Here is a 115343-nt window from a genome sequence, read left to right on the forward strand (position 1 = left end):
CGGCAGCCTTTATCGCCTCCTTTTCTGCCAAAGCAATTCTCTTTGATAAGTAACCGGTATAAAGATAAAACAACAGCATCAAAACCAATAGTACACCCAAAATCATAATAGCCCGAAGATAGTTCAGGTTAGTAATCTTTTGCTTTTCCATCAGCAATTCATTGATTTGATAATTCTCTTTTACTTGTTCCAACTGACTGGTGGTTGTAGCTATACTCAAAGAATCCTGTTTATGCAGCAAAAACTTCAATGTATGGATGCCTTCGTTCCAGTCACCCTTATCACGCAATATCAAAGACTTATAAAAAATAAGAGTTTCGAATACATCTATATGTCCCCTTTCGACAAACGGAGCGACCTGGTCTATCAATGCGATTCCTTTATCATATTCCTGTGTCCGGGCATAATACTGCAATTCCATCAATTGTATATTCAGCCAATACACCGAATCCACTTCCGGAGTAAGCAAGTTTTTGGCTTTTTCAAGGAATTCAGCCGTTTTAGAATAATCCTTATGATGCATATAATAACGAACATACCTGGTTTGACAATCCACCATTACATCTCTCCAATTATTCACAGTCTTGGGCTCTTTAGACAACACTTCTTTCAACAAGCCCTCCATTTTCTCTAAATAAAACAAAACAGAATCTCTCTTCACTCTATCGGGGTCCTTAGAAGGCAAACCGGAAACAATATCAGCATATCTACTTGATAAACGAGAAAGAATATCAATGCGCAAACTCAATTTAGTCGTTTTCTTGCAAGCCCGATACCCTTTTAGAAGAGCTGCAAGTGCTTCATCCGAACGATTAAAAGCAGCATACGTACATCCCAAACTATTATAGGCAGCCACTATGCCATTATTACTTTTTCTCTCTTGTGCCTCTTTCAAAACTTCTTTTGCCACAAAAGCCGCCTTTTCATTCATTTTTTTAGAAGCCAGCACGCGACTGATAGCAGCCTTTTGTTCCAGATAATAATCATACTTGCCTATCTTGGAAGCAAGTTCCTGCAACTCATCCACCCAAAGGGTGATACTGTCCAAATCATGTTTTTTATCATAACAGACAGCCAGATAATAGGCGCCCAAATTCTCATAATAGATATTCCGCTGCTTACGTGCTTCTTCATAAAGGCACTTGGCAAAAAACACATTATAAGGAGGATTCTGATGCAAATATGCCGCGTCCAGCAACACAGACAAACGAGAAGTATCTGCTGGTAAATGTTCCACCTTCCTCATCAAACTGTCACGAAAAGCAATCGTATCATCCCCTTTCCATCCCCGGGAAAAGAGACATGAAAACGAAATCAGACAAGATACCAGTGTTATAATTTTCTTCATATTATGATACTCTGCTTATAATAGTGTCGATTTATACTTTAACGGATGAGTAAAACAAAAACGTGCCCCTCGGGTATAATCTCCGTCAATCCATATCTTACCACCTACGAACGTCACTATCAGCCGGCAGATAGAAAGTCCCAAACCGGTCCCCTGTACAAACTCATTCAATTTTTCAAAACGTTCGAAAATAAGTTTCTGCTTTTCCTTTGGAATGCCGCAACCTGTATCCGCCACCGAAAAGAGAGCTGTCCCGTCATTTGCCTTTTCGAGTTTAAGCACAACAGAACCTTCTTTAGTAAACTTAACAGCATTCACCAACAAATTTATCAACACCTGCCTCAGTCGCGAATCATCCGTTTCGAGCTTCAACGAAGCAAGAGCTGTCTCAAATTCCAACCTTACATTCAGTTTATAAGAGGCGCGTATGGTTTCTATTACTTCATTGCATATCTTTACCGCATCATGCTCCTTCATATTGAAGTGAATATTGTCTTCTTCAAAATCCGACAAATCAAGTATATCATTTATCAGTTTCAGCAGTTGATGCGAATTGACACGGATAATCTCACAAGCTTGCTTACGGGAGTCGTCATCCATGCCCATATCCTCTTCCGACGCCAACAAAGTGGAGAAACCCACAATAGCATTTAACGGCGTACGCACTTCATGGCTCATATTAGAAAGGAACATATTCTTTTTGCGAATGGCATTCTCTGCCTTCCGCCTCATCTCCTCCTGCTTTCTTTTTGATTCCTTCAATTTGAATATTTTCTTCCAACTCAGAAAAATAAGATAAAACAGCACCAAGACACAAACAGCAATTCCGGTCACATAATAGCGGTTGGACAGAGTACGCCGGTGTTCATTCATAAACTTCAGCCGATCTGCCTGAAAACGAGTGCAAAGCCGGTCAATCTCCTTAGGATAATTCTTATTAAATACAGACTTCACATAAGCATATACGTTAGCAAACTGTTTAAAAGCCTCCTGCTCTTTCCCCATCATAACATACAATTCTGCCTTATTACGCATTGCATCAATATACAATCCGCGATTGCTCTGCGGTGCCTTTCCTTTAAAGAAACGGTCGTAAACATCCAACGCCTTTTCATATTCTTCCTTACTCTCATAATAAGCCGCCTCGGTTATCAACAGATGCCGGATAATCCCCACCGGCAGCATCGGTTCTAACTTCCAAGCCTCCTTTAAGTAGTTGTCGGCTTCATCCGGCACCCCCGCCTGAATACAATAGTAAGCATTATAATTATAAAACAATGCCTGTTCCACCGGAGATAAATCTTCCGACAAATACTCATTTATGCGCTCTATATACAATTTAGCCTTCCCAATATTCTTCAAATGCAGAAGATTATCCACCAATTGCATCAGCAGTATTTTTGTAAGAATCTGATTATCCGAAGGATCTTTTAACTGCTTTAAAGCCTCTTCAAGTGATGTTCCCGCTTCCTCCAACCGGTTCATGTGACTATACACTTCACCAATTGCACTGAGCGACATTGCCATTCCGAATTTGTGGTTCATTGCCTGAGCTTTAGAGTACATCATATCACTTTGAGCAACGGCAATGCGACTCTCCCCCCTAAGAATATGCGAACGGATTACGACCCTCTTCAATTCAAAATATTCATCATATTTGCCTATAGAATCCAATACAGTAGTCAGACTGTCCCCAAAAAGAGCGATACTATCATTCCTCTCTGTATGAATAAAGCCGGCATTTTGCCTGAATGAATGGATATATTTTTGTTGCAATTCATAAGATTGGGGCTGCCGTTGTTCAGCATCCCACGCTCTTGCCGGATTAACATTTATCAAGCATAATAAAGAGAGAACAATAAGATGTCCGACTATTTTTTTCATTCTTAATTAAACCTTCATACATTTTTCATTTAGCGAAGGTATTGATATTCTGTCATTTCACCAAAGAAGTTACCAGAAAAGTAAGAATAATATGTTTTAGGGCATTTACCACGCATTCGAACAGTTATTATATCAAAAAAAGAGGAACAGTTTAAAAGAATGAGTTATTTTTGCAGTATCATTAATTCCTTAAATTATCAATTGCAGAAACATGGAACACACTTATTTCTTTGCAGTAGACCTGGGAGCCACCAGCGGACGAACCATTTTAGGTTGCCTGGGAGACGGCAAATTAGAGTTGAAAGAGGTTACCCGCTTTCCCAATCATATAATAGAGGCCTGCGGTCATTGTTACTGGGACATTTATGCCCTTTACCGCGAAATCATCAACGGACTCAAAACAATAGCCAAAGACAACATTCCCATCCGTTCCATCGGTATCGACACATGGGGGGTGGATTTCGCACTTATCGGTAAGGATGGCGAACTGCTCCGCAATCCCTATTGCTATCGTGACCCACATACAGTAGGAGCACCCGAAGAATACTTCACGCACATTCCTCGCGAAAGAGTATATGATATTACCGGCATTCAGATAATGAATTTCAATTCATTATTCCAGTTATCGACACTACACCGCAATCATTGCACCGCATTGGAAGCAGCAGACAAAATTCTCTTTATGCCCGATGCATTGGGCTATATGCTCACCGGAAAAATGGTCACCGAATATACAATTGCCTCTACTTCACAAATACTGAACCCGCGCACCAAACGTTTTGAAAAAGAACTGCTGGACGTAGTGGGAGTCAGAGAAGAACAATTCGGCCGGTTTGTCTTCCCCGGAGAGCAAATCGGAGTACTGACAGAAGAGGTACAGAAACTGACCGGTCTGGGAGCTGTTCCCGTCATCTCGGTAGCCGGACACGACACCGCCTCGGCTGTGGCAGCAGTACCGGCTCAGAACGAGAATTTCGCCTATCTAAGCTCAGGCACATGGAGCCTGATGGGTATCGAAGTAAAAGATGCCATTATCAACAAAGAAAGCTACGAACAGAACTTCACCAATGAAGGAGGAGTGGAAGGTACTACCCGGTTCCTGAAAAACATCTGCGGTATGTGGTTGCTCGAACGATGCCGCAAGGAATGGGAAACAACCAACAACAGTTATTCTTATACCGAATTGATTGACGCTGCTTTGGCAGCACCCGCTTTCCGCAGTCTTATCAATCCCGATGCCCCATGTTTCCAAAATCCGGCATCCATGATCAAGGCTATCGCCGGATATTGCAAACAGACCGGTCAACCTGTCCCCGAAACATACGGAGAAATAACCCGTTGCATCTTTGATAGTTTATCCATGCGCTACAAACAGATATTCAGTGTGCTGCAAAAGATTGCGCCATTCCCTATCGAAAAATTACACATAATCGGCGGAGGCTCACGCAATAACCTACTCAGCCAATTCACCTGCAATGCAGTGGGTGTTCCTGTCATGGCAGGACCGAGTGAGGGAACAGCAATCGGCAATATCATGCTGCAGGCAAAAGCAAACGGACTGGTAAACGACATTGCCGCCATGCGCCGTCTCATCAGTACCTCTGTAGAGACCGTCTCCTTCGAGCCGCAGAATACAACCCAATGGGAAGAAGCTTATCATAAATATCTTGCCTGTTACAGAGAGGATATTTAATATTTGCTATATTTGTAAATTACAGAACAATCAAATCAAAAAGAAATATGAAATCAATTTTAGACAATCGCCCCGAGCTGGCACATGAAGTAAATAAAGTAGCAGAAGTTGCCGGTTATTTATGGCAAAAAGGATGGGCAGAACGCAACGGAGGAAATATCACCGTTAACATCACAGAATACGCAGACGACGAAATCCGCAATATGCCTGCCATCAGTGAAGTAAAACAAATCGGCGTTACACTGCCTCATCTGAAAGGATGCTATTTCTATTGCAAAGGAACCAACATGCGTATGCGTGATTTAGCTCGCCGCCCCATGGACAACGGTTCTGTTATCCGCATTCTGGATGACTGCGCAAGCTACGTTATTATAGCCGACAAACCGGTTCAGCCCACCTCTGAAGTTCCTTCTCATCTGAGCGTGCATAATTACCTCATCAGTAAAGGTTCTCCTTATAAAGCATCCGTACATACGCATCCCATCGAACTGATTGCCTTGTCGCACAACAAGAAATTCATGGAAAAAGATGTAGCCACTAACCTGCTGTGGAGTATGATTCCCGAAACAAAAGCATTCTGTCCGCGCGGCCTAGGCATGATTCCTTATGCGCTTCCCAGCTCAGTAGAACTGGCAGAAGCCACTATCAAGGAACTGGCAGACTATGATGTCGTCATGTGGGAAAAGCATGGCATCTTTGCTGTGGACCGCGATGTAATGGCAGCCTTCGACCAAATTGATGTATTGAATAAATCAGCATTGATTTATATCGCGGCAAAGAACATGGGCTTTGAACCCGACGGCATGAGCCAGGAACAAATGAAAGAAATGTCTGTCGCTTTCAATTTACCTAAATAAGAATAAGAAGAAAGGGTATCAAAACGTTGATAACGCTGCTATTGTCACCTGTAGGGACGAGATATGCTTGTCCCCTACAGGTGATAATCTAACAGACTATACAACATCAATCCTGAGATTCCCTATTCAGTTTCTCAAACATTTTGTCGAATTCTTCTTCATCATAATTCAATTCACTGAAATCAAAATCACCAAAAGGCACCTCTGCTGCATCCACTTCTCCATCAGTCACTCCTTCTATACTGTAAGTAAAATCAGTGCCGATTGCCTCCATTATAATAGGTATATAAAGTTCAGCTTCCTCATCTGTATCGGCACGCAGGTAATGTTTACCATTTCTGCCAAATTCAGCAAACGGTATCTCCTCCTTCTTTTCATCCAGAATATATTTCGTGATATCGAAAGAATCCTCAGAATCTATTCCTACAGCTTCGGCAAAATCGATAGCACCATACACCAACTTATGGGCATCGGCATACGCTGCTTTTTTCAAGTCCTCATCCATATCGATACGTTTCACCATCATTTCATAATCGTCATGATTCATATTGAAGAAATATTCGGAATGAAGCAAACCTTTACAATAAATATCCACCAAATAAACTCCCATCGTAAAGTGTCCTTGCGGATGTTGACGAGTGACAATAACTGTCTTTTCCCCCATATAATCCCATTTCGTTCCTATATAGCACTCTACTATCGGCAACTGTCTTGCTTTCTCCTTAATATATGCTTCCGGGGATAGCAGCTTTTGTTTTTGAGCTTTATTCTTTATCATAATTTTCGATATTGATTTCGTACTATGGCTGAGTATCCATTTCTGAAAAGTCAAAACCTGCTACCCTACCTTCACATGTATTAGACTTTTTAGAGACTCCAGTCCTTTAATGGCTGTAAAGATAGAAAAATATATTCCATAAATAAGACATATCCGAAGAATATTTACTACAATAAAAATAAGCGGAACAAAATAAGAGCATAGGCGGTATCCTTTCTTCTGCTACCTCTTTTCCCGTTTAATCCGCTTCATCACTGCAAATCGTAAATTATCAACAGGCACAGCACCAAACGATAAATTACACCTTTGCAAAAATAAATATAGGTATTATAAGGCAAAAAAGCTATCTTTGCCATGATATAAAAATAACCTGATGGTACCACCGCCGGAAGAAAGTAGAAAAAAGATGAAGAAATATACACTGAACATAACCGCAGCCATGCTTTTTGCTTTGGTCACAATCTCACCTGCCCTTGTGGGCAGCAGTTGCGTTGCTCCGAAAGGAGAACAGGAAGACACAGCAAGTACAGCCATAAAAAAAGATTTAGGTATCACCGCACTGAAATACAGCAGTCCCGAAGTGCCGGCCAGTGTCATTTTCTGTGGAAAAACGATAGACCTCAGCCGATACGACCGTCATGAGCGTATGGATCGCGAACTGCTGGCATTTACCTATATGCACAGCACATCCCTGCAAATGATAAAGAAAGCCAACCGCTATTTCCCTATCGTAGAGCCCATACTGAAGGAAAACGGAATCCCGGATGACTTTAAATATCTGATGGTAATAGAAAGCAACCTCAACCCCATCGCACGCTCCTCTGCCGGAGCCGCCGGACTGTGGCAGTTCATGCAAGGGACCGGACGAGACTACGGACTGGAAGTCAATTCCAACATAGATGAACGCTATCATGTGGAAAAAGCAACCCGTGCTGCCTGCCGCTATCTGAAAGATGCTTATGCCAAATACAAAGACTGGGTGGCAGTGGCCGCCTCTTATAATGCCGGACAGGCAAGAATTGCCAGCCAACTGGCAAAACAAGATGTAGATGATTCACTGGATTTGCAATTGGTGGAAGAAACCGCACGCTATGTATATCGTATCCTCGCTGCCAAAATTATGTTCTCCGACCCGACTGCTTTTGGTTTCCGGCTGAGAGCATCTGATTTATACCCTGCCATCCCTTATACCGAAATAACCGTAACAGAAGGAATAGCAAACCTTGCCCGCTTTGCCCGCAGCAAAGGAATCACATTGGCCATCCTGAAGAATATGAACCCGTGGTTGAGGGAAACCAGCTTAGCCAATCATAGCAAAAGGACTTATAAGCTGAAAATACCCACCAAAGAGGGCATGTATTACAACCCCCAAATGGTTGTCCCGCATGATAAAAGATGGGTAGTGGAATGACAGTTTCTTTTATTCCAACTTCCCTCCGCAATATTTGCAATAGGCTGTTCCCTCTTCGTGTCCGTCTCTTCCACAGTGCGGACATTTCAGGACTTGCCTGCGTCTGTGTTCTTTCATCATTGATGCAGATACAATCCCTGTGGGAACAGCAATGATGGTATAGCCTATCAGCATCACCACTGCCGAAAGGAAACGCCCTAAAGGGGTTTCGGGAGTGATATCGCCATAACCGACAGTGGTCATGGTAACTATCGCCCAATAAATACTATTGGGAATATTGTCGAAAGCCGTGCCGGGACGCTGTCCTTCAATCATGTACATCAATGTTCCGATAGAGATGACCAATATCAGCACAAAGAGGAAAAAAACAATAATCTTGCGGCTGCTATAGGTCAGTGAATGCAACAACAAGTTTCCTTCGTCCAGAAAGTTAAACAGTTTAAAGATGCGAAACACCCGAATCAGCCGGAAAGTACGGATTACCAGCAAATACCGCGCCGTGCCGAAGAACCAGCCTATATAAAGAGGCAAAGTCGCCAGCAAGTCAATAATACCGAAAAAACTTAAAGCATACTTGCGCGGCCGGGGAGAACAATAAAGCCTTAACAGATATTCCACGGTAAAGAAGAAAGTAAAGACATATTCCGAAAACCGCAAATAAGGCCCGATCACTGCTGACCAACCTTGAATACTTTCGGCAATCACCACCAGAATACTAAGCACGATAAACCCGATAAGCGCCACATCAAACCATTTCCCTGCCGGAGTATCGCTCTCAAAGATGACTACATAAATTTTATGCTTCCATTTGTCATCGTGCAGCAAATGCTGCCATTTTCCCCATATACCTTTCAAAAATGCCATTATATTTAAGAATAAGTTATAAAATAAGTACAATTATAACAAATATTGCCCGGTCTATGCCCATAAGTACTATAGTTTTTCACTATATTTGCACAAAACCTTTATAATTATTATAGCATGAAAAAACAACTTCTTACCGGACTGTTCACCGTATTTGCACTCGCAGCAAGCGCACAGTCCAATGAGTGGCGCAACCCGCAGGTAAATGCGGTAAACCGCGCCCCGATGCACACCAACTACTTTGCTTACGAAAATGCCGATGCAGCTAAAAAAGGACTGAAAGAATCATCAGCCAACTATATGACGCTAAACGGCGCCTGGAAGTTCAATTGGGTGAAAGATGCAGACGCACGCCCCATGGACTTTTGGAAAACAACATTCAATGACAAAGGTTGGGACGATATGCAGGTTCCCGGCGTTTGGGAATTAAACGGCTACGGCGACCCTATTTATGTCAATGTAGGCTATGCATGGCGCAACCAGTTTAAGAACAATCCTCCCGAAGTTCCGACCGAAAACAACCACGTCGGTTCTTATCGCCGCGAAATCATTGTTCCCGCTTCGTGGAAAGGGAAAGATATCATCGCTCATTTCGGCTCCGTCACTTCCAATATGTATATATGGGTAAACGGACGTTATGTGGGGTATAGCGAAGACAGCAAGCTGGAAGCCGAGTTCGACCTGACTCCTTACCTGAAACCGGGACAAAAGAACTTAATCGCCTTTCAGGTATTCCGCTGGTGCGACGGTACCTATCTGGAAGACCAGGACTTCTTCCGTTTCAGCGGTGTAGGACGTGACTGCTATCTGTATGCACGCAACAAGAAGCGCATTCAGGATATCCGCGTCACTCCCGACTTGGATACTGAATATAAAAACGGCTCATTGGCTGTGAAGCTCGACCTGAAGGGAAGCGGAACCGTCGATTTGGAACTGGTCGATGCCACCGGCAAGCAAGTAGCCACGGCTACCGCCAAAGGAAGCGGCACTGTGACCATGAACGTAGAAAATCCGAATAAATGGAGTGCCGAGACTCCTTATTTATATACTTTGCGTGCCAGCATGCAGGGAAGCAATGAAGTTATCCCCGTTAATGTCGGTTTCCGCAAAATTGAACTGAAAGGAGGTCAAATCCTGGTCAACGGAAAAGCTGTTCTTTTCAAGGGAGCCGACCGTCATGAGCTCGACCCGGACGGAGGATATGTAGTATCTCCCGAACGTATGCTTCAGGACATTCAAATCATGAAACAATACAATCTGAACGCTGTGCGTACCTGCCACTACCCGGACAACAACCTGTGGTACGACCTTTGTGACAAATACGGTATTTATGTAATAGCCGAAGCAAATGTGGAATCTCACGGAATGGGCTACGGTGAAGCTACTCTGGCAAAGAACCCGTCATTCAAGCAAGCACATCTGGAACGCAACCAGCGTAATGTTCAACGTGGTTTCAATCACCCCAGCATCATCTTCTGGTCATTGGGTAATGAAGCCGGAGACGGCCCCAACTTCGAAGCATGTTACAAATGGATAAAGGCAGAAGACCCCAGCCGTGCCTGCCAGTACGAACAAGCCGGCTTGAAAGAGCACACCGACATTTTCTGTCCGATGTATTACGGCTATGAAGGCATGGAAAAATACGGTCAGCGTACCGATGCCACCAAACCGCTCATCCAGTGTGAATATGCTCACGCCATGGGTAACTCTCAAGGCGGATTCAAAGAATACTGGGACATCATCCGCAAATATCCGAACCTGCAAGGCGGTTTCATTTGGGACTTCGTCGACCAGTCCGTTCGCTGGAAAGGCAAGAACGGAGTTGAAATCTATGCTTACGGCGGCGACTTCAACCGCTTCGATGCATCCGACAACAACTTCTGCGACAACGGTCTGATCAGCCCCGACCGTAACCCCAATCCCCACATGCACGAGGTAAGTTATTTCTATCAGAACATCTGGACTACTCCTGCCGACCTGAGCAAGGGAGAAGTAAACGTTTACAATGAGAACTTCTTCCGCGACCTTTCTGCCTACTATATGGAATGGGAAGTGCTGAAAGGCGGAAAAGCAATCCGTTCGGGACGTGTGGATAATCTCAATGTCGCTCCGCAGCAGACCGCCAAGATTAAACTTGACTTAGGCAAGACTTGCCAGTGCACAGAATGGCTGTTGAACGTATCCTACAAACTGAAGAACCGCGAAGGTTTATTGGCTGCCGGTCATACAGTTGCCAAAGACCAGCTCACTCTGAATCCCTACAAGGCTCCGGCCATGGAGTTGAAGAATGTAGAGACCACCAATGTGGCTATCGTTGCTCCCCAAATCATCGACAACCAGCGAAACTACCTGATTGTGAAAGGTGAGAACTTCACTGTTGAGTTCAACAAAGCCAACGGTTACCTGAGCAAATACGATGTCAATGGGCTGGAAATGATTAAAGAAGGCGCTGCACTGACCCCCAACTTCTGGCGTGCTCCGACCGATAATGATATGGGTGCCGGCCTGCAACACCGCTTTGCAGTATGGAAAAACCCGGGATTGAAACTTGTCCGCCTGGCTTCCACTACCGTAGACAATCAAGTACAGGTGACAGCCGAATACGACATGAAAGCCGTTTCTGCCAAACTTTATCTGGAGTATGTCATCAACAACCAAGGTGCCGTTAAAATCACCCAAAAGATGACAGCCGATAAGAATGCCAAGGTATCTCCGATGTTCCGTTTCGGTATGCAGATGCAAATGCCGAAGAACTTCAATACCATTGAGTTCTACGGACGCGGCCCGGTTGAAAACTACAGTGACCGTAACCATAGCACCGATTTGGGCATCTATCGCCAGAGTGTAGACGAACAATTCTACTCCTACATCCGTCCGCAGGAAACCGGAAACAAGACCGACATCCGTTGGTGGAAACAGTTGAATGCCGGCGGCAATGGCGTGAAGATTGTAGCCGAAGCTCCTTTCTCTGCCTCTGCATTGCATTACACCATCGAATCATTGGATGACGGCGCACAGAAAGACCAGCGTCACTCACCCGAAGTGAAGAAGGCCAACCTCACCAACTTGTGCATCGACAAGGCACAAATGGGATTGGGTTGCGTCAACAGTTGGGGAACCATAGCATTGCCTAAATATCAATTGCCTTACGGTGACTATGAATTTACATTCATCCTCTCTCCCGTAAAGCATAGTGTAGATATGGAATAAAAAGAGAACTCAAAGCATTGAATAAGGACAGCCGGATTTACCTTTCGGCTGTTCTTATTTATTTTATAAGGAAGTGCTGACTGAATACATACTTATAAAGTAAATACATATCTTGGTGTAAAGCATATCGTGATTGCTTAGCCACGACCGTGGTTAAGCCTAATCACCCGGGTGGTTAGAGTTAGTCACGTAGGTGGTTAGAGTTAACCACAGCCGTGGTTAATAGAAATATAACTTTCATTCACCGGGACGTTATTGGCATTAAAGCATATAACTAACCATAATTATCATATCATGAACAAGCAATCCGCTATCTTCTACTCCTTTCCATTCCTCATTATGTTGCTCCTTCACCAAGCAACATAATGAGGAATGGAAAGAGATTAGCAATAAGTTCTACTCCATCACCTTGCCTTGCCATTGGAGCACAAAGAATGAAAAAGGCAATGGCATTATACCGGAAGAGCGAGACGCCCGGTCCATCGGTTGTCATCTCTATTATCTGATATGGGAAACTCCATTGATTAATTTCCGGGAAGACTTACCGAATCATGTATTGTGTTTTATTGAAAGCTATCAGAAAATAGATAAGGCATCCCCTATTACTTTAAAAGAAGTAGAAGAATTGGAAATGAAAAAGATTTCCGGTCCTATCCGGCTCTGCAGCAAAACGAGAATCAAATCCAATAAGAATCAAGAAAGGTTTGTCATTGTGCAAAAGAGTCAAGAATATGATAAGACATGGAATATATATCGCGTTTACTATTTATTACAGCAAGATGATGACATGGTACATTGTGTAACCATAAGGATGAGAGAAAATTATGCCAAAAAGAATCCGGGGAAAATCGAAGAGATAAAACGGATTCTTGACTCTTTTACCATAAAAGGCGAAAGGTAAGGAGAAAGGAGAACGCTCCCTCTGTCAAGAACATCACTTGTCTCCTTCCCAATTCCCCCGTGTAAAATCCGGTATCTCCACCGGAATGCTTCCTTGCCGCACCGAAAGTTCGCTCAGCTCCGTGATACACGACCATTCGGCTGCATCATATACATCCTGATCTAAAGGCAGACCATTGCGCAAGCAATGCACCAGACGATAATCCATGATATAATTCATCTCGTTCGGCATCTCTTTCCGCTTTGCCTCCTCACCGATGGTAGCAGTGAACGGATGCTTATAACGTTCCATTACTTTCTCAAAATCCTCTCCTGCCAAGGGTTCTTTACCATACTCGTCCAGCAGGATGCAAGGCACGGGATATTTCTGCATGAAGCCTTTTGTGCCGCACACAGTCTGATGCCGGCTGTATGGGCGCGGAGTCGTCACATCATATTGCAATACGATAGTACGCCCTTTGACCGTCCGAATCAATGTCGTATTCACATCTCCCATCAGATAAGGTTGTGCAGCCTCGGCGGAATGCTTGCCAAACTGCCCGCGGGCATAAGCCGACAGCCCCGCTTCACGCGACGACATGGATACAAGATACTCCATGCGGTCTCCACGATGAATATCCATCCATTGACAGATAGGACCCAGCCCGTGAGTGGGATACGGATTTCCGGTATGCTGCTGGCTATACAGCTTTATCCAGTTATTATGATAGCCGCCTTCCGTTTCGTCGGCAAAGTAATGACGGCGGAGGTCATGGATATACGCTCCTTCGGCATGGGTTATCTCTCCCAATGCCCCTTGCCGCACCATGTTCAGGGTCGTCAAGGCAAAAGCATCATAACAACAGTTCTCCAACATCATGCAGTGCCGGCGTGTCTGCTCGGCGGTATCCACCAAACGCCAGCAGTCCGCCACGCTCATGGCGGCAGGCACCTCAAGAGCGGCATGGCGTCCCTGCTGCATGGCATATACCGCAATATCGGTATGTGTCAGCCAATCGGTACAAATATAAACCAAGTCAATATCCGCACGTCCGCACAATTGCCTCCATCCGCCGTCTTCGCCATAGGCAACAGCCGCAGGGCGGTTGAAACGGTGGAGCAATGCAGTGGCACGCTCTATATTCCGGGGGCGCAAATCACATAAGGCTTTTACCTCCACACCCTCCAGATGCATATATCGTTCAAGAGCCAAAATCCCCCTATTACCCAGCCCCACAAAGCCAATGCGGAGGACAGGTATAGGAGGACATGTCAAATGAAGTACGTTCCGGTTCATCATGATGAAATCTTTGCTTGTTTCTTTATGCCGCAAAGATAATCATTTGAGTTAAATGATGGAAGTACGTTTAGTAAATTCTATGATTTCAGGCACATAACCGAAGGCAAGCCCCGTCACGGTATCGGCACAGCCATAATAAATGGCGATGCGTCCTGTCTCTTCATCATGCAGCGCGGCGCAGGGGAAGCACACATTGGGCACGTCGCCCATGCATTCGTAAGGAGTGCGCGGTGAAAGCAGGTAGGCTCCCGAACGGTATTTCACTTTCCACGGCTCGTCCAAATCGAGCAATGCCGAACCGAAAGCATATACATAACCGTTGCACGAGCGGAGCACGCCGTGATAGATGAGCAGCCAGCCTTCCGGTGTTTCGATAGGGATAGGCCCTGCACCGATTTTCAGGCACTGCCATGCACTCACTTCAAAGGGTGCCGGACTCATCACCAGCCGATGCCGTCCCCAGAACTCCATGTCGGGTGATTCGCTGTAATAGATATCTCCAAACGGAGTATGCCCGTTGTCGCTCGGACGGCTCAGCATGGCATAACGTCCGTTTATCTTGCGCGGAAACATCACCCCGTTGCGATTGAACGGAAGGAAAGCATTCTCCAACTGATGGAAAGTCTTGAAGTCCTTGGTCCATGCCACACCGATGGTAGGCTGGCCTTTGTAACCATTACACCAGGTAACATAATAACGGTCTTCTATGAAGCAAACACGCGGGTCGTAGCCATACACCCATTCGCCCACTTCGGCATTGTCACACTCAAACGTCAAAGGTTCGGGATGGATATCCCAATGAACGGCATCTTTACTGAAGCCCACGTGCAGGCGCATACGGCGATTCGTGTCATCGCAACGGAACACTCCGGCATAGCCGTCACCGAAAGGCACCACGGCACTGTTGAAAATACTATTGGAAGTAGGAAGCAAATCGCGCGGAATGATGGGATTGGCAGAGTAGCGCCACACCACTTCTTTCGAACCGGCCGGGCGGTCTTCCCAAGGCATGTTAGATAAGTTGCTCATAAACGTATTTTTTTGATTTGGTTTTAATGAGTACAAAAATACACATTATAACAACAGGAACAACGTTTTGAGGGAAAACACTTCACCCTCCTACTTTACTTTTCTCGCATTCAGATAATAAAGGAGGGATTCTTTCACTCTCTCGTCCGAAGTCACAACCAGGAACTCTCCTCCTCCTTTACCATATAAGAAACAATAATCCTTATAAAGGGCTACGCCTGCCACCTCCTCCCAGGCAATCTCTTTCTTCTGCTCCGCCCTGTCGTATACCAGTCCTTCAAGAGTCATTTCAACCCAAGTATGCCCGGCGACGGATTTCCTGTAAATCTTGTTCAGCCGTATGGGAAGCATAATCAATATATAGAAAAGACACAGGAACAATATCAGCAGGGGGCTGAACAGACAGTGTTCTTCGGGAGTGACATGAGTCATGGAGTCTCCGGGGAATCCGGCTAGAATTCCAAATCAGCCAACTGGGGATTATGGTCGGACAACAGAGCGCCCGGTATTTCTGCCGGAATATCGCATCCTGTTACCTTTATCTGTGGAGTGACAAAGATGAAATCAATCTTCTCGCAGTTCTGTGGCGGAATGCGGGCAAAATCATGGAAAGTATAATCCACACCGGTCACATGACCGGCTATCTTATAAGCATCCTTCATGACAAACTCATTCGTGGTAATGGTTTCATAAGCACTGCTTGCATCCGTCACATTGAAATCGCCCGTCACAATGGCAGGGCGCTCACCCACTATTTCCTTTATCTTTTTGATAATAAGTAACGCACTTTGGCGGCGCGCCTCTTCACCGATGTGGTCAAAATGCGTATTTACTGCCATAAATATCTTTCCGGTAGACTTTTCTCTGAACTTGGCCCATGTAGCAATGCGCACACAAACAGCATCCCAGCCCATCATGCCCACACTGTCGGGATTCTCTGCCAACCAGAAAGTGTTTGAGTCCAATACTTCATATTTATCTTTCCGGTAGAATAAAGGAGCATACTCTCCTGCTGTCTTGCCATCGTCACGACCGACACCGATACCGTCATACTCCGGCAGACCGGAACGCAAATCGAGAAACTGATTGTGCAACACTTCCTGCATTCCGAGGATATCTATTTTCTGTTCTTGAATAAACTTGCATACGCGTGCTTTACGATACTGCCAGTTGTTCAAACTATCTTGTGGGTTATCATAGCGAACGTTGAATGTAGCCCAACGAAGGGCTGTCGGTTTTTCTTTCATACAGCCTGTCAACGACAAAAGAGCTATTGCGAGGAATAAAATGTGTTTCATACTGCTTCTATCTAAAGTTTCACTTAAAGGGTTTGCAAAAGTAGTAATAGTTTTGATAATATGTTTGTTTTTGAAAAGGTTATTTAAATACCTGCCTGTTTTATAGTAAAAGAGTGTGTCTGCACGAGGCGGACACACTCTTCAATGATTCATCTATCTTAAGTAAACAGTATACTTAGGATAATGATTAGGGCTTATTGATAGTCATAGGCAATGTAATGGTAGTCTTGATACCATTCAATGCTGTAACTGTCATTTCAAGAGTTGCTGAATAGTTAGGAGCATAAGTCATACCTTCCAAAGCAATACCGGCATCAGACAATTTAGCTGTTGCACCGGCAGGAACACCTTCACCCTTAACTACGAATGTGAACTTATCATCTGTATTTATATTTGTATTTTTTACACCAAACAATTCCATTGCATTGCTAACTGCCACCTTTTCACTGCTGGCAACTAATTGCAAACCTACTTCTTTTCCGGCAGCACCTTCAACTTTAGCGATAGTACCTTTACCATCTGATGCAATTGCAACATTCAAATCTGCCACTTTACCGCCTTTGTAGAAGTTAAGCACCGCATCATTGAACGGAGACATAAAGTTTACTGCAAATGCAGGAACTTCAACTTTCAAGCCTGCTTTACCTTTAACCAGATATGTACCATCAACTGTTACATTGCCTCTTACTGCACCATTGTCATCAAGCAAAGCATCAGCCATTGCCAAGATTGAGCCGACTTTAGCATATGTAGCAACCTCAGTCGGAGTTCCGCTAATACTCATTTTTTTCGGAGTAAGAGTCAAGTTATTCCAGTTCGCACCTGAGTTTTCTACACTCTTGAATGCGTTAGTCATTACATATTGTTTAGCAACATCTGCACTAGTAGAGCCAACCAACAAAGCATTCAAGACAGTCTTATCTGCATTCCATACAGAAGTAACCTTAGTGAACAAGTCAGTGAATGTAGGAACAGAGATTGTTACAGGAGCAACCACTTTCTTCAATTCATTACCACTAGCATCAGCAAATTTCATGTTCAATACATAAGCACCCAGAGCTGCAGTTGCTTGATAATCAGAATGTGCAAATACAGCATACTTAACCTTCTTAAGATTATCAGCATTATCTATAGCAGTAACTTCTGTTTTCGGTGTACCATCAGCTTTCAAGTCTGAGTAGTATTTTACCTGAGTCATTGCAAATGCAAACTTACCGTTAGCAGTAGATTGGTCTGCTGTAGCTACCGCTTTACCGTCAATAGAAATCACATTCCAAGTCGGAGTAACAGCAGCCAACGCTGTAGCAGTCTGAGCACTCAAGCTTGTAAATGTAGTACCTAAATCAATAATGATAGGTTTAACACCATCAGTTGCTGTATATTTCACTGCTGCTACAGGAGCTTCAGGATCAACAGTTGCACCTTCGAAGTTAACTGTTATATCAAAAGCAGTACCGGTTTCTCCCTTAAAGTTTACGAAATTCACAGTAAACTTAACCGTCTTACCGGCAGCCTTTTCAGTAGAAGTGAATGACATAGTCTTACCATCGATAGTAACACCTGCCAATTCTAATTCACTGGCCGATTTCGGAGTCAAATAAGCATCGTATGCTTTAGTTCCATCAAATTCAAGAGTAACTGTTTCACCGAAAGGTACTTTAGCTGAGCTAAGTTTTTCAGCATTGTATTTAACATCAGCAGCTGCAAGAGCTCCAGCAGTAGACTTATCAGTAGGAGTAACTTTAGAAGCATATCCGGTCAGGATATTGCCATTGATTTGCAATGCATAAGCATAGTTGCCAGTTTCAGCCTTAAATGCATCTGCAATAGTCTTGTCTGTTACCGTTTCATCCGGCCGGATATTCAGATTCCACAGACCATTGGCAGAAGCAGCCTTGGTGATAACACCTTCAAACGGAGTAGCTGTTACCTTAACCGGAGCAACTGTGCCATCGCTACCCACCAACTTAATATCTGCGTTAGACAAGTCTGCAGAAGAAGGATATACCTGCAAAGTAAGAGGTTCGATAGTACCTACCAACAATTGGTCTTTAGTAATCGCACCCTTAGGACCATCCCATTTAGCATTGTCCTTTGTTGCCACACCATAGTTCAAAGCGTATGCAGGAGTAGGTTCAACAGCTCCGTTACCTACATTAATAAATTGCACACCAGTGATAGCAGCCGAAGTGGTAGGCAACTGGATAGTCTGCATCTTACCATCAGCATCAGGAATGTTCAATGTACAGATACCGTTAGCTACTACAGCATAAGCGTTACCGGCAGCTTTGTATTCAGACTTCACAAACTCTTTTGCTGTTTTGTCATAGAGATACCAGTATCCGTCTTTTACATACGGAGTCATATCTACTGCTTCTTCACCTTCACCGGTAGTGGCAAACCAGCCTGTAGCCTTGTCATCAATGCTGATTTCACCGGTCTTGTCATCAATCACAACCTTGCTACCGGCAGCAGCGCTGGCAACAGTCAGGTTGTAAGAAGTACCGTCGCTTACCGATACTTTGAAACCACCGTCTACCGATTCAATCTTGGTAACGTAAGCGCCACCGGCATTTACTTTACTTTCAAGATCTGAAAGTTTTGATTTCAGGTCAGTCAATTCCTTGTTGATTTCGTCGATATCATCGTCGTAATCTTTACAAGACACAAATGTTCCTGTCGACGAAACCATTAAGGCTCCGAACAGGATTGCACTTAAAAACTTTTTGTTCATAATAGAAAAACTTTAAATTTATAAATTTAAAAAACTAAAATTGGTTATACATATTCTGTTGATTCCGAGAGCTTTTCCCTCTGTCCATATTTCATATAACGTTGGGGAGAAACGCCCGTCACCTTTTTAAAAGCAGCATAAAACGCACTTCGCGACAGAAACCCGCAGCGTTGAGGCAGCTCCTCCGGCGGACACTTGCCCGAACGGAGCAGTTCCTTGGCATATTCCACCCGATACGTGTTCACCAACTCTTTCAGATGACAACCGAAGTAGCGGTTCACGACGTTCGACAGATAAGTCTGGTTCGTTTCAATCATCTCACTCAGCTTCTTCAGTGAGAGCTTCGGGTCAAGAAACACTTGGCGCACTTCCAAATAATACAATACATATTTATATAGCTCACAATCGACTTTTCTTGCTTTCTCCGGCTCACAGTTTGCGAACTTCTGCTCCCAATAAATCCGGGCAGCCCGGAAAAGCAGATTCTTCTGCCTTTCGGAAGTAAAGGTACGCTTATCGCGGTGTAGGAATAGATAGTCCATTGTACTCTCTTTTTATCGTCTCTATTTCAAATAAATACACATCTTTCAAACCCTTAAAAAAGAGTTGCGTCCGATGCATCTCTTAGTAAGAGATACACCGGACGCACATAATTACTTTATTATGAGTTGTTTAAACCTATAAAAAAGTGTCCTAAAACTTAAGACTAAAGATATTTTTGCACTTGCCTTGTGATTTTTCTTCTCAAAAAGTTTTAATTATCAAAACTTTGTGTAAATTTGCAGCGAAAAGTGTATCTCTTACTAAGAGATACACTTTTTTTCTTCTTATTCTTCCAAATATACTTTCCACATTATGAAGCAATTAAGCATTAAATGGGATTTCTTTTTATTCTGACTGTCAATTACTAACAAACATAAAATAGTCTTAATGCGAAATACCCAATGCTTGCCGGAAAGTTCCAATTAGTTCAACGATGAACTTAAAATTTTCTCAAAAAAGCCATGACCTTTTCTCGAAGTGTACTGCCTTCTTCTATTCTGCCAAAAACAAGAAATAAGTTCGTTGTCGCCACAAACAAACTTTAACCACGCACACCACTGTATCACAACAATTTACTGCTTATCACTTTCGTTATTGCAGTCCTCTCCTTGTTTCTTCTCTTTTTTTTGTACGATATTGATAAAAGAAGAACTGATGATACCGGTCGGAATAGCCACCATTGCTACTCCCACCAAACAAATGATGCACCCCAATAATTTTCCCAAAGGCGTAATTGGATAAATATCGCCATACCCTACCGTTGCAAATGTAATGATAGCCCACCAAATCCCGTCGCCAATGTTTTCAAAAACCTCGGGTTGAGCACTCCTTTCAATATAATACATAAGAATGGCAGAAAAACAAATCGTAATAAAGCTGGCAGTGTAGGCTGTCTCAAGCTCCTCCTTAACGGAAGCAAGAGCTTTGCCGATAACCCAGAAAGAGCGCGAATGCCGTATCAATTTAAAAATAATAAAAATATAGGGCAAAATAATAATATGCACCACTTCTGTATTCCAATATACATAAGTAAGAATACAAGGAATCACTGCTATAAAATCAACAAAACCATAGAAGGAAAATGTATATTTCAGACGTGCTTTTGCTGCTTTCATATCAGGATAGAGCGCGGGGGCAGATAAAATGCGGGCTGTATATTCAACCAGAAAAACAAAAGAAGATATATAGGTTATTCCGAATAATGGTACTTTGTATTCAGACATTTCCTCAAATGAACTTGCAATAACCGCTATAATTGAAATCAAAATAAAGAAAAGAACAAAACATCGAACCCATTGCCTTTTCAACAAACGTTGTATCAGAATATATAGTTTCATTTTTTATCATACTTGTTGATTAAATATCTTCCCATAAACAAAATTGGGGTTGTCAAAACGTGGATAATACTGTCGTTTAGTTCGTAGGGGCGAGGTTTGCTCGCCCGAAAACAGTTTGCTTCGTGTATTCGGGCAGGCAAGCCCTACCCCTACCGCCGACGATGGGATAGACCGGTTGAGTTTTTGATACACTCCCATAAAAAACATACCAAACCGCTATCGTTTATACCTGCCTAAATTAAAATACATAAGCAAGTGATAACTGCCAGTACCTATTTTTACTTTCAAATACATCACCATCAAATATCTGATCTATGACGTCATGCTTATTACCTCCTATATTATGTTTGGCAGACTGAGTCAATCCTATATTATAGTAACAGCTTACCATCAGATGCTTCACAATCTTCACACCGCCTCCCAAGTTCAATCCAACTTCAGTAGAGCGCCACCCCATAGATGAAAGATCCTTATCTATCGCATCTACAGCAATATGAGCCAGTTTACGTCCCCAATTATCCTCATCCACCAAAAAAGAGAAAGAAGGACCTGCTCCCAAAAATAAATCAAAATCATCTGATATCCCCATTTCCCATTTCAGCTCTATAGGAATATCAATACTTTGTGTTCTGATATCAGTGCTACGCCCATTAGAAGTATTGGTAAGCTTCACTCCGCGTTGTACATACAACAAAGAAAAATCCAAAGCAATGCCATGAAGCCCTGTTTGATATTGCAACATAGGTCCTACTTGGAATCCGGTCAAACTCTCTTCCTTAAACTGATTACGCATACCGCTGACATTTGCTTTATTACCAAGCACACCGGCTTTTAAACCAAAATGCAATCCTTGAGCCATACTGTTGGCTACTCCAAGAAATGCCAAAATAGTAAATAAACAAATTAGTTTTTTCATTATCACTTATTTAAGAAGTTAAATTTATACCTTATTAATCTTTTGCCTGATGTACAGTGAGTTGTGGGAAAGGGAACCCGATGCCTTCTTCATTAAATGTCGTATAAACAATTTCATTGATATCATACAAAACACTCCAATAATCAGCACTTTTTACCCAGACACGAACGGTAATATCCACACTGCTTGCACTTAACGACCCCAAAACGATTATGGGAGCGGGAGTATCCAAAATACGGCTATCCGCATTGATAATACGTTGCAATACAGCTCTGACCCTTTTCACATCTTCTCCATATTCTACCCCAAATACCCATTCAACACGACGCATTTCCTGTTTACTATAATTAGTCACAGCGTTTCCGCTAAGCATTCCATTGGGAACATATATCATTCGATTGTCAAGAGTAGAAAGTATGGTGTGAAAAATCTGTATTTCCTTTATGGTACCGCTCACTCCGGGACCATCTATATAATCGCCCACTTTGAACGGTTTAAAAACAAGTATAATCAAACCACCTGCAAAATTAGAAAGATTGCCGGAAAGCGCCATACCTACAGCTACACCGGCTGATGCCAAAAGTGCAGCAAAGCTGGTAGTTTCAACTCCCAACTTGCTAATTATGGCAAAAGCAAGTACCATATTCAGTAAAATTTTCACCAGACTCTTCAAAAAAGTCTGCACACTAACCTCTATCTTCCTTTTTTCAAGAACTTTGGCAATTAATATACTTATCTGCCTGATGATAAAACGACCAATGGAATATATCAGGATGGCAACAAATATATCCTTACCTGCATCCATTCCAAAATCTACCAACTTTTCCAACGCTTGCTCAATCTTACTGCCCGGAGCTGCATTCAATAACAACCAATTCATATTTTTCTTCGTTTTACAAATAAAAATCAATCAACTTATCTCTGTCGAATTATAAATGTGTAAACACATTCCAACTGCGCATATTGTCTTGTCTCAATAATTTGTCTGATATATTCTTTTATATCCTTAAATAACCGAACATTTTGAAATTGCAAAGATACCATATATAATCAATAAAAACCATACCCATTATTCAAAACGCCATACCTCAAGACACAAAATATTTCGTATCCTACTGATAATTAAAAACTTCTATCAAGCAATAATTAAATCTTACGCTGAAGTTCCAAGAAAAGATTGCTTGTTGTATATTTAATATCTATATTTGTGGCTCTAATGATTTTACTCAACGAATAATTTTATAACATTATGAGACGATTTCAAATTCTGTTATTATTCATTGCCATATCTTGTTCCATGTTCGCACAGGATAGGTTGTCGCTGTTTATAGGCAGAGCAAATAAATACGCTTCTGTAGAGTTATCTGATTACCGGAAGCGTTTATGTGTAGAATATAATGTGTCCAACCGTTCATTGGATGACTATTATAGGCGATGTGGAAGCGATTGGGGAAATGTTGGCTTGGCTCTTGAAATAGCCAGAACTTCCGGCAAACACATGCGGGATGTATGTGATTACTATAAACGTTATCACCGATATGGCTGGAATCGTATTCTGGTAGAAATAGGTATCAAACCCGGTTCAACATATTATAACCCGTTCTATGACAGGATTCATTATCATAGCAACTGTTGGCATGAACATTATTGTTCCTATTGCGATCATCACAATAAACATCATCACAAACACTATAAAAAGCATAAACGCCATAAACACCCCAAATGGCATGATCGTGACGATGACGATTGGGATGATGACGATGATGACGACTAACACTTTCCATCATATATCTGTCACACTCCATCTACTGAAAAAGAATAAGGCAAATCCGCCTCCTGTATTCCGCGCTGCAAGTTGGGGTGGGCAGACATACGAAACTCTGCCTTACCGCCCTTCAACATCTCACCATGCTTGAGAAAGTTTGCCGTATAGACCCGGCCGTTGACCAGCATTTGGTCGATATAACGGTTTGCTTCACTATTTTCGGGAGCAGAGAGCACCCAGTCGTTGCCGTTTTCAAAGTGAAGGGTTGCCTTGCGGAAAAGCGGTGCACCGAGAACATATTCATCCGTTCCGGGACATACCGGATAAAAGCCCAATGCCGAGAACACATACCAAGCCGAAGTCTGGCCATTGTCCTCGTCTCCGCAATATCCGTCGGGAGCCGAAGTATACATACGATTCATCACTTCACGCAACCAATATTGCGCTTTCCAGGGTTGTCCGGCATAGTCGTAAAGGTAAATCATGTGTTGAATGGGTTGGTTGCCGTGTGCATAGTTCCCCATGTTCATTACCGTCATCTCACGTATTTCGTGAATCACCTGCCCGTAATAACTGTCATCGAAAACAGGAGGAACGGCAAACACCGAGTCAAGCATCGTGACAAACATTTCTTTACCTCCCATCAGGTTTATCAGCCCCTGCGGATCATGAAAAACCGACCAGGAATAATGCCAACTGTTTCCCTCGGTAAATGCATCTCCCCACTTCAACGGAGAGAACGGTTTTTGGAATTCTCCGTTCCGGTTCTTGCCGCGCATCAGCTTACTTTCGGTGTCGAAAAGATTCTTATAGTTCAAGGCACGTTTGGCAAAGAGGGTAATTTCTTCCTGCGGCCGTTTCAATTCCTTTGCCAGACGGTAAATGCACCAGTCATCGTATGCATACTCCAGTGTGCGGGCAGCATTCTCGTTGATGTTCACATCGTATGGGATATAACCCAAACGATTATAGTATTTATAGCCCAGTCGCCCGGTGGAGGATACTTCGGGATGCACATTTTCGGTTCCGTGCAGCAACCCTTTATACAAACTTTCCACCTCTTCCACACGCACACCTTTCATATAAGCATCCACTAAAACGGAGGCCGAGTTATTACCCACCATACAACCGCGATGCCCCGGACTCGCCCATTCGGGAAAGAAACCGCTTTCTTTATAAGTATTTATCAGACCTTCCTGAATTTCCTTGTTGACGGATGGATACATCAGGTTGAGCAATGGAAACAGGCAGCGGAATGTATCCCAAAAGCCGGTATCGGTATATAGATAACCGGACAGCACCTTGCCATTATAAGGACTGTAATGTATCGGCTGTCCTTTCGCATCCATTTCATAAAACTTACGCGGAAAAAGCAACGAACGGTAGAGACAGGAATAGAAGGTGCGATATTGTTCGTCTGTTCCGCCTTCCACCTCTATCTTGCCCAACACCCGGTTCCAGGCATCCTTGCCTTTTCGCACCAGCGTATCGAAATCATCGGCACCCAGTTCGCACAGATTCGCTTCCGCCTGTTCGGGACTGATAAACGAAGAGGCGACCCGTGCATGCACCACTTCCCCTTTACGGGTCTTGAAGCCGATAACGGCTCCTGTGTGAAAAGCATTCTGCTCCATGACGTCTCTCTTTAAAGAAAGGGAAACCTCATCCTTTTTCCTTTTAGGCTTCTCATCATTGGAGAAGGTGGCCCGATAAGTAAACGGCTTGTCGAACTCAACGACAAAATAGTTCTTGAAGTTATCGGGCACGCCGCCACTGTTGCGTGTGGTATAGCCTATAATCTTATTCTCTTCGGGAATAATCCTGATAGATGACCCACAGTCGAAAGCATCGACCACAATATATGAATCATTTTCAGGAAAAGTGAAGCGAAACATCACCGCACGTTCGGTCGGTGTAAGCTCGGTCACTACATCATGTTCCGCCAGATACACCTTATAATAATAAGGACGCGACAGTTCGGCCTTATGGGAAAACCAACTGGCACGCTTGTCTTCATCAAACTCCGGCTTCCCGGTAACGGGCATCAGAGAAAACTGACCGTAATCGTTAATCCACGGACTGGGCTGGTGAGTCTGCTTAAAACCGCGAATCTTGTTGGCCGTATAGACGTATTGCCATCCGTCACCCATCTTTCCGGTTTGTGGTGTCCAAAAATTCATTCCCCACGGACGGGCAGTCGCAGGATAAGTATTGCCGGTGGAAAGTTCGAAAGAGGACTGAGTTCCCACCAACGGACTCACATAATCGGCATAGTCCTTTGCCTGCACCCATAAAGTGAGGCAAAAGAATACAACTGACAGGAAAAGTTTCTTTATCATCGTGTTGCCTGGTTTATTTACGGTTTAAAAGGTTCGGCTCCCATACTGATTTCCATCACTCCCCCCGCCGTCAGGTCGCTGTGCGTGAAGAAAGGCTGTTCAAGCGGTTTCCCGTTCAACAGAATGGACTGAACATATTTGTTTTCTTTTGAGTTGTTCTTCGTGCGAATCACAAAATCCTTTTGACCGGGCAGGTGAATGGTCACTTCCTCGAACAAGGGACGGCCAATGGAGTAAACCGGCTCACCGGGACACACCTGATAGAAACCCATCGCATTCAGAATATACCAGGCTGACATCTGACCACAATCCTCATTGCCCGAAAGACCGTCGGGAGCATTGCGGTACTGACTATACAGCACACTGTCTACCAATTCCTGTGTCCGCCACGGACGATTGACATAGTTATACAGATGGATGATGTGATGACTCGGCTCGTTGCCGTGAGCATATTGCCCGATAAGACCGGAAATATCTGCCGAAACCGTCTCCCCTTCAAGCTCGGAAGAAACAGTGAACAGGGAATCCAGCTTACCGACAAAAGCCTCCTCTCCTCCCATCAAGCCAACCAGACCGGGCACATCGTGAAGCACGAACCAAGTCCACTGCCAAGCCGTACCTTCGCAATAATCGTCACTGCGATGGGTAGACGAACGAGGATTGAACGGAGTACGCCATTTCCCCTTACTGTCCCGCCCGCGCATAAAACGGGTTTCGGGGTCGAAGTAAGACTTATATGCCCCGGCAAAACGAGCATATTTATCTCTTGTTTCCACATCTCCCAAACTATCTGCCAATACGGATATACACCAATCATCGTATGCATATTCCAATGCCTTTGCCACCGATTCGTTTTCGAGGTCGCAAGGAATATAGCCCAGCGCATCCTTGTAATAACGGGCACGGGGCATCACAAAAGGAACCAGCCACTTCGGACCGACAATGCCGGTCGTGTCGTATTCGGCAGTACGGAGACAGGCTTGGTAGGCTTCGCGAACATCGAAATCGCGATAGCCCTTCACGTATGCATCGGTGATGATAGAGGCAGCATGATAGCCAATCATCGTTCCCGTGTAGTTGGCAGCACAATCCCATTTCGGGAAAACACCTCCCTCACGCTGTTTCTTCAACAATGAACGGATATAGCTTTCGTTGGTATGAGGGTCTATGATGGTGAGCAAAGGATGCAACGCACGAAATGTGTCCCAAATAGAAAAAGTGGTGTAAACAGGATCTTCCTTATCGGTGGTGTGCACTTTTAAATCCATCCCCAAATAACGCCCGTCTACATCGGTAAACAAGTTCGGACTCAAGAATGCATGATACATGGCAGTATAGAAAATGGCAAGTTGGTCGGGGTCTTCCGTTTTCACCTCTATCTTTGAAAGACAATCATTCCAAGTCTTTCGGGCATCGGCACGCACCTTGTCGAAATCCCAGTCGGGCAACTCAGCCAACAGATTCTGCCTGGCTCCTTCACCATCGACAGACGAGATGGAGAAACGAACCATTACCTGTTCATCTTCAGCCGTATCAAAACGGAGCAACATTTTGCAGACGGGAATCTGCTGTCCGCCTTCCTCGATGGTATCGGTATAAAGAGTATGGGTAAAAGGCTTTGAGAAAACAGCATAAAAATAAAGATCTTGTTGCCAAGCCCAATAAGCACTGCGCTTGTATCCGCAAAGCACGGTATCATTGACAGCCTCCACCTCCATGACCTGATTGGTTTGCTGCTGAATATTATAGTCCATATCCAGAATGAAACCCGATTCCTTGCTTTCAGGAAACGTATAACGGTGCATGGCGGCACGCTCAGTGGCCGTCAGCTCGGCTTTCACACCGTAAGTATCCAAGAAAACCGAATAATATCCCGGTTCGGCATACTCGTTCCTGTGCGAAAAAGCAGAAGCGAAAGGACGCTGCTGACTCTCTTTCCCAAGATATTCCACCTTCTGCTCACCTACGGTAGGCATCAAAAGAAAATCACCGAAATCGGCACAGCCCGTACCGCTAAGGCGTGTGTGGGCAAAACCATTGATGGTGGAATCTTCGTAATAGTAGCCCGAACAGGAGTCCCAGCCATCGATACGCGTATCAGGACCCGGTTGAATCATTCCGTGAGGCAACATGGCACCCGGATGCGTATGTCCGTGTCCTCCCGTTCCGATGAAAGGATTGACATAACCGGTGTATTCTTTCATTTCCGTTGTTTGGGTAGAACATGCACTCAAACATAATAATCCTACCAAACAACCGCTTACGAGTCTATTGAATTTCATTGTTTTCTATTTGATGTTATTTTATTTCCGATGAAACGGATTATCGATACCAAATCTCTCCCGGTTCGGAACTCATCTCGAATTCCACAGTAGCCCCGTCCATTATCTGTTGATGGGTGATATAACTCTTATCGTATGGCTTTCCGTTCAACTTGACCGACCGGATATAGATATTCTCACGGTTGACAGCCGGTGCCAGCACTGTAAAAGTCTTCCCGTTGTCAAGATGCATACGCATTTCGGGAAATAACGGAGTCCCTATTTCATACTCACCACTTACGGGATTGACCGGATAAAAGCCCATGGCACTGAATACATACCAGGCAGACATCTGACCGCAATCTTCATTGCCGCACAATCCGGCAGGTGCATTGAAATAAAGATGATGCATCACCTGTGCCACATACTTCTGAGTCTTCCACGGCTGACGTACTTTATTATACAAATAAATGACATGATGGCTCGGCTCATTGCCATGAGCATACTGCCCAATCATACCGGTGCTGAAAATAGGCAAATCCTCCTTCCCGGCAGGGATATACGTAAACATACTATCGAGCTTCTCTGCAAAGCGGTCTTTTCCTCCGACCAAAGTTATCAGTCCGCGAATATCCTGAGGCACAGACCATAAATACTGCCATCCGTTACTCTCGCAAATATGGGCTGTATAGTCATCGGGACAGAAAGGCCGGATAAAAACACCCTTGTCATCAACGGGCTGCATAAATCCTGTAGCGGGATTGAATACATTCTTGTAGTTTTGAGAACGCTTGTAAAACTCTTCCGCCAGTTCCGTCTTTCCCATCTTGCGCGCCATCTCTGCAATGCAATAATCATCAAAAGCATACTCCAGTGTTTTGGAAAGCGACCAATTGTCGGCATTATACTCATCTTTTATATTATAAGGAATATAACCGAGCTTCTTATAAAGCCCGATTCCCCGATAATTGTCCAAGTTGGCAGTGGCGACACAGGCCTTCAATGCTTTCTCTGCATCAAAGTCACCTATTCCTTTCAAATAAGCATCCACAATGACGGGAACAGCATGATAGCCAATCATCATATCAGTCTCACTACCCCAAAAGTTCCAAACCGGAAGCCGGCCGTTTTGGTCATAAAAAGCAAGAAAAGACTTTATCATGTCATTGGTGCGGACAGGCTCGGTATAAGTAAGAAGCGGATGGGCGGCACGATAAGTATCCCATAAAGAAAAAGTGCCATAGTTCACCCAGCCATCGGCTTTATGTATTTTCTTATCAGGTCCATAATACGAACCGTCCACATCACTAAAGACAGTGGGCGCTATCATGGTGCGATACAAAGCCGTATAGAAATTCACCTTGTCATCCAAGTCACAGATGCCCCTGACCTCTATCTTCCCAAGCTGACGGTTCCAATTCTCTTTGGTCTCCGCCACATACTTATCAAAGTCATTATGAGGAGCCTCAGCCGCCAGGTTTCCAGCTGCCCCTTCCATGCTTACTCCCGAAAGAGCCGTACACAACACTATCTCTTCCCCATCGGTCGTATCAAAGTTGAAACGTGCCACGTATGCAGTACCTATGGTCTTGCCATCCTGTATGATGGCGGTAGTATCTATTTCGGAAGACCGGAACGGTTTGGAAAAACGGGTACGGAAGAAAACACGCTGTCCACGTGCCCAACCGTCAGAGAACCGATATCCCTGTATGGTGCATGAGTCCACCACCTCGATATGGGAGTCTTGTGTGAAATCCCAGTTCATCGCCTTCTTCAAATTCAGGAATACGGCAGACTGCGCTTTTGGGAAAGTGTAACGCTGAATGCCACAACGCTCCGTGGCAGTCAACTCCACATTTATATTATAATCTTTCAGCAATACACGGTAATATCCTGCAGAAGCCTCTTCATCCGAATGCCGGAACTTGGAATGAATGCCCAAAGGCGCTTCAGCTTCACGATAAGGAAGGGTGACAGGCATGTAGGAAATGTCGTACAAATCACCGGCCCCTGTTCCCGACAAATGCGTGTGACTGAAACCGGCAATGGTACTGTCGGGATAATAATAACCCGAAATACGGTCCCAACCGGGCAAGCCGTTATCCGGACTCAACTGAACCATGCCAAACGGTGCCTGAGCACCGGGATAGGTATTCCCGGTAAAATCTGTTCCGATAAACGGATTTACCAATAAACTATAATCAACAGCCGACGCCGGCTGCCTATCAGATATACATGCTCCAAATATCACCAGAAAAAACAAAAACGAGAGAAGAGGTGTCTTCATACTATACAAAGAATTTCATTATTACTCTATTACAAAAATACATATTATAATCACAACAGCAACCTTTCCTATCAAACACTTCATTTTTTTCCGATTATTTTTCTCATTCCAGGTATAAGAAACAATAAAATAAAGAAAGTCTTTTGATAGGAACCTAGAAGTTTTTTTGTATGTTTGTCCATTATATTATTGAAAAACACAACTTAAACAATGAAAAAGAGCGATTTTACCTTTCTTTTGGTGGCTACAGCCATTTTTCTCCCCTTCTTTATAAGCGATGATGCTTATGAATGGTACAAAACCTTTAACGCCACCCATGGCATGGTCATGAGTTTCCTGAAGTTTGCCATCCTTTCTACCATGGGCGAAATGATCGGACTGCGCATCAGCACCGGTGTTTATATCAACCGGACTTTCGGAATCATTCCCCGGATGGTGGTATGGGGACTGCTTGGCATGGGCATCAATATGGCAATGATTATCTTCTCAAAAGGAGTGCCGATGTTTATGGAATATATGGGTATGGCAAATGCTTCCTCCACCATCAACGGAGAGATGTGTTTTGAGAAAATAATGATAGCATTAGCCATATCGGTAGCCATGAACAGCATTTTTGCCCCCGTCTTTATGACTCTTCACAAGATAACCGACACCCACATAGGTCACTGCGGCGGTTCGGTAAAGGCACTACTCACTCCCATCCCCATGAAACGGATTATGACGGAACTGAACTGGGCAGTGTTGTGGGGATTCGTATTCAAGAAAACCATTCCTTTGTTCTGGTATCCGGCACATACCATCACTTTCCTGCTCCCTCCGAATATGAGAGTGCTGTTTGCCGCCATATTGGGCATCGTACTGGGAGTGTTGTTGGCCGTTGCAGCCAAAAAGAAATAAAAAAGTAAGCGAAAGTCCCGATGTCTTTCAAGCCGGACTTTCGCTTACTTTTCATATTATCCTTATCTCCCGCCTTATTTTCCTTCGAATAAACAAAAGCAAAGATTTATAAATTACAAAAGAATGAAACAAACACAGGAACACTCATGTCAATCAAGATTCCATGAAAAATAGCAATCGGAATCATGTCTTTTCCCGAATACCGGGTAATAGAAGGTAATAATACATCCATTGAATTAACTCCGGCAGCAGAAATAGGTGCCAGCCTCCCAAAGTATTTCCGAATAAGAGGAGCACCGAGAAGTGCCATCATTTCACGAAAAATATTTGCCAAAAGAGCAATTGTTCCTAACTCTGTGGCTAACTGTAATCCCATAGAAGGTTCTTTGAACTGTGTAATCAAAATAGAAGAAAGGGAATAATAGGCAAAGCCACTTCCCACCGCCATGCAGTCAAAAACACTCCACTGGGTTAATAACAAACTGGCAAATGCCGAAAAAAGCAACGTTCCTGTAATAGTAGCAACAGGCACCAGCAGCATTTTGAATCGCAAACTTTTAATCAACTCTTTTAATTGTCTGTTACATCCAATCCCAATTCCAACTTGCAACATCAATGCATACAACACATACATGGAAACATTGTGTGTAGAAAACCGGAACTCATTGGCTGCTCCTATCAAACAACCGACACAGAAAAACGCCACAACAATCAAACTACCTTTCATTCGTTACCTCCTTTCTTAAAAAATAAATGAAACACCAGGAAAGATGCCAGTAAACTACCTAAAATACTTAAAGTTGCAAGTACAATGGCCTGCCATCCGAATTTCCCTATATTATTAATAATTAAGCTATTGGAACCTATTGAAAGCCCCAGAACAAAAAGCAACAGGAATATGGTAAGAGAAATACTTTTCTCTACTTTTTGCAAAAATCGTAAATCACGCAACAGATATCCAATGCCGATACCTGTAAACATTATAGATATAATAGTAAACATAAAATAGCTACTTTTAGAATGAAACATAGATTCTGATGACTAAAAACAAAGTCACCACTAATATACTTTTCATTTCCACAGCCTGTTGGAATGAAGAAAAAATAGAATGGATAAAACTCAAATAAACCCGCTGAACCAATGCACGTGTACAATGAAGCTGTTACACAGGCTTTCTCGTTCCCATCTAACGCTATATGTGCTATATGTAGAGCATAATTGGTTCATATTATCTATAAATTTTGGTGCAAAGATAACCGTTATTCGCATATTTACCAAATAAATATTCATAATTAACCCTATTCCACACAAAAAAGAGATGTTCGTTTGTGATAATATTTAAATGATTTCTTATATATCTATGAACCTGCTTTATATGGTTCGATATTTAACCTTTAAAGTATCGGTAAAAATTTACTAGTATTGTGAAAAAACATCCTGCTTTTTATTTTTGTTTTCACTTTTCCTTGTACCTTTGACGCAAATACTTGAATCTTATTAATCGAAAATATGATAAACACTGAATTATTCAAAGAAGTATCCCCCTTGTCATCCAAGGATTGTTTCATTTTGATAGAGCGCCAGAAAACGAACTTTAATTTTCCTATCCATATACATCCCGAGTGTGAACTGAATTTCATTGAGAACGCCAAAGGAGCACAACGCATTGTGGGTGACTCTATCGAGGAGATAGACGAAGAGGAATTGGTATTGGTGACCAATCCCCACTTGGAGCACGCTTGGAAAGACTATCGCAATGTATCGAAAAACATCCATGAAATTACCATCCAGTTTCATCCCGACTTATTGACCGACACTTTCCTCAATAAGAACCAAATGATTAGCATACGACAACTTTTCCGCCATGCCGAAAGGGGTGTCGCATTCAGCCGGGAATCCATAGCTAAGGTGCGTCCGTTGCTGAAAACCCTTACCTGCGAGAACGACAGCTTTTATTCCCTGATTAAGTTGCTCATCATTCTGCATGAGTTATCGATAGACAAAGGTATGCGTGAATTATCCACCGGACAGTTTGCCGCAAATGTCATGCATCAGCATTCTTCCGACGAGAGCTTGGGTAGGGTGATGGATTACCTCAGCCGGCATTATTCCGAAGTCATCCGCCTATCGGAAGTGGCGGAAATGGTAAATATGAGCGAATCCTCGTTCTGCCGTTTCTTTAAGCAACATACTTCCAAGAGTTTTATTGACTTCCTTACAGATATCCGTTTGGGGGCTGCTTCACGAGCCTTGATAGACTCTTCTTTGTCGATAGCTGAAATTGGATATGACTGTGGATTCAATAATTTATCCAATTTCAACCGCATCTTTAAAAAGAAAAAGGGAGTCACACCAAGTGAGTTTCGGGACAACTACCGTAAAAATAAAACGATTATTTAAATGGTTCTGCAGGACTATTTAGATAAATCTCTTTAATGTCTACAGCATCAAAAGGAAGTGGACTCTTCGATAGTTCAGGAATGTTGTAGGACTTGAATGTATGGAAATAATGTGCCGGGTCCTGTTGCGGCAAGACAAATGGCTTGTAAATCTTTCCTTCCTTATCTATATAGGCAAAATAAGGCTTGCCATATTGTCCGTCTCCCCGTTTGCTGGCGAAGACAAACCAATGACTGTTTGACGACCAGCTGTGATAAGTGTCCGAGCGATCCGAGTTTGCAGCACTGCACTCATGGATGGTCTCTGTAGACAGATTCAGTATGTATAGGTCTGTTTCCCGATGCCAGATGGGAAAGGTGCCATAGTCGGCTATGGTGAACAGCAGGTATTTACCATCGGGAGACGCTTTGGGAAAACAGACGGAGCCTTGTTGTTCGCGTGCATTCCATAAGGTGTCTGCCTGTTTCCCCCAAGAACCGTTTTCCTGATCAAAACCGATGCGGCAAAGCGAATAGCGTAACTGGCAGATACTGTCCGGCAACGTGGTTTGTGGAGCCGAGCAATAATAAATATGTTTTCCGTCTGCCGAGAAAGTAGGGAAAGTTTCCAATACTTTTTTATCCCGGGTAAGCGGAGAAAGAATCATCCGATTCTGTTCAAAGTCGGCAATTGCCAAATCGGATTCGGTATCATAAACTTCCAGACGTTTGCTGCCTTGGGCATGAAAAGCAGGTATGATGATATTAGACGAGAACACTGCATAACGTCCGGACGGATGGAAGTCTCCATAAACCGCCGCTGAAATCATGGAATCATTTTTGAGGCTGAGCTTACGTAACTTTCCATCGCGGTTGAGGATGGTTCCTCCGTTTTTCCCACGCAGATGAAACATGGAAAGCCGACCGCTTTGCTTTCCGTAAGTATGACAATTCATACAATTACCACCTGTCAGTTTATTGTCCGCTATGACCTTTTCGCTGAAATCTTCCAAACTCCTTTCACATAGTTGCAGGTTATTCCAGACTTCATATCCCGGCTCTATGAGGCGGTAGCTCAGATAGCCGTCTATTGCCTCGGCAGCTACCTGCCATTGAAAGGAGGGATATTCCAGCCATTTGCCCTTCATCAAGGCCGTTACACGTACTTGCACCGATTTCCCTTTTTGTTGCAGCAACAGTTTCTTCCATTTGCCGATGGGAAAACGGGCTTTGTCTTTACCCGATATCCGCAGACTGTCCGTATCTCCGTAGGCAGTGACCTGCAATCCTTCAGCTCCTTCTATCATAAAATTCAGAGGAGCTATATTATAAGGTATAGTAATGTCGGTATAGTCGGGATAGATGGGAGCACATTCTTTTACGCGCGTCACATTCTCGGGAATGGGAGTACATGCCGCCAGTCCCGCCAGCCAAAATATGAAAAACAACTGCATCTTATTCATGATCAACATTATTGAAATTGTGCAAACTGATAATAGTACCAATACGTTCTTCCGAATCTGCTTTCCAGTGCAGATGAATTGCCTTGTGTATGCAACCGGTTGTATTCATTAAAATCCTGTACGATGACAGGGTTTATGCCTGTGGATTTGATTTCACTACCGGTTGCCCGCTTTTGATAAAGATGAATCAATAAAGCTTCTGCGTACAGACGGTTAGGTGCTCCGGTATGGTATCGCTTATAATCTTTCAGAAAAGCGGAGAGATCCTTCATCAGCAAATCGAAACAAAGTAAATAATCCCGTGCCATTTGGTTGGCGGGATTGGCTTCCATCAACAGGTGAAGCGATTTTACGACATCAGTAGACGAAAGTCTCAGGGTATCTTTTTGGGGCAGGTACGAGCGTTTGTACTTCAGCCATTCCTTCACTTCCGGACTTTCCTTCCCCGGTGTGCGTTTTTTCGCCCATTCCTTGTAAAAGAGTGTGTTCGAGAGGATACGCAGATATTTTCGTGCCGCTTCGTTATCTCCGTTTATCAAATTGATTTCCGCCAGTCGCTGTACCATGCGTACACTCTTGTTCTGAGGAGAAAATATCATGCTTAAGAGGGAAGCGTGTTCTGCCATGGTCATATCGCCCAAGCGGAACCAGACCTCTCCAGACAATTGGGTGGAAAGATATGTCGATTTTTCGTTCACAGGCATGAACAGACCCAATCCTGCCGGTTGGTAATAATCCATAAGCTTTTCCGGAAGATTGTTTTGCATGGCATTGGCCAGATTATAGCACACGGATATGGCATTTCCCGGAACACCGTCGTGTACCAATTCATTTATCTTGTCCCAATTCTCAAAATAGTCTTCGGTATTCAGGCCTAATATGCGCTCGTTCTCAAAATCAGGTGTTCCATACCAAAGCGTAGCCGGGAAAGAGTATGCTTGCGAAGGAATGACCAGATATTTGCGGGCAGCTAAGGGAGGCAGTGCCAAAGCGACCGGTATCATTCCGTAAATAACCACATAACTCTGTTTCCGCTTCAAGGCGGAAAGGATAGTAAGTAATGTGAAAGCAAACATACCATAACCGAACAGGCTATAGCATAACATGGTTCCGCAAATGCTTCCGATAAAGAAATCCCATTTTCCTTTTAATTTGTCTGTCAGCAAAAACAGGGACAAAGCACCGATGAGTGAAAGGGTCGCCGAAAATGGATACTGAATTTGGCAGAAGCGCAGGCTTTCCCAAATAAAAACCACTATTGAAAAACCTATGGCTATCCATCGGTTGGTCCATTTACGGCAAGTGAAATAAGTCAATGTCCCTAATGCTGCCATAGTTAAGGCAACGACAGCTGCCCCCATATTGATATTATGGAAGAATTGAGTCAAAAAGTCACCCCCCAGACATGATAAGGGGGCGGGATGATTGAAATAATCGATAAATTGATCGACTGTATAAGTGAACAATAGCATTTGCTCTCGGTGAAGAAGATGATAAGGATAGGCGAAGCGGAAAAACAGAAAACAAGCTACTCCACTTATCGTCATACTTAAAAATAGATATCGGGTATCATGCTGCATAATTCTTTGTCTTTTCATTCTTTTTAGCAAGTTACATTCACTTTTCCCTTGTCTTTGCAAAAGTAGAGAAAAACGAAAAAGTCAATTAATATTATATTATCAACTTTTGATACTATTCACTCAATCTGTCATTCCCATCTTGATATTCCATTTTAATTACGTTATTTGCATTTATACCAAAAGAGTTTCTAACCATAAAGTTGAAAAGATACGATGCGTTCCTTGTATTATGTCCGTTTGGATATCTCTTTTCTCTCTACCAGCGATGGAGTGAAAGGAGTCTATACACACGCTTATAAAATGAACCTTATTTTACGTTATCTATCATGTCACAGCATATTTTGTGGATGAAAAATATGGTTTTCTCTGTTACCAATCGGTCACCTCTTGAATAACTGGATGTTTTTTACCATTGATAAGATTTCATTATATAATGCTTGAATTGTATTTGTAGGTTGATAAAAGAAACGGGATATTTGCAATGTGAAAAATTAACCTTAAAATCAAATTTATGACAAAAACGATGAAATCTTTATTTCTATTGATTATTCTTTCGTTGGCGTTTGTTGGCTGTACAAGCCATAATATGACAGAGTGGAACAGGAGTATCCTTTGTATAATTTCTTGTTTTCTACTCATACGAAGCAAAATAGAAATTAATATAGTGCCTTTAACCTATAGATGATTCATTCTTAACGGTTTTGATTCAATATGTTTTCAGACCGACAGACAAAGAGTGTTATTTTAATCAAATTCTAATACATATTTTATGAAACAAATTACATTAACTCTAATGCTGTGCATATTTAGTATATGCACATATGCACAACAAATCACCGTTAGTGGAACAGTGACGGATGCGGAAAACAATCCGTTGATTGGTGCTGCTGTTTTAGTTCTTGGAACTACCGATGGTGTTATTACCGATCTTGATGGTAAATATACCATTAAAGTAAATTCCGGTCAGTCTTTGAAATTCTCTTATGTAGGTTATCAGGAGCAAACTGTTAAGGTTGATGGCCGCAGTGTGATTAATGTGAAATTGTCGGAAGGTGAATTGTTGGACGAGGTGGTGGTTATCGGTTACGGTACAGTGAAGAAAAGCCATTTGACAGGTGCGGTCGCTTCTGTTTCCGGTAAAGAGTTACAGGCAAATGTTGCACGTAGTGCTTCAGCTGCTTTGCAAGGAAGAGTTGCCGGTGTTACTGTGTCGGCTGCCAACGGTCAGCCGGGGGAAGGCTTGAATATTAATGTCCGTGGTATCAGTTCATTGAGTGCCACCAGTCCGCTTTATGTAATTGACGGTGTGTATGGTGATATCAATATGGTTGATCCCGCTGACATTCAGTCTATTGAAGTGTTGAAAGATGCTTCGGCTGCTGCTATTTATGGTTCTCGTGCTGCTAATGGTGTTGTATTGGTCACTACTAAAGGCGGTCGTTTGGAAACTCCTGCCCGTGTGACAGTGGATGCCTATACAGGCGTTCAGATGGTTGCCAAATACATTGATGTAATGGATGGTAATCAGCTTCGCGATTTGGCAAAGGCTACCGGTTATAGTTCGGCAGAAGGGTTGCTGAATTGGAATGGAGGTGCTGGAACAGACTGGCAGAAAGAACTTTATAACTCGGCTATGGTGAGCAAGGTTAGCTTGAATGTATCTGGAGGAAACAAGACTTCGACCTATAATCTGTCGGGAAGCTATCTTAACCAGGATGGTATTGTAAATACTACCGGTTATGAGGCATGGAACATTCGTTCTAAGAATACTTTTTCTTTTTTCAATAATCATTTGCGTATGGGGACTACGTTGATGATGAAATTCTATAAAAAGAAGTACGAAGATGTTTCATATACTGCCGCTCTGACAGCTGTGCCTATGTGGAATGTATATGGTGAAGATGGCACTTGGGGTGTCGCTCCGGAATGGACCAGAGGAGATAATCCTGTAGGTTGGACAGAAGCCTATGATTACCAAAGACATGGGATAGACATTTTATTGAATGGCTATGCCGAAGTGGATTTGTTCTTGAAAGGATTGAAATATAAATTCAATGTAGGTATAAATAAATATACAAGACGTAATTATGCCTATAGTTCTCCTTATTATTTCAGTTCTACTTCACAAAAGAATGAAGCGGAATTGTCGGAAAGTACAGACTGGGAGAACGATTGGTTGATTGAAAATACAATCAATTATGATAATACGTTTGGCAATCATACGGTTTCTGCTTTGGTGGGTTATTCTGCCCAGCGTAACAATGCACGTGGTTTTGGTGCAGGACGTAAGGGTTTCCCGGAAGGTTTCTCTGTGATTGATGCCGGTTCGGTTTCTTCGCAAAATACATCGGGTAGCGCTTGGGCCAATACAATGATTTCTATGTTTGGGCGTGTGATGTATTCGTATGCCGATCGTTATATGCTGTCTGCTTCTATTCGTCGGGACGGTTCTTCCAAATTTGCAGATGGAAACCGCTGGGGCACATTCCCGTCTGTATCTTTGGGTTGGAATGTGATGAATGAAGATTTCTTTGAAAATATCAAGGAGACCATGAATGAATTGAAAATTCGTGCCAGTTATGGTGTACTGGGTAATTTGAGCGGTATTGGCAATTATGCTACCCAGTCTGTTGTTTATAAAGGTATGAATAACATAATGGGTACAGAACTTTGGGAAGGTGCCATTACCGGTAAGGAATGGACTTCACCCATGAATGTGACTTGGGAAAAGACGAAGACTTTGAACTTGGGTTTGGATTTTGCTTTCTTGAACAATAAGTTCAGTGTCAGTGCTGATTATTTTATTCAGAAAACAGAAGATATGTTGTTGTCTATGCCGCAGTCTTTGAGTTTTGGTTTGAGTGGAAATCCTACAGTAAATGCAGGTACAGTAGAAAACAAAGGATTTGAAATTTCATTGAATCACCGTAATAATGTAGGCGATTTGTATTATCATGTAGGTGTCAATGCTACCTTCATCAAGAATAAACTGACGGAAGTAAACGGAAGTCGTGATGAATGGCAGGGATTCAATCCTCATGCCAAAGGAACGATCACTTATGCCAAGACCGGTCATTCCATAGGTTATTTCAATTTGATAAAGACGGATGGTGTATTCCAAAGCCAACAAGAAATTGATGCGTATGTGGATAAGAATGGTAATAAGATCCAGCCTAATGCACAACCGGGTGACTTGCGTTTCGTGGATTATAACGAAGATGGTAAGATTGACAATAATGACCGTCAGGATGTAGGCTCTGCTTTCCCGAAAGTTAACTTGGGTGTAAGTCTGGGTGCTGAATGGAAAGGTTTGGATTTGAATATGTTCTTTGACGGAAACTTTGGCAACAAGATTTACAATGCCCAGTATTATACTACGGTTTATAATGAATCAACAGGAAACCAGTATGCAGAACGCATGAACAGCTGGACTGAAAACAATCATTCTGATATTCCTCGCTGTTTGTTTGGTACTAGCGATCCTAATGGTACAAACTGGGGCTATACGGACCGTTGGTTGGAAAATGGTTCATTCTTGCGCTTGAAGACCTTGGAATTAGGTTATACGTTGCCTAAAGTATGGGTATCCAAAGCCGGTTTGCAGAATGTGCGTGTTTATACGGCTATGGAAAACCTTTTCACTATAACCGATTATAAAGGATATACTCCTGACTTGGGTATGGTAGATGCCAATGGTGCCGGTACATCAGGTGGTTCGGGTGTAATGACCCGTGGTTGTGATGACGGTCGTTATCCGATGGCACGTACTATCACCTTTGGTTTACAAGTAAATTTCTAATTAGGAATAAGTAATATTTGCAGAATATGAAAAAGAATTTTATAAAATACATAGCTGCATTGGCTGTAGCTCCAATGTTGTTGTCTTCTTGTAGTGATGATTTTCTGAATGAGATTGACCCTAACCGTCAGACTCCGACCACTTTCTGGACATCCGAAGATAATGTGATGAAAGGCTTGTCCGCAGTTTATAATCCTTTCCGCCGTATGACCAGTGGATATTATGGCGGGTTGGAAGGTATCATGCATCTTCAGATGCGCGGTGATGACCTTTACCCCACTCGCGGAGAAGAACCTTATATTTGGGAATATTTGTCGTTTGTCAACACAACGAATACAAAGGATTTGAGCTGGGGAAACATCTATGAAGGCATTCAGATGGCAAACGAATTCATATATCGTGCGGCTACGGTTGATATGGACGAAACCAAACGTGAGCAAATGATAGGTGAGGCTTATTTCTTACGTGGATTCTGGTACTTCCGTTTGCGTACTGATTATCGTGATGCGGTTATCCGTACTCTCCCGCAGGATGCAGATCCGGAAACTCATGGACTGTCTAGCGGTGATGAAGTGCTGGAACAGGCTATTTCAGACTTTAAGGAAGCTAAGTCTCGTTTGCCTAAACTTCGTTCAAGCGATGAAAACGGTCGTGTAACTCAAGGTGCGGCTATTGCCATGTTGGGTAAAGCTTATATCTGGAAAGGGGATTATCAGGCCGCAAAGAATGAGTTTGAAATTATAATGAATGGTTATGGTTACGATTTGACTCAAAAGTATGAGGATAACTTCCGTGACGATACGGAATTTAATGCTGAATCTATTTGGGAAATCAATTATGATGCCAAAGGTAATTCGGGTGACGCTTGGGGCAATGGCACTAGTGACGACTCGTTTATGGGAAACAACCTTGCTCATTATTTTGGTCCGACACTGAAAGGTGAGAATATTGGCGGTGGTTGGTATAAGATGCAACCTTCTCCCTATTTGATAAAAGAATTCATTTCCGAACAGCGTCCGGAAGGTTCTGATTCCAAATGGGATAAGCGTTTATACACTACGTGCTTCTTTAAATATTCTGATTTCGGTGATGTGAAGCCGGATGAAAAATTCTATGGTGGTAAAGTGGAATTTGATGATATGTTTAAATGGACGGTACTGCCCGAAGGCGACGGCAAATATGGTATTGCCAAGCAAGGATATGCTCCTGCTTATCCGGTTATCGAGGGTGTTCAAGGGCGTTTCATGATGAAGAAGTTTGCAGCTTGGTGGGTTCCCACAGGATGTACGATGTATTCTAACGATGCCGGACGTATCAACAATTTACGTATTATGCGTTTTGCAGAAGTTTTGTTGCTCCACGCTGAGGCTTGTCTGGAAACCAATGATGAAAGCGGAGCAATGAAAGATATTAACCGGATTCGTGTACGTGCCGGTTTGCCGGAGAAAACCTTGAGTGGAAAAGATGCTATAATGACAGAACTCCAGAAACAGAAATTGCTGGAATTTGCCGGAGAGAATATACGTTGGGATGATATGGTTCGTTGGTACGGAAATGATCCTGCTAAGTTGAAAGCTATCATGCACGAACGCAAGACCGATTCTCAACATTATGAATTGCTTTACGAAGAAAATGAAAGTGGTGAAAAGGAATTGGTAGGATATAAACCGACAGACCGCATTTCGGATACACAAGGATTTGACCATTTTGAAGCTAAATTCTTGTACTTCCCGATACCTCAGGCAGAGGTGGACGCTAATTTGAATTTGGAGCAAAAGCCGGAATGGAGATGATTGTATTGAACTGATAATTAAAAAGTATGAGAGGGAGGGGAATCTCTCCCTCTATAAAAACAATGAAGCCAAATGAAAAGGAAAGGATATTATTTATGCTCTTTGTTGGTTATGATATTTGTATTTTTGTCATGTCGTGATGAAGAACAGGATTGTACCCAAGCTATGCAGGATATACAAAACCAGTTGAAGGAAAATGATTTATTGAAATCTGTTTCTCAGGAACGTGAACAATGTGTTTTGTTATTTGAGTCCAATAAGGTAATTTTTCCGCAAGAGTTAATCCAAAATGTAGATGTGGATGCGGAAAACTGGAAAACGACTTTGACATTTGTCAATGGAAGCACTTATGTTATACCTACCTTAGGCACTTCGATTGACAACTTGATATTGAGTTCTACAGTCAATCCTTCCGGTTGCAATCCATTATCGGCCAGTGTAGTTGTAAAATTACCTGTATTGGGACGCATTAAACTGATTGTACACAGCAAACCGGAAAAGCATACACCAGACGTGGAATATGCATTTAAGAGTGTGGAATTAAAACAGAATATCCCGGTATTGGGACTTTATCCCAATTATAATAATCAGGTCACTTTAATTTATACAGATTTGCAAGGAAATGAACGTGCTCGGTCCGATCTAAAGCTTCAGACAAAAACATTGGAAAGCAGAAGACTGCCCAAGGAAATCAGAGTGGTAAAGGCTCAATATGACCGTATGGAGCCAGGCATGAATTTAGTTAACTCTCCCGGACAGGATGAAACAGACACTTCTATCCCTTATATGGTAGATGCTGACGGAGAAATCCGTTGGATTCTTGATTGGGAGAAGTCGGATGAACATCGATATATCGGAATCGGGTGCGGACTGATTCGGATGCAGAACGGACATTATATGACCGGTGACGGAAACCATCATCGGATGGTGGAAGTGGATATGATGGGAAATACAATTCATAATTGGGATATGCTGGAAAGGGGATATACTATGCATCATGCCATATCTCAAGATAAACAAGGCAATATATTAGCTACGGTGAGCAAGACTTCCGCTAAAATAGCCAATGGAAAGGATGTACGGATAAACGATTTCATTATTAGAATGGATCCCGAAAAAGGGGAAATATTGCAAGAATGGGATTTGGTGAACATGCTGGATTCGGCACGGTATGGTATGACCGATTATAATCTTACCGCTGATCCTTATGCGCAAAATGCCAGTAATTGGGCGCATAATAATGGTATAGTGGAATGGGGAAATGATTATTTGGCTACAGCTCGCTATCAAGGAATATTCAAATTTAATAAAGCCGGAGGCATTGAGTGGATTATATCACCTCATGGGTATTGGAGAGATAGATATTTGAAATTATTATTAAATCCTCTTCATGCCGACGGAACTCCCATTACTGATCCTGATGTGATAGCCGGAACGAAGAATTGTGATGATTTTGAATGGCCTTGGGGGTGCCATACTGCTGTTCCGTTGCCTAATGGACATATCTTTTATTTCAATAATGGCTATGGGCGAAATTTCAAGCTTGATTTTACGGATAGAAAAAATGTTTATACTTGTGGAATAGAGTACGAAGTGGATGAAGTAAACCGTACGGTTCGTCAAGTTTGGCAATATGGAAAAGAACGGGGTACCGCATATTTTACTCCGGCCCGTTCCGGGGTGCAATATTTGGAACAAACGGGTAACAGATTAATTTGTCCGGGAATGAGCAATGTGCTTAGCAATGGCAATCGTGGTGCACGCGTGACAGAAGTAGATCCCGAGACACAGGAGATTGTATTTGAGTTGGAACTGGAAGATGCAATTTATCAGCGAGTTTATCGTATGTCTCTCTATCCTGATAATCAATAAATGCATTTTTACTATAAAAGATTAATTGAGAATAATAAATAAAAGGTAATATTGCGCCAGCGGCATAACGACACGACACCGGCACAACCTTTCGTCCGTCTTGGCGAGAGTCAGAATAGTGCGCACCCGAATCTGACGGACTGGAGAGGCTTGCCGGACTTAAAGGCAGACAACCAACAGCGGAACGTGGTGCTTCCTCTCAAGTTTGCTAACGGGAAGTATGCCTTCTATACCCTCAGCAAACTAAAATTTCAGTTTCATTGTTTTGTTGTTGTAAATAATATCTTTTTCAATAACAGACACGTGTCCCGATTCCAAAGGAGTAAAAATCTGAATCTTGAACTTTCTATTCTCTAATTTAGGCGGCATTTTACCGATAGGAGCAAATAGAGTAAACGTTTGATGTTTGTTATCCCATTTCATTTGAATCGCTGAATAACCTCCTCTCTCATAGGCATAAGTTTCATTATCGTCTTCATAAAATAAAAACTCTGCATCTTTACCTGCATAAACTGATAATATAATTTCAGAGCCATCGTCTTGAGCAACATATTGAACCACTTTATTACGTGGAACAATGGAACCGGCTTTTACAAATATTGGCAGCTTTTCCAAGGGAGCATCATATTTTATTTCTTGTCCTCCCTCGTAGCATCTATTGGAGTGCAAGTCAAACCAATAGGTACCGGAATGTTGTGGTAAGTAAATCAATTCTAATGTATTAACATCCGAAATAGCCCCCTCCCGATTATAATACATTGGTCTGGTTATTGGATGAATCATTAATGCATCCCCAAACATATAACTGCTCCCGTCATCAAACGTTTTCCGGTCGTCAGAAAAATCCACTACTGTACCACGCATCATTGCCGAACCTTTTGACGTAACCTTCCAAGCTTCTGAATATATATACGACAAGAGTGAATAACGAAGATGAATCATCTCAACTTGAATGTCATAAAATAGGCTGCCGGGCTCGCCAAAATGCCAAATCTCACGTGGCACTTCCGTTCCATGAGCCCGGAATATCGGAGAAAGAGCTCCGTACTGAAACCACCTTGTGTATAATTCCAAATAAGCAGAATCTTTAAGCCCCTTTGCATACCCTCCATCGCAAGAAGATATGTTTCTATGGATTTCCGTACCTATCTCTCCGGTTCCTTCACCTGAATTTTCCCTACTTCGCACTCTAAAGCCACCGATATCGGTAGTCCAATAAGGAATGCCGGTCATACAAATATTAAGACCGGCTACAAGTTGCTTTTTTAATACATCCCAAGAAGCATAGATATCTCCCGACCATATAGAAGTGCCAAATCGCTGCTGCCCTGCAAAAGCAGAACGAGTCAAGACAGATGCGCGATTATCACTCTGCTTCCTTAAGTTTTCATACATCATTTTAGTTAATACATACGAATAAGTATTGAGATAACGAGCAGCAGATCCGATAAAAGTCTTACCGGCTTTTTTACTCCACTGAGTCTGCTTTTCAGGATATAGCCCGTCTTTATAAGCCGGTTCTGTCGCATCCAACCACCAAGAATCCACACCTTTGGTATAAAGTCCCTGATACAAATGGTTCCAAAAGATTTTTTGAGCTGTGGGAGCATATATATCCGCTACCTTATAACCTGCCCATGTGGGCACATCATACAGCACATTGGCTGAATCCATCTCTTGATATATTTTCGTGGATTTTCCAAAACCGGGCCAAACAGACAATGTTAACTTAACATGATACTTCTTATGCAAATCTTCAATAACCTTTTGGGGATTAGGATGAGTGACCGGGTTAAAAACCATGCCATTCCACGAATCGAGGTTTTCTCCCCAATATTGCCAGTCTTGAACAATATTGTCTAATGGAATATTTCTCATTCGGTAAGTTCTCACCACATCTTGAAGCTCATCAAATGTCTTGTAGCGTTCCTTTGACATCCAGAATCCAAAAGCCGATTTGGGAAGCATTGGCGAATTCCCTGTCAATTCGCAATATCCCGACATAGCATCCTTCATATCTTTCCCCACTACCAAATAATAATTTACTCCATCTCCTATCTCAGAAGTAAAAGTAGCTCCATCAGGAGTATCTTCAAAGGTGGAGCAAGAATAATTATCCCAAAACAACACATAATTTGAAGTGGATACAATAACCGGATTTGCTATTTCACGATTGGCGTGCACCAACAATTCCTTATGCCCCCTATAATTATAAACTCCATCTTGATACTGCCCCAAACCATAAATAGCTTCATCGGGCTTTAAAATAAAGGTTTGGCTCACAGTATATGCTTTTTCCCCTAAGTCATCGACTTCGGAAAAATGATTACCACCTTCTACGAGAATCGTGTCACTGTTTTGAACATCAGTAAAAAGAACCCTATCCTGCAAAATATCATAGGTTGCTTCTACCTTTGCCGATTTCAAGATAATCTTATTTTGCAATGAACGACATTTTATATCCTGTGCTGCAAAAACTTTATCATTTACAATAAGAGAAGGCTTCTGTTCTTGTCCTGCAGGATAAGTTCGGACATGTATGATATTATCCTTTAAAAAAGATATCTCAATTTGTTTTTCTTCAAGAGAAATAGTAACCCCATTTTCGTTCTTTTGTATAGAAGAAAGGGAATATTTTTGACCATAAGAACTGAGTGAAACAATGAAAAACAGAAAAAGTATTATTCTATTCATAATTAATCATAACTGTACAACATAAAAATTTGTTTGAAATGATACTTTCCGGAACAATAATAAGTTTACAAACACCTGTATATCAAACATTCCGCTTATTCCAGTGCTGCAAAAAATCTAATAAAGGAATACCCGATATGTCGACAAAGACAACCATAAAATTTGTATCTTTAATTCGATTCCTGAATACAAAGATAGAGATTTTTTGTTATAGTTACTTTTTTTGTATAAAATAAAAATGAACCACCAATAATTGAACTTGACGATATTTATAATAAAGATGGATTTTTGATTAAAATGTTTGAAACAAAATCTAAATCATGGGAATATGAGAATGAGATAAGGTTAATATATTCAACTTCAAAACGGAAAGGATATAATCCTTTTGCATTAAAATCGATTTATTTTGGTTTAAATATGGATGAAAAGCATCAAATACAAATAATAGAAGGATTAACAAATAAAGATATAAGATTCTATAAAATGTAAAGAAAAGCAGAATCATATAAGCTTATTTCTATATTGATTCATGAAAATAAACGTATCATTAAGAATAAATTGGTACTATCTCAATATGAAATATTAAAAGAAAGCTACAATCATGCCATTGAAAATTTTCATGTATTATATAAAGGTGAAAGTATGAATAAAGAAGCATTGCATAATTTTGTCTTGAAGTTCAGAAAAGAATACACTACAAAAAATACTAATATTTATGTCTATAATAAAAGTGACATAGCTAATTTAATTGATAAATATCCATTAAATGACAAAGAAGCAGAGCTATTGCTGAATCATGGTTCACTAATCCTACAGAAGTCTATGTTAATCTATCTTGAATCAGTGTAAGCATCCGATAAAGTACACATTGTATTTTTCATAAATAGAAAACCCGATATTAACTTTTGATTAAAATTGATATCGAGTCTTTTATTCTTCACCATAAATATTTAGGGATATTCCTAAAATAACGTGAATTCGATATGAGTGATACTGAGATTATGGTTATTCGGTGGTTTCCGCTGTTTCAAGCATTACTACAAAGAATATGCCTGTAAACATCTGAAACACCTTTTTCCGCGTCAGGTTTCTTATAACCGTATTCATCAAAAAAGTACTGCCGGGAACCTGTACCGGCATCAGTTTTGTCGACTCTACTCCTTCACGTGTTTGTCGTAACCAAAAAATCCTTATTCATAAAAACATTTGAGGAACTTACCGAGCGTGGAAAATATTCAATGGGATGGTTCTTCGGATTCAAGTTGCATCTGATAATCAATGACAAGGGTGAGATTCTCAATTTTATGTTCACGCCTGAAAACGTGGATGACCGGGAACCATTGAAGCAAGGTAAGTTTCTGGAGAACAGCAAAGGAAAACCATGTGCAGACAAAGGATATACTGGTCAGACTCTGTTTGAGAACCTTTTCCTTAATGGTGTACAGCTTGTCACTAAAGTTGAAAACAATATGAAGAATTCACTGATGAGTATTGCCGACAAAATTTTGCTCAAAAAAAGAGCCTTGATCGAAACGGTCAATGACGGACAACTTGCTATTTTTTAATTTTATATCGAATTCACGTTAAATAATGTTCTATGAAAAAGGTAGAAGATTGGGAGAGTTGAACGAAAAAAATCAAGAGAAAAGTCCACGTAAAGTAAAACTTTTTTTTTAATTTAGAAGAAAGAGGGACATTCACTGAATATCACAAATTATGAACTAGGGACTTCAAGGAAAGAAACTTCTAATCATTCAATCAGATTTTATAAGTCCTTTCCTATGCTAGAAACAATTGGAAGAATATCGTTATGGTAACGGAGTATGGAAGAAATTTAACCTAATCTTACCTAATGGATTTAAGTTATAAAAATGAATAAAACCAGAGAAGAAAATCATAATTCCTCTCCAACTGTTTTTGTTAACTGATACAAAAACATCAAGTACACACATCACAACTCCAGCCCAACAACAGATATCCATTTTCCTATTTTTAAATTCTCAGACACTGCCAAATCAATAGCCGCCTCATTATTTTTCGTCTTGTCAGTCAAACCAACACATAAAGTATACTTTCCTTGTAATTTTGCCGGAATATCAAACTGACTCAGATAATTGTATGACATCCCCTTCAGCCATTCGGAAGGTTCTGCTTCCGGTTCTGTATGCAAGAATACAATCTCCTGTCTTTCATTCATCAAAACAAAGCTAACCTGATACTTATAATTCCAATTAGGATGATTATTAGGCAATACACCCACACCATAGTTTTTCCATGAATGAAACAAAGTCAATGTTCTGTTATTCTGTTCTACTTTGATATAATCCGGATAGAGACGATAACCACCCAAAGTTATAAAACGCTGAACTTGATCCGGTAATTCTTCTATCCAAAACTTACACTGTAAAGGCACACGCAAATCCAACGTGTTGCAATGATTGTCTAAAGCATCAGTCACAGAAACAATAAAAGCCTCTTTGAAATCGTTCATGGCAAAACGTTTGTCTCCTTGGAAATGCTTGTACTTTGAATTGTCACCATTTTGTGCGTTAAACCACCAGCATCCCTCACCAATAAGAGCTCTTTTCGGGAAAAGCTCGTCATGCACCATCGCACGTTCTTCATTAGAAAACCAAAAACTGCCTATACCATCCCTACGGGGAAGAAACCCCAACTTATCATATACAAGCGGCTTGGAGAATCTATAGTCACTCTGCGAAAGATTCATCACTGTAAGCACTTTTTTAAAATGCCTTGCATACGATCCGGTTACCTGTCGGATGACAGTTTCCAAATTCTCCTTCTTTTCGAGTGCTAAACCATGTCCTTCTCCCCATCTTCCCAATCCATACGCATCCATATAATCCACCTCATCCGGATTGTCATATTCTTTTGCGAAAGCTTCTACAAACTTATCCAGCTTTTCAAGAAATACCGGATTGTCATAATAAGGCTGAGTTTTGCCTTCATCATCTATTGGGCTTTCTGTAGCTCCGGCTTCGTATACATAGGATGGTACCCCATCTACGCCATGAAAAAACACCCTAAATGCCAGTTTAAGTCCTTTGTCTTTAGCTTTTTGTATATACCATTTATACTGTTCATTATAAATCCATGCATATTTACCTTCTTCAGGTTCCAGATCTTTCCATAGCATTCTGATATATAATATATTGGCATAATCAGCAGCCTTGCATTCTTCCATCTGTTCCCAAAAAACTTCGGGGGTATAGATGTTGCTTTTATTATGGCGTGTTCCCTGAAAAGACCAACCTTCTTCGTACATCATCCATCCCATGGCAGGATTTTTTAGTACAGTGGTCAAATTCGGGGTATAATTTACCCATTTGTTTACTTGGGCTTGAAGTGAAGCAAATCCCAATAAGTACATACAGCACAAGAGAATTGCAGCCAAGCGTAAAACAGAAATGCTTTTCATATGATCAATAATTATCCAATTTACCAAAAAATATATATCCTTATAGGAAAATCATTACCGGAGATTTCCCCATAAAGAAGATTAGTGTAAAGATAAGTTCTAATTTCTCTTTTCTTTAAGAAGTCAGGTAAAAGAACTTAGCTTCCGTATCTTATTAAAGATAATTTTAAGTTTTCGGTGCAAATATACAATTATTATCATAAAGCAGATATGTTTGATAAACTTTTTATAAAAGACTTCACCATTTACGTAAATAATAAGAATCGGATATAGCCAACAAATTAAATGAAGCATCCATCTGACATTAATGTACACCGTCCAGATCAAGCATATCTAATCTGGAAAACAAATGGTAATATGCTATTGCTGATCTTTTATTTATAGTAAAAACAGACAGCAGAATACCCGGATTATTCCGTTTTTTTTGTCCTTCATACAGTGCCAATGAAGAAGTCTGCGTCTTTCCCCATATGGAAATACCTGAAGTATGTTCAAATGGAGCACCCCCACAATAGCAAGCAAATTTCCTCGGGTTGTCAAACCTTTGAAAATTGTCAGTAGCATACAGTAATACAATGGCATTGATTATTCCTATCCCTTTTATATTTCTCAACAGCAAGTAGTTTGTGTAAAGAGAACTACTGGCGGCTATCAATTACTCCATAGCCTCTTCCACCTCCAGAACCTTTTCTTTGATTGAATTGAGCTACTCTTCCAAAAAAGAAATAGATTCTGTCACATCAGCTAACTTTGCCATCTGGGAGAATGTTTCCAATAACTTTATGCTTGATACTTTTGCTTGACCAAATTCTCACGCATAATAATCCATCTTCTCAATCTCACCAAGTCTTTGTCCGGCAATTTGTATAGTTTCAATTTTCGGCACAGAACAAGACTTCGGATAAAGAGAGCTGATAATCTGCTATCCAAGCTAACAAGGATTGAATTCCTCCCGGAGTGTTATCAAAAGACTTGTTTCACAAGTCTTTTTCGTCCGCAGACATTAATGATGCATCGAAAGTTTTTTTTTCATACATCAAGACTAACAAAATGAGAATAATTCATAACTTTGCATTTACAGTATTAAACATGAAAGAGAAACAACTAATACATTTATTAGATCGTGAGCCTACAGTTCTAACCGGATAGGTTCTCCGATTAAGAGAGTTACAGTCTGATTCAACCTATAGTTATTTAAGACTAGTGTCAAAGTTAGTTCACTGCAACTCTTCCTTTCAAATATACACTTATATTTTTATTGGGATATTTAATACTGCAAATGTAAATGTGTCAAAACTAAAATGACCTATCCAATTGTCAGCTGTAGGGCAGGATTTACCTGCCCGAAGACACAAAGCAAGCTGTTTTCGGGCGAACGAACTTCGCCCCTACGAACTAAACGACAGCATTATCCACGTTTTGACACACCCCAACCAAACGCAAGCAAGCTATTCTTAATAAATATTTGAAATAAGTTATGTGATAAGAGTGCAGTCTATTTATGGCACACCGCTAAAAAGAGAAATGAAAAAGTATGCAAACAGAACAACAGATAATTCGTATCAAACATTTACTAAACAACAAGAGCCTGTCTTTTATTATTGGGGCAGGATTCAGTAAAAACATGTCTAATAAATTTTTCGATTGGGGTGATCTTCTTAAGCCGATCATCACAGAAATGTATCATATAGACGATGAAAAAGAAATTAAGCATAAAATTGAAGAAATCGGGTATCTTGGAATAGCTCAAGAATATGTACGAAGGAAGGGATTTCATGAGGCTATTGATGTCTATATAGAGCAACATACCCCTACCATTTCAATTAAAGAAAATTCGGATGAACCAGAGTATATCGTAACTCTTAATAATGAATTTATAGAAAGTGCGGATGTCACTTGCCATAGGCTATTGTTCAATCTTGATGTAAAGCATATTTATACATTTAATTATGATAACTGTCTTGATATTATTGGCAATACCGGAAAAGCTCAAAAGCTCTTATCTGAAATAAGAAACCTCCAAAACAAATTAGAGTTTCTTGAACTCAATGAAGAAAAATTAAGTGGATATTTATATATTTCAATAGAAGACAATATGAAGGCAGTAAAGGTAAATTTACCAACTGCAATTCAGAACGACAACGGGGATTACAATCATTTTATTAAGACGCTTAATTGTAATTATCCCGAACTCAACTTGTTTACAGATAATATCTCACACATAAAGGATAACTGCCACATTGTTCAAAATGAAATAGCTCGCATTAAAGCACAGATATTATTGCTACAGAAACATCGTGAATCTGTTTATCAACTTATCTCATCATCTGAGATGTTATCTCTTACGGATGGGAAAAGAAGCATATTTAAACTGCATGGTTCTATTAGATTAGATAAAAGTGCCCCATATGGTTTTGATGGAGACCGCCATTGTAATTACATTATTACATCAGAGGATTATAAAGAGTATCCCATAAAACATGAACCGTTTGTTAATTACATGAAAATATCACTATTAAAAGGAGCTTTTTGTATTATTGGTTTTTCATGTGATGACCCAAATTTCCTATCATGGATGTCTTGGGTAAAAGAAGTTGTAGATAAGAATATAGAAATCAGGAAAGAGTTATCTCAAAAGAACTCAGCAAGATTTTTCTACATACATTCCGCTGATAAACCTCTATCTGAAGAAAAGAGATTATTATTAAAAAATCATTATATTGAATGTGTCGAGCTATTCAGTCTATTTGAAGGTGATTGTCACAAAGTAAGAATTATACAGTTTCTAAAACAACTTTTGCCGACATCTTTATATTATCCTAAAATTAAGAAAACATGGCATAGCATAAATAAATATATAAGTGATATTCAATACTCCAAAAAAGATTGGAATATCACCAAAATAAGTGAGGATATTAAATTCATTTATTGTTCTGCAAATGTAAACAGAATTCCGTTGCAATCCAATTCGGATCATCACAACAGGAACCATATTTTGCAGAGGTTGCAGAGTCGATTCCGAAGGAAATGGAATGCAGCGTCTGAACTTGAATTAATGTTAGCTTTCTCAGCCCTCAGAGAAGAACTTTTATTACCTTGTCATTATTTTGACGATGAGATATATAATCAGCTGATAGAAACTTGTAAAAATTCACTACAGTCAGATTTAAAATGTTTGTTACATAAGGAACAAGCTCTAACAAATCAAAAGTTTTCAGATACGAATGACCATATAAGTCCATTTATTCAGATTTGGAAATACTTATATAATTTTGATTTCAAAAGTGCAAAATATCTTGTCGATTCATGGAAACCCTTAAAGGATAATCCGATTGATGAAGTGAGAAAACAGATGTTCAAAGCCCTTTTCTCTGAAGATGTATTTGAGGATATTCGTCCATTGACTAATCAAGATTTATATTATTCTATTCAAGATTATCTCAATGCACTAGAATTATTACCTCTAATTAGCCGAAATTATACCTTCGGACAGGATGGCAGCATGAATAATGCAATAGACTTCTCTGATGAGGTTAGTCAAATACAAACAGATTGCCCATATATAAAAAATGCAGACTATATTTTAAATAGATTAATAGAATCCATTAAAGAAAACAATAAAACAATTCCATTTGGCAATAAATCACGGTCTTTCGATTTTGACAGTGACAATTCAAAGTTTATCAATTCATTTAAAGTATTAAGTATTCTTTTTGAATTGTGCCGACCTTTGCATATCAGTAATATAATATTATTCTCTACAGAAAAATGGAACATTGTTTGTGATAATCTCTATCAGGACTATCCCTATCCATGTCTATTTTATAGTCTTCAGTACAATGATGAGAAACTCACTAAGTCTGTTAGTCAAAAGATATTATATTGTGACCGTTTGACTCCCTATCTTCCTAATATTGTAAAATCATTATTTGCATCGTTAGGACAATCTGAATGCCCTAATTTCTATCGGACTCCTATAATGAAATCTCTTTCAATACTATTAATCGGTTTGGATGCCAAATTTTGGAATAGTGATTTCACGAAGTTCTTTGATAAACTACAACCTTATGCAGAAAATGGGACAAGGAAGTATGATGATTTAAATTATTCACATGAGAATTTTTATGAATTAGTGACATTCGGATTGACCTGGACATCTGACAAAGATTTTAAACTTAGAGTTATTTCCGAAATCCTTCATACTCATGAAAGTATTGATAATTGGAAAAATCTACTAATAACAAAAGCCTTAAAATCTCTTACTAACGAAGACTTTGTGGCTTCAAAATATTATCAAGACATTTATCAGGATTTGCTTTGGTTATGTCAAAACGGGAATATCCCTGCACATATCTATGTAATATAAACCTTATAACTTTACTTGATACTCAGACTGTGCAACAATGCTTGGAAAGGCTTCCAGAATCCTTGATAAAATCCGACTGTACTTTAATACAAGCTATACCTCATTATATCAAACAAGATTCGAATTTAGTATCAGTGATTAAACGAATAGTTTTGAAATCACCATTTTTGTGGCGTAATGGTATTGAGAAGAAGGGGATGACTATAGGATATTCATTTATTGATATTACAGGTATTTCAAACCAAATAGATTTTACTGCAACCGAAATGGAGGTACTTTGGGAAAAAATGAAAGTATCACTATATCAAATAAAAGAGGTATGTAATAATCAGAGAGAGGAGGAATCCACCTTCTTCATAAATCATTTTGCTACATTATTAGATGAAATGAAATCATTTATTGAAAGCAATACTTTTAAAGCAATCTCTCCCAAAGAATATGATGAAATCTATAACGAAATAATTTCATTAAGAGTATCCGTTGCGTCAAATGTATGTCACAGCATATATGATTTACTTATAAGAGATGAGACAAGTGATGCTATATCAATGCTTGTTGATATAAAACCGGAAATTCGTTTTCCTAAATACCAGGGAGAATATATATTATTGGCAAACAAACTTGTTTTAATGAAATCTCAACATCTCAACAGTTGTATGAATCATTTCTCTTGGATAGTTAATTCATATTCCGAATATATTCCACAAGATATATTCAAGTCTTTACTTGAGTTTATCCTAATTGCTTATGAACCATATTTTAATGGTAAACAAAACTGGAATTTACCCTTTGCTAAAAAGGAGGATTTTGAAAGTGGACTAATTAAGATTTATAGTGTGTTCAAAAAATGGGGTGGCATTAATGTCTTTTGGCAATCATATAAACCTAGATTTATAAATCATTAATAATCATCCTTATTATAATAAAAGATTTTATCAATGACAATTGACGATATAAAGAAACTGATAGCCTCTGACGAATCACAGACTTTGGAGCTGAAGAAAACTACTGACGAGTTAAAAGAGGAAATCACTCGAAGTGTCCATTCCTTAATACAGAAAGAAGTTAGTTAATTTTGGTGTAGCACCAAAGTCGCTAAAGATAATCGGGCAAGAAGTGACAGCACGCATTTTATAAAGTACACATTGTAAAGCCATCCACTCTTCCGTTACTTTGCCAACAAAAAGACCATGAAACGAATAATGAGTAAAGAAGAGTTCCTGTCAGTTTATGAAAGGCAACAAGCCAGTGGTTTGACCATAAAAGATTTCTGTGAGAATGAGACCTATTCATCATCCTGCTTCCATTATTGGAAGAAGAAATTCGGCCTGAGCCGTACTTACACCAGCCATCCGGATAGAGTTCCCGATGATACATTCATTCCATTGGGCCTGTATCGCAGGGGAAATCTCCCGTCCGGCACAGCATCTTCCAAGCGATTAGAAACCGAAAGTCTTGGTTCGGCACCTAATATTCTGTTGATAAAATATGTAAACATAAAAATATGTTTGGTTTTAATTCAGATATTAGAATTTGAACCGGCAGGAATAGTGTTTTAACGATTTGGAGAATGATTTCATTTCGTTCAAAACAATTCCGTGTCTAAGAGGTTACAATAAAAAAGGTTACTCATTCAACATCGGTTTATCGGTCATAACTTCACAGCCATAATCCGATAAACTGCATCAAACATTGCTTATTCAAATAATAAGTTTGTATTTTTGGATGAAATATCGGAAGGTTATGGATAAAAGAATGGTTTTGGATAGTATCATGGGGCTCTGCCTAAAGGAGAATGACAGGAGTATAGATATGTATATAGCAGACAGAAAAGGCAATACATATCCGATAACCCATGTATTTCTTGGCGGAAGCGGAGTTTTATATGCAACAAACGGTACTGCTTTGGTTGCCCTGGAAGAGCTGGACGATAATACCCTGAATAATATACTGTGTTTTCTGGGATAATAAAAAAACATGCTGGAAAAATTAAAAGAATCCGACCGGTCTTGAAACTATATTTATCACAAATCGAGAAGATAAGTCATAAGCCAAACAATCCGAACCAACCTTTTAGGGTGAATTACCAGCAAAGATAAAGGTTAAACTGTACATAGCCAATAAATATCAGCAAAACACACTCACAAAATATTTCCTTAACCATAATAATACCATACCCGTGCTGTTTTATGTTCCATGGCAAATAGGAATGAAACTTATAAACAGCATTCATCAGCTTCATATAATTAATGTATATTCCCCCCATCCATACTTTATATAATTGCCTGAAAAATACTGAAAAAGCCACTTTTTTACGAGAAACTAAATTTTTTTATGAGAAAAATAGATGAGTTTTCAATAAAGTATGTATATTTGCAGCAAAATTAAGAGTTTAACCGTACTTGAATAAAGTTGGAACAGGGGAAATATTATGGAATATCTATTTCTGAAACGTAAAAAAGCCTCTTTTGTTTCGCAAAGACAGAAGGACTTGCTTTTTGATGCTGCTGAAAAACAGTGGCGGAAAGAGTTTGTTGCAGGCGGAATTGAGACAAGAAAGGTGGATTTGGATATTTACAAGTCCCTTCTTTACTTCTTGGAGATAAAACAGGTTTTTCTTGACCCGAAACTGTCCCTGAAGAAATTGAGTATGATGATTGAGACAAACCAGACCTATCTGTCGAATGTGATAAACAGGTATTTCGGATGCTGTCTGAAGAAATTAGTGAACAGCTACAGGATAGAATATGCCAAAGAACTCTTACGTGCAGGAAACTGTCCGTTGAAGGAACTTCCCCAACGAAGCGGCTTTACATCCAAAAGTACTTTCTATGCCGCTTTTGGCAGACAGTCGGGATATACGCCGAAACGTTATATGACATACAAATGGAAAAATGAAATGTAAGATAATTAAGTCCTTTAAAACCAAATATGAACAACCAATTTTTATTTTTTTTAAATTTATAAATTTAAATTCATTATGAACAAAAAATTTTTAAGTGCAATCCTGTTCGGAGCTTTAATGGTTTCGTCAACAGGAACATTTGTATCTTGTAAAGATTATGACGATGATATCGATAATCTGCAAGGACAAATTACTGCAAATGCTGATGCAATCAAGGCTTTGCAGGATCTCGTTGGTAGCGGTAAGTATGTTACTTCAGTTGCAAAAACAGCTGACGGACATGGCATTACCTTTACATTCAATCAGGGTGATCCTGTAACTATCACTTTGGATGATGAAAAAGGCAATGGAGATGTTGTGAAGGTTGTAGATGGTATTTTATATATCAACGATGAACCTCAAGAACTGAAGGTTGCCACAAGTGAAACGAAACCGTCTATCATAATGCAGGATGGTGTATGGGCTGTATTGCAGGAAGACGGAACCTACAAATCTACAGGCGTTCCCGTTTCCGGCGTTAGCGTTGTAGGTAGCGAAGCTGATGGATTTACACTGACTATCTTTGATAAAGACGGTAACAAACAGGAAGTGAAAGTTCCTACTGCTACCTCAATAGTTAGCGATTTAATTTTGATTGATAACAAACAAAATTTAGACTTTAAGAAGTTTACATATACAGGGGAAGTTGTAATAAAAGAATGGAAAGGGCCACGTACTTTACCAGCTGAGAAGGGTAAACAAATAAATCTTGTTTCTTCTGTTGAAACCCCTGTTGTACAAATTAATCCGACTGGTGTTGATGGTAAGGAGTTAACATACTCATTAGTTGATAGTAAAAATAATATTCCCAACCATATTGCCTTAAAAGCTACTGATTATAAAGAGCTTGTTGTAGAAAGAACAGCAAATCCAAATGGGTTGTATACTTTATCAATGAATGAAGCTTTTATTTCAATGGATGATGTTGAAAAATTTATTAACCAGTTCAAAGATGGGGATAACTATAAGTTATACGCTGTAACTATTGGTAATATCCGCTCTGAATATCAGTTAAAAGTACAAGAATCGCAAGAAAAAATTAATTTAACTCAACTTGAAATCAAAGATGCTTCAGGTAATCTTATAGAAATTAATGGTCAGAAATTTGTTGGCATTAATCAAACCTGCGGTTCATCAGAACATCTGGCTGCTAAGATTAATACTAATGAATGGTATTTTGTAAACGGAAAAAATGCTGGTGCTTTATATGATATGCACCTTTCTGTTGATGATGATGCCAAAACTTTATTTGGCATTGAAATTGAAGAGACTGTTGGTACATATAAATTTAGATTGACTAAAACTCCTGATAATATTACAAAAGCAGGTTTCAAATTAACTTTAGAAACTGTTAGTAATGAGGGGGCACATGAAACAGCTAATGTATGGTTTGGTCAAGCAAGTACTATTTCTAATGAAGTAGTTTATGATCCTATCACTCATCAGCTGAGCAAGAATAGCACTACTGATCTTTCTAAGGATAAGAACTTCTTCCAGATTGATTTGACTAAGATGAAGGATGCTCTGGGTACTGAAGGTCTGGCTTTGTGGAATACTAAGGTGAAGAGACATGAAGTTACTTACCTCAAAGCTGACGGTACACCTTTGACTGAAACTGATCAAATAGTAGAAACTTTCGTGTCTGAGTTGAAAGATAACATGAAGGGTAACAACGATAAAGCCGTACGTGTAGGTAAGACTGCTAAGAATATGATTTTTGCTGTTAACAATAAGAAGGCTGGTAATAAAGAAACATCACCGTTTAGAATTGGCGAGCAGTATACAGCTGTTATCACATTCTATGATGCTTTGACAGGTGGTGAGAAACTGAATTCTATCAAGGTTCCGTTCACATTCACTCTGCCTGCTATCACTGAGTTGTTCGCTATTGATCCGGGATTCGTTCAGGATAATGTGGCTAACTGCTACTTATATGAAGATGATTCTGATAAATATATTGCTGGTACAACAACATCTACTACTGCTACATTCAAGCTAAGCAGAATCTTCTCTAAATATGATACCAACGGATTTACTGTTAAGCTGAATACTACAGACAAAATTGGCTCTACAGATAAGGTATCTTCACAATTAGCTGATTTGAACGTAGCGGGTTATGATGAGGTTCCGGTTGAACCTAATCAGTTAGCTTACTTGGCTTTGACAGGTACATTGGGACAAGAACCAGGTTACGATCAAGTTTTGAAACTGACTATTGATGGTAAGTTCGACAACGCTTGGACATATCCTTCTGATGCAGTATTCAACTTCCAGGTGAAAGTAATGAGTCCGATTGAAAAAGGTAAGATTGTTCCGAAAGAAGGTAATGTAGTAACAATCAAGGCTTCTGATTTGGACGGTTATAAGTTCGGTAATGATGTTATTATCGGTTACACTTATAATACTGAGGTATCTTACAAGGTTATGCCGGATATAATTAATGAAAAAGACAATAGTAAAGCAGCATGGTCTCGTACTGATATTAAAGAAGTAACTGGTGAAACAGGTAACAAGTTGTACTTCGAAGTTGGTAATGGTGGTTTAGCTACTGCTGCTACAACAAAAACTATTGATGGCAAGGAAGTAACAGTTGAAGGTGGTCTGATCCTGAAAGGTTATCAAGTTGACCACACAGTTGAAACGACTATCAAGATTAAAGTAGAAGATATTTGGGGTCGTGTTAAATCAAGTCCTGTTCCTGTTAAGATTACTGTAGGTGAATAATATCACACTATGGTTGGATAAAAATTGAATAAGTCGTTTCTCTGGTGAGAGAAATGCTTAGATAATAGAAAAACTTTAAATTTATAGCTGAATCCCCCGCTTGTGAAAGTAGGGGATTCTTTATTTATTTATCTTTATTGGTGGCTTTTCTTTGCTTTAACTCTAACCTCTTTCAAATAATGTTATATATGCTTGCTTTTGTCAGGTTAAAGTAGTGAATAACTCTACTCAATTCACACATGGTGTCCTTTTCCTTATATAATAATCTGCCTCCTATTTTGTAATAAGGCAGCCTGCCGTTCATTCTGTAATCAGCCAGCGTCCTTCGTGTCAGCTTCAATTTCTCCGCCAACTCGCTGTCGATAATGTAACGTTCTTCGTTCAGGACCGGACGAAGGTTTTGCTCCTGATCATCCAGCATTTTGGACAGGGTGCTTATGTTCCGAAAAAACGTATAATCTCAGGGCTTTCTTTGGTCAGCATGAATTGAGTCATAAGGATTTGGGGGTTACATGGTGAATACTGTTTTCCAAATAATATATAATATCCTGACGCCTGTAATATACCTTGCGGTCTATATGGCTGTAAGGGATAATCCTGCTTCTCCGAAGTTGCAACAGCTTTCGGGGTGAGACATTCATAAGCATACATGCTTCCTGGTTGTCAATCCAGTCATCCATACTACAGATGCCTTCTCCGCATGTTTCACGCATTTGCTTTTCAACGGCTTCCAAAGCCTCATTCATTTCCATGAATGCCTTAGCTTCGATACATACAAATTCCATAAACTCTGCTTTTTTTGTCCGGCACGAAAATACGGGAAGGAAAAGTCGTGGGCCAAAGGATGTCATCAAACGGCATCAGATGTCATCAGATGTCAGAAACCGGTCTGTTTGGGGCAGCACTTTGTTCCCTCCATCTTCCTCCGCAATGAAAGGAAGCAGTCTGGACCTGCTAGCAGCGGAAATAGAAACCATACTGAAACTTCAATAAAAACAATTATGACCACCAAAAGAAGAACGGATTACCAAGTGGACGAGGAGGCATTGAAACGCATGATGGCAGGAGATGTGACCGCTTTGGAAAGAACGGTTCCTCCGGAAGAGAAGCCGGAAACAAAAAGTCAGGCTAGACCTTGTCTGGAGAAACAGGAGAAGAAAAGCGGTTCTTCCAGACAGCAAATAAAAAAACACCGGATGGAGCGGCTGATTCAGATGAATACCGGAACCGGTTTCTGAAAGTGAAACTGTCGGGAGCAAGAAGGCAGACCTATATTAACGATACATTGTACAGGACTGTTGCCAAAGTATTGCCGGTCATTGCACCGGAAATGTCTGTCCCCATGTTTTTAGGGAGTGTACTGTCAGACCATCTGGAAAGGTATCAGCATATCATCAATGAAATATATAATCAAGAAGCAACTCAAAAGCCAATAGAATGGAAGAAATAGTTTATTTATCAATACGGTTCGGCTGTACCGCTTATCTGTTATATAAGGTATGGAAACAAAAAGAGAGAATAGGTAAAATCTGTGATCTGCTTTATACTCCCCGCAATCGGCCACAAGCAGAAAAAGACAACGGTGAACCGGGAAATGCACAGGATGTGATGGGAGCTACCCGCTTTGTCTATCTGGACGAGAATGCCGGGAAGACCGTCGCCCCTTACATGAGCCAGCAACTGGAAACCGGAAGTGATTTTATCGGAGCGGATAAGGATATTCCGGAAGATGAAGTGGAATGCAAACTGCCTTTGGAGGAGATGAGAATGCTGAAAGAAGAACAGAAGGAACTGGACAGCCGCTCTTCCGAAACGGAAGCCATTGCTCCGATGGTTACTCCTGCTGACCTGCTCAATGTAGGCGACGTGCTGTTTAACCTGAATGGTGCTGGCTCGGACGGGAACAAATCATACAGGGCGGCCATGACACTGCATTCCATCCGGGAAACGGACATGTTTGAACTGTTCTCCTCCCAGGTGGAGAACAAGAAGCTGATTGAGGAACTGATGGAGAAATATGTGGATAAGGAGGGGAATGCGTTGCCTTTGAAAAGAGAGAGAAAAGAAAATCCAGTTGATTACGAATGGAGGCATTTTCTTTAAAGTGAAGTAATAGAATAGTGGATACTTTAAAATCATCCCACCATAGAAAAATATATCTGCGATGGGGATGAATAATACTGATTTTATTATTATGTCATTGACAAAAAGGACATTTTATTATTAAATTATCAGGAGAATCTGGATGTGTTATATTTAATAACTTACCCCTATCTCCTCCAAAGTCATGATAATTCAGGTTATTGCCAGATAAATTTCATCCCGCCGGTATAAATGCAAGAATTAACTTAACCGTTCGCGTAAACGATATTTTTTCAATAAAAATCTTATAAACATTGAATGCATTTTAAAATGTATTTATATATTTGCACCAAAAAAACAAAAGAACCTTTAAAAAAGAGGGAATTTATTAACTTATTGGTTTAATTTTTTATAATTAGGAATTTTCCTTAAAGCCAAAATAAAAATCACAGATGAATTGTCATAAAACACATTTTTAATATTAAAGCTATGAAAAAAGAGCGACTAAAGCTAGTAAGCGCTATGTTACTTTTATCCGGCTTTTCTACCGGATATGTGCAGGCCGTACCCCATGCAGCGGCTGTAGAAATGTATTCTGTACAACAAGACAATACTTGCACGGGGGTGGTTGTAGATCAGAACGGTGAGACCGTCATCGGTGCGTCTGTCGTTGTCAAAGGAACAACAAACGGAACAATAACAGGACTGGACGGAGATTTCAGTATCCCAAATGTCAAGAAAGGTGATGTCATTGTCGTTTCATATGTTGGTTATGTAGACTCTGAAATCGTATGGGAGGGAAAACCTTTAAAAATCGCGCTGAAAGAGGACAGCAAGACCCTGGATGAGGTTGTTGTTGTAGGTTATGCGACTGTCAAGAAAGCCAATCTGACCGGTGCGGTTTCTGCCGTCGATGACAAAGTGCTGGCAGACCGTCCCATCGTCAATTTAGGACAAGGTTTGCAAGGAACAATTCCTAATTTGAACATCACCACCAGCGGACAGCCGGGAAAAGGTTCAAGCTTCAATGTCCGCGGTGAAACATCCATCAATGGTGGTAGCCCGCTGGTTTTGGTCGACGGAGTGCAGATGGATCCGAATCTGATCAATCCGCAAGATGTGGCAAGCGTATCAGTATTAAAGGATGCAGCTTCTGCCTCTATCTATGGAGCTCGTGCCGCTTATGGCGTTATCCTTATCACAACCAAGAGTGGTCGCAAGAATATGCCTACACAAGTGTCATTCGATGCATCTGTTTCATTCAACAGCCCGACAACCCGTCCGGAATACATGAACTCTATGGAATATGCGCACTGGATGAACGCTGCAAACAATACAACCAGCGGTCATGATCTTTTCAGCCAGGAGGAGATGGAACATATAGAAGCTTATTTCTATGATCCGGTCAACAATCTTCCGGTCTTTGTGGCAAAAGACCCAAGTAGCTGGCAATATGGAAATTGCCAGGCCGGTAAATATGCCTATTGTGGAAACACGGACTGGATGAAGGAGATGTACAAAAAAAGTTACCCTGTCCAAAAATATAATGTAAACATCAACGGCGGTAGTGACAAGGCCACTTATTATACTTCGGTGGGCTATATAGACCAGGGATCACTGATGCGTTATGGGGATGAGGGCTTCCGTAAGTTCAATATGGTAAACAATATCAATTATGACATCAATAACTGGCTGCACGTCTCCATGAAGACAAGTTACATCCGTACCGAGCTGGACGGACTTGCCCAGGATGCCGTACACGGAGAAGCATGGATTGGCAATGATACCCAACCACTTATGCCAGTAAAACATCCTGATGGAAATTGGGCGGGTCAAGGTAATTACACCAATTTTGCCGCAGTTCTGGATGAAATGGGTTCACGTAAGACCACAAAAAATGACTTCTGGAACACCCTTGCCGTGAAGCTTACCCCATTAAAAGGACTGACAATCAACATGGACTATACGTTCAACTATTATGCCGAACATAACAAGGTACACAGAAAAACATTCAACGAATATGGTATAGATGGCAAATTCTTACAGGTTTTCCAACACTCCAGACCAAGCGGCGTATCAGAAAGCCAGGCCAATGACACATACAACGCTTTCAACCTGTTCGGTGATTATGAACTTACTTTGGGAAAACATTACTTCAAAATAATGGCCGGTTACAATCAGGAGAGCAAGCATACCCGTGGCTTTTCGGCAAGCCGCAATGAGCTTATCTCCAATGACCTTCCCTCAATGGACGCTGCTACCGGAGAGAAATATGTAGGCAATTCGGATGACAGTTGGGCCACAAGAAGCGGTTTCTTCCGTATAAACTACAGTTTTGCAGATCGTTATTTGCTGGAAATGAACGGTCGTTATGACTTATCATCTAAATTTCCCAAAAACGACCGCTCCGTATTTAGCCCTTCCTTCTCTCTGGGATGGAAATTATCGGAAGAAAGCTGGTTTAAACAACCCACTAACGGTTTTTTTGATGAATTGAAGATAAGAGCCTCTTACGGTAGTCTGGCAAACCAGGCTTTGGACAATGGGTGGTACGCTTACCTGTCCAATTACGGAACTGGTACCTTGGGATATATCATGGGGGGAAAACAGCCCCAATACGTATTGCCCGGTGGTCTTGTAAGCAATACCGTTACCTGGGAAAAGGTTACCCAGTGGGACTTGGGACTTGACTTTGTCATTCTGCAGAACCGTTTGAAGGGTACATTCGACTATTATCAGCGTAAAACGACCGATATGTTGGGACCGGGTAGAATATTGCCTAATATCCTAGGTATGAGTGAGCCCTTGGAGAATGCCGCCGATATGGTAACACGCGGTTGGGAACTGGCATTGACCTGGAATGACCAGCTGGACAACGGACTACATTACAGTGTGGGATTCAATCTCTCTGACACCCAAGCAGAAATCACCAAATATGACAACCCGACCAAATCATTGTCTTCCCCATATTATGAAGGACAAATAGTTGGTGATATTTGGGGATACGAATCCACCCTGTTCCAGTCATCGGATGAGATAACTTCGGCCCCTGACCAATCCAAGCTGGATGGCGGAATCAGCAAGGTTCCCGGTGATATCAGATTTATGGATATTGACGGTAACGGTGTCGTAGATTATGGAGAGAACACAGTTGATAATCCGGGTGATATGAAGATTATCGGTAACAACAAGGCGCGTTACCGTTACGGATTCAATATCTCGGCAGACTGGAAAGGTTTTGACCTCGGAATATTCTTCCAGGGTGTCGGAAAACGTGACCTGATGCTTCCCAATACATTCAGATGGCAATACGGAAGCATGTGGCAGGTTCCTACAGCTGTAGGAAATGATTACTGGCGTGAAGACAATGTAGGAGGATGGCTTCCAGTGGCACGTTTCAATGGCAGCCAGGCTTTAGGTCAAAACCAGACACGCTATCTGCTTGACGCATCCTACCTGCGTCTCAAATCATTGTCTTTCGGATATACCCTGCCTGTTTCCCTGACCAAACAATGGGGAATACAGAAATGCCGCGTATATTTCACCGGAGAGAACCTGCTGACCTTCAAGCATACTCCGGAAGGATTTGACCCGGAACTGGACGATCCATACAAGTATCCACAGCAGAAATCGCTGGCTTTGGGACTTAATGTTGTATTCTAATCTTAACACAAAACTTTTATGAAACTGAAATATATACTTTATATGGCGGCTGCCCTGTCTCTGACAGGCTGTAATGACTCTTTTTTGGAAAGAGGTCCGCAAAATTTGAACGACCAGAGTTTTTGGGTATCTGTCAATGACCTGAAAGCCTATGCCAATGCCTTTTATGGCCTGATACCGGGAGGAGTCAGTGTTCTGGATGACACGGACAGTGACATCCAGGTCCCTAACAATATCAATTCTTTCCTATGGGGACAATATGTTGTACCTACAGAAGGTGGCGTATGGCAAAAATCAAACTGGCAGAACATTCGAAACATCAATTATTTCATGACACATTATCAGAGTGTGCAGGCTGCCGAAGCGGATGTCAATATTTATGTAGCCGAAATGCGTTTCTTCCGTGCACTGGAATATTTCAACAAGATTCAACTTTTGGGAGACGTGCCCTGGCTGGAAGTTGACCTGAATGTGGACAGCGAGGAACTGTACGGTCCGAAGATGAAGAGAAACCAAGTGTTCCAAAAAATCATCGAAGACCTGGATTTCGCCATCCAATGGCTTCCGGAAGCAGGCAGTGAAGAAGCCAACCGTCTGAATAAGAACATAGCCAGACACGTAAAGGCACGTTTCTGCCTGAATGAAGGTACCCATTATAAATACCATAATGAATTGGAATATGCCTCAGAAGCAGAAAAGTGGTTGCAAATGGCTGCAACTGAGAGTGACAAGCTTATCACATCAGGAAGATATGAAATCTATAATACGGGCCATCCACAAGAAGACTATTTCAATATGTACCGCATAGACGACAAAAGCGACCTGAAAGAGGCCGTCCTCTATGTGGATTATAAGACGGACATACGTGAACACAACATGGCCGCTGCAGGACGTGAGGCCGGATGCGGTTTCTCCAAAAGTTTTGTAGAAAGCTTCCTTTGTTCGGACGGTCTTCCCATTTCACTTAGTAATAAATATTTAGGCGATGAAACAATGAGAAAGGAAACGGCCAACCGTGACCCCCGTCTGAAACAGCTGATCCTCACCAACGATTTTCCGACAAACGTGACAGATGACCTGAAGGACTCTACTTTTGTAGTGAATGAAGATGAGTTTATCACCCAGCACTGTTTCACAGGATACAGACCTATCAAAGGATTCAATCCCATATACTCACAGGCGTTGTATATGAAAAGCTCCTTCGATGGCATCGCTTACCGTTATGCAGAAACCCTGCTGATCAATGCGGAAGCAAAAGCGGAATTGAATACCATTACCGATGCGGATTTGGATAGAACTATCAACCAATTAAGAGACCGTGTTGGAATGCCTCACCTGACAGTAAATGTAGGCTTTACCGATCCCAAATGGCCGGACTGGGGATACAGTCTGAGTCCTATTTTGCAAGAGATCCGTCGTGAACGCTGCATTGAGTTGGCAGGAGAAGGCTTCAGATTCAATGATCTGAAACGTTGGAAAGCCGGTAAAGTGCTCAATAATGTACTGACTTATGTGGGGAAAAGAAAACCAGACGGTAATCTGGCCATTGTATATCCCAACTACACAAATCCCGACCTTTCATATCAGGCAGGAAAAAGCCGTACTTGGGAAGACAAGATGTACCTTTATCCGATTCCGACTGGAGAACTTCAGAGAAATCCGCAATTGTTACCACAGAATCCGGGATGGTAAATGTAGTGACAACGGATTTACAAGCTGTGATTTAGATTGACAAAGAGACCGCCATGGGCAAATATATGTACCGGTGGTCTCTCTTCATTTTGTCAGCCCGGTCACGGCATTGATGAGTAAAATCCCTCAAAACAGATAAATTCAAGTATGTCAGTATTCTATCAAATATTTTATAACAATGAGAAAGATAATCTTAACCGCAGCCTTGGTTTGCGCCTTTTTAGGTGCACAAGCTCAGGAGTACTATGAGAAACAAGTGACCTTCCCCGTCGGGGCGACTTTGGAACAGAAAGTGGATATGGCTTCCCGCCTGGTGCCCACTCCGCAACAGTTGGCATGGCAACAAATGGAGTTTACCGCTTTCCTGCATTTTGGTATCAATACGTTTACCGGCAATGAATGGGGAAGCGGAAAAGAAGATCCTGCTGTCTTCAATCCCACCGAACTGGATTGCGAACAATGGGTGCGCTCACTGAAAGAAGGCGGTTTCAAAATGGCGATTATTACGGCCAAGCACCATGATGGTTTCTGCCTTTGGCCTACTAAGACAACCAAACATTCTGTGGCCAATTCTCCGTGGAAGAATGGCAAAGGAGACGTTGTCCGTGAGTTGCACGACGCCTGCGACAAGTACGGCATCAAGTTTGGTGTTTACCTGTCTCCATGGGATCGTAATGCCGAATGTTATGGCGATTCTCCCGCATACAATAAATTCTTTATCGAACAGCTCACCGAGCTTCTGACCAATTACGGTGAAGTGCACGAAGTTTGGTTTGACGGTGCGAATGGAGAAGGTCCCAACGGCAAGAAGCAGATTTATGATTGGGATGCCATCTTGAAAACCATCCGCCGACTGCAACCGAAAGCCGTGACAGCCATTATGGGTGATGATGTACGCTGGGTGGGCAACGAACGTGGTATCGGGACGGGCCACGGAATGGAGTGCAACAGCTTTGATGCCTAATTCTTATCCGGGTTCTGATGAAATCTATAAGAGATTGGACATAAATGCCATGTCCAAGGATTTGGGAAGCCGTGAATTAATGTCTAAAGCATCGCACTTGTTTTGGTATCCGTCGGAAGTGGATGTATCTATCCGCCCGGGATGGTTCTATCATGCCGAACAGGACAAACAGGTACGTTCACTGGCCAATTTGGTGAACATCTATTATCACTCCGTAGGCTGCAACTCTGTTTTATTATTGAATATTCCACCCGACAAGCGTGGCTTGATACACGAGAATGATGTAAAACGTATCAAAGAGCTGGCTGAATACATCAAGAAGACCTTTGCCGACAATAAAGTTGAGAAGGGAAAAACAGCATGGACAGCCCAAGTGGGCGATACCAAAGAATACAAAGTCAGAAAGAATGCACTGGTCAATACTTTTCTGATTCAAGAAGATATCACAAAAGGCCAGCGTGTGGAAGGTTTCACGGTGGAAGTGTTTAGCAATGGCGCATGGCATCATGCAGGCAAGGGAACCACAGTGGGATACAAACGGTTGCTTACTTTCTCGGACAGCCATGCGGAAAAGGTCAGAGTGACTGTCACCGGTGCCCGTGGAGATGCCAACATCAGCAACATTGGTTTATACTATGCCGAACCATTAATCGACAATACAATTAAAGTATCCCTGAGCGACATTCCGGTAGATGATTGGAAAACAGTGGGCATGGATGCAACAGCAGCTATTGACGGCAAGCAGGAAACCGTATGGAAAACCGATACTCTGACTTCTTTGGTGGTTGACATGGGTAAGGATGTGGAAATATCCGGCTTCAGTTATACTCCTGCACAAAAGGAAGATCTGACCGGAACCATTTATAAATATAACTTTTATGTCAGCCGGAACGGGAAGGAATGGACGAAATGCGATACCACAGGTGAATTCAGCAATATCATGCACAACCCTGTCCCTTACTTTGTACGCTTCGGCAAGACTTATCCGGCCCGTTATTTCAAACTGGAGCCTGTTGCCGAAATAAACAGTAAGGCGGCAACAGCTGTTGGCGAAGTGGGAGTACTGCTTAAATAAACACACAAATAAGCTATAAAGTACGGCAAACATTAACCGATTTATGAACGTGGAATTATTTAACTGCCGCTTTTTCTGTATGATATTTAATACTGTACTTTTTTCCAGACATGTATAATAATTGAAATTTTCTATTATAGTGGTGTATTATGGTTTGTGAAAATAATAATGCACCTTATTCAGATTGATTATCCAAATAAACTTATTCTTGTTTCCGAGAAAAAGAAGATTATACGACCGGAAAAACAACAAGGCTCCACTCGAAGAAAAGCAAACGATTGAAGCGAACTGCCGCTTGGGAAGCAAAAGATCTAAATTCCTATCTACAGTCCTAAAAGGCTAGGACGTATGGGAAAGCAAAAAACTGCTGAGTAAATAAAGAAAAGGGGTATAGCTGCCGAAAAGAGGTTGTTCGGCATGACCGAAGCTCGGATGCCTCACCGTTTTTCAACAATTTCGTTTTAAGCACGAAAAACAGAATGTTCATTGTTCCTTGTTTCATCACTTTTGTTTTTTGAGGTGTTACATTCAATTGTTTCGTCAAAACCGGATGGCATGAGGACATGGAGCGAAATGTTAAATTCGGTGGCTTTTTTGAGGGACTTGTGGAAAAGCCATAAAAATCCCATTTTTCTCAGGTTCGAATTGCCTTTTGTATCCCGGGTTCGATTCCTTTTTTTATCCCGATGGGAAATACCGAATTTTTAAGTTTCTTTCACTTTTTAGACTTCATCCGGTCATGTGTGCAAAATTACTTTTTCACACCAGAGATTGGGATTGTCAAACAATTGAAAAACAATGAAGTATGGTACATATTTATGGCTTTTTCAAAAGCCTTTAAAAAAGCCACTGAATTGGCGAAATCCAACTTCACAAATATGTAGCGGAATGCGTAGTGAGGGTAAAAAAAAAGAACCCTTGAACTATCTCTAATTCAAGGGTTTTCTAAAATTGAAAAGCTTTTTGGTGGTGCCACCAGGAATCGAACCGGGGACACAAGGATTTTCAGTCCTTTGCTCTACCAACTGAGCTATGGCACCATTGTTTCTCGTTTGCGGTTGCAAAGGTAGGCATATTTTTTGAATCTACAAATTTTTTGCAAATTTTCTGCCAAATTCTTTTTGGTTTCAAAAAAATGATTTACCTTTGCACTCGCAAAACAGAAACGGAATGTAGCGCAGTTGGTAGCGCACTACGTTCGGGACGTAGGGGTCGGGCGTTCGAGTCGCCTCATTCCGACAGAGAACGGCAAGCAGTGAAAATTGCTTGTCGTTTTTTTTACCTTCGCAAACCGCTGTAAAGGCTCAGTTGATATGGCTCAGTCTGAAAACTTGGCTGCTTTATTGGTCAGAATCGTATAAACATCTCCATTGCTCAGGCAAGTTTCATCCAAAGAAAGGTTTTCTCCAATGTTTTCAGGATAAAGGAGGTAGTCATGCGCATATTCGAGCTGATCCCGGTTCCGGTAATCACTGATTTTCTCCTTGTATTGTTTACGAAGAGTCTGTCCTTTTACGCCATAACGTTCCGCAAGCACACAGATGCTCACAGGAGTAGATTCAATCTCCTTCTTTTAAAAAAGAAACGAACTCAGAATTGAGCCGTGTACCGTCAAATTCGGATAAATCCCAGTCATAACTGAAGATTTCATTGGAAGACTTGTCAAGCCATTTACGTTTACGAACATGGAGATAAGTGGCGCGACCACGAATAGGATAGTCTTGGATTGTACGATACTCACCAAAACCATAGGATATGATATCCGGGTTGGACTTATCTTCTTTTAGCTGAACTTTTTTTTCATCAAGATAAATATCAAAACGGTCAGCACTCTTGTCGAAATTGACAATATCAAAGTTGTCTATAAGCACATCCGGAAGGATGGCACGAAGGAATCGTTCGGGTTTCATAAAACAAAGGTAAGCAAAGATAGCTAATTTTAAAACTTACCAACCAGATATTTCCGCTGAGCCATAAAAACAACGCTTCCATTAATACCGGGAGCGTTTCTTTTTGTATATGCGTCCCGTCACCTTATCTCGCATTGTTATTAGCATGCCACCACCCGATACACATTCCCCTTGGCGGTATGTACTCGCTCGCCCAACTGCGGCAGGATGCGGCTCAGACTGTAGGCGGTCATGCCTCTCATGACCGAAGGATGGGCAGACTTCATCCGCTCGAATAATTGGGTGGCGGAAAGGGTCAGCACTTCCTGCGGATGGTCCGCTTCCGTGGCTAAGCGGAAGCAAAGGCGGAATACCTCCTCTTCGGGTATGTGTTTGTAGAACAGGGCGTTGTGCTGCTGGATGGCTTGCTCTTCTTCCTTGTTGAACCAGCTTCGTTCACCGGACAGGAGTTCCGCTTTGAGTTGGGCGTACAGCTGTTCATGCTCCACAGGTGTGACGCAGTCAATGGCGTGCTCCAAGCTGACACAGAGGAAGCGGCGCGAGCCGGTGCGGTCTACCAGCAGGTCTTCCCGGTTGCTGGTGCCGATGAACGAGGCGATGCGGGGAAGTGCCGACGCACTGCGTTTGTAGGCCTTGCGGATGTTCAGTGCGGAGGCTTGCATCAGGTTCTTCAGCAGGGGCATTTTGGACGCGCTGAGTTTGTCGAATTCATCCAGATTGATCAGACCGCAGGCAGCGAGTTTGGCTTCGGCGGATGCCGGAGAGCTGAGGTCGTAACTTTCTGTGTAATAAGCTTTCAGCGCATCGGGCATCAGCAGGCGGCAGAACGTACTTTTCCCCAGTCCTTGTCGGCTGCTCACCAGCAGGGGAGCCACGCTGTTGGCGCGGTTGATACTGTTAGCGCGGTTGGCACTGTTGGCGTTGTTGGTATCCGGATGAAACTGCATCCATTGGGCGGAGAGTCCCAGCATCCAGCGGTGGAAACCATTCACCCATACCGGGTCGTCGGACACCCGGCGGGCAAGTGCGGATACGCGATCCTTGCCGTCCCATTCGGGAAGTTGTTCAAAGTAGGCGGTAAAGGGATGGTATTCGCTGATGCGGCGCGAGCGCACAAAGCGTTGGATGTCTCTGTCCCAGCAGTCTATGCCTGTTTCGATGGCTTCCATGCTGAGCGTGTTCATCCACCGTTCGTCCACCTTGGTGTAGCGCAGGTGGGTGTCGGGAATGTTGTTTGTTACTTCTTCCACCTCGGTTTCCTCGGTCAGCACGTTGAAGCGGAAGCGGTAGCGGGAGGTGAGGAAAGCGGTCACTTCCTGCATCAGGGAGGATGATTTCGCTTTCTTGACTTCCTCTTTCGAGGATTCTAATCCGGCTTCCTTTCGATTGCCTTCCGATGATATCACTCCGATTTTCTTTTCAACATCTTCCGAGGATTCTAATCCGGCTTCTTTTCGAGTGCCTTCCGAAGATATCACTCCGATTTTCTTTCCAACATCTTCCGAGGATTCTAATCCTGCTTCCTTTTCAATATCTTTCGAGTGTGCGATATTCATAACCTTTCGAGCACCTCCCGATTGTGCGGCTTCCTTCTCCGTTTTTTCAATTAAGACTGCCGGGCATCCGGGAGCTTCGTTCCTGCTTTCCGATAAATTGCCCTTGCCGTTTTCAGCCGGAAGAACCTGTGACTTGCTCACTTCCTTCACTCCGTCTTCATCGGACACAATGTAATGGTAAACGCCCGCCAGCGCATTCCCGTCGGTGCGCGGAGTCCAGTCCACCACCAAAGCCACCCGGCCTTCGCGGATATCCACTGCCAGATGCACACCGGGGATGGTCCGACAAAGCGGTATCAGTCCGTTGAGGGCGGATATGAAGTCACGGCGCGGCGTTCCGTCGGAAGGAACAGGAGCTGACAGGAATTTGCTTCCGAAGAAGACTGTTTTGAGGGTGGCGAATACATTCATGAGGCACTTTTTTTAGATTTGACGAACTACAAATATACAACATGAAAAAGCGTTTGTCAAGAGGGGAGACAAATTAATCAAACCCGGGTACAGGATATGACGGAGCCTGACACAATGACATATATACGTGCAGGCTCATGCGTACGTACGTGTAGCTCGATACGTATATACGTGTGACCTGATGCGTATATACGTGTAGACTTATGCCACCGTATGTGTAGTCCGATGCGTACGTACACACTTTACAATTGAATTCAAAATGTGGATAATGCTGTCGTTTCGTGCGTAGGGGCAGGGTTCGCCTGCCCGAAGACACAAAGCAAACTGTTTTCGGGCGAGCGAACCTCGCCCCTACAGCTGACGATGGGATAGCACGGTTTAGTTTTGACACACTCCCATGCTGCAAAAAAGACCTTGATGTTTTCAAAAAAGACCTTGATGTTTCTTAAAAACATCACCATCTTTTTTAAAAAGCCCGGTATGTTTTTATGTAAGGGAAGATGGAACCACCCTCACCAAGTCGGTCATTTCTCCTTTTCCGTTCATCCTTACATATTAGCCAAAACGCATTATCAATCAATCGTTTAACAATGACAGAACATCCCCTCATTCCCCTTTCAGCCATGCTTCCCAAGCTACTTTTAAACCAGCCTTCAGCATTTCTCCTGCCGGAAGAAATTTTACAGATGAAAGGAGACTGCAGGGGTGGTAACAAGATGTCCATTCACTACCGGAGCCCTACCAACAGGACATTTCAGCGGTAGATGAAAGGAGGAAGGAAGAAGCAATATTTCCTTCCTCCGCTACTATGATATCTGCCGGCTTCTCATCAAATGTTCGCCGTCGAGTCCTTCAGATTTCACTTCACGATAAACCTTTACCCTTGGGATTGTGTCTAAACACTGATAATGCTGTCATTTTGTTAGTAAGGGCGAGATTCGCTCGCCCAAAATAGCTTGTTTGTGTATTACTCCCAAGATCGTGACCGTTGGTTCGGACAGGCAAACCCTGCCCTACAGTTGATGATTTGATAGATCGGGTTAGCTTTGATACATCCCTATCAGACTGCGACAAAGACTTTTTAAATAATGCCTATATAATCTCAAAGCTTCCCTCCAAACGGATATCCGCCGATGAAGCCCCAACCATTACTTTGAAACTTCCCGGCTCTACACAAAAGTTCATATTCTTATCCCAAAGCCCTAAATCCTGCGGACGAAGTTTGAAACGAACGATTTTTTCCTCTCCCGGCTCCAAAGAAATACGCTCAAACCCACGCAACACTTTTGTGTAAGTCGTAACACTGCTCACTTCATCACGCAAATAAAGTTGTACCACTTCATCTCCTTTTACCTTTCCCGTATTCTTCACTCTGCAACTTATATTTACTTCACCCTGTACCCCTTGTTCCTTGGGAGTTATTTGCAAATCACTATAAACAAAAGAAGTATAGCTCAAACCATATCCGAAAGGATAAAGTGCACCATAAACCGAAGTACTTGCAGGGACATCCGATCCCGGTTTAAAAGGAAAGGCAAATGGTATTTGTCCTACTGATTTCGGAAAAGTCACAGCCAGTCTTCCACCCGGATTGTAATCTCCAAACAAAGCCTCAGCCACTGCCTGCCCGCAAAACTCACCGGGAAACCAGGCATGTAATATCGCCGGAACATTAGCCGCTGCATAATTAATGGTTGCCGCACGACCGTCAAGCAACACCAACACTACCGGCGTGCCTGTGCCCATCACAGCTTTCAACAACTCTTCCTGACGGCCAGGCAGCTCCAAACTGGTGCGAGAACGGTCTTCCCTTACCGTCAGTTCATTACCGCCCAGCACCATAATGGCAACTTCTGCATTTTGCGCAGCGGCAACCGCCTCATCCATCAGCCTGCTTTCTTCTTCCGTCTTCGGGAAATCAAGAATTTCACTTTCCGGGAAATGCGGGTCTATAATATCACAACCCTTCCGATAAACCACCTCTGCATCGGGAAGCATTTCCTTTATTCCCTGAAAAACTGTCTTTATCGGTGCATTGGCAGGTCCGTAACGGCAGATAAGTTGCTTCTTCTCTTCGGCATTCGGACCGATAACAGCCACCTTCCGAATCGATTTGGATAAAGGCAGCATCTCTTTCTCATTCTTAAGCAAGACCAATGACTGACGCGCTGCATCGAGTGCCACCGCCTGATGTTCTTTGCTATGTACTATCTTCTCGGCCAATTTTCCATCACCGCGATACGGGTTGTCGAATAATCCCAGCCAAAACTTCACCCGAAGAACCTCCGCCACACGCTTGTCCACCGTATCAAAAGAAATCTTTCCATCGGCAATTGCCTTACGCAAAGGAATTATAAACTCGTCGGGAGCAGTAAAATTAGTACGCACATTCAAACCGGCATTGACACACTGCGCAATACCGTCTTCGTATGTATCAGCCACCTTATGTTTGCCTGCAACAAACTCCACCGCCTCACTGTCAGAAACCACATACCCCTTGAATCCCCATTCCTGACGCAAGATTTCGGTCAGGAAATGATAGCTTCCGCTAATCGGTTCACCATCATAATCATTATAAGAGCTCATCACGCCCAAAGCCCCTGCATCTTGGAAAGCTACCCGGAAAGGCTCCAGATAGAGCGTTCTCATTTCACGCGGTGCTACATGGGGATCGGTACGCGTTTGCCCATCGCGTCCGCCCACAGGAATACTGTAAACAGCAAAATGTTTGGGAGTGGCAACCAAATTATGCTTTTGAAGGGTAGTTACCATTTGTTTACCTAGTTGTCCCACCAGATAAGGATCTTCACCATACGTTTCCACACAACGTCCCCAGCGGGGATCTTGCGAAATATCCAAAATGGGAGAATAAATATTGGTATAGCCCAAAGCATCTGCTTCACGTGCCTCCACTTCGGCAATACGCGCAATCAGTTCTTTGTTCCAAGTGGCACCTTGTCCACACTGGGCAGGGAAATAAGTGGCACGGTCGTGACACAAACCACGTATACCCTCGTTTGTAAAGTCAACCGGAATACCCAAACGAGTTTCTTCAATAAACCACCGCTGGATAGCATGCTTCGTATCTACATGCCTGATGTAGGGAAAGGCATACTCTGAACGAAACTTGCCGAGACCGTTATGCTCTTCATCAATATTTCCAATGCCGTCTTTCCATATTTCGGTTTTCCAGTTTTCTTGAGGCAACGCATCTTTCAAAATACGCCCCGAACCGTAAAGCGTGGCCATCTGACAGGTTTTCTCATCAAGAGTCATTTGACTCAACAAATCCTGCACACGGTCTTCCAACGGAGCCTTGGGATCTTCATAAATATCCATCACTCCATTCTTATTAAAGTCAATCCAGCCTTTATGATAAATACTTTTTTGAGGGGATGCCGCACTCATCTGAGAGTGAGTACATAAAGCCAACAAGCCTAATAATACAATTTGGTTTTTCATAAGTAAATATTCTTTCGTTGTTCGATATGCGTGTTTTATTTTCAGTAACCAATCACTTATCTGCCCCCAACCATGTCCATTTATGCCAAATACCTTCCAACGGTCCTTGCTTGTGACTCTTCAACCACCATTTACAGAAACAGACCTGCAACAAGAAGAGCACAAACCCGATTATCAGACTAAGCGCATAGCCACAGTAAGGAGCGAGATACAGTCCGAACGGGAAATAAATGACAGCACCGGCAATAGACTGTCCGATATAATTGCTCAGACTCATTTTTCCATAAAAGCGAAGATTGGATACAAACTTCTTGAAGCCTTCCTTTTGATAAAGCAACACAAAAGATGCAACCAACACTACCGTGAATGCAAACTTCTGCCACATATCGAAAGCCGTCCCTACTGTTCCCCGAACAAGTAAGCTGTCACTTGCCATCACCAACTCTTTCAACTGGAACAACGGAGCAAATGCGATGGCAGAAATAATAAGTGCCTTCACCCAGAAACGTGTATTGGTTTCGGAAGAAACAAAAAGCTGCTTACGGCCGATATACAGTCCCATCAGGAACAAACCGGCAGTCTGCCAGAAACGTCCGGCACCCAATGCCCAATACAAACTCGCTTTTTGACCGTAAGTGATGTTCTTCCATAAGAACTCTCCCAAATTCCCCTCTTTCGTATAAGCCGCCACTTCCTGATACATTGCTCCTACCCCCAAATCGGGCAACGTATGCGACGGGTCGTACAAACTTACTATATAATGATACCATTCAACAGGTTGCAGTAAAAATACAATAGCTGTAACAAGAATGGCACAATCACTCCATTTGCGCACCACAAATAATACGACACCCACTACAACAAACAGTAATAGGACATCTCCTGCCGGGAAAAAAGCAGCATTGACAGTAGCAAAAACGGCTAATAAGACAAGACGCCAAAGAAAACGATAGCCAAAATCCTTCCCTTTCCGTTGCTGATTAGCCGACTGAATATAGAATGTAAATCCGAACAGCAAAGCAAAAATAGCATAAGCTTTCCCGGCAAACAGAGAAAAAGTAATGTTAAAGACTCCGTCATTCAGAATATTCAACCATCCGGGATCACCTGTAGGATAAACCGGAAAGATAAAGTGTTCCAAGTTATGTACCAAGAGAATTGCCATCACAGCAAATCCCCGCAAAGCATCTACCACTTCGATACGTGGCAGTTTTTCTGATAATTGTTTTTCCATGAAATAGATATTGTTAATAAATAGATACAAGCAACAGATCCTCCACTTCGTTCAGAATGACAAAGTAATAGACCATTTTAGTCTTGACGCATTCCTTTTTTTCAATTGAGTGCAAAGATAACCTTCTTTTTCCAACTATTCATTCGCATAGATCAAATTCTTTCGAATGCATCTGCCTCATCCTGAACGAAGAAGAAACATACAGTCCGACAGTATGTAAAATTTAACTATTTACTCTTCCGCCCAAACTATTATTTTTCTACATTTGTTATCATTGAAACTTTAAATACGAAAGACATGAAAGCAAATCCTGTATTTAGTTTGTACATCCCTACCAAATTGATATTCGGTTGTGGGGAAATCAATAAGTTATCAAGTGAAAAACTACCGGGAAAGAAAGCATTGGTTGTTATTTCTGCCGGAACTTCCATGCGGAAATATGGATATCTGCAAAAAGTACTCGCCCAACTGAGGCTGAATCATGTAGAAACGGTAGTTTACGATAAAATACTTCCCAACCCCATCAAAGAACATGTAATGGAAGCAGCCGCCATCTGTCGTGAAGAAAGATGTGACTTTGTGGTCGGACTGGGAGGGGGAAGTTCTATCGATTCCGCCAAAAGCATTGCTGTAATGGCATGCAATGATGGTGATTATTGGGATTACGTTTCAGGAGGAACAGGTAAAGGACGTCCCATCAGCAAAGCTCTGCCTATTATAGCCATTCCGACAACAGCGGGCACAGGTACTGAAATGGACCCATGGACAGTAATCACTCATGAAACGGCACAGGAGAAAATAGGCTTCGGCTGTCCCCTCACCTATCCTACCCTTTCCATTGTAGACCCTGAATTAATGGTATCCATCCCGCCCGAACTTACCGCTATTCAAGGATTTGATGCCTTTTTCCATGCTGCCGAGGGTTTCATTGCCAACTGTGCAACCCCTATCAGCGACCTATATGCATTGGAAGCTATCCGCTTATTATATAAATACCTGCCGGTAGCCGTAGCCGACGGACAAAATCTAAAAGCACGCGCCAAAGTTGCCTGGGCGAGTACACTCGCCGGAATGGTAGAATCTACCTCCAGTTGTACTTCCGAACATTCACTGGAACATGCCATGAGTGCCTACTATCCGCAACTTCCCCATGGAGCCGGATTAATAGCACTTTCCGAAGCTTATTTTGAAACTTTCCGTCACGACTGCACCAAACGCTACATGAAAATGGCCGAAGTGATGACCGAAAAGAAGAGTAATCGTGCATCCGACTTCATCGATGCACTAGTAACAATGCAAAAAGAATGCAAAGTAAAAGATTTAAAATTAAGTGAATATGGCATCCGGCCCAATGACTTTCCTAGAATATTGCAGAATGCACGTGACACCATGGGCGGTTTATTCACACTTGACCCACATCCCATAACCGATGACGAAATACTGAATATATTAGAAAAGTCTTATCGATAAATACAAGAAGGGCTATAGCTTGATTTCCTTTGCCATAGCCCTTCTTTACATTATATTTCTACTCTCCCACATTCTTTATATTCAAGATTCTTCATACATCGACAACATTCGATAACATCACCCCCTTCACCCCCCTCTATTTTCCGTTGTCTAAAGAAAACCCATATCACAACATTTTAATCATTTACTAAGTTCTTTTAGAACTTTGCAACATTGCTACAAAGCCTGTATACCATTTGATGGAGTATATGTATAGGTATAATATGGCTTTTGTATCTACTTTTATTCTACCTAATTATAAAAATATTGGTGGCTAATATTTTATTTATCTATAGCTATATAAGATTGTTTATATAAGATTTGGAGAGGTTGGTTGCGTAATCTTAATAAAATATCAAGTATATATTAAAAATAATTTCTTAAATATGCTTGAATTAATAAATAATATAATATATTTGCAGCGTAAACCTAAATATAAATTATTGCAAAGTTCTAAAAGAACTTTATTTGAAAATAATTTCATGCTATAATAAACACTAATAAAAAAAATCACAGCTATGTTAAAAAGGATAAAGTCAGTCAGTACGTTGCTGTTCTTAATGGGCGTCTCTACAGGAACAGCTTACGCGGTTGCCGAATCCGGTATAACCGATGTGAAAATCACACAACAAAATGGCTCTTGTACCGGTATTGTGAAAGACACAACAGGTGAAACCGTTATCGGTGCATCTGTGGTAGTAAAAGGTACCACCAACGGAACAATCACCGGTATTGACGGTGACTTCTCTTTAAACAATGTCAAACAAGGAGACATTATCCAGATTTCTTTCGTTGGATATAAAACGGTAGAAGTAAAATGGAATGGTCAGCCTCTAAACGTTACATTAAAAGACGACACGGAAATGTTGGGAGAGGTTGTAGTTACCGGTTACGGTGGTCAACAGTTACGTACCAAAGTAACTAACTCTATTTCGAAAGTAAAACAGGAGAGCTTAAACGTAGGTATGCACTCCAATCCTGCACAAGCATTATCCGGTGCCGTAGCCGGCTTGAAGGTTATCCAATCATCAGGTAGCCCCGGCGCAACTCCTACCATTATCTTGCGTGGTGGTACCAACTTGGATGGAACCGGTTCTCCACTCGTTGTAGTAGACGGACAACTTAGAGACTCTATGAGTGATATCAACCCTGAAGACATTGAGTCTATGGATGTATTAAAGGATGCCGGTGCTACTGCACTTTACGGTGCACGTGCCAGTAACGGTGTAATCCTTATTACCACCAAAAGAGGTAAAGCAGGTTTCCGCGAAATTAACTTCAAGGCTAAATTAGGTTTGAGCTATGCACGCACTCCTTATGAATTTTTGGAAGCAGGCGAATATATCAAAGCTATGCGTAAAGCACACTGGGATGCAGGACACTTGTTTCAAGACAAAGACGGAAACACAAAAACTTATTGGGGTAATTGGGAAAGTTACCTGAACGGTAAACAACCTTTCGGTACCGGTAACAACCTGGATCAGGACATTTACAGTACTCAGTTCTTAAACGAAGACAACAAATATCTGTTGGGCAGAGGATGGCAGACAGTGACAGACCCTATTACCGGTAAAGAAATTTTATACAAGAATACGGATGTAGATAAATATAACCTGAATGATCCCGCATTCTCACAGGACTACAACATCAATATGTCTGGTGGTAATGACCGTGGCACCTACTACGCCGGTTTGGGATACAACCGTCAGGAAGGTGTTCCTGTCAATACATTCTACGAACGTTATTCATTCATTACCAACGCCAGCTATAAAATTGCAGACTGGCTAACTTCCACTTCGTCACTAAACTATAATCGTGCCAATTGGAAAAACATGCCCGGCTCCAACGGTTCTGAGTTAAATTATTTCGGACGAGTACGTTCACTTCCTCCTACTGTTCTTTTTGAGGATGAAGAAGGCAACATGAAACTAGGTCCGGGTACCGCTGATGGTAACCAAATGTACCAACCCGACCAATGGTGGAATGACAATCAAAGCGATAAGTTCACAATGAGCCAATCCTTTAAGATTGATATTCTGAAAAATCTGTCATTGACAGCCAACATGAACTGGTATTACTCTGAAACATATCAGGAAAGTTTCACAAAAGATTATGAAAATACTCCCGGAAACTTCGTGCGTACAAGATCGGCTACAGCTTATTATAACCGCGATTTCCGCCAAACATACAATGCCGTATTAAACTATAACGAAACCTTCTTCCTTGACCATCATGTAGAAGTGATGTTAGGTATGGAATACTACAACAAATACCAACGCGGATTTGAGGCACAAGGCCAAGGTGCACCTACCGACGACCTCCCCGATTTGTCACTGACCGATAAGGGCGAAGGTAAGCGTACTATCAATTCATGGCATGAGAAACAACGTATCCTGTCATTCTTCGGACGTTTAAATTATGATTTTAAGGACAAATACCTGTTGTCATTCGTTTTCCGTCGCGACGGTTACTCCTCTCTGTTAGGTGACAACCGTTGGGGATTCTTCCCCGGAGTATCTGCCGGATGGATTTTCGGACGCGAAGACTTCATTAAAGAAGCCATTCCCGTAATGTCATTCGGTAAGTTGCGTGCCAGCTACGGTATCAATGGTAATGCGTCAGGTATTGGTGCCTATACCTTACAGGGAAGCTACGGTTCAAGCAACAGCAACGGTTCATTCAACTATAACGGAAATACTTCTTATCTCATCACAGAACTTCCCAACCCTAACCTGAGATGGGAAAAGACCGCTACCTTTGAAGTGGGGGCAGACTTGAGCTTCTTTGCCAACCGACTGAACACTAACCTGACATATTATAACCGGCTGACATCAGACAAATATGCAGCATTGAGTTTCCCGACCTCTACTGGTTTCTCATCTGTAACAAACAATAATGGTGAATTCCGCAACCAAGGTATCGAAATCGAACTTTCAGGAAAAATTATCGATAGCAAAGACTGGACATGGAGCGCCTCAGGAAATATCGCATTCAACAAGAATAAAATCGTTTCATTACCGGACAATGGTATGGAAAGAAACCGTATCAATGCATTCCAAGTATATACCGGAAACGGAGATGAGAAAAAATGGGTAGGCGGACAACAGGAAGGTCAAGAACCGGGCATACTGTATTTATACCAAGCAGATGGCATTTACCGCTCATACGATGAAATTCCCGCCAATCTGGTGAGAAAATATGGCTCCAGAACTTACTATGGACCTGAGGCATGGAACAAACTGACAGCAGAGCAACAAAATGCCACTACGAACTTCCCTATCCAACCGGGTGACACGAAATTCCATGATGTAAATGGCGATGATGTAATCGATGAATTCGATAAAGTAAAAGTGGGAGCTACCTCTCCACGCTGGACCGGTGGTTTCAATACTACTCTCAGATGGAAAAACTTCCAACTATACGGACGCTTTGACTATGCTCTAGGCTTCTGGTTGTATGAAAATAGTGGGACACAAAGTACTACTCCATGGTTCATGGGATGTTACCAAGGAACATACAATACACCGACAATGTACTATGATACTTGGTCAGAAAGCAATCCGAACGCTAAATACCCACGCTATCTGTTTGCCGACCAAAACGGAAAAAACAACTACATAGCATCCACCATGTTTGCATACAGAGGTGACTATTTAGCTATCCGCGAAATCTCGCTGAGCTATTCATTGCCTGAATCTGTAGCTAAAATGTTGAAGATGCAACGTGCCGAAGTCTCTATTACAGGACAGAACCTGGGTTACATCACCGGTGCGAAAAATGTAGGCTCTCCTGAAGCCAACCCAAAAGACAACGGTGCAGTCGGACAAGGCTATTCATTACCACGTACTATTCTGTTTGGGGTTAACTTAACATTCTAATTTAATAACTAAAAAAGACTACAATTATGAGAAATAAAATATTAAAATTAGCATTTCGCTTCAGTGCATTTGCTTTTGCTGTCGGCATGACAGGTTGCGATGCTTTAGACTTAGCTCCCATTGACACTTATGGAAGCGGTAACTTCTGGACAAGAAAAGAACATGTAATCGCTTATATGGACGGAATACACAAAAATTTCCGTGACCAAATATTCCAGCAACAATATGTATTAGGTGAAGCACGCGGTGGAACCAGTGTTCCCGATGTTGCTGTAGACGGAACTTCGGTTTCTTATCAGGGTATCGTAAATCAAGCCCTGAATGCCGAGTCTCCGGGAATCACAAACTTTGGTAACATATATGGATGTATTGCGAATATAAATATCATGTTGCAGAAGACTCTGGAAGCCGACTATATGACCGAAGAAGAAAAGGCCTATTATCTGGGGCAAGCTTACGGTTTACGCGCTTTCTATTACTTCGGACTGTACCGCACTTATGGTACTTTACCTCTGCGCTTAGATCCAAATCCGGTAGTAAATGGTGACTTTAACCCAAACAACCTTTATATGAAGCGTTCTGCCGGTTCTGAAGTTATGAAACAAATCAAAGCAGACCTGAAATCTTCACTCGATTACTTTGGCAATAATAACTCTTTCGACCCCAATAACCGTAAGAATTTAAAAGGCTATTGGTCAAAAGCTGCCACTGAATATTTGGCTGCTGAAGTCTACTTATGGAATGCTAAGGTTTCTGTAGATGACAATACAGCAAACAATGCAGACTTAAGCGTAGCCAAAAATCATCTGCAAAGCCTGATGAATAATTATGATCTCTCCTTACAGTCAAACTATGAAGATATATTCAGCGTAAACAATAAAGGCAATAATGAAGTAATTTTCGCTGTAAGATATATGGAAGGAGAAGCATCAAATCCATTTACAGCTCTCATGTACAACTATCAAACCGGAGCTTTCAAAACAGTAGGTTTCAACGATGAAAATGGAAAACCTATGGGAGATACGCTGAAAGTTAGCACCACAGGAATGCAGCGCATAGAATATCTACCGGAGTTCTACCTGTCTTATGACAAGACAGATAGCCGCCGCGATGCGACATTCCTGGGAGCCTATTCACGTAAAGACAATTCATTGGCAGGTACAGTGTACAAAAAAATAATGGGACACTTCGATGAATCCATCAATCGCTATATTTGGGACGCTGATGTCATTGTCTATCGTTTGGCGGGCGTATATCTAATGATGGCTGAAATAGCAAATATGGAAGGCGGAGATGTAGCTTCCTATATAAACAAAATACGTGAGCGTGCTTACGGTAAAAATTGGGACGCAACCAAATATGGCTACACCAACGGTAATTTTACAGAAAACGAGCTGGCTATCCTACATGAAAAAGATAAAGAAATGTTAGGAGAAGGACAACGCTGGTATGACCTGAAACGTATGACATTGACCAAAGGAGGCAAACATCTGGTATTCTGTCCGGAAGGCAGCAAAGATGGTCAAAAGGCTATCTTAACTGAAGCCGAAGCTTACAAACTATACTGGCCGATAGAAACCAATATGATTACCAAAGATCCTGAATTGACTCAAACACCGGGATACTAATAATCAAAACATCTGTATTACAGATATAGTCGATTTTAACATTGATTTTGGAAGAGGATGCCCGTGAGGGTGTCCTCTTTAATTTTCTATGATGAATTTGCCGCAATTCATCTCTAATTACTTATCTTAGCCTCAAAATGACAACCTTATATCATCTAATCATGCAGAAAACAAAACTAAAAATGAAAAAATGGGTAATTCTCCTCACCGTTTGCCTGTCATCATCAATGCTATTCGCGCAAACAGCATTTTCCCCCGAACAACATAAAACTGTTTGTTCTGAACGAAGTGACGGACGTTATCTCAGCACCTACGGAGTAGTACATGCCATGCTCAAAGATACCAAACCACTCTATGCATTCCGACATGATTTCACCCGGCAAGAATTTGCCGAATGGCAAAAAGAGGTACGGACAGCCATGATAGAAATCATGCATCATCCCCACATCACCGGTCAGCCAATACCTGTTTGTATAGAGAAAATACAGAAAGACGGTTATCGGCAAGAGAAATGGGAGTTCTATCCACTGCCTCACTGTGTTTCTACTTTTTATATACTGATTCCCGATAAAGTTAAAATACCCGGTCCTGCCGTACTCTGCATTCCCGGATCGGGTATGACAAAAGAAAACCTCATCGGAGAAGTTTCCGCCAACAATATGCGGGCGGCTATGGCCTTAAACATTGCAAAACAAGGATATATCTCAGTTGCCGTAGATAATGCGGCAGCGGGAGAGGCAGCCGACCTGGAACCTTTGACAGGAACAAGTTATGATTATGATACTCCGTCACGCATTTTGCTGGAATTGGGATGGAGCTATTTAGGCTACACTTCTTTTCTAAATAAACAAGTTTTGGAATGGATGAAATGCCAACCCTTCATACGCAAAGACCGCATTGTTGTCAGTGGTTTCTCTTTGGGGACTGAACCTTTAATGGTATTGGGCGTCATGGACCCTTCCATTTACGCTTTTATCTACAACGATTTCTTATGCCAAACACAGGAACGGGCTATCGTGATGACAGAACCGGACCAAAGGGGGCGTCGCCCTTTTCCCAATTCCATCCGTCATTTAATACCCGACTTTTGGAAATACTTTAACTTTCCTGATATAGTGGCTTCTCTTGCCCCTCGCCCCATTATTCTGACGGAAGGCGGACTGGACAGAGACTTCAATTTAGTAAAACGAGCCTATGAAATCAGCGGACATCCGGAAAACGTTGAAACACATCATTATCAGAAATATACGGCACCGGAGACACGTAATACTGCTCAAAATTTGCCTGAAGGACTCGGCAGAGCCTCTTTCTATGACTCTGTAAATGTAGATGGGCCGAACCATTACTTCAAAAATGAATTTGTACTGCCATGGCTGGACAAAGTCCTGGCCGAATAACTCTTAAAATAAGACTAAAAAGCCGCAGCTTCGTTTCCCAACGTTACTGCGGCTTTCAATCTTATTAAAAACTAATATTATTTCTTCATTATCTCTTCACAAAGCGTATAGCTGCGAATCATCATTCTGGGAATATGGAACGGTCCCTTGAAGATATTACCCTTAGCCGGCTGTGCCACTGTTCCGTCACGATGCAGATAGCCATACCATTCACCATATTCTTTATCAGGGAAATGGGCATAGGTCCAGTCGCTGATTTGCTTATGCATCTCCAGATATTTTTCATTGCCCGTGGCCTGATAAGCATACAGAGTGGCAATAATGGCCTCTGTCTGCGGCCACCAGAACTTCATATCCTGAGAATAATCCTGGGGAGGAAGATTCTTGCAATCACGGAAATTAATGATACCGCCATATTCTTTGTCCCATCCCCAGTCCCAGGACCAGTCAAGGATAGTCAATGCCATATCCACCAATTCTTTATCCCAATTGCGGTACTTGGCCTCTTCCAGAATAAACCAGGCCGTCTCGATGCAGTGTCCCGGATTGATGGTGCGACCGTTGATAGAATCGATAAATTCTCCGTCAGGACCTACCATTTCAAGCAATGCCTTGAATTCAGGATGCATGAAATAAGTACGCAATGCCTTGATGGAACGGTCTATCTGCTCTGTCAGCAACGGGGCGTTGATAGCCGCACGGATGCGTGAAGCGGTATTTACCAGAATCATTGTGATGGAATGTCCCTGCGATTTCAACGTATCCAGATACTTCGGCTCCAATATGCCCGGAGTGTTCAGGAAACGCATGATGCGCTTGAACAGCTCCAGTGCTTTTTCGGCATAAGTATGGTCTCCCGATGCAATGGCGTATTCCGACATGGCAATGGCGGCAAAGCCTTCCGAAAAGACATAACGGCGTTTACGCAACGGAGTTCCGTCTTCCATCACTTCAAAATACATGCGTCCGTCGGCATCGAAACAATGAGCCTCGATAAAGTCGATACAGCTTTTTGAAGCAGCCAGCCATTCGGGATTCTTCTCTATATTATTATAGGCATAAGCTGCGATAAAGCCGAAACGTCCTTGAAACCATACCGATTTGGTGGTGTCCATCAGACTTCCGTCACGGTCGAGGCAAGTGTATACACCACCATGCTTACGGTCAAGACCGTTTTTCAACCAAAACGGAAGAATGTTTTCGGTCAGATCCTTCTTATAGCATGCTGCCCAATTCGACAAATATTCGTTTACATTCATAAAAACAAATGTTTTATTTAGAATTTATTACATCTTTCAAAGAAGTTAATTGCTTCCAGTTCTTTCTTCATGGCAGCTTCTTCTTCATCGGTCATATTTTGGAACGGAGTGCGGTTCTTACCCAAATCCAGCCCAATCAGTTTCATAATGCGTTTGCCACCGACAATATTGCCGCGATAATGGCAGATAACATTGATTACTTCCTGTGCAAAGTTCTGACGTTCGCGGGCCAGTTCCAAGTCTCCGGCTTTCCATGCTTCAATGATGCCTACCAGTTCTTTACCGTTATAATTGGTTGTTCCACCGATACCACCCTGAGCACCGCCCATGGCAAGACAAGGCAGAATTGTTTCATCCTGTCCGTGAAGCATATCGAACTTACCGTTCTTGTAAAGGCGGCACTGGTTATATTCATACATACTTTCGAAAGTATATTTGATACCGGCAAAGTTTGGAATACGTCCGTCCACAGCTTCAAGGAAAGCCACCATTGACAAGAATGCACCGTTGAATGCAGGAATATGATAGAAATAGAAAGGAAGTTCGGGTGCACCGCAAGCGATTTCTTCGCAATATTTCACAAGTTCTTCAATACGGCTCACTTTCGGAAAGGGAGGAGCCATGGCACCGATACCCCATGCGCCAATCTTTTGGGCATGTTCAGCCAAACGCTTGCTGGACTTCACGCAAGTGCTTCCCACATGTACGATAACCTTAAAACCTTGAGGAGCAACTTCCATCCAACGTTCTGCCAGTTTCATGCGCTCGTCTTCGGTCAGCATATAACCTTCACCGGAAGAACCATTGATAAATACTCCTTGAAGACCATTCTTTACCAACAATTGGCAATATGCTTCAATCGGTTCATAATTCACTTCTCCGTTTTCATAAAACGGGGTAAAAGGTGCGTCAATAAGTCCGATAATCTTTTCCATAACTATTTCTTTTAGAGTTTTACTTTTCCTATTAATTTTCTGATTTTTCCTTCACCGATAACCGGAGCATGCGGGTCTTCGGGATAAACGATGGCAAACTCACCGGGTTGTAAGGTGGCAAACAAGGTGGGTCTATCGCTATAAAGCGCACAGTCTCCCTCCTTTTGGTAAGCCTGAGCCTGATGTTCCAACGTTTCAACAGCCTTCCAACCGATAGTTTCCTGCCCCGTCAAAAGGATATGCACATCAATGTAATCGCGATGCATTTCCAGCACTTGCTTGTCGGCAGGAACACATTCGGGATTTACATTATTAATAAATAAGTTATCGCCATCCAGTTCAATGCGTCCCAAAGGAGCATTCAGCAAGTCATGCGTCTTTACATAATCAAATAATTGTTTGAACAGCGGATGAAGGCTTTCTATCCGCGAACTGTTCTCTAATCTTGAAACTATCATCGTTATTTTTTGTATAATTTAATCGACCATATTATCTGTCTTCGGGCGCAGGAAGAACAACTGAAGAGCCAAAGCAACCAGAACGATGACACTCAACATGGCAAAGCCCTGTCCCAATCCACCTCCGTCAGTCCATTTGCCCAAAAGCTCCGTTACGGCTGCACCGGCAAATACGCCTGTCATGTTCATGATTCCGTATGCCGTTCCACGATGTTTGTCTGAAACAAACTGACACAGAATCGGCATATTGTTGGCATCGAAGATACCGTAACCCACACCAAAGAGCAAGCCGGCTCCCACCACACTCACAAAACTGTGTCCGAAACCCAACAGCAACAAGGAAGGAACCGTCAGTCCCAAGCCAATGGCACCGGTATAAACACGTCCGCGGATATTCTTCTGCACCCATTTATCCGACAGGACACCACCCACAATGACACCGATAAATGATGACAGAGCAATGGTTATAGTAGAAATCGGACCTGCCTCAGCCATGGGGATATTCAGACTTTCGGAGAATAATGTCGGAAGCCAGTTCTTGGTTGCCCATCCCGGCAAACTGGGAGCTGCAAAATAGAACAGGATAATCCAGAAAGCCCAGTTGGATAGTACAATTGCCAGTCCGCTGAACACAGACCCTTTCTTGCGAGGCGTTTCTTTTGCAAGTTTCTCTATCTTTATATGAGTAGGATTTTCATGCAGGAACAGCACCAATACCAATGCATAGACAATACCCACAATACCAAACCAATGGAAAGTAAGCTGCCAGGAGAAAGCGGCCGCCACCGTTGCGCCGAAACCTCCGATAGCCTGTCCGGTGTACAGACCGGTCATGTGAATACCGATGGCCAGAGAGCGGGATTTATCCTGATGCCAGTCGGCAATCAGTGAAAGTGCTGAAGGAATATATAGAGCTTCACTCACCCCCATGGTGGCACGCAGCCAGTAAAGTTCATGGAAATCAGTCGCATAACCCATCAAATAAGTCACGGCAGACCATACAAAAAGGCTACCGACGATTAACCATTTACGACTCACCCGATCAGCAATAACACCGGCTACCGGACTCATAAAGCCGTAAATCCACAAAAATACAGCCATCAAAGCTCCAAAAGCCTCAGCCTTATTGAGCTCCACAATGTCCACTTTCATTGCTTCCTGCATAGTAGAAAGCATCTGGCGGTCCATATAGTTGAGAAGTGCCACAACCCACAAAAGACCTACCACCACCCAAGGATAGATTTTCTTGTTTTTCATTTATATTAAATCAATTCGACTGCGCAAATATAGGAACTTAATTTAATAACACAAATAGATTTAATGAAATATTTTACGATATAACGATTATTTTTTAAACAGAAGTAAGAATTAAAACAAGATGCTGTTATTGAAGCCTTCTTTAAGGTAAAGTAAGTATAAATCATTTAAATTTCATACAGAATAAAAGAGGGAAAGAAGACCGGCACCCTGCAAAACTCCCCTCCATAAAAGTATAAAAAAATAATTCGGCGAACTATTATATTAATAAATCACCGAACAATTCATAAATTAATTTATTATATCAGGAAAGAGAGTCACTTCTTTGCCAAATCGTCCATTGTCTTACCCTCGTAAGCACAAATCGCCTGTTTATACTCCTCGGCTATCTGCTTCGGCTCTTTGGTTGCAATATCATAACCCACCATCACTGTACGGCACTCACATTTTACCTCCTGCGTATCCGTTGTCACAGCACGTTGCAGCAATGTGAAGCTTTTATGCCCTAACTGAACAACAGCTGTCTCTATTACCAAATGGTCTGAAAAGAATACAGGCGCATAGAAGTTGGCATTGATATTTGCTACTACAATGGCCATCTTATTCCAATCCGCACTCCCCAACACATCTTTTATATAAGTTGTCTTTGCCAAATCATATAAAGAAAAATAAACCGAATTGTTCACGTGTCCGAACTGGTCTACGTCACTGAACCGTATTTGTACCGGCATCGTATGCCTGAATTTTATTTCCTCTCCCATAGTTATGCTTATTAATTTCATTCAAATATAATACTTTTCCTAATAAAAGAACACTAAATAAGAGATTATTCTTACTTTTGCGTTCAATTTATTTAAAGTGAAACCATTAACTTAAAGAATAGACATGGATAAGAAGTTTAGCAAATCCACCCTTTGCGTACAAGGAGGATGGCAGCCGAAAAAAGGAGAACCGCGCGTTTTGCCCATTTATCAAAGTACAACTTTCAAGTATGATACCAGCGAACAGATGGCTCGTTTATTCGACCTTGAAGATACGGGCTACTTCTATACCCGCTTGCAAAACCCGACCAATGACGCAGTGGCAGCAAAAATAGCTGCATTGGAAGGTGGTGTGGGCGCCATGCTTACTTCATCGGGACAGGCTGCTAATTTCTATGCCATTTTCAATATCTGTCAGGCAGGTGACCATTTTGTATGCTCGTCTACCATCTACGGCGGTACTTTCAACCTCTTCGGAGTCACGTTGAAGAAGCTTGGCATCGAATGCACTTTTGTCAATGCCGACGCACCCGAAGAAGAAATTGACAAGGCTTTCCGCCCGAACACCAAAGCATTGTTCGGAGAAACCATCTCAAACCCCAGCATCGATGTGCTCGACATTGAGAAGTTTGCACGTATTGCCCACAAGCACGGGGTGCCTCTGATTGTCGACAATACTTTCGCCACTCCCATCAACTGTCGTCCGTTTGAATGGGGAGCCGACATTGTGACTCACTCTACCACCAAATATATGGACGGACATGCCACCAGTGTAGGCGGAGCCATCGTAGACAGCGGCAATTTCGATTGGGAAGCGCATGCCGACAAATTCCCCGGACTGACTCAGCCGGATGAATCTTACCACGGACTGACTTATACCAAAGCATTCGGTAAAATGGCCTATATGACCAAAGCTACTGCGCAACTGATGCGTGACCTCGGTTCCATTCAGTCACCGCAAAATGCGTTCCTGCTGAATCTGGGACTCGAGACACTTCATCTGCGTGTGCCCCGTCACTGTGAAAACGCACAGAAAGTGGCCGAATGGCTGGAAGCCAATCCACAGGTGAAATGGGTAAACTATTGCGGTCTGAAAAGCAGCAAATATTATGAACTGGCACAGAAATATATGCCGAACGGCTCTTGCGGTGTTATCGCTTTCGGACTGAACGGCAGCCGCGAAGAGGCCATCAAGTTTATGGATGCACTGAAACTGGCCTGCATCGTGACTCATGTGGCAGATGCCCGCACATGCGTGCTTCATCCTGCCAGCCATACACACCGCCAGTTAACGGACGAGCAATTGATGGAAGCCGGAGTTGCTCCCGACTTAATCCGCCTGTCGGTAGGTATCGAAGATGCCAACGACATCATCGCCGATCTGGAACAAGCTTTAGAACAGATTAAATAAGATAAGCCATGTCAGTCAAACGGGTTGTTATCATCGGAGCCACTTCGGGCATCGGGCTGGAAGTAGCCAAAGGCTACCTGAAGGCCGGATGGCAGGTAGGCATAGCCGGACGCAGGGAAGAGGAATTGGAAAAGCTCCGCCGGACTGCTCCCGGACAGGTGTGTGCCCAAGTCTTGGACGTCACTCACGAAGATGCACCCTATTTGCTGAAACAACTGATAGACGAGTTGGGAGGTATGGATTTATTTTTGCTGAGCTCAGGCATTGGTAAACAAAACCTCTCTCTGACACCCGATATCGAATTACAGACTGCCGCCACCAATGTGGAGGGTTTCATCCGCATGGTGACGGCAGCCTATCATTATTTTGAACAGCAAGGACACGGACATCTGGCTGTGATAAGTTCCATTGCCGGAACCAAAGGACTGGGTTCGGCTCCCGCCTATTCCGCCACCAAACGTTTTCAGAATACTTACATCGAGGCTCTCGACCAATTGGCGCATATCAACCGCCTGCCCATTGTGTTTACTGATATCCGTCCCGGATTTGTAGCCACCCCGCTACTGAAAGACGACAAATATCCTCTGCTGATGAACGTTTCCGCAGTCGCCGCCCACATCATCAATGCACTCAACAAAAAGAAACGCACCGTCATCATCGACCGGCGTTATCAAGTGCTGGTGTTCTTCTGGAGGCTTATTCCCAAATGGTTATGGGTCAAGTTGCCCGTCAAGAATTAAAAAGCGAAAAACCTATCACAGGCAACCACTTTCATTTTACCTTGTAATAAAAAAGGACCGGATTAGAATCCTCTTCCACCCGGTTTAACAATTCCAGCATCTTCACGGTGGTCTTTGCCTTGACTTTCGGATAAGTTTCAACCAAAGACTTCAAGCTCATCAAGCTTCCTGCCATAGCCACAAAGCATATCCTTTCTTTTTCACCGCCCACCGGAGTATAACCGTGCAAGTTATACCCGTATTCAGACTGGAATATATAATCATATTTACGAACAGCGTCGTCCCATTTTGACAAGATATACAACCTATCAAACAAGTTTGTTCGGAACAATAAATGTTCGGAAGTTTCGGTCACATCCGTCATCAAATAAACCAAGCCTTTCTCTCTGGAGAATTTATTCAAGTCACGGCAGTCATACACCTTATCCTTTGCATCCTCCGGAAATGTTTCATTCATAAAGTCAATAGTACAAGAAGGAGATGCCGATTGGTTTTCTAACTTATAAATTGTATTATCAAATTTCCGGGTAAACAGCACAGGCGATGAAGCACTCAACTGATGCCCTGCTATAAAACAAAATGGGGCAATTTCTATCAATGGTTCCAACAAGCCCGTTGTCTCTTCCCCGTGAATCGCAGTTATAGAATTTTCCGACAACCGGCCATTGGCGTAAGTTTCATTCTCCAAATAAATAAAATCTCCGTCCAAAGCAATAGAGTGATAATAACCGGGCAATTTCCGGCTACTGATGAAATTGCCTTCCGCATCAAAACGCAGCAACGCTGACGGTTCGGTCAACAGCACCAACTGATTTTTTCGTTTGTCAATGGCGACATCCATCACAGCACTATACTCTTCCGGCCCCATCCCAACCCGATGGATAGTAAACAAATGTTTCCCATCCATATTAAAAGCCACCACTTGTTTCCCCGCTTTATCAAGTATATAAAGATTCCCCTTCCATTCTATCAACCTGTTGACACGGGCAATCAGCGCATCGTCTTTCGTCTCTAAGGCAATAACGCGAGAATCATATAAGAATGTAGTATCTGCTATCGATGGCTCTCCTTCTTCTAAAACAGCCGTTGCTTCACTTCCATATTGTGAAGTAGCGCACCCTGCTCCAAGCAATAACAAGAACAACAAAAGGAAATATTTTGTCCGCATAATATTTATGTTTCTCAAGGTCATACAGATATATCAACATTGAAAAAAGGATTCAGGTCCTTTTTCATTAACTACTTGAGATATAAGCCTATACTCGCACACAGCCAAAGTGCACAATAATAAATTCCTTTTCATAAGTATTTCAATTTTAAAGTTAACAATTACACTAATATACATCTTATATTGAATAGAAAAAAAATAATTTTATGCTTTTCTTTGTAACAACATTCTCTCTGCTTCCGTCTATCTAGATGAAAGCGCTTTTAAAAAGAGAACCTGAAGTATAAACATAAACAAAATAAAACCATGAAAAAGTATATATTGGCATTAGCACTGTTGTTTGTCTGTCACATCGGTTTTGCCCAAGACCTTAATTCTCTGTTCGATGAATTCAAGAAAGAGCCTAACGCAGACTGTATTAGCATTTCACCTTTCATGATGGCTATCGGAAAGATGTTCATGGGCAACGACAGCGATGCGAAGCTTGCCCGAAAGTTCAAATCAATAAGAATTTTGGATTTGGAAGCCTGCTCGACAAGCGTAAAGGAACGCTTCAGCAAAAAGATAAACGCACAGCGAATTAAAGACTACGAAACGCTGGTTCAGGTAAACGATGAAGGTGAAAAAGTGCACATTCTGGCAAAAAGTAAGAACGACGTGATACGCGAACTGCTCATCGTCTGCACCGGGAACGGCGATTGCACATTGGTACAGTTAAAGGGAAAAGTAAGCAAAGAAAAAATAGCCAAACTACTGGCAAAAGAAGAAATGATGTAACATGGACGCCGCTAGTTTTAAACAACAATTTCTACCTTGCCATGCCAAACTCTATCGAGTGGCCTTCCGGCTGATGGGCAACGTTCAGGATGCCGAGGATATGGTGCAGGAAGCGTATCTGAAATTGTGGAAAAAGCGCGACGAACTTTCCGAAGTTGCCAGCATCGAGGCTTATTGCGTGACGCTTATCAAGAACTTGTGCTACGATTCCCTGCGTTCCTGCCGACCGGACGAAGACAGCCGACTGCCCGAAGAGCTTAAGCTTCCGACAGACAGCAACATCGCCCGCGAGATAGAACAAAAGGACGAAGCAAGGCAGGTAAAAAGACTGATTAGACAGTTGCCCCGGTCACAGCAACAAATCATCTTGCTGCGTGACGTGAATGACTGTTCCTACGAAGAAATAGAACAAGTCACCGGGCTTACAGCCGTCAATATACGTGTATTGCTGAGCCGCGCCCGCAAAAAGATACGTGAACAATTTAATGAAATTATGAACTATGAAAGTAAATGAAATAGAAGAATTACTGGTCCGATATTATGACGGCGAGACGAACGAGGCCGAAGAAAAGGAACTGAAAGAGTTCTTTGCCCAAGCGGACGTTCCGGCACATTTACTTGCCGAGAAGAGACTCTTCATGCAGCTCGCCTCACAACCTGAACCGGAGACACCCGAAGGACTGGAAAGTAAATTAAGCGGTCTGATAGACGAATGGGACACGCATGAACGGCGAACCACGAAGATAAAAAAGCATACACGCATCATCCACTTACAGTGGGTGGGCAGCATTGCCGCCAGTCTGCTCATCTTGTTCTCGGTAGGAATGTATCTGTACAAACCTTACACTCCTCCCACTCCGCAAGACACCTGCTCTTCTCCCACCGAGGCATACGCAGAAGCTCAGAAGGCACTGTTCATGTTCTCGTCAGCACTTAACAAGGGAGTGCAACAAATGGAAACGGTGCACGAAACCACCGAAAAAGTACAAAAGAATGTAAACCAACAGTTGAAACGATTTAAAAACTTAAGACAATGAAACGTACATATATTATTACCCTGCTATTGTCCCTTTGCTCATTATTCACTTATGCGCAAGAGTCTTTTTTTGACAAGTATGCCGACATGGAAGGCGTTACGTCCGTATATATATCCAAGGCGATGCTCAGCCTGATGCCCGATATGAAAACAGAGGAAATCTATATCGGAGAGCTGGCAAGCAAGTTGGACAATATTCAGATTCTGAATTGCGAAAAAGCATCTGTCACTGCACAGATAAAGAAAGATATCAGCTACATCAGTCCCAAGAACGGCTATCAAGAGCTGATACGTATTAACGATGAAGGTGAAAAAGTTACGATTTTCCAGAAACAGAATGAGGGAAAGCAAAAAGAATTCGTATTGCTGTGCGAGGAACAGAATGAGCTTACCATCATCATCATCACCGGAAACTTAACATTGCAAGAAATTCAAAGCATCGTTAATAAGAATTGACGAAGGAGTGCTCAAAAAAGACCTTGAGGTTTTGAAAAAAGACCTTGAGGTTTTTGAAAAAGATGAAAGAGTTTTTTTAAAAGACCCAGGTCTTTTATCAGGGAACTGTTATCACGAAAAGCCTTCCGCCTTTTTCATTATAACGGTTCTTTGTGACAGATTTTATCCATGTAACACGTTTCACATCAATCCATTATAAATCAATGTATTATCCCCACAATATGTGTGAAACATGATTTGTATTTATCTCTGTTCAAACACTTTTGCCGGAAGAAAATCCGTAAATATGTACCCAAAAGGTCTCTTAAGACCTTTCCCAAACAATAGGGAAAGTTTTCTCCAATAGTAGTAACAGTCTTCAAGAACAATACCTATTGTTTGGGATATAAGATACCGTCACATTATCTCAGTTCTTATACTTCACCAGCATAACCACCGGATTAGACTCCTCATCCAATCCCGCTGCCACCTCTTTCAGTCGGCCCTTCAATCCATCTTCTTGATAAGCCTCGACAAGCTGACCGGCCGACAATGTCTGAACAGCCGCGATTCCATTATTATTGATTGGATGCAAAAACATATCCACACTGCGTTTCTTTACAAAATCACTATTGAGCACCTTTGCCTTATAAAGCTCATTGGTCTGCTTATCGTACATAAAATCGTTCATAAAGAATCCTCGCCCGGTAGTAAAATCAAACTCTTTCTTTACAGTGTGAAGAAAATAATAACGATCGGTGACAGCCCCCATTGTCAGAAGTATCTCCGGGTCCTTGGTAGGTGCTTTCACAAAGAACGGAACCAGTTTATTCTTTTCGGGCACATAATTATATACTGTGTCCGAAGAACAGTCAACCAGCAGCCATTCTCCCCGATTCGGAATAATCGGACGTACAGAAGTCATCGCCACTCCGTCTCCCTGATGCACACAAGGGGTCTTGATTATATCATAAGGAAGATAAATGTCGCGGGTAACACTTCCATCTTTCTTAGAAATGAGCGAATGATAAGATTTCCCTTCCTCTCTGGACTGCCCGTCCTTATAATAAACAGACGCATCATAACAAATCAGATTGTCTTTGTCATAATTGAGAACATCCATGTATTCGGTATCTTTGGGATGAGCGAAAGAGCGCTTGAAGTTTCCCGACAAATCATACACATAAATCTTCTTCGCTGCAGCGCAGTTGACAAACATTTCATCGTTGTTTTCATCCAGAATAATTCCGCTGATAAAATTATATTCTTCGGCACCTTGTCCCTTCCGGTTTATTTTCCGTATGGCTTTACCGGTTTTTCTGTCATAAACAAAAATGTCGCCATCGTTTGCCCAGTTCTTCACCAACAGATACTTGTCACCTATATCCATCACGCTCCCCTGAGTCACAAATTCATCACTTGTCTCCAACGGAATGTATTCCACATCCATAAAATCCTGAAGAACTACTTCCTTCTCGGAATGTTCGGTGGCAATATCCACCGTAACCATCGTTGTCTGCTCTTTTTCCGCTCCGCATCCTGCACACACAGCCACCAAGAGCAGTATCGCAAATAGTTTTTTCTTTTTCATTGTATTATTTGGTTTGATAAATCATTTCTTTCTTTTCTGCGTAGGCAAAGAAAACTCATGTGTCCGGCTCATCGCACCATTGCTCTCCGTGGTATAAACTCTGAACACAGCCTCTCCTGTCTTCAGCCTTCTGCCACCGCGAATAGTTGCCGTATAACGAATCGTATTTCCCACCGGCATATAGGCAATCTGTTGTGCCGGAGAAATAAGAATATGTTTCATGCCGGTCACTTCTTCAATTATGGGAGTAACATTGTAGGCGGGAGTATCACCGTCATTCACCACATCGAATACCAGCTTACTGTCTTCCTCGGCATCAATCGTGTGGTTACGGTTCTCATCGATAAAGCGGAGATTTGTAACATGCAAGCCTGAATAAGCCGGGGCATAATTATCATATTCCTCTTCCGCACCATCGTCCTGTCGGGGCGTAGTCACTGCATTGCCTACAGCAGCTCCGGCTACTGTTCCCGCCAAAGCTCCGAACTGCGAAGCATTGTATCCGCCTGCCCTGTCACCTACAATGGCACCCAGCACACCTCCGATGGCCGCACCTGCCTGCACTGCCGCCGGGTTCCCTTGCATACCATAAGAAGAACATCCCGATAGGATAAGGGTGGAAAGCAATATCAATGCTACTTTTTCCATAAGCTATGTGTTTGTTTACTCTTTTTATAGATAAAAATACACCTTTCGGAAGAGAAAACATCCATTTTTCCGTTAAAGTTTCTTATCGCTGCAAGACGACAGACAGATAAGGCTAAATAACATAATTACTAACGAAAAAGGGATATTTTTCCCTATATTTGCCCGCAAGTATTATCAATGAACAAATAAAAATGGAATTAAAGACACAATATCAACAACGAGTTGACGAAACGGAAAGAGAACTTCAAATAGTAAGGAACAAGATTCTGCGCATCAGCAGTCTGCGGGTTGTCCTGTTTTTGGCAGGTATCTTCGGAGTGATATATGGCTATGATGCCGGAGCAGCTGCCTTATGCTTGATCACTGCACTCACCTTCGTACCGTTTCTGATACTGGTGAAGTTTCACAATAGACTCTTCTTCCGAAAAGAATGGCTGGAAACATGTATTCGCGTCAATCAGGACGAGATTTCCGCATTGGATAATAACTATGAGCCGTTTGACGAGGGGGCGGAGTTTGTTAACGCAGGTCACCGCTATTCCCTAGACCTCGACATCTTCGGACATCATTCACTGTTTCAGGCAATGAACCGCACCTGCACTTCGTTCGGAAAAAACAAATTGGCGGAATGGCTGCAAAAACCTTTGGAAAAGAAAGAGGAAATAAGGGAACGGCAGACAGCAGTCAGTGAACTTGCCGGGTATGATAAGTTCCGCGAATGCTTCCGCATCACCGGCCTGCTTTACAAGGGCGAAGCCGATGACCGAAACGAGATTAAGGAATGGACGGAATCTTCTGCTTATTTCAGCCGAATGTGGTGGAGTCGTCCTATGCTTTGCCTTGTGCCTTCGGCCAATGTCATCCTACTGGCACTAGGAATGACAGGAGTGATTTCAATGAGTTGGTTCGGGCTTGCGTTCGGTACTTTTGTGGTGGCAAGCTTCGGGCTTATCAAACACGTCACAAACCTGCAAGGGATATACGACAAAAAGCTCCGCATCCTTTCCATTTATGCCAAACTCATTGCACTCATTGACAGGCAAGAGATGAAAGCACCATTGCTCGCCCGCCTCAAAGCAAAGTTCGGCACGGATGGGAAAAGAACTTCCGAAATACTGAAGGAACTGGCTACCGAACTGGACAAACTGGACTTGAGGAACAACCAAATTATGTACGTCCTCTTGGAGGGATCTTTGTTTTGGCAACTCCGCCAGGTGATGCGTATCGAAGCGTGGAGAAAAAAATATGGAGAATGTCTTCTTCATTGGCTGGATATGCTCGGCGAAATGGACGCACTCTGTTCGATGGGAACTTTTGCGTTCAATCATCCTGCTTATACTTATCCTGTGATAGCCGACAAACCGTTTGTCTTTTGTGCGCGGGAGATGGGACATCCGTTGATGCCCGTAAGCCAATGTGTGAAAAACGATGCAGAAATTCCTTCGAGACCTTTCTTTGTCATCATTACCGGAGCGAATATGGCCGGGAAAAGTACTTATCTGCGTACCATCGGAGTAAACTATGTACTTGCCTGTATCGGCAGTCCGGTGTGCTGCGACTCGCTCGAAATCTATCCTGCCCGGCTCATAACCAGCTTGAGGACTTCGGATTCGCTCAACGATAACGAATCGTATTTCTTTGCCGAACTGAAACGTTTAAAACAAATCATCGACCGACTGAACTCGGGTGAGGAACTTTTTATCATCTTAGATGAAATCTTGAAAGGTACCAATTCGATGGACAAACAGAAAGGGTCTTTTGCCCTTGTCAAACAGCTGATGACACTGAAAGCAAATGGCATTATCGCTACACACGACCTCTTGCTGGGCAAATTAATCGAATACTTTCCCGATGAAATCCATAATTATTGTTTTGAGGCAGATATTACAAACAATGAGCTGACTTTTTCCTATAAGATGCGTGAGGGCGTTGCCCGCAACATGAATGCATGCTTTTTAATGGAAAAGATGGGGCTGGTCATCAACGACTAACCCCACCCAACAATTTATCACATTAACGTCTTAAGCAAGTAAGGTTCACCTTCACAGGCTTGCTTTACTTTCATAACATAAAGAGTCATAGAAAAAATCAAAATTTATTAGTCTCTAAGCAACGTGTGAAATCTAATGCATCTTGTCCGGTCAGATAGTACACGGAAGATGCTGCTTCATACGTATAAGGGATGAAACGGAATAACTGGACAGCCGCAAATCTCTTATCATGAGAAATGAGATAATCCATCCGAACGTTACCGTTTGACTTTACTTGTACATCACTGTCTTTGCCAAATGTTTTCTTATCCAACCGGGCTGTCAACACATGCAAATCGCATACATCAAAGAAACAAGACCCCTCTTTGGTCACACTCCCCGTAGGAGTGTAAACCCATTCTTTGCTTCGCCAGAAAAGACGGAAAAGGGCAGTAAGAATCAGAATTGTACCGACCGTCATAAATACCATGCTCATGGTGGATGTAGCATCACCCATCCGCAAAGAGGTAACGAAAGCGCCAATACCGCCAATGGCAAGTAAAGCCGAAACAATAACTGATGAAACACTGATACGTTTTACTATATCGGGATGTACTCTTGAAAACAGAGTGACATCTGCTGAAACTGCATTATTCATAATCTTCAAATTTATTCTGTTACTAATAAGAAAAATATAATTATCCTTATACACCGAATTATTACCCTGCTGCAACAAGATAAAATCAATGCATAAAAAACACAAGTAAAAGAATAAAATCTAAATCAGAATACGCCTCATGCCAAAGATATAATGCTCGCAAGCATCATCCCAACTTTGGCTGCGCGAAGTATCATAAACACGTCTTGAACAATGAGTAAGCACGTCCATACGTGTGGCCAGTTTGCGCAATAAGGCTTTAATATATTGTGTAGTCTCTATAGAAGAGAAACGATATAAACGCTCTGCTGAAGTACTTACGCGATGAGCTAATGTGTAGGCATCGCTGAACTCCATGTCAGCCAAATATCTTTCTCTCTCCAAAGGAATAATAGCACCTTCATTCACAGAATGTGAGTGAGTGAAACAGTCATCTTGCACAGCACATTGCCCCGGCACAGCTATCGAAGAAGCTACGCTGAGATGCCCTGTCTTGACTCCTGCCAATGCAAGCACAAAGAATAATATGATTGCTATGAATCCTTTCATCTTTTTATTTTCCTATTGCAAAGATAGAAAAATTCATCTTCCCTGTTTCATTTCCTATATTAAATTAACAAACAACAAGAGAATTTGTTCAACAATTACAAACAAATAAAAAAGGGTCGTAACCAATTGATTACGACCCTTAGTATATATAGTTGTGTACAGATTACTCAGCTTTTGGGGCTTCTTCTGTAGTTGCAACTTCTGCAGCAGGAGCTTCAGCAGCACTCTTCTTAGAACGACGAGTACGAGTTGCCTTCTTAGCAGTTGCAGTCTTAGCCATGTTTTCATCATAGTCAACCAACTCGATGAAGCACATTTCAGCGTTATCACCCAGACGATGTCCTGTCTTGATGATACGAGTATAACCACCCGGACGATCTGCTACCTTTACAGAAATTTCTTTGAATAATTCTGTTACAGCGATTTTATCTTGCAAATTGCTAAATACTACACGACGTGAATTAGTAGTGTCATCTTTAGACTTTGTAATTAAAGGCTCAACGAATTTCTTCAAAGCTTTAGCCTTTGCAACAGTCGTAGTGATTCTTTTGTGCTTAATCAAAGAGCAAGCCATGTTAGATAACATAGCGCTTCTATGAGAAGCAGTACGACCTAAATGATTGAATTTTTTATTATGTCTCATTTTTTATTCTTTGTCTAATTTATACTTAGAAATGTCAGTTCCAAACGACAGATTCAGACTCTCGAGCAAATCATCAAGCTCCGTGAGCGATTTCTTACCGAAGTTTCTGAACTTCAACAGGTCGGTCTTATTAAACTGTACCAAGTCACCCAATGTTTCCACATCAGCAGCTTTCAAACAGTTCAAAGCACGAACAGAGAGATCCATATCAACCAGCTTAGTCTTCAGCAACTGACGCATATGCAATACTTCTTCATCAAATTCTTCATTGCCGTCCACGTCAGAAGTCTCAAGAGTGATCTTTTCATCAGAGAACAACATAAAGTGATAAATCAATATCTTAGCTGCTTCTTTCAAAGCTTCCTTCGGATGAATGGAACCATCGGTAGTAATTTCCAATATCAGCTTTTCATAGTCAGTCTTCTGTTCAACACGGAAGTTTTCTACCTGATATTTTACATTACGTATCGGTGTGTAAATAGAATCAATGGGAATTACATTTACATCGGTACAGTATTCACGGTTTTCATCGGCCGGAACGTAACCTCTACCTTTGTTAATAGTAATATCCATCTGTAAAGTTGCTTTTGAATCTAAATGGCAAATAACCAATTCAGGATTTAACACTTCAAATCCAGTCAAATACTTACTTATATCACCTGCCTTAAATTCACTAGAATTCTCAACGGTAATGCTTACCTTCTCGTTTTCAAATTCTTCTACTACTTGCTTAAATCTGACTTGCTTCAGATTTAAGATAATGTTGGTAACATCTTCTTTTACACCGGGAACAGTAGCGAACTCATGTTCTACACCTTCGATTTTAATCGTGTTGATTGCAAATCCTTCCAGTGAAGAAAGAAGAATACGGCGCAAAGCATTACCTACGGTAATACCGAAACCGGGTTCGAGTGGACGGAATTCAAATTTACCAAATTTGGAATCCGCTTCCAACATTAATACTTTATCAGGTTTTTGAAATGCTAATATCGCCATGAAATTAATTATTATTTAGAATACAATTCAACGATCAAGTGTTCTTTAATGTTTTCAGGAATGTCTGCTCTTTCAGGTGTGTGTAAGTACTTACCTGCTTTAATGCTTTCATCCCATTCCAACCAAGGATATTTGCTATGATTGAATCCTGCCAGTGAATTTGCAATCACTTCCAAAGATTTAGATCTTTCGCGTACACCTACAATCTGACCGGGTTTTACAGCGTATGAAGGAATGTTTACCACTTTACCATCTACTGTAATGTGCTTGTGACCCACCAACTGACGAGCAGCTGCACGAGTAGGAGCAATACCCAAACGGAACACCACGTTGTCAAGGCGAGCCTCTAAACTCTGCAACAAGATTTCACCGGTAATACCGGCAGCACTCTCTGCCTTTTCAAACAGGTTACGGAATTGTTTTTCCAATACACCGTAAGTATATTTAGCTTTTTGTTTTTCTGCCAACATGACACCATACTCAGAAGTCTTTCTTCTTCTGTTGTTACCATGCTGTCCGGGAGGATAATTCTTCTTAGATAAAACTTTATCTGCTCCAAAGATTCCTTCACCGAATTTACGGGCAATTCTTGATTTTGGTCCAGTATATCTAGCCATTTTCTTTTTCTAATTTAATTGTTACTAATGAACTTAATTTGTTGCAGCCGCGATTACAGAAAGGAAAGTGCAATCCATTATTAACAAAATCAAGTTACATATAAAAATAGGGTTATCTTTTATACTCTTCTTCTCTTCGGAGGACGACAACCATTGTGAGGAAGCGGAGTTACATCGATAATTTCAGTAACTTCAATACCAGCTCCGTGGATAGTTCTGATAGCAGACTCACGTCCGTTTCCAGGACCCTTAACGTAAGCTTTCACCTTTCTCAGGCCAAGATCAAACGCAACTTTAGCGCAATCTTGTGCAGCCATCTGTGCTGCATAAGGAGTATTCTTCTTAGAACCTCTAAATCCCATCTTACCTGCAGAAGACCATGAGATAATCTGACCTTCACTGTTTGCCAGAGATACAATGATGTTGTTGAATGAAGAATGAACATGCAACTGTCCATTAGCATCAACCTTCACATTTCTCTTCTTAGCTGCGACTGTTTTTTTTGCCATATCAACAATTATTATTTAGTAGCTTTTTTCTTATTTGCAACTGTTTTCTTTCTTCCCTTACGTGTACGGGCGTTGTTCTTTGTACTCTGACCGCGAACCGGCAGACCAATACGATGACGCACACCACGATAGCAACCAATATCCATTAATCGCTTAATGTTCAATTGCACTTCTGAACGAAGATCACCTTCTACTTTGTATTCAGCACCGATGATTTCACGGATTTTAGCTGCTTGGTCATCTGTCCAATCTTTTACTTTAAGATCTCTGTCAACACCAGCCTTATCCAAGATTTTTGCTGAACTGCTGCGTCCGATACCATATACATAGGTCAACGCAATCTCGCCTCTCTTATTCTGAGGCAAATCTACACCAACTATTCTTATAGCCATATACTAAATTATTTTTTTTGCAAAAATAATAAATTATCCTTGACGTTGTTTATACTTAGGATTTTTCTTGTTAATAACATACAAACGGCCATTTCGTCTAACGATTTTGCATTCCGGCGTACGTTTCTTTAATGATGCTCTTACTTTCATATCTTATTTCTTTTTTACTTGTATCTAAAAACGATTCTTCCTTTAGATAAGTCATAAGGAGACATCTCTACTCTGACCTTATCCCCGGGTAATATTTTAATGTAATGCATTCTCATTTTGCCAGAGATATGAGCGGTAATCTCATGCCCATTTTCCAACTCAACACGAAACATTGCATTTGACAATGCTTCTACGATAACTCCATCTTGTTCTATTGCGGATTGCTTTGCCATATTAAATTGCTTTATCTCCTAATACTTGTTCGACATATTCAAATGAGGATAAAATATCTGCTTTTCCTACTCCTATTGCAACAGTATGTTCAAAGTGAGCAGCACATTTCCTATCTCTCGTGCGTACTGTCCATCCATCTCTCTCCATTACTATCTGACGAGAGCCCAACGTAATCATTGGTTCAATGGCAATACACATTCCTTTTTTCAATAGAGTGCCATATCCTCTTTTACCATAATTGGGTACTTGTGGATCTTCATGCATATCTTTACCGATGCCGTGTCCCACAAACTCTCTTACCACACCATAAGTATTTGATTCGCAATACTGCTGAATCGCATAACCTATATCACCCAATCGCTTCCCATGAATGGCATTCTCAATGCCTAAATAAAGAGCTTCCTTTGTTGTTTTCAAAAGTTTCCTTATTTCCGGGTCAACTTCACCAACACAAAATGTATAGGCTGAATCACCACAGAAACCATTCATGTAAGTACCACAATCAACAGAAACAATATCACCTTCTTTTAAAGGAATATCATTCGGAATGCCGTGTACAACCTGATCATTTACAGAAGTACATAATGTACTGGGAAATGGATCACCATTTTGATTTGGAAAACCTTTAAAAGTAGGAATAGCACCATTATCTCTAATAAACTCTTCTGCTACCTTATCCAGTTCCTTGGTTGTTACACCTGGTTTTATCAATTTAGCAACTTCAGCCAGAGTTTTACCTACAAGTAGGTTACTCTGACGAAGCAGCTCTATCTCATCATCTGTCTTAAGAAATATCATCTTCAGACTAAATTAATATGCAGCGACATTACCTGAGCGACCCTTAATTCTTCCGGAATTCAATAATCCATCATAATGGCGCATCAATAAATGACTCTCAACTTGTTGGAGAGTATCCAAGACAACACCAACAAGAATCAATAACGATGTACCACCGAAGAACTGGGCAAACTCAGCCTTTACTCCGAATACACCTGCAAAAGCAGGGAAAATAGCAATAATAGCCAAGAAAATAGAACCCGGCAGAGTAATACGAGACATAATCGCATCTATATACTCAGCTGTATTCTTACCTGGTTTTATTCCCGGAATAAAACCATTATTTCTCTTCATATCTTCTGCCATCTGGTTCGGGTTTATTGTAATTGCAGTATAGAAATATGTAAATACAATAATCAATATTGCAAAAACAAAGTTATACCAGAAGCTAGTATGATCTACAAATGCACGTACAATACCACTTGCTGTAGCAGCATTAGAAAAGCCTACCAATGTAATAGGAATAAACATAATTGCCTGAGCAAAAATGATAGGCATTACATTCGCAGCATTCACTTTCAAAGGAATATATTGTCTGGCACCCCCATATTGCTTATTGCCTACAATACGTTTTGCATATTGTACAGGAATCTTACGAACTCCCTGAACCAACAAAATGGCTCCTGCAATAACGAATAGTAAGAATACTATTTCCAATAAGAACATAACGATACCACCGGCACCCGGAGAAGACAAACGGGAAACAACTTCCTGGAACAAAGATTGCGGTAAACGAGCAATAATACCAATCAGGATAATGAATGAAATACCATTACCGATACCTTTATCAGTGATTCTTTCTCCAAGCCACAGGATAAACATACTTCCTGCTGCCAAAATGATGGTAGAAGTAATAATAAAGAATGTCCAATCTAATGAAGCATTAAGTGATGGGCCAGCCTGCATCTTTAAGTTAATCAGATATGAGGGAGCCTGGAAAATCAAGATAGCAATTGTCAATATACGAGTATACTGATTGATTTTTCGTCTACCACTTTCACCTTCACGTTGGATTTTCTGAAAGTAGGGAACAGCAATCGCTAAAAGCTGAATCACAATTGATGCCGAAATATATGGCATAATTCCCAATGCAAAAATAGATGCATTTGAGAACGCTCCTCCAGAGAACATGTTTAACAAGGCTAACAAACCTTCACTCGTTTGTTTATGCAACTGAGTTAACATAGCCGGGTTAATACCTGGAAGAACCACGTAAGAACCAAACCTGTATATTGCAACAAATAATATAGTAATGAGGATCCTTTGTCTCAGATCCTCAATTTTCCATATATTCTTTAATGTTTCAATAGATTTTCTCATTGAATCAGAGTTTTACTGCATTACCACCAACAGCTTCGATTGCAGCTACTGCACTCTTTGAGAAAGCATTTGCTTCTACATCGAGTTTAGTAGTTAAACTACCGTTACCTAGTACCTTTACCAATTGATTAGAAGAAATGTAACCAGCTTCGATAAAGTCATTCATTCCCACTTTAGTCAGATTTTTAGCTTCAGCCAATTTCTGAATAGTTTCAAGATTGATTGCTTTGTATTCTACACGGTTGATATTCTTAAAACCAAACTTCGGAACACGACGTTGAAGAGGCATCTGACCACCTTCAAAACCGATCTTCTTTGAATAGCCTGATCTTGACTTAGCTCCTTTATGACCTCTTGTAGAAGTACCGCCTAAGCCAGAACCGGCACCACGGCCAACTCTTTTTCTGGTCTTTGTAGATCCTTCTGCAGGTTTCAAATTACTTAAATTCATATCGTAATTAGTTTTTTTTATTAACAATGAATTACTTAACGATGGCAACCAAGTGTTTAACCTTATTTACCATTCCAAGAATTGAAGGAGTTGCTTCGTGTTCAACCACACGATTCATTTTGCGAAGTCCCAGTGCATCGAGTACTCTTTTCTGATCAGCAGGAGCACCAATTCTACTTTTTACTTGTTTAATCTTAATAGTTGACATATTTCCTCCTTATCCTCTAAATACTTTTTCCATACTTACACCTCTGTTCTGAGCTACCATGCGAGCATCTCTCATTTCACCCAAAGCCAGAATTGTAGCTTTTACCAAGTTGTGCGGGTTAGAAGAACCTTTTGACTTAGCCAAAACGTCTGTAATACCAACACTTTCCAAAACAGCACGCATAGCGCCACCTGCCACAACACCAGTACCGGTAGAAGCCGGTTTGATGAATACTTCGGCACCGCCGAATCTAGCAGATTGTTCGTGAGGAACTGTGCCTTTCAGAACAGGAACACGAGTAAGGTTCTTTTTAGCTGCTTCTACGCCTTTAGCAATAGCAGCTGTAACTTCACCTGCCTTACCAAGACCCCAACCAATAATACCGTCTTCGTTTCCAACAACTACAATTGCAGAGAAGCTGAATGTTCTACCACCCTTTGTTACCTTTGTAACACGGTTGATAGCAACCAATCTGTCTTTTAACTCTATATCGTTAGTTATCTTAACTCTATTATTAACTGCCATAATTGATTAAAATTTAAGTCCACCGTTACGAGCAGCATCAGCTACTTCTTTTATTCTCCCATGATACAAGTAACCATTACGGTCGAATACGACAGTCGTAATACCAGCTTCCTGAGCCTTCTTGGCAATCAGTTCACCAACTTTAGCAGCCTGTTCTTTCTTAGGCATAGCTTCCATTCCCAAAGATGAAGCTGCAGCCAAAGTTCTACCAGACAAGTCATCGATAACTTGAACGTAAATCTGCTTGTTACTTCTAAACACACTCATACGCGGACGTTCAGTAGTACCTGAAATCTTATTGCGTACTCTATATTTGATCTTGATTCGTCTTTCTAATTTTGTTGTCATGATAATACAATTTTATGTAAATTATTTAGCACCGGCTGACTTACCAGACTTTCTACGAATTTCTTCGCCAACAAACTTAATACCTTTACCTTTATAAGGTTCCGGCTTACGGAAAGAACGTATTTTTGAACAAACCTGACCTAACAACTGTTTGTCACAAGATTCCAATATAATAAGAGGGTTCTTATTTCTTTCTGACTTAGTTTCTACTTTGATTTCAGGAGGCAACTGCATAAAGATGTTATGAGTATAACCTAATGCGAAATCAATAATATTACCATTGTTTGAAGCACGGTAACCTACACCGACAAGTTCCAGTTCTTTTTTGTAACCTTCAGAAACACCAACAACCATGTTGTTAACCAATGAGCGATACAAGCCGTGGAAAGCATGTCTCTGCTTTGTGTTATCCAACATCGCATTTTCATTTTCTGTCAACACCACATGTCCATCTTCAACAGCAACATTGATAGAGGGATCAACAAATTGGCTTAATTCGCCTTTAGGACCTTTTACAGTAACTACATTGTCCTTCAGAGTAACTGTTACTCCAGCGGGAATACTAATGGGTAATTTTCCTATTCTTGACATTGCTTATCCTCCTATTAATATACGTAACAAAGAACTTCACCACCAATTTTCAGTTCAGCAGCTTCTTTGTTAGTCATTACACCTTTGGAAGTAGATATTATAGCAATACCTAAACCATTAATTACTCTCGGCATGTCTTTGTAACCAGTATACTGACGCAAACCCGGAGAAGAAACTCTAATCAACTTCTTGATTGCGTTTACTTTGTTTACTGTGTCATACTTCAAAGCCACCTTGATAGTTCCTTGAGGACCATCTTCTACGAATTTGTAGTTCAGAATGTAGCCTTTTTCGAAAAGAATCTTAGTGATTTCCTTTTTCAAATTTGAGGCAGGCACTTCTACTACTCTGTGCTTTGCACTAATTGCATTTCTCAATCTGGTGAGATAATCTGCGATTGGATCTGTCATATAAATAATTAATTAAATTAATCAGGACCACCCTGACAATATTTAAAAATAAAAAGAATTACCAGCTTGCTTTCTTTACGCCCGGAATCAATCCATTAGAAGCCATTTCGCGGAACTGAATTCTTGAAATTCCGAACTGACGAATATAACCTTTAGGACGACCAGTCAATTTACAACGGTTATGCAAACGAATAGGATTAGAATTCTTAGGAAGAGCCTGTAATTTCTGAGCAGCTTCAAAAGCTTCAGCAGGGTCACCTGAATTAACAATCTTCTTCAACGCAGCACGTTTTTCAGCATATTTGGCTACAAGTTTGGCTCTTTTTACTTCACGAGCCTTCATTGATTCTTTTGCCATAATATATTAATCTTTTTTTGAGTTTTTAAACGGTAAACCAAATTCCTTTAACAAGGCATAACCTTCTTCGTCTGTCGGAGCAGAAGTTACAAAGGTAATATTCATTCCGAGAATTTTAGTAATACTATCGATATTTATTTCAGGGAAAATGATTTGTTCCTGAATACCCAATGTATAGTTACCTCGTCCATCAAACTTGCTTTCGATACCTTTAAAGTCACGGATACGTGGCAAAGCAACACGAACCAGTTTTTCAAGGAACTCATACATTCTTTCACGACGCAAAGTTACCATTACGCCAATAGGCATTTTTTTACGCAACTTAAAGTTAGCGATATCTTTACGTGAAACTGTTGCTACAGCTTTCTGACCAGTAATTGCTGTTAACTCATTAATAGCAACTTCAATAATCTTCTTGTCTGCAACAGCCATACCCAAGCCCTGATTGATAACAATCTTCTTAAGTACGGGAATTTGCATAGATGAAGAATACTGGAACTGATTCTTCAATGCAGGCGCAATGCGCTCTGCATATTCTTTCTTAAGGCTAGCAGTATTACTCATTATTTAATCTCCTCTCCCGATTTTTTAGCATAACGAACAAATGTTCTTCCATCAGAACTTTCTTTTCTTCCCACACGTGTCGGTTTACCAGTCTTGGGATCAACCACATTCAAGTTAGAGATATGGATAGCAGCTTCCTGCTTAACAATACCTCCTTGAGGATTCTTTGCATTAGGTTTGGTACTCTTAGATACCATATTAATACCCTCTACAAGTGCACGTCCTTCCTTAACAAGAACTTTTAGCACGCGGCCAGTTTTACCTTTATCTTCACCAGAGTTTACGTAAACTGTATCGCCTTTTTTAATATGTAATTTACTCATTACTTAAATCTTTTACAAAATTAAAGTACTTCAGGTGCAAGTGATACCACTTTCATGTTTGCAGCACGCAACTCTCTTGCTACAGGGCCAAAGATACGACTTCCTCTAATTTCACCTGCGTTATTCAATAACACGCAAGCATTATCATCAAAACGAATGTAAGAACCATCAGCACGACGGATTTCTTTCTTAGTACGTACAATTAAAGCCTTTGATACTGCACCTTTTTTAACATCACTAGAGGGGATTACACTCTTGATAGAAACTACAATGACATCCCCTACAGAGGCGTAACGTCTCCTTGTACCGCCCAAAACGCGGATACAAAGAGCTTCTTTAGCACCACTGTTGTCACACACTGTAAGTCTGGATTCTACTTGTATCATAATTACTTAGCTCTTTCAATTATTTCAACCAATCTCCATCTCTTAGTTTTGCTCAAAGGACGAGTTTCCATGATGTGTACTGTATCACCTACATTACATTCATTCTTTTCATCATGAGCATGGTACTTCTTCGTCTTAGAAACGAATTTACCATAAATAGGGTGTTTTTCCTTAAACTTAGCAGCAACAGTAATGGTCTTATCCATTTTATTGCTTACTACAACACCAGTTCTTTCTTTTCTTAAATTTCTAGCTTCCATGAGGACCATTATTATTTGTTAAGTTCTCTCTGACGCAATTCTGCTTTCATACGCGCGATTGTTCTGCGTAATTTCTTAATCTGTGCAGGATTATCCAGCGGAGAGATAGAATGATTTAAAACCATCTGATTGTAATTGGCTACTTCAGCTTCAATTCTTTCTGCCAATTCATTGGTAGCTATTTCTCTAATTTCTGCAATCTTCATAATAAATTAAGCATTTTGGTTTTGAGCATCGTAATCACGTCTAACTATAAACTTAGTAGTAACAGGAAGTTTCTGAGCTGCAAGGCGCAGAGCTTCTTTTGCCACTTCATAAGGAACACCTTCTGCTTCGATGATAATGCGACCCGGAGTAACCGGAGCAACGAAGCCTTCGGGAGCACCTTTACCCTTACCCATACGCACATCAGCAGGCTTACGAGTAATAGGTTTGTCCGGGAAAATACGGATCCAAATCTGTCCTTGACGTTGCATATATCTTGTTACCGCAATACGTGCAGCTTCAATTTGTCTACCTGTAATCCATTTAGTCTCCAAAGATTTAATTCCAAATGAGCCAAAAGCCAATTGGTTTCCTCTTTGAGCATTTCCTTTCTGACTGCCCTTCTGCTGTCTTCTGAATTTTGTCTTTTTCGGTTGTAACATAATTCCTAAAATTCAAATCCGTTAGCGATTGTTTTTCTTTCTTTTGAAGTTCTTACCACCGTTGTTGTTGCCATTTCCACCGCGACCGTTCTCTTTAGTCTGAGTAAAGTTCGGTGCTAATTCCTTCTTGCCATACACTTCACCACGGCAAATCCATACTTTGATACCCAGCAAACCAACCTTAGTCAAAGCTTCAGCATGACAGTAGTCGATATCTGCACGGAAAGTATGCAACGGAGTTCTTCCTTCTTTATACATTTCAGAACGAGCCATTTCCGCGCCATTCAAACGTCCTGAAATCAACACTTTAATACCTTCAGCACCCATACGCATAGTATTTGCGATAGCCATTTTAATGGCACGGCGATAGGCAATCTTACCTTCTACCTGACGAGCGATGTTGTTAGCTACGATAACAGCATCTAATTCAGGTCTCTTCACTTCAAAGATATTGATCTGAATATCTTTGTCTGTGATTTTCTTCAACTCTTCTTTCAGCTTGTCAACTTCCTGACCGCCTTTACCAATGATAATACCCGGACGAGCTGTACAAACTGTGATTGTCACCAATTTCAGTGTACGTTCAATAACAATTCTTGAAACGCTGGCTTTTGCAAGTCTGGCATTCAAATATTTACGGATTTTGCTGTCTTCCAACAAAGCATCACCATAATCGTTGCCACCGTACCAGTTAGAATCCCATCCTCTGATAATTCCTAAACGGTTGCTTATCGGATTAACTTTCTGTCCCATCTAGTTTTAATTTTGATTATCATTAGTATTCTTAGAATCAACGAACAAAGTCACGTGATTTGAACGTTTGCGAATTCTGTAACCTCTTCCCTGTGGAGCCGGACGCATTCTTTTCAGCATTGCACCACCATCAACATAAATCTTTGTTACAAATAATTCACCGTCTTCTGCTTTACGTTCGTTTTTCTGTTCCCAGTTAGCAATAGCAGAGCGCAATAGCTTTTCCACTCTTGCAGAAGCTTCTTTAGAAGAAAACTTCAAGACACCCAGTGCACGGTTCACTTCCATACCACGAATCATGTCAGCCACGAGACGCATTTTGCGTGGAGATGTAGGAACATTTTGCAACTTTGCAAAATACATGGTCTTAAGGGCTTCTTTTCTCTTTTCAGCCGATATTTTTTTTCTTGCTCCCATTATTTATTACTTTATTATTTCTTCAGATTATCCTGCTTATTTTTTCTTGTTACCGGCATGGCCACGGAATGTACGTGTTGGTGCAAATTCGCCCAACTTGTGTCCTACCATGTTTTCTGTAACGTAAACAGGAATAAATTTATTTCCGTTATGAACTGCAATTGTATGCCCTACAAAATCAGGCGAAATCATTGAAGCTCTAGCCCAAGTTTTAACGACACTCTTTTTGCCGCTCTCATTCATAGCAAGCACTTTGCTTTCCAGTTTTACGTTAATATATGGACCTTTTTTTAATGAACGACTCATAATTTACTCAATTAATCAGTTATTACTTTCTTCTCTCGATAATATACTTAGAAGACTGTTTCTTAGGAGCTCTTGTCTTCAAGCCCTTAGCATACAAGCCTGTACGTGATCTTGGATGACCTCCTGAAGCACGTCCTTCACCACCACCCATCGGGTGATCAACCGGGTTCATAACAACACCACGGTTACGAGGACGACGTCCCTGCCAACGAGAACGACCTGCCTTACCAGAGCTTTCCAATCCATGATCAGAGTTACCTACGCTACCAATAGTAGCTTTACAAGCACTAAGTATTTGTCTT

At 41.6% G+C, this 115343-nt stretch carries 98 protein-coding genes, 2 tRNA genes and 6 pseudogenes (2 of these 106 running past the window's edge); 38 read left to right on the forward strand and 68 right to left on the reverse strand.

Annotated features, from left to right (window positions below):
* Positions 1 to 1348: the 5' portion of a sensor histidine kinase gene (locus tag HMPREF1534_RS06935; RefSeq protein WP_005941577.1), read on the reverse strand. 665 nt of this gene lie to the left of the window's left edge; 1348 of the gene's 2013 nt are visible here — the first part of the coding sequence; its start codon is at positions 1346 to 1348; its stop codon lies off the left edge, out of view.
* A 15-nt stretch (positions 1349 to 1363) separates the two neighbouring features.
* Positions 1364 to 3232, reverse strand: a complete 1869-nt coding sequence (locus HMPREF1534_RS06930) for a tetratricopeptide repeat-containing sensor histidine kinase (RefSeq protein WP_005941581.1) — start codon at positions 3230 to 3232, stop codon at positions 1364 to 1366.
* A 211-nt stretch (positions 3233 to 3443) separates the two neighbouring features.
* Here HMPREF1534_RS06930 and HMPREF1534_RS06925 point away from each other — a divergent pair, with 211 nt between their 5' ends.
* Both HMPREF1534_RS06925 and rhaD read left to right on the forward strand, forming a co-directional pair.
* Positions 3444 to 4925 (forward strand): rhamnulokinase, encoded by a 1482-nt coding sequence (locus tag HMPREF1534_RS06925; protein ID WP_005941584.1) that lies wholly within the window; start codon positions 3444 to 3446, stop codon positions 4923 to 4925.
* 47 nt (positions 4926 to 4972) lie between these two features.
* Complete coding sequence (gene rhaD, locus HMPREF1534_RS06920) at positions 4973 to 5782, forward strand: rhamnulose-1-phosphate aldolase (RefSeq protein WP_005941587.1); 810 nt, start codon at positions 4973 to 4975, stop codon at positions 5780 to 5782.
* Between the two features lie 106 nt (positions 5783 to 5888).
* On the opposite strand, the gene HMPREF1534_RS06915 is transcribed toward rhaD, so the two are convergent.
* Positions 5889 to 6560: a hypothetical protein gene (locus HMPREF1534_RS06915; RefSeq protein WP_005941590.1), complete on the reverse strand. Its 672-nt coding sequence runs from the start codon at positions 6558 to 6560 to the stop codon at positions 5889 to 5891.
* Positions 6561 to 6966: 406 nt separating this feature from the next.
* On the opposite strand from HMPREF1534_RS06915, the gene HMPREF1534_RS06910 reads away from it, so the two are divergent.
* Entirely contained in the window at positions 6967 to 7971 is a 1005-nt protein-coding gene (locus HMPREF1534_RS06910; RefSeq protein ID WP_025066891.1) for a lytic transglycosylase domain-containing protein, read from the forward strand.
* Between the two features lie 9 nt (positions 7972 to 7980).
* Here the strand turns inward: HMPREF1534_RS06910 and HMPREF1534_RS06905 are convergent, their stop codons facing one another.
* Positions 7981 to 8835, reverse strand: a complete 855-nt coding sequence (locus HMPREF1534_RS06905) for an ion transporter (protein ID WP_005941595.1) — start codon at positions 8833 to 8835, stop codon at positions 7981 to 7983.
* A gap of 117 nt (positions 8836 to 8952) precedes the next feature.
* Here HMPREF1534_RS06905 and lacZ point away from each other — a divergent pair, with 117 nt between their 5' ends.
* Complete coding sequence (gene lacZ, locus HMPREF1534_RS06900; protein WP_005941598.1) at positions 8953 to 12045, forward strand: beta-galactosidase, LacZ type; 3093 nt, start codon at positions 8953 to 8955, stop codon at positions 12043 to 12045.
* A gap of 337 nt (positions 12046 to 12382) precedes the next feature.
* Here lacZ and HMPREF1534_RS20385 read toward each other — a convergent pair whose 3' ends face one another.
* The gene (locus HMPREF1534_RS20385; RefSeq protein WP_154653383.1) at positions 12383 to 12538 is read right to left on the reverse strand and encodes a hypothetical protein; all 156 of its coding nucleotides are present in this window, start codon (positions 12536 to 12538) and stop codon (positions 12383 to 12385) included.
* 27 nt (positions 12539 to 12565) lie between these two features.
* On the opposite strand from HMPREF1534_RS20385, the gene HMPREF1534_RS0119080 reads away from it, so the two are divergent.
* A complete protein-coding gene (locus tag HMPREF1534_RS0119080) occupies positions 12566 to 12946 on the forward strand; it encodes a hypothetical protein (RefSeq protein ID WP_128081335.1) in 381 nt (126 codons plus the stop codon).
* Positions 12947 to 12979: 33 nt separating this feature from the next.
* Here the strand turns inward: HMPREF1534_RS0119080 and HMPREF1534_RS06895 are convergent, their stop codons facing one another.
* The 9 genes from HMPREF1534_RS06895 to HMPREF1534_RS06855 form a co-directional block, all read right to left on the reverse strand.
* Positions 12980 to 14224 carry a Gfo/Idh/MocA family protein gene (locus HMPREF1534_RS06895; protein WP_018452067.1) on the reverse strand — a complete coding sequence of 415 codons (1245 nt, stop codon included), beginning with the start codon at positions 14222 to 14224 and terminating at the stop codon, positions 12980 to 12982.
* Positions 14225 to 14272: 48 nt separating this feature from the next.
* Positions 14273 to 15253: a glycoside hydrolase family 130 protein gene (locus tag HMPREF1534_RS06890; protein ID WP_005941607.1), complete on the reverse strand. Its 981-nt coding sequence runs from the start codon at positions 15251 to 15253 to the stop codon at positions 14273 to 14275.
* Between the two features lie 90 nt (positions 15254 to 15343).
* A complete protein-coding gene (locus HMPREF1534_RS06885; RefSeq protein WP_005941610.1) occupies positions 15344 to 15685 on the reverse strand; it encodes a hypothetical protein in 342 nt (113 codons plus the stop codon).
* A 20-nt stretch (positions 15686 to 15705) separates the two neighbouring features.
* A complete protein-coding gene (locus tag HMPREF1534_RS06880; protein ID WP_005941613.1) occupies positions 15706 to 16551 on the reverse strand; it encodes an endonuclease/exonuclease/phosphatase family protein in 846 nt (281 codons plus the stop codon).
* A 187-nt stretch (positions 16552 to 16738) separates the two neighbouring features.
* Entirely contained in the window at positions 16739 to 19285 is a 2547-nt protein-coding gene (locus HMPREF1534_RS06875; RefSeq protein WP_005941616.1) for a hypothetical protein, read from the reverse strand.
* Positions 19286 to 19329: 44 nt separating this feature from the next.
* Positions 19330 to 19827 carry a helix-turn-helix domain-containing protein gene (locus HMPREF1534_RS06870; protein ID WP_005941619.1) on the reverse strand — a complete coding sequence of 166 codons (498 nt, stop codon included), beginning with the start codon at positions 19825 to 19827 and terminating at the stop codon, positions 19330 to 19332.
* 573 nt (positions 19828 to 20400) lie between these two features.
* Entirely contained in the window at positions 20401 to 21165 is a 765-nt protein-coding gene (locus HMPREF1534_RS06865) for an ion transporter (protein WP_005941621.1), read from the reverse strand.
* Between the two features lie 238 nt (positions 21166 to 21403).
* Complete coding sequence (locus HMPREF1534_RS06860; protein ID WP_005941626.1) at positions 21404 to 22081, reverse strand: porin family protein; 678 nt, start codon at positions 22079 to 22081, stop codon at positions 21404 to 21406.
* A 34-nt stretch (positions 22082 to 22115) separates the two neighbouring features.
* Complete coding sequence (locus HMPREF1534_RS06855) at positions 22116 to 22961, reverse strand: mechanosensitive ion channel family protein (protein WP_005941629.1); 846 nt, start codon at positions 22959 to 22961, stop codon at positions 22116 to 22118.
* A 369-nt stretch (positions 22962 to 23330) separates the two neighbouring features.
* Here HMPREF1534_RS06855 and HMPREF1534_RS06850 point away from each other — a divergent pair, with 369 nt between their 5' ends.
* Positions 23331 to 23855 (forward strand): hypothetical protein, encoded by a 525-nt coding sequence (locus HMPREF1534_RS06850; protein ID WP_005941631.1) that lies wholly within the window; start codon positions 23331 to 23333, stop codon positions 23853 to 23855.
* Between the two features lie 20 nt (positions 23856 to 23875).
* On the opposite strand, the gene HMPREF1534_RS06845 is transcribed toward HMPREF1534_RS06850, so the two are convergent.
* From HMPREF1534_RS06845 to HMPREF1534_RS06835, 3 genes are read right to left on the reverse strand one after another with little or no spacing between them, the layout of a single operon-like run.
* Positions 23876 to 26185 carry a GH92 family glycosyl hydrolase gene (locus HMPREF1534_RS06845; protein ID WP_005941634.1) on the reverse strand — a complete coding sequence of 770 codons (2310 nt, stop codon included), beginning with the start codon at positions 26183 to 26185 and terminating at the stop codon, positions 23876 to 23878.
* Positions 26186 to 26202: 17 nt separating this feature from the next.
* Positions 26203 to 28467, reverse strand: a complete 2265-nt coding sequence (locus HMPREF1534_RS06840) for a GH92 family glycosyl hydrolase (protein WP_005941637.1) — start codon at positions 28465 to 28467, stop codon at positions 26203 to 26205.
* 40 nt (positions 28468 to 28507) lie between these two features.
* Positions 28508 to 30733, reverse strand: a complete 2226-nt coding sequence (locus HMPREF1534_RS06835) for a GH92 family glycosyl hydrolase (protein ID WP_005941640.1) — start codon at positions 30731 to 30733, stop codon at positions 28508 to 28510.
* A gap of 210 nt (positions 30734 to 30943) precedes the next feature.
* On the opposite strand from HMPREF1534_RS06835, the gene HMPREF1534_RS06830 reads away from it, so the two are divergent.
* Positions 30944 to 31630, forward strand: coding sequence for a hypothetical protein (locus HMPREF1534_RS06830; RefSeq protein ID WP_005941643.1), 687 nt, complete (start codon positions 30944 to 30946; stop codon positions 31628 to 31630).
* 106 nt (positions 31631 to 31736) lie between these two features.
* Here HMPREF1534_RS06830 and HMPREF1534_RS06825 read toward each other — a convergent pair whose 3' ends face one another.
* Together HMPREF1534_RS06825 and HMPREF1534_RS06820 are read right to left on the reverse strand one after the other, a co-directional pair.
* A complete protein-coding gene (locus HMPREF1534_RS06825; RefSeq protein ID WP_005941646.1) occupies positions 31737 to 32357 on the reverse strand; it encodes a LysO family transporter in 621 nt (206 codons plus the stop codon).
* Positions 32354 to 32632: a LysO family transporter gene (locus tag HMPREF1534_RS06820; RefSeq protein ID WP_005941649.1), complete on the reverse strand. Its 279-nt coding sequence runs from the start codon at positions 32630 to 32632 to the stop codon at positions 32354 to 32356. Before HMPREF1534_RS06820 ends, HMPREF1534_RS06825 begins: the two co-directional genes overlap by 4 nt.
* A 507-nt stretch (positions 32633 to 33139) precedes the next feature.
* Here HMPREF1534_RS06820 and HMPREF1534_RS06815 point away from each other — a divergent pair.
* A complete protein-coding gene (locus HMPREF1534_RS06815; protein ID WP_005941651.1) occupies positions 33140 to 34030 on the forward strand; it encodes an AraC family transcriptional regulator in 891 nt (296 codons plus the stop codon).
* On the opposite strand, the gene HMPREF1534_RS06810 is transcribed toward HMPREF1534_RS06815, so the two are convergent.
* Both HMPREF1534_RS06810 and HMPREF1534_RS06805 read right to left on the reverse strand, forming a co-directional pair.
* Complete coding sequence (locus tag HMPREF1534_RS06810) at positions 34023 to 35471, reverse strand: TolB-like translocation protein (protein WP_005941654.1); 1449 nt, start codon at positions 35469 to 35471, stop codon at positions 34023 to 34025. The genes HMPREF1534_RS06815 and HMPREF1534_RS06810 overlap by 8 nt on opposite strands.
* Positions 35472 to 35479: 8 nt before the next feature.
* Entirely contained in the window at positions 35480 to 37069 is a 1590-nt protein-coding gene (locus HMPREF1534_RS06805) for a DUF6057 family protein (protein WP_032931717.1), read from the reverse strand.
* A gap of 751 nt (positions 37070 to 37820) precedes the next feature.
* On the opposite strand from HMPREF1534_RS06805, the gene HMPREF1534_RS06800 reads away from it, so the two are divergent.
* The 3 genes from HMPREF1534_RS06800 to HMPREF1534_RS06790 all read left to right on the forward strand — a co-directional run bounded on the left by HMPREF1534_RS06800 (position 37821) and on the right by HMPREF1534_RS06790 (position 44515).
* Positions 37821 to 40850 (forward strand): SusC/RagA family TonB-linked outer membrane protein, encoded by a 3030-nt coding sequence (locus HMPREF1534_RS06800; RefSeq protein ID WP_005941663.1) that lies wholly within the window; start codon positions 37821 to 37823, stop codon positions 40848 to 40850.
* Positions 40851 to 40876: 26 nt separating this feature from the next.
* The gene (locus HMPREF1534_RS06795; protein WP_005941668.1) at positions 40877 to 42643 is read left to right on the forward strand and encodes a RagB/SusD family nutrient uptake outer membrane protein; all 1767 of its coding nucleotides are present in this window, start codon (positions 40877 to 40879) and stop codon (positions 42641 to 42643) included.
* A gap of 72 nt (positions 42644 to 42715) precedes the next feature.
* Positions 42716 to 44515, forward strand: coding sequence for an aryl-sulfate sulfotransferase (locus HMPREF1534_RS06790; RefSeq protein ID WP_005941671.1), 1800 nt, complete (start codon positions 42716 to 42718; stop codon positions 44513 to 44515).
* Between the two features lie 243 nt (positions 44516 to 44758).
* On the opposite strand, the gene HMPREF1534_RS06785 is transcribed toward HMPREF1534_RS06790, so the two are convergent.
* On the reverse strand, positions 44759 to 47209 hold the full coding sequence (locus HMPREF1534_RS06785) for a glycoside hydrolase family 31 protein (RefSeq protein ID WP_005941676.1): 2451 nt from the start codon (positions 47207 to 47209) through the stop codon (positions 44759 to 44761).
* A 642-nt stretch (positions 47210 to 47851) separates the two neighbouring features.
* On the opposite strand from HMPREF1534_RS06785, the gene HMPREF1534_RS21000 reads away from it, so the two are divergent.
* Positions 47852 to 48058: a hypothetical protein gene (locus tag HMPREF1534_RS21000; protein WP_254883589.1), complete on the forward strand. Its 207-nt coding sequence runs from the start codon at positions 47852 to 47854 to the stop codon at positions 48056 to 48058.
* A gap of 138 nt (positions 48059 to 48196) precedes the next feature.
* Positions 48197 to 48753, forward strand: a pseudogene (locus tag HMPREF1534_RS21240) (IS982 family transposase); the annotation flags it as partial.
* 407 nt (positions 48754 to 49160) lie between these two features.
* On the opposite strand, the gene HMPREF1534_RS06775 reads toward HMPREF1534_RS21240, so the two are convergent.
* On the reverse strand, positions 49161 to 50648 hold the full coding sequence (locus tag HMPREF1534_RS06775; RefSeq protein WP_005941687.1) for a hypothetical protein: 1488 nt from the start codon (positions 50646 to 50648) through the stop codon (positions 49161 to 49163).
* A gap of 304 nt (positions 50649 to 50952) precedes the next feature.
* On the reverse strand, positions 50953 to 51303 hold the full coding sequence (locus HMPREF1534_RS21395) for a transposase (RefSeq protein WP_128081331.1): 351 nt from the start codon (positions 51301 to 51303) through the stop codon (positions 50953 to 50955).
* A gap of 879 nt (positions 51304 to 52182) precedes the next feature.
* Between HMPREF1534_RS21395 and HMPREF1534_RS06770 the strand changes: the two genes are divergently transcribed.
* The 7 genes from HMPREF1534_RS06770 (at position 52183) to HMPREF1534_RS06740 (ending at position 60682) form a co-directional block, all read left to right on the forward strand.
* The gene (locus HMPREF1534_RS06770) at positions 52183 to 55014 is read left to right on the forward strand and encodes an SIR2 family protein (RefSeq protein WP_005941689.1); all 2832 of its coding nucleotides are present in this window, start codon (positions 52183 to 52185) and stop codon (positions 55012 to 55014) included.
* Between the two features lie 152 nt (positions 55015 to 55166).
* On the forward strand, positions 55167 to 55919 hold the full coding sequence (locus HMPREF1534_RS06765) for a hypothetical protein (RefSeq protein WP_128081332.1): 753 nt from the start codon (positions 55167 to 55169) through the stop codon (positions 55917 to 55919).
* Positions 55920 to 55952: 33 nt separating this feature from the next.
* On the forward strand, positions 55953 to 56087 hold the full coding sequence (locus HMPREF1534_RS21010) for a hypothetical protein (protein WP_005941693.1): 135 nt from the start codon (positions 55953 to 55955) through the stop codon (positions 56085 to 56087).
* Positions 56088 to 56204: 117 nt separating this feature from the next.
* Positions 56205 to 56573: an IS66 family insertion sequence element accessory protein TnpA gene (tnpA, locus tag HMPREF1534_RS21015; protein WP_005941695.1), complete on the forward strand. Its 369-nt coding sequence runs from the start codon at positions 56205 to 56207 to the stop codon at positions 56571 to 56573.
* A 184-nt stretch (positions 56574 to 56757) separates the two neighbouring features.
* Positions 56758 to 56982, forward strand: coding sequence for a hypothetical protein (locus HMPREF1534_RS06755; protein WP_258461894.1), 225 nt, complete (start codon positions 56758 to 56760; stop codon positions 56980 to 56982).
* Between the two features lie 463 nt (positions 56983 to 57445).
* A complete protein-coding gene (locus HMPREF1534_RS06745; protein WP_005941702.1) occupies positions 57446 to 57919 on the forward strand; it encodes a helix-turn-helix domain-containing protein in 474 nt (157 codons plus the stop codon).
* A gap of 75 nt (positions 57920 to 57994) precedes the next feature.
* Complete coding sequence (locus HMPREF1534_RS06740; protein ID WP_005941704.1) at positions 57995 to 60682, forward strand: hypothetical protein; 2688 nt, start codon at positions 57995 to 57997, stop codon at positions 60680 to 60682.
* A gap of 172 nt (positions 60683 to 60854) precedes the next feature.
* Here HMPREF1534_RS06740 and HMPREF1534_RS06735 read toward each other — a convergent pair.
* Together HMPREF1534_RS06735 and HMPREF1534_RS06730 are read right to left on the reverse strand one after the other, a co-directional pair.
* Positions 60855 to 61177 (reverse strand): annotated as a pseudogene (locus tag HMPREF1534_RS06735) (helix-turn-helix domain-containing protein).
* Positions 61174 to 61467: a helix-turn-helix domain-containing protein gene (locus HMPREF1534_RS06730; protein ID WP_005941710.1), complete on the reverse strand. Its 294-nt coding sequence runs from the start codon at positions 61465 to 61467 to the stop codon at positions 61174 to 61176. Before HMPREF1534_RS06730 ends, HMPREF1534_RS06735 begins: the two are co-directional and overlap by 4 nt.
* A 115-nt stretch (positions 61468 to 61582) precedes the next feature.
* On the opposite strand from HMPREF1534_RS06730, the pseudogene HMPREF1534_RS21245 reads away from it, so the two are divergent.
* From HMPREF1534_RS21245 to HMPREF1534_RS0119105, 6 genes and pseudogenes are all read left to right on the forward strand, one after another.
* A pseudogene (locus HMPREF1534_RS21245) lies at positions 61583 to 61675 on the forward strand (ParA family protein); the annotation flags it as partial.
* Positions 61676 to 61683: 8 nt separating this feature from the next.
* Positions 61684 to 62132: pseudogene (locus HMPREF1534_RS0119100) on the forward strand (DUF3408 domain-containing protein).
* Entirely contained in the window at positions 62120 to 62785 is a 666-nt protein-coding gene (locus HMPREF1534_RS06725; RefSeq protein ID WP_005941719.1) for a DUF4122 family protein, read from the forward strand. The pseudogene HMPREF1534_RS0119100 and the gene HMPREF1534_RS06725 overlap by 13 nt, the downstream one beginning before the upstream one ends.
* 468 nt (positions 62786 to 63253) lie before the next feature.
* Positions 63254 to 66427: a SusC/RagA family TonB-linked outer membrane protein gene (locus HMPREF1534_RS06720; RefSeq protein WP_005941721.1), complete on the forward strand. Its 3174-nt coding sequence runs from the start codon at positions 63254 to 63256 to the stop codon at positions 66425 to 66427.
* A gap of 18 nt (positions 66428 to 66445) precedes the next feature.
* The gene (locus tag HMPREF1534_RS06715) at positions 66446 to 68119 is read left to right on the forward strand and encodes a RagB/SusD family nutrient uptake outer membrane protein (protein ID WP_005941723.1); all 1674 of its coding nucleotides are present in this window, start codon (positions 66446 to 66448) and stop codon (positions 68117 to 68119) included.
* A 178-nt stretch (positions 68120 to 68297) separates the two neighbouring features.
* A pseudogene (locus tag HMPREF1534_RS0119105) lies at positions 68298 to 70158 on the forward strand (alpha-L-fucosidase).
* A gap of 964 nt (positions 70159 to 71122) precedes the next feature.
* Here the strand turns inward: HMPREF1534_RS0119105 and HMPREF1534_RS06710 are convergent.
* Positions 71123 to 71198 (reverse strand) — tRNA-Phe (locus tag HMPREF1534_RS06710).
* A 126-nt stretch (positions 71199 to 71324) separates the two neighbouring features.
* Between HMPREF1534_RS06710 and HMPREF1534_RS06705 the strand changes: the two genes are divergently transcribed.
* A tRNA-Pro gene (locus HMPREF1534_RS06705) sits at positions 71325 to 71397 on the forward strand.
* Between the two features lie 91 nt (positions 71398 to 71488).
* Here the strand turns inward: HMPREF1534_RS06705 and HMPREF1534_RS0119115 are convergent.
* The 5 genes and pseudogenes from HMPREF1534_RS0119115 to HMPREF1534_RS06685 form a co-directional block, all read right to left on the reverse strand.
* Positions 71489 to 71707 (reverse strand): annotated as a pseudogene (locus tag HMPREF1534_RS0119115) (ISAon1 family transposase); the annotation flags it as partial.
* A 10-nt stretch (positions 71708 to 71717) separates the two neighbouring features.
* Positions 71718 to 72068: an ISAon1 family transposase N-terminal region protein gene (locus HMPREF1534_RS06700; protein WP_005941741.1), complete on the reverse strand. Its 351-nt coding sequence runs from the start codon at positions 72066 to 72068 to the stop codon at positions 71718 to 71720.
* Positions 72069 to 72208: 140 nt separating this feature from the next.
* A complete protein-coding gene (locus tag HMPREF1534_RS06695) occupies positions 72209 to 74035 on the reverse strand; it encodes a VapE domain-containing protein (RefSeq protein WP_005941744.1) in 1827 nt (608 codons plus the stop codon).
* A 1092-nt stretch (positions 74036 to 75127) separates the two neighbouring features.
* Complete coding sequence (locus HMPREF1534_RS06690; RefSeq protein ID WP_085929497.1) at positions 75128 to 77443, reverse strand: glycoside hydrolase family 3 N-terminal domain-containing protein; 2316 nt, start codon at positions 77441 to 77443, stop codon at positions 75128 to 75130.
* Between the two features lie 106 nt (positions 77444 to 77549).
* On the reverse strand, positions 77550 to 78731 hold the full coding sequence (locus HMPREF1534_RS06685; RefSeq protein WP_005941752.1) for a DUF418 domain-containing protein: 1182 nt from the start codon (positions 78729 to 78731) through the stop codon (positions 77550 to 77552).
* Between the two features lie 297 nt (positions 78732 to 79028).
* Between HMPREF1534_RS06685 and HMPREF1534_RS06680 the strand changes: the two genes are divergently transcribed.
* From HMPREF1534_RS06680 to HMPREF1534_RS06665, 4 genes are all read left to right on the forward strand, one after another.
* On the forward strand, positions 79029 to 80201 hold the full coding sequence (locus tag HMPREF1534_RS06680) for an iron-containing alcohol dehydrogenase (RefSeq protein ID WP_005941759.1): 1173 nt from the start codon (positions 79029 to 79031) through the stop codon (positions 80199 to 80201).
* 557 nt (positions 80202 to 80758) lie between these two features.
* Positions 80759 to 84118, forward strand: coding sequence for a SusC/RagA family TonB-linked outer membrane protein (locus HMPREF1534_RS06675; RefSeq protein WP_005941765.1), 3360 nt, complete (start codon positions 80759 to 80761; stop codon positions 84116 to 84118).
* Positions 84119 to 84144: 26 nt separating this feature from the next.
* Positions 84145 to 85746: a RagB/SusD family nutrient uptake outer membrane protein gene (locus HMPREF1534_RS06670; protein ID WP_005941768.1), complete on the forward strand. Its 1602-nt coding sequence runs from the start codon at positions 84145 to 84147 to the stop codon at positions 85744 to 85746.
* Positions 85747 to 85928: 182 nt separating this feature from the next.
* Complete coding sequence (locus tag HMPREF1534_RS06665; RefSeq protein WP_005941771.1) at positions 85929 to 87143, forward strand: alpha/beta hydrolase family protein; 1215 nt, start codon at positions 85929 to 85931, stop codon at positions 87141 to 87143.
* 77 nt (positions 87144 to 87220) lie between these two features.
* Here the strand turns inward: HMPREF1534_RS06665 and HMPREF1534_RS06660 are convergent, their stop codons facing one another.
* The 5 genes from HMPREF1534_RS06660 to HMPREF1534_RS06640 form a co-directional block, all read right to left on the reverse strand.
* Positions 87221 to 88402, reverse strand: coding sequence for an AGE family epimerase/isomerase (locus tag HMPREF1534_RS06660; RefSeq protein ID WP_005941773.1), 1182 nt, complete (start codon positions 88400 to 88402; stop codon positions 87221 to 87223).
* 17 nt (positions 88403 to 88419) lie between these two features.
* Positions 88420 to 89337: a dihydrodipicolinate synthase family protein gene (locus HMPREF1534_RS06655; RefSeq protein ID WP_005941776.1), complete on the reverse strand. Its 918-nt coding sequence runs from the start codon at positions 89335 to 89337 to the stop codon at positions 88420 to 88422.
* An 11-nt stretch (positions 89338 to 89348) separates the two neighbouring features.
* A complete protein-coding gene (locus HMPREF1534_RS06650; RefSeq protein ID WP_005941779.1) occupies positions 89349 to 89795 on the reverse strand; it encodes a YhcH/YjgK/YiaL family protein in 447 nt (148 codons plus the stop codon).
* A gap of 18 nt (positions 89796 to 89813) precedes the next feature.
* A complete protein-coding gene (locus HMPREF1534_RS06645) occupies positions 89814 to 91052 on the reverse strand; it encodes an MFS transporter (protein WP_005941783.1) in 1239 nt (412 codons plus the stop codon).
* 317 nt (positions 91053 to 91369) lie between these two features.
* Entirely contained in the window at positions 91370 to 91813 is a 444-nt protein-coding gene (locus tag HMPREF1534_RS06640; RefSeq protein WP_005941786.1) for an acyl-CoA thioesterase, read from the reverse strand.
* A gap of 124 nt (positions 91814 to 91937) precedes the next feature.
* On the opposite strand from HMPREF1534_RS06640, the gene HMPREF1534_RS06635 reads away from it, so the two are divergent.
* Both HMPREF1534_RS06635 and HMPREF1534_RS06630 read left to right on the forward strand, forming a co-directional pair.
* Positions 91938 to 93224, forward strand: coding sequence for an O-acetylhomoserine aminocarboxypropyltransferase/cysteine synthase family protein (locus tag HMPREF1534_RS06635; RefSeq protein ID WP_005941789.1), 1287 nt, complete (start codon positions 91938 to 91940; stop codon positions 93222 to 93224).
* A gap of 8 nt (positions 93225 to 93232) precedes the next feature.
* Entirely contained in the window at positions 93233 to 93964 is a 732-nt protein-coding gene (locus HMPREF1534_RS06630) for an SDR family NAD(P)-dependent oxidoreductase (RefSeq protein ID WP_005941793.1), read from the forward strand.
* A gap of 31 nt (positions 93965 to 93995) precedes the next feature.
* Here the strand turns inward: HMPREF1534_RS06630 and HMPREF1534_RS06625 are convergent, their stop codons facing one another.
* Positions 93996 to 95132 (reverse strand): 6-bladed beta-propeller, encoded by a 1137-nt coding sequence (locus HMPREF1534_RS06625; protein ID WP_005941796.1) that lies wholly within the window; start codon positions 95130 to 95132, stop codon positions 93996 to 93998.
* A 306-nt stretch (positions 95133 to 95438) separates the two neighbouring features.
* Here HMPREF1534_RS06625 and HMPREF1534_RS06620 point away from each other — a divergent pair, with 306 nt between their 5' ends.
* The 4 genes from HMPREF1534_RS06620 to HMPREF1534_RS06605 are packed head-to-tail and all read left to right on the forward strand — an operon-like array spanning position 95439 to position 97401.
* On the forward strand, positions 95439 to 95909 hold the full coding sequence (locus HMPREF1534_RS06620) for a DUF4252 domain-containing protein (RefSeq protein WP_005941799.1): 471 nt from the start codon (positions 95439 to 95441) through the stop codon (positions 95907 to 95909).
* A gap of 1 nt (position 95910) precedes the next feature.
* On the forward strand, positions 95911 to 96423 hold the full coding sequence (locus tag HMPREF1534_RS06615; RefSeq protein WP_005941801.1) for an RNA polymerase sigma factor: 513 nt from the start codon (positions 95911 to 95913) through the stop codon (positions 96421 to 96423).
* On the forward strand, positions 96410 to 96946 hold the full coding sequence (locus HMPREF1534_RS06610) for an anti-sigma factor family protein (protein ID WP_005941804.1): 537 nt from the start codon (positions 96410 to 96412) through the stop codon (positions 96944 to 96946). Before HMPREF1534_RS06615 ends, HMPREF1534_RS06610 begins: the two co-directional genes overlap by 14 nt.
* Positions 96943 to 97401, forward strand: a complete 459-nt coding sequence (locus HMPREF1534_RS06605; protein ID WP_005941807.1) for a DUF4252 domain-containing protein — start codon at positions 96943 to 96945, stop codon at positions 97399 to 97401. The genes HMPREF1534_RS06610 and HMPREF1534_RS06605 overlap by 4 nt, the downstream gene beginning before the upstream one ends.
* Before the next feature lie 406 nt (positions 97402 to 97807).
* Here HMPREF1534_RS06605 and HMPREF1534_RS06600 read toward each other — a convergent pair whose 3' ends face one another.
* On the reverse strand, positions 97808 to 98971 hold the full coding sequence (locus tag HMPREF1534_RS06600; RefSeq protein ID WP_005941810.1) for a 6-bladed beta-propeller: 1164 nt from the start codon (positions 98969 to 98971) through the stop codon (positions 97808 to 97810).
* Between the two features lie 21 nt (positions 98972 to 98992).
* Positions 98993 to 99619: a hypothetical protein gene (locus HMPREF1534_RS06595; protein WP_005941817.1), complete on the reverse strand. Its 627-nt coding sequence runs from the start codon at positions 99617 to 99619 to the stop codon at positions 98993 to 98995.
* A 191-nt stretch (positions 99620 to 99810) separates the two neighbouring features.
* On the opposite strand from HMPREF1534_RS06595, the gene HMPREF1534_RS06590 reads away from it, so the two are divergent.
* Positions 99811 to 101610: a MutS family DNA mismatch repair protein gene (locus tag HMPREF1534_RS06590; protein WP_005941820.1), complete on the forward strand. Its 1800-nt coding sequence runs from the start codon at positions 99811 to 99813 to the stop codon at positions 101608 to 101610.
* Positions 101611 to 101707: 97 nt separating this feature from the next.
* On the opposite strand, the gene HMPREF1534_RS06585 is transcribed toward HMPREF1534_RS06590, so the two are convergent.
* The 28 genes from HMPREF1534_RS06585 to rplB all read right to left on the reverse strand — a co-directional run.
* Positions 101708 to 102247, reverse strand: coding sequence for a hypothetical protein (locus tag HMPREF1534_RS06585; RefSeq protein WP_005941823.1), 540 nt, complete (start codon positions 102245 to 102247; stop codon positions 101708 to 101710).
* 120 nt (positions 102248 to 102367) lie between these two features.
* On the reverse strand, positions 102368 to 102796 hold the full coding sequence (locus tag HMPREF1534_RS06580) for a hypothetical protein (protein ID WP_005941826.1): 429 nt from the start codon (positions 102794 to 102796) through the stop codon (positions 102368 to 102370).
* Between the two features lie 163 nt (positions 102797 to 102959).
* Positions 102960 to 103439 carry a 50S ribosomal protein L17 gene (rplQ, locus tag HMPREF1534_RS06575; protein ID WP_005941829.1) on the reverse strand — a complete coding sequence of 160 codons (480 nt, stop codon included), beginning with the start codon at positions 103437 to 103439 and terminating at the stop codon, positions 102960 to 102962.
* Between the two features lie 3 nt (positions 103440 to 103442).
* Positions 103443 to 104435: a DNA-directed RNA polymerase subunit alpha gene (locus tag HMPREF1534_RS06570; protein WP_005941832.1), complete on the reverse strand. Its 993-nt coding sequence runs from the start codon at positions 104433 to 104435 to the stop codon at positions 103443 to 103445.
* 11 nt (positions 104436 to 104446) lie between these two features.
* A complete protein-coding gene (gene rpsD / locus HMPREF1534_RS06565; protein ID WP_005941835.1) occupies positions 104447 to 105052 on the reverse strand; it encodes a 30S ribosomal protein S4 in 606 nt (201 codons plus the stop codon).
* Positions 105053 to 105171: 119 nt separating this feature from the next.
* Positions 105172 to 105561, reverse strand: coding sequence for a 30S ribosomal protein S11 (gene rpsK / locus HMPREF1534_RS06560; RefSeq protein WP_005675443.1), 390 nt, complete (start codon positions 105559 to 105561; stop codon positions 105172 to 105174).
* An 11-nt stretch (positions 105562 to 105572) separates the two neighbouring features.
* Positions 105573 to 105953 (reverse strand): 30S ribosomal protein S13, encoded by a 381-nt coding sequence (gene rpsM / locus HMPREF1534_RS06555; RefSeq protein WP_005941839.1) that lies wholly within the window; start codon positions 105951 to 105953, stop codon positions 105573 to 105575.
* Between the two features lie 33 nt (positions 105954 to 105986).
* Positions 105987 to 106103 (reverse strand): type B 50S ribosomal protein L36, encoded by a 117-nt coding sequence (gene ykgO, locus HMPREF1534_RS19885; protein WP_002558051.1) that lies wholly within the window; start codon positions 106101 to 106103, stop codon positions 105987 to 105989.
* Positions 106104 to 106117: 14 nt separating this feature from the next.
* On the reverse strand, positions 106118 to 106336 hold the full coding sequence (gene infA / locus HMPREF1534_RS06550) for a translation initiation factor IF-1 (RefSeq protein WP_002558052.1): 219 nt from the start codon (positions 106334 to 106336) through the stop codon (positions 106118 to 106120).
* Position 106337: 1 nt separating this feature from the next.
* Positions 106338 to 107135: a type I methionyl aminopeptidase gene (gene map / locus HMPREF1534_RS06545; RefSeq protein ID WP_005941844.1), complete on the reverse strand. Its 798-nt coding sequence runs from the start codon at positions 107133 to 107135 to the stop codon at positions 106338 to 106340.
* Positions 107136 to 107147: 12 nt separating this feature from the next.
* Positions 107148 to 108494 carry a preprotein translocase subunit SecY gene (gene secY, locus HMPREF1534_RS06540; RefSeq protein WP_005941847.1) on the reverse strand — a complete coding sequence of 449 codons (1347 nt, stop codon included), beginning with the start codon at positions 108492 to 108494 and terminating at the stop codon, positions 107148 to 107150.
* A 4-nt stretch (positions 108495 to 108498) separates the two neighbouring features.
* Positions 108499 to 108945, reverse strand: coding sequence for a 50S ribosomal protein L15 (gene rplO / locus HMPREF1534_RS06535; protein WP_005941849.1), 447 nt, complete (start codon positions 108943 to 108945; stop codon positions 108499 to 108501).
* Between the two features lie 31 nt (positions 108946 to 108976).
* Positions 108977 to 109153 carry a 50S ribosomal protein L30 gene (gene rpmD, locus HMPREF1534_RS06530; RefSeq protein ID WP_005941851.1) on the reverse strand — a complete coding sequence of 59 codons (177 nt, stop codon included), beginning with the start codon at positions 109151 to 109153 and terminating at the stop codon, positions 108977 to 108979.
* 9 nt (positions 109154 to 109162) lie between these two features.
* Positions 109163 to 109678 (reverse strand): 30S ribosomal protein S5, encoded by a 516-nt coding sequence (gene rpsE / locus HMPREF1534_RS06525; RefSeq protein ID WP_005941853.1) that lies wholly within the window; start codon positions 109676 to 109678, stop codon positions 109163 to 109165.
* Between the two features lie 6 nt (positions 109679 to 109684).
* A complete protein-coding gene (gene rplR / locus HMPREF1534_RS06520; protein WP_005844882.1) occupies positions 109685 to 110026 on the reverse strand; it encodes a 50S ribosomal protein L18 in 342 nt (113 codons plus the stop codon).
* 21 nt (positions 110027 to 110047) lie between these two features.
* Positions 110048 to 110617 (reverse strand): 50S ribosomal protein L6, encoded by a 570-nt coding sequence (rplF, locus tag HMPREF1534_RS06515; RefSeq protein WP_005941855.1) that lies wholly within the window; start codon positions 110615 to 110617, stop codon positions 110048 to 110050.
* A gap of 14 nt (positions 110618 to 110631) precedes the next feature.
* Positions 110632 to 111027 carry a 30S ribosomal protein S8 gene (gene rpsH, locus HMPREF1534_RS06510; RefSeq protein WP_005941856.1) on the reverse strand — a complete coding sequence of 132 codons (396 nt, stop codon included), beginning with the start codon at positions 111025 to 111027 and terminating at the stop codon, positions 110632 to 110634.
* A 58-nt stretch (positions 111028 to 111085) separates the two neighbouring features.
* Complete coding sequence (gene rpsN / locus HMPREF1534_RS06505) at positions 111086 to 111385, reverse strand: 30S ribosomal protein S14 (protein WP_005941858.1); 300 nt, start codon at positions 111383 to 111385, stop codon at positions 111086 to 111088.
* A gap of 6 nt (positions 111386 to 111391) precedes the next feature.
* The gene (rplE, locus tag HMPREF1534_RS06500) at positions 111392 to 111949 is read right to left on the reverse strand and encodes a 50S ribosomal protein L5 (RefSeq protein WP_005941860.1); all 558 of its coding nucleotides are present in this window, start codon (positions 111947 to 111949) and stop codon (positions 111392 to 111394) included.
* Positions 111949 to 112272 carry a 50S ribosomal protein L24 gene (rplX, locus tag HMPREF1534_RS06495; protein WP_005941862.1) on the reverse strand — a complete coding sequence of 108 codons (324 nt, stop codon included), beginning with the start codon at positions 112270 to 112272 and terminating at the stop codon, positions 111949 to 111951. Before rplX ends, rplE begins: the two co-directional genes overlap by 1 nt.
* A gap of 20 nt (positions 112273 to 112292) precedes the next feature.
* On the reverse strand, positions 112293 to 112658 hold the full coding sequence (gene rplN, locus HMPREF1534_RS06490) for a 50S ribosomal protein L14 (RefSeq protein WP_005941865.1): 366 nt from the start codon (positions 112656 to 112658) through the stop codon (positions 112293 to 112295).
* Positions 112659 to 112660: 2 nt separating this feature from the next.
* Positions 112661 to 112918, reverse strand: coding sequence for a 30S ribosomal protein S17 (rpsQ, locus tag HMPREF1534_RS06485; protein WP_005844864.1), 258 nt, complete (start codon positions 112916 to 112918; stop codon positions 112661 to 112663).
* An 11-nt stretch (positions 112919 to 112929) separates the two neighbouring features.
* The gene (rpmC, locus tag HMPREF1534_RS06480) at positions 112930 to 113124 is read right to left on the reverse strand and encodes a 50S ribosomal protein L29 (RefSeq protein WP_005941868.1); all 195 of its coding nucleotides are present in this window, start codon (positions 113122 to 113124) and stop codon (positions 112930 to 112932) included.
* A gap of 6 nt (positions 113125 to 113130) precedes the next feature.
* A complete protein-coding gene (rplP, locus tag HMPREF1534_RS06475; RefSeq protein WP_005844860.1) occupies positions 113131 to 113565 on the reverse strand; it encodes a 50S ribosomal protein L16 in 435 nt (144 codons plus the stop codon).
* A 21-nt stretch (positions 113566 to 113586) separates the two neighbouring features.
* Positions 113587 to 114318, reverse strand: a complete 732-nt coding sequence (gene rpsC / locus HMPREF1534_RS06470) for a 30S ribosomal protein S3 (RefSeq protein WP_005941871.1) — start codon at positions 114316 to 114318, stop codon at positions 113587 to 113589.
* Between the two features lie 6 nt (positions 114319 to 114324).
* Positions 114325 to 114735, reverse strand: a complete 411-nt coding sequence (rplV, locus tag HMPREF1534_RS06465; RefSeq protein WP_005941874.1) for a 50S ribosomal protein L22 — start codon at positions 114733 to 114735, stop codon at positions 114325 to 114327.
* A gap of 36 nt (positions 114736 to 114771) precedes the next feature.
* Complete coding sequence (rpsS, locus tag HMPREF1534_RS06460; RefSeq protein ID WP_005941877.1) at positions 114772 to 115041, reverse strand: 30S ribosomal protein S19; 270 nt, start codon at positions 115039 to 115041, stop codon at positions 114772 to 114774.
* 22 nt (positions 115042 to 115063) lie between these two features.
* Positions 115064 to 115343, reverse strand: the final stretch of a protein-coding gene (gene rplB / locus HMPREF1534_RS06455; protein ID WP_005941879.1) for a 50S ribosomal protein L2. The gene runs 542 nt beyond the window's last position; only the last 280 of its 822 coding nucleotides appear in the window; its start codon lies off the right edge, out of view — the gene reads right to left on this strand; the stop codon is at positions 115064 to 115066.

This window comes from Phocaeicola massiliensis B84634 = Timone 84634 = DSM 17679 = JCM 13223, assembly GCF_000382445.1.
Classification (GTDB): Bacteria; Bacteroidota; Bacteroidia; order Bacteroidales; family Bacteroidaceae; genus Phocaeicola; species Phocaeicola massiliensis.

Coding starts and splice junctions, on each gene's coding strand:
- HMPREF1534_RS06930 (WP_005941581.1), bottom strand. CDS start 3,232: ATGAAAAAAATAGTCGGACATCTTATTGTTCTCTCTTTATTATGCTTG.
- HMPREF1534_RS06925 (WP_005941584.1), top strand. CDS start 3,444: ATGGAACACACTTATTTCTTTGCAGTAGACCTGGGAGCCACCAGCGGA.
- rhaD (WP_005941587.1), top strand. CDS start 4,973: ATGAAATCAATTTTAGACAATCGCCCCGAGCTGGCACATGAAGTAAAT.
- HMPREF1534_RS06915 (WP_005941590.1), bottom strand. CDS start 6,560: ATGATAAAGAATAAAGCTCAAAAACAAAAGCTGCTATCCCCGGAAGCA.
- HMPREF1534_RS06910 (WP_025066891.1), top strand. CDS start 6,967: ATGAAGAAATATACACTGAACATAACCGCAGCCATGCTTTTTGCTTTG.
- HMPREF1534_RS06905 (WP_005941595.1), bottom strand. CDS start 8,835: ATGGCATTTTTGAAAGGTATATGGGGAAAATGGCAGCATTTGCTGCAC.
- lacZ (WP_005941598.1), top strand. CDS start 8,953: ATGAAAAAACAACTTCTTACCGGACTGTTCACCGTATTTGCACTCGCA.
- HMPREF1534_RS20385 (WP_154653383.1), bottom strand. CDS start 12,538: ATGACAACCGATGGACCGGGCGTCTCGCTCTTCCGGTATAATGCCATT.
- HMPREF1534_RS06895 (WP_018452067.1), bottom strand. CDS start 14,224: ATGATGAACCGGAACGTACTTCATTTGACATGTCCTCCTATACCTGTC.
- HMPREF1534_RS06890 (WP_005941607.1), bottom strand. CDS start 15,253: ATGAGCAACTTATCTAACATGCCTTGGGAAGACCGCCCGGCCGGTTCG.
- HMPREF1534_RS06885 (WP_005941610.1), bottom strand. CDS start 15,685: ATGACTCATGTCACTCCCGAAGAACACTGTCTGTTCAGCCCCCTGCTG.
- HMPREF1534_RS06880 (WP_005941613.1), bottom strand. CDS start 16,551: ATGAAACACATTTTATTCCTCGCAATAGCTCTTTTGTCGTTGACAGGC.
- HMPREF1534_RS06875 (WP_005941616.1), bottom strand. CDS start 19,285: ATGAACAAAAAGTTTTTAAGTGCAATCCTGTTCGGAGCCTTAATGGTT.
- HMPREF1534_RS06870 (WP_005941619.1), bottom strand. CDS start 19,827: ATGGACTATCTATTCCTACACCGCGATAAGCGTACCTTTACTTCCGAA.
- HMPREF1534_RS06865 (WP_005941621.1), bottom strand. CDS start 21,165: ATGAAACTATATATTCTGATACAACGTTTGTTGAAAAGGCAATGGGTT.
- HMPREF1534_RS06860 (WP_005941626.1), bottom strand. CDS start 22,081: ATGAAAAAACTAATTTGTTTATTTACTATTTTGGCATTTCTTGGAGTA.
- HMPREF1534_RS06855 (WP_005941629.1), bottom strand. CDS start 22,961: ATGAATTGGTTGTTATTGAATGCAGCTCCGGGCAGTAAGATTGAGCAA.
- HMPREF1534_RS06850 (WP_005941631.1), top strand. CDS start 23,331: ATGAGACGATTTCAAATTCTGTTATTATTCATTGCCATATCTTGTTCC.
- HMPREF1534_RS06845 (WP_005941634.1), bottom strand. CDS start 26,185: ATGATAAAGAAACTTTTCCTGTCAGTTGTATTCTTTTGCCTCACTTTA.
- HMPREF1534_RS06840 (WP_005941637.1), bottom strand. CDS start 28,467: ATGAAATTCAATAGACTCGTAAGCGGTTGTTTGGTAGGATTATTATGT.
- HMPREF1534_RS06835 (WP_005941640.1), bottom strand. CDS start 30,733: ATGAAGACACCTCTTCTCTCGTTTTTGTTTTTTCTGGTGATATTTGGA.
- HMPREF1534_RS06830 (WP_005941643.1), top strand. CDS start 30,944: ATGAAAAAGAGCGATTTTACCTTTCTTTTGGTGGCTACAGCCATTTTT.
- HMPREF1534_RS06825 (WP_005941646.1), bottom strand. CDS start 32,357: ATGAAAGGTAGTTTGATTGTTGTGGCGTTTTTCTGTGTCGGTTGTTTG.
- HMPREF1534_RS06820 (WP_005941649.1), bottom strand. CDS start 32,632: ATGTTTACTATTATATCTATAATGTTTACAGGTATCGGCATTGGATAT.
- HMPREF1534_RS06815 (WP_005941651.1), top strand. CDS start 33,140: ATGATAAACACTGAATTATTCAAAGAAGTATCCCCCTTGTCATCCAAG.
- HMPREF1534_RS06810 (WP_005941654.1), bottom strand. CDS start 35,471: ATGAATAAGATGCAGTTGTTTTTCATATTTTGGCTGGCGGGACTGGCG.
- HMPREF1534_RS06805 (WP_032931717.1), bottom strand. CDS start 37,069: ATGAAAAGACAAAGAATTATGCAGCATGATACCCGATATCTATTTTTA.
- HMPREF1534_RS06800 (WP_005941663.1), top strand. CDS start 37,821: ATGAAACAAATTACATTAACTCTAATGCTGTGCATATTTAGTATATGC.
- HMPREF1534_RS06795 (WP_005941668.1), top strand. CDS start 40,877: ATGAAAAAGAATTTTATAAAATACATAGCTGCATTGGCTGTAGCTCCA.
- HMPREF1534_RS06790 (WP_005941671.1), top strand. CDS start 42,716: ATGAAAAGGAAAGGATATTATTTATGCTCTTTGTTGGTTATGATATTT.
- HMPREF1534_RS06785 (WP_005941676.1), bottom strand. CDS start 47,209: ATGAATAGAATAATACTTTTTCTGTTTTTCATTGTTTCACTCAGTTCT.
- HMPREF1534_RS21000 (WP_254883589.1), top strand. CDS start 47,852: ATGAATAAAGAAGCATTGCATAATTTTGTCTTGAAGTTCAGAAAAGAA.
- HMPREF1534_RS06775 (WP_005941687.1), bottom strand. CDS start 50,648: ATGAAAAGCATTTCTGTTTTACGCTTGGCTGCAATTCTCTTGTGCTGT.
- HMPREF1534_RS06770 (WP_005941689.1), top strand. CDS start 52,183: ATGCAAACAGAACAACAGATAATTCGTATCAAACATTTACTAAACAAC.
- HMPREF1534_RS21010 (WP_005941693.1), top strand. CDS start 55,953: ATGACAATTGACGATATAAAGAAACTGATAGCCTCTGACGAATCACAG.
- tnpA (WP_005941695.1), top strand. CDS start 56,205: ATGAAACGAATAATGAGTAAAGAAGAGTTCCTGTCAGTTTATGAAAGG.
- HMPREF1534_RS06755 (WP_258461894.1), top strand. CDS start 56,758: ATGGATAAAAGAATGGTTTTGGATAGTATCATGGGGCTCTGCCTAAAG.
- HMPREF1534_RS06745 (WP_005941702.1), top strand. CDS start 57,446: ATGGAATATCTATTTCTGAAACGTAAAAAAGCCTCTTTTGTTTCGCAA.
- HMPREF1534_RS06740 (WP_005941704.1), top strand. CDS start 57,995: ATGAACAAAAAATTTTTAAGTGCAATCCTGTTCGGAGCTTTAATGGTT.
- HMPREF1534_RS06730 (WP_005941710.1), bottom strand. CDS start 61,467: ATGGAATTTGTATGTATCGAAGCTAAGGCATTCATGGAAATGAATGAG.
- HMPREF1534_RS06725 (WP_005941719.1), top strand. CDS start 62,120: ATGGAAGAAATAGTTTATTTATCAATACGGTTCGGCTGTACCGCTTAT.
- HMPREF1534_RS06720 (WP_005941721.1), top strand. CDS start 63,254: ATGAAAAAAGAGCGACTAAAGCTAGTAAGCGCTATGTTACTTTTATCC.
- HMPREF1534_RS06715 (WP_005941723.1), top strand. CDS start 66,446: ATGAAACTGAAATATATACTTTATATGGCGGCTGCCCTGTCTCTGACA.
- HMPREF1534_RS06700 (WP_005941741.1), bottom strand. CDS start 72,068: ATGAAACCCGAACGATTCCTTCGTGCCATCCTTCCGGATGTGCTTATA.
- HMPREF1534_RS06695 (WP_005941744.1), bottom strand. CDS start 74,035: ATGAATGTATTCGCCACCCTCAAAACAGTCTTCTTCGGAAGCAAATTC.
- HMPREF1534_RS06690 (WP_085929497.1), bottom strand. CDS start 77,443: ATGAGTGCGGCATCCCCTCAAAAAAGTATTTATCATAAAGGCTGGATT.
- HMPREF1534_RS06685 (WP_005941752.1), bottom strand. CDS start 78,731: ATGGAAAAACAATTATCAGAAAAACTGCCACGTATCGAAGTGGTAGAT.
- HMPREF1534_RS06680 (WP_005941759.1), top strand. CDS start 79,029: ATGAAAGCAAATCCTGTATTTAGTTTGTACATCCCTACCAAATTGATA.
- HMPREF1534_RS06675 (WP_005941765.1), top strand. CDS start 80,759: ATGTTAAAAAGGATAAAGTCAGTCAGTACGTTGCTGTTCTTAATGGGC.
- HMPREF1534_RS06670 (WP_005941768.1), top strand. CDS start 84,145: ATGAGAAATAAAATATTAAAATTAGCATTTCGCTTCAGTGCATTTGCT.
- HMPREF1534_RS06665 (WP_005941771.1), top strand. CDS start 85,929: ATGAAAAAATGGGTAATTCTCCTCACCGTTTGCCTGTCATCATCAATG.
- HMPREF1534_RS06660 (WP_005941773.1), bottom strand. CDS start 88,402: ATGAATGTAAACGAATATTTGTCGAATTGGGCAGCATGCTATAAGAAG.
- HMPREF1534_RS06655 (WP_005941776.1), bottom strand. CDS start 89,337: ATGGAAAAGATTATCGGACTTATTGACGCACCTTTTACCCCGTTTTAT.
- HMPREF1534_RS06650 (WP_005941779.1), bottom strand. CDS start 89,795: ATGATAGTTTCAAGATTAGAGAACAGTTCGCGGATAGAAAGCCTTCAT.
- HMPREF1534_RS06645 (WP_005941783.1), bottom strand. CDS start 91,052: ATGAAAAACAAGAAAATCTATCCTTGGGTGGTGGTAGGTCTTTTGTGG.
- HMPREF1534_RS06640 (WP_005941786.1), bottom strand. CDS start 91,813: ATGGGAGAGGAAATAAAATTCAGGCATACGATGCCGGTACAAATACGG.
- HMPREF1534_RS06635 (WP_005941789.1), top strand. CDS start 91,938: ATGGATAAGAAGTTTAGCAAATCCACCCTTTGCGTACAAGGAGGATGG.
- HMPREF1534_RS06630 (WP_005941793.1), top strand. CDS start 93,233: ATGTCAGTCAAACGGGTTGTTATCATCGGAGCCACTTCGGGCATCGGG.
- HMPREF1534_RS06625 (WP_005941796.1), bottom strand. CDS start 95,132: ATGCGGACAAAATATTTCCTTTTGTTGTTCTTGTTATTGCTTGGAGCA.
- HMPREF1534_RS06620 (WP_005941799.1), top strand. CDS start 95,439: ATGAAAAAGTATATATTGGCATTAGCACTGTTGTTTGTCTGTCACATC.
- HMPREF1534_RS06615 (WP_005941801.1), top strand. CDS start 95,911: ATGGACGCCGCTAGTTTTAAACAACAATTTCTACCTTGCCATGCCAAA.
- HMPREF1534_RS06610 (WP_005941804.1), top strand. CDS start 96,410: ATGAAAGTAAATGAAATAGAAGAATTACTGGTCCGATATTATGACGGC.
- HMPREF1534_RS06605 (WP_005941807.1), top strand. CDS start 96,943: ATGAAACGTACATATATTATTACCCTGCTATTGTCCCTTTGCTCATTA.
- HMPREF1534_RS06600 (WP_005941810.1), bottom strand. CDS start 98,971: ATGAAAAAGAAAAAACTATTTGCGATACTGCTCTTGGTGGCTGTGTGT.
- HMPREF1534_RS06595 (WP_005941817.1), bottom strand. CDS start 99,619: ATGGAAAAAGTAGCATTGATATTGCTTTCCACCCTTATCCTATCGGGA.
- HMPREF1534_RS06590 (WP_005941820.1), top strand. CDS start 99,811: ATGGAATTAAAGACACAATATCAACAACGAGTTGACGAAACGGAAAGA.
- HMPREF1534_RS06585 (WP_005941823.1), bottom strand. CDS start 102,247: ATGAATAATGCAGTTTCAGCAGATGTCACTCTGTTTTCAAGAGTACAT.
- HMPREF1534_RS06580 (WP_005941826.1), bottom strand. CDS start 102,796: ATGAAAGGATTCATAGCAATCATATTATTCTTTGTGCTTGCATTGGCA.
- rplQ (WP_005941829.1), bottom strand. CDS start 103,439: ATGAGACATAATAAAAAATTCAATCATTTAGGTCGTACTGCTTCTCAT.
- HMPREF1534_RS06570 (WP_005941832.1), bottom strand. CDS start 104,435: ATGGCGATATTAGCATTTCAAAAACCTGATAAAGTATTAATGTTGGAA.
- rpsD (WP_005941835.1), bottom strand. CDS start 105,052: ATGGCTAGATATACTGGACCAAAATCAAGAATTGCCCGTAAATTCGGT.
- rpsK (WP_005675443.1), bottom strand. CDS start 105,561: ATGGCAAAAAAAACAGTCGCAGCTAAGAAGAGAAATGTGAAGGTTGAT.
- rpsM (WP_005941839.1), bottom strand. CDS start 105,953: ATGGCTATAAGAATAGTTGGTGTAGATTTGCCTCAGAATAAGAGAGGC.
- ykgO (WP_002558051.1), bottom strand. CDS start 106,103: ATGAAAGTAAGAGCATCATTAAAGAAACGTACGCCGGAATGCAAAATC.
- infA (WP_002558052.1), bottom strand. CDS start 106,336: ATGGCAAAGCAATCCGCAATAGAACAAGATGGAGTTATCGTAGAAGCA.
- map (WP_005941844.1), bottom strand. CDS start 107,135: ATGATATTTCTTAAGACAGATGATGAGATAGAGCTGCTTCGTCAGAGT.
- secY (WP_005941847.1), bottom strand. CDS start 108,494: ATGAGAAAATCTATTGAAACATTAAAGAATATATGGAAAATTGAGGAT.
- rplO (WP_005941849.1), bottom strand. CDS start 108,945: ATGAATTTAAGTAATTTGAAACCTGCAGAAGGATCTACAAAGACCAGA.
- rpmD (WP_005941851.1), bottom strand. CDS start 109,153: ATGTCAACTATTAAGATTAAACAAGTAAAAAGTAGAATTGGTGCTCCT.
- rpsE (WP_005941853.1), bottom strand. CDS start 109,678: ATGGCAGTTAATAATAGAGTTAAGATAACTAACGATATAGAGTTAAAA.
- rplR (WP_005844882.1), bottom strand. CDS start 110,026: ATGACAACAAAATTAGAAAGACGAATCAAGATCAAATATAGAGTACGC.
- rplF (WP_005941855.1), bottom strand. CDS start 110,617: ATGTCAAGAATAGGAAAATTACCCATTAGTATTCCCGCTGGAGTAACA.
- rpsH (WP_005941856.1), bottom strand. CDS start 111,027: ATGACAGATCCAATCGCAGATTATCTCACCAGATTGAGAAATGCAATT.
- rpsN (WP_005941858.1), bottom strand. CDS start 111,385: ATGGCAAAAGAATCAATGAAGGCTCGTGAAGTAAAAAGAGCCAAACTT.
- rplE (WP_005941860.1), bottom strand. CDS start 111,949: ATGAGTAATACTGCTAGCCTTAAGAAAGAATATGCAGAGCGCATTGCG.
- rplX (WP_005941862.1), bottom strand. CDS start 112,272: ATGAGTAAATTACATATTAAAAAAGGCGATACAGTTTACGTAAACTCT.
- rplN (WP_005941865.1), bottom strand. CDS start 112,658: ATGATACAAGTAGAATCCAGACTTACAGTGTGTGACAACAGTGGTGCT.
- rpsQ (WP_005844864.1), bottom strand. CDS start 112,918: ATGGAAGCTAGAAATTTAAGAAAAGAAAGAACTGGTGTTGTAGTAAGC.
- rpmC (WP_005941868.1), bottom strand. CDS start 113,124: ATGAAGATTGCAGAAATTAGAGAAATAGCTACCAATGAATTGGCAGAA.
- rplP (WP_005844860.1), bottom strand. CDS start 113,565: ATGTTACAACCGAAAAAGACAAAATTCAGAAGACAGCAGAAGGGCAGT.
- rpsC (WP_005941871.1), bottom strand. CDS start 114,318: ATGGGACAGAAAGTTAATCCGATAAGCAACCGTTTAGGAATTATCAGA.
- rplV (WP_005941874.1), bottom strand. CDS start 114,735: ATGGGAGCAAGAAAAAAAATATCGGCTGAAAAGAGAAAAGAAGCCCTT.
- rpsS (WP_005941877.1), bottom strand. CDS start 115,041: ATGAGTCGTTCATTAAAAAAAGGTCCATATATTAACGTAAAACTGGAA.